The sequence below is a fragment of the Deinococcus sonorensis KR-87 genome (assembly GCF_040256395.1).
GTDB lineage: Bacteria > Deinococcota > Deinococci > Deinococcales > Deinococcaceae > Deinococcus > Deinococcus sonorensis.
This window is the reverse complement of the sequence record NZ_CP158299.1, coordinates 2845001-2955850: the sequence shown is the minus strand read 5'-3', so window position 1 is coordinate 2955850 and position 110850 is coordinate 2845001. Positions and strand designations below refer to the sequence as shown.

The window sequence follows — 110850 nt, the reverse complement described above, 5'->3', positions numbered from 1 at the left end:
TGGCCTCGGCCAGCAGAGTCAGCGCCAGGTCTGGGAAGTGGACCCAGGGGTTCACCACGATGACGCGTGCGGTGCGGCCCGGAAAGCGGCGGCCGTACTCCAGCGCCACCAGCGCCCCGAATCCGTGGCCCAGCGGAGTCAGGCGCTCCAGGCCCAGGTGGTCGCGCAGCGCCTCCAGGTCGTCCACCAGCGTGTCGATGTCCAGCGTCTCATCACCGCGCTCGGTCTCGGACAGTGGCCCGCTGCGCCCGCTGCCGCGCATGTCCAGGTAGATGACCCGGTAGTGCTCCAGCCGGTCCCCGATCAGCGTGCGGAACGACACGCTGTTGTAGCCGGGGCCGCCGTGCAGGTACACCAGCACCGGGGCATCCTCCGGGCCGGTCAGCTCGAAGTACAGGTCGGCGCCGTTCAGACGCTCCAGCTGGCTGTCGTCCGCCAGAAAGGGGGCCTCCGGGTCAAAGTCGGTGGGCAGGTCGGCGTCGGTCATGCTGGCATTGTAGGGCCCGCTCCGCCGGGGCTTCCCTGACGTGGGTTGAACCCGGTGGCCGTGCTGCTGAGGGGAAGCGCCCCGCTGAGGCCTCGGACGCTGGGACTGCCCGCTGACGGGCGGAGCCTGAAGGCCGGTCGGCATGGGCCAGTGGCAGGACCCGGCGCGCCGGCTTCACCTGAACGAACGTCGAGGCGCCCTCTGCACGGGGGCAGTTCACTGGTGCCACGCTGCGCCAGGACCGCGCGACGCTGTTCGGTCAGCGCTGAACCACCTCTGGCGCGTCTCTCATGCCGACCGGCTCTACTGGAACCATGCGGCGGGTGTGGTCTGTGCTGGTTATGGTGGCGGTGCTGGCCGTGATCGGCTGGGTGGTCTGGCCGTGGCTGCAGCAGGCGCTGCGGTACAGCCGCCTGCTCTCGGCCCCGCCGCCGGCCGTGTCCAGCCTGCCACTGCCGTTGCCGGGCGTGCGCTTCGCCGACACCTGGGGTGGCGCCCGCAGCGAGGGCCGCACCCATGAGGGCGTGGATATTTTTGCGCCGCGCGGCACGCCGATCCTGTCCACCACCGAGGGCGTGGTGAGCCGGGTGGGAGAGAACCGGTTGGGCGGGCGCACCGTCACCGTGACCGGGCCGGGCGGGTATCACCACTACTACGCGCATCTGGAGCGCTACCCGGCGCTGAAGGCGGGCGACTGGGTAGCGGCGGGCACGGTGGTGGGCTATGTGGGCGACAGCGGCAACGCGCGCGGCACGCCCACCCACCTGCACTACGGGGTCTATACGCCCGGCTGGACGGCGGTGAACCCCTACCCCCTGCTCAGGAAACCGTGGCGCGCCCCCGCCGGTTGAAGCCGTCGCGCGACCAGCGGCTTCACCTGTGCCCGAGTAATGTGATCCGGGCTCAGGCGGCGGCACCTGAAGGTGGCGGCCCGCCTGTGTGCGGCGGCCCTTGGCCCGTATCATGCCGGGCATGAACAGGCACCTGACCCCCCAGGACCCCACCCCCAGCGCGCTGGGGTTCGCGATGCCCGCCGAGTGGGCCGGACACGCCGCCACCTGGATGAGCTGGCCGGCCGACGACGAGCTGTGGTTCGGTCACCTGCCTGCGGTGCGGGCCGAATACGCCGAGCTGGTGCGGACCATCGTGCGGTTTGAGCCGGTGGAGCTGCTGGTGCGCGACGACGAGAGCGAACAGGACGCGCGGCGGCGGCTGGGCGATCTGGCGCAGCTGCGCTACCACCGCGTGGCGCTGGACGACGTGTGGATCCGCGACAACGGCCCGATCTTCGTGCGTCAGGATCAGCCGGACGCGCCCGGCCCGCTGGCGCTGACCAACTGGAAGTTCAACAGCTGGGGCGGCAAGTTTGAGTGGCGGCACGACGATCTGGTGCCGGAGTACGTGGCGGGTCAGCTGGGCATGGGCCACTGGGACCTGCCTGTTGTGCTGGAGGGCGGCGCGGTGGAGGTCAACGGCGAGGGCGTGGCGCTGGTCACGCGCAGCTGCCTGCTGACCCCCACCCGCAACCCGCAGCTGAGCGAGGCCGATTACGCCCGGCTGCTCGGCGACTACCTGGGCGCGGAGCGGGTGCTGTGGCTGGACGGGGGGCTGGAGAACGACCACACCGACGGTCACATCGACACCATCACCCGCTTCACCGACGCCCAGACCATCGTGACCAGCGTGGCCGAGGACCCCGCCGACGCCAATTTCGCTCCGATGCAGGCCAATCTGGCGCGGCTGCGCGAGATGCGGGACGGTCAGGACCGTCCGTTCCGGGTGGTGGAGCTGCCGCTGCCCGCCGTCCGGCTGGAGGGGGCCGAGGGCCGCCTGCCGCCCACCTATGCCAACTTCTACATCGGCAATGGCTTCGTGGTGGTGCCGCTCTACGGCGACCCCAATGATGAGCGGGCGCTGGAGGTGCTGCGTCCGCTGTTTCCTGGGCGCGAGGTGATCGGGCTGATGTCGCGGGCCATCATCGAGGGCGGCGGCAGCTTTCACTGCATGACCCAGCAGCAGCCGGAAGGCGACGTATGGCCGGGGCCGTAGACCTGGGCGGGGGCTATCAGGCCCGCGAGGTGCCGCTGCAGACGTACCTGGAGCTGTACGCCCGGCTGGAGGACCGGGTCTTCAGCAGCGTGTCGTACCAGTGGCCCGAGCCGGCCGCGCTGCCCACGGCCCTGGCCCAGCTGCCCACCCACACCTGGCTGATCTACGGCCCGGATCAGCCGGAGCCGGTCGGCTGGCACTACGCGCGGCAGTCGGACGGACGCAGCGTGACGATGGTCAACACCGGGCTGCTGCCGGAGCACCGGGGGCGCGGCCTGTACACCCGGTTGCTGCCGCACCTGCTGGCCGCCTTCCGCAAGGCCGGGTACACGCTGGTCCGCAGCCACCATCACCTGACCAACACCGCCGTGATCCTGCCGAAACTGCGCGCCGGGTTCTTCATTCAGGGCCTGATCCACAACGATCACGGCCTGATGCTGGAACTGGTCTACAGCGTAGACCCGGTGTACCGGGAGGCGATGCGCGTCCGCAGCGGCGAGATCCGGCCGTCGGGTGAGGCGGCCCGGCGGCTGGGGCTGGACGAGGCCGCTCCCGGCGCGCCAGCAACCGCTGCGGCCGTGGCGCTCCCGGACGCCGAGGGCGAGGAAGTGGACCTGGGTGACGGCTACACGCTGCGTCCGGTCCCGAGCCACGTGGCCTGGGCGGTGGCCGACGCGCTGGAGCCGCTGGCGTTCCAGACCGTGTCGTTCGACTGGGGCGAGGCGGCGCGCCGGGAGCCGCCGGCCGGGCAACGGTTTGCCTGGATCGTGGTGCACGGCGGCCGGGTGGCCGGCTGGCAGATCTCCCGGCAGTGGGACGCCCGGAGCGCCTACATGGTCAACACGGCCCTGCTGCCGGAGCACCGGGGCCGGGGCATCTACACCCGGCTGCTGCCCCTGGTGATGGAGACGCTGCGCGCCGAAGGGTACCGCGTGATCCGCAGCCATCACCACGCCACCAACAATGCGGTGCTGGTCCCGAAGCTGAGGGCCGGCTTTGTGATATCAGGGCTGGAGATGGACCATCACGGCATCGTGGTGGTGCTGAGTGCCGCCCTCGACCCGCTGTACCGAGCCTATCTGGACGTGCGCACCGGCCTGACCCGCCCCACCGGCGAGCTGGCCCGGCGCCTGCGCCTGACTCCACAGGAGGAGCCTGATGTCTGACCCCGTGAACCTCGCCGTGATCCAGATGCACATGACGGCGGAACTGGACGACAACCTGAAGCGCGCCGAGCAGCACGTGCGCGACGCCGCCGGGCGCGGCGCCCAGGTGATCCTGCTGCCGGAACTGTTCGAGAACCTGTACTTCTGTCAGGTGGAGCGCGAGGAGTACTTCTCGCTGGCCCACCCGGTGCAGGGGCATCCGTTCATCGGGCGCTTCCAGCGGCTGGCGCAGGAACTGGGCGTGGTGCTGCCGCTGAGCTTCTTCGAGCGGGCCGGGCAGGCGTACTACAACAGCCTCGCCACCATCGATGCCAGCGGAGAGGTGCTGGGCGTGTACCGCAAGACCCACATCCCCGACGGCCCCGGCTACGAGGAGAAGTACTACTTCAATCCTGGTGACACCGGGTTCCGGGTCTGGGACACCCGCTTCGGGCGGGTGGGGGTGGGCATCTGCTGGGACCAGTGGTACCCGGAGACCGCCCGCGCCATGATGCTGCTCGGCGCCGACTTCCTGCTGTACCCAACCGCCATCGGCTCGGAGCCGTCGGAGGTCGAGACGCCCAACACCTACCTGATGTGGCAGCGGGCCATGGTGGGGCACGCGGTCAGCAACAGCACCCACGTGGGGGCCGCCAATCGCATCGGCACCGAGCGGGTGGGTGACTATGAGCAGACCTATTACGGCCACGCCTTCATCTCGGACTACACCGGTGAACTGGTGGCCGAGTTCGGCGCGGACGAGGAGGGTGCGCTGGTGCACGGCCTGGACCTGGAGGCGGCCCGCCGGTTCCGCGCCGGCATGGGCTTTTTCCGTGACCGCCGCCCCGACCTCTACGGCTCGCTGCTGACGCTGGACGGGCACACCCGCCTCCAGCGCTGAGCCGCAGGCAGCTCAAGAAACCCTGACCGCCTCATCAAGATCATGCCGGGGTTCTCCCCATCTATGTTTCAGTGGCGCCCAGCACACTGAACGCATGGTGACCGGCGAACAGGGCGCAAACGCGCTCCAGACGCAGGTCAGTGGTTCCCAGAACGGTGCACTGCCGGTTCGGGTCCGCTGGTCCTGTGTCTGGCGGTTCAGGTCTGCCACGACCGGGTGCGCGATCTGAAGCGCAGCACGAACGCCTGAACAGGTCCGGGCGGCCTGAGGGCGGCCCCTCATGAGCACAGGAGGTTCGACATGATGGAGACAGTGAAACAGAGCGCGCAGGATCTGGCCGAGACGATGGGGGACCACATGCAGGAACGCAAGATTGACCAGCAGTTCAACGCCCGCCTCAAGGGCATCGAGCGCAACCTGAGCCAGATTGACGACCGCATTGACGCGCTGGGCAAGCGGTTTCCGCGCAAGCAGGGCGGCGGTTTCCCCTGGGGTCTGGTGCTGATGGCGGGCCTGGGGTACGCGCTGTACAACCCCTCCACCCGCACCCGCCTGATGGGGATGATCGGGAACGTCAGCCCCGCCGCCCGTGACGTGGCCGAGTCGGCCGTGAGCCGGGCCGGCAATGCGGTGCAGGAAGTGCGCGAAGGCCGCAGTCCGGTGGAGGCGGCCAAGTCCGCCGCGCAGGACATCGGGCAGCAGGCCAAGTCGGTGTCGAACGACGTGAAGCGCGACGTGGAAGCCACTGCGAGCCGCACGGCCGACAAGGCGAAGGATCAGGCGCAGGACGTGAAGGACCGCCTGAGCCACTGAGCATCACCGTTGAAGCGGGGGCCTGGATGTCCAGGCCCCCGCTCGTTGTGCGGCCGTTCAGTGACCGCCGATCGGCTGGCCCTTGGGTTCCGGCACCAAGTCCGGGCGGCTGCTGTCCTGCAGCACCTCATGGACCTCCAGCCGGTTGGGGCCGCTGAACGCTTCTTTCGGGAGCGTGCTGCTGCGGGCGTGCCCCTGAGTGAACGCGTCGGAACGGGTCCAGGCGTCGAAGGCCTCGCGGCTCTCCCACCACGTCAGCACGATGTAGGGGTCCCCCGGCGCGACCGGACGCAGCACCTGATTGCTTACGAAGCCCGGCATCTGGTCCACCATGCGGGCCCGGTCTGCGAAGCGCTGCTCGAACTGTTCGGCGTACTCGGGGCTGACAGAGATGCGGTTCATGACCGTGATCATCAGAGAAGTCCTCCTTGGGATGGATATATAGCTCAGTGTGCGGCCTCCGCATGGGTGAGGGCTGAGCGGCGCTGAGACAATCCTGCCAGGATGAAGCCGCTAGTGTAGGCGGCATGACGCTCACCCGCCCCGCCGCCCAGATGACCCAGGTGCTCACCCAGCTGGAGGAGGTGATCCTCGGCAAGGGGCGGCAGCTGCGGCTGGCCGTGTCGTGTCTGCTGGCCGGCGGTCACCTGCTGATCGAGGACGTGCCGGGCGTGGGCAAGACCACCCTGGCGCGGGCGCTGGCCGCTGCGCTGGGGCTGGAGTTCCGGCGGGTGCAGTGCACCAGCGACCTGCTGCCGGCCGATCTGCTGGGCATCAGCGTGTACCAGCAGGGCAGCGGTGACTTCCGCTTTCACCCGGGGCCGATCTTCACGCAGCTGCTGTTGGCCGACGAGCTGAACCGCACCTCGCCGCGCACCCAGTCGGCCCTGCTGGAGGCGATGGAGGAGCGGCAGGTCAGCGCCGACGGCCAGACCCGCCCGCTGCCGCGCCCCTTCTTCGTGATCGCCACCCAGAACCCCCAGAGCGCCCATGGCACCTTTCCGCTGCCGGAAGCGCAGCTGGACCGCTTTCTGCTGACCATCACGCTCGGCTACCCGGACCCGCGCGCCGAGCGTGAACTGCTGCTGTCCGGAGGCCGGTACAGCGCCGCTCAGCGGCTGCCCGCCGTGTTGGACGGGGAACAGCTGCAGGCCGCGCAGCAGGAGGTGGCCCAGGTGCATGTGTCGGGGGCGCTTGTGGACTACGTGCAGCTGCTGGTGCGCGCCACCCGCGAGTCGCCTCAGGTGCAGGAGGGGCTCAGCCCGCGCGCGGCGTTGGGTCTGCTCTCGGCGGCCCGGGCGTGGGCGTGGCTGGCCGGCCGGGACAGTGTGTGGCCCGATGACGTGAAGGCGGTGTTCGGAGCGGTGGCCACCCACCGGCTGCTGAGCCGCCAGAGTGGGCTGCCGCAGCCGGAGCTGGTGCAGGCGCTGCTGGCGGCCGTCCCGATCCCCTGAGCCGCCAGCCTTCAGTCGTCCGCGAGATCAAAGAGCAGGTGTTCCAGCGCCTCCACGTCCAGCAGCTCAATGCCGCTGTGGTCCGGCAGCGTGCGGATCAGCTGCTGCTTGCTGAGCTTGCGGACCAGCCGGTTGGCCGTCTCGCGGCTGCTGGAGACCCGCTGGGTCAGGTCATGCATGGTCATCGGCAGGCGCTCCGGCTGTGGCGTGCCGGCCGTCAGCCGTTGCCGGTAGAGCTGCAGAAACGCCTGGGCAATATTGGCCTCGGTGCTCACCCCCAGCGCGATCAGCTCGTCGTTCTGCTGGGTGACGCTGTTGGCCAGCAGCCGGGCCAGATTCCACAGCACCCGGGGATGCCGGGCCACCACACGTTCAAACTGGTCGCGGAACAGCACCAGCGCGCTGACCGGTTCAGTGGCCACCACCGTGGCGCTGCGTTCCTGACTGCCCAGCAGGGCCGTTTCGCCCAGCACCGCCGGACTGTACACGTAGCCCAGCACCCGCTCGCGTCCGCCCAGACTCTCGCGGCTGATGCGCGCCACGCCGGACAGCAGGATCAGCAGCGCCTCACCCGGCGCGTCCTGCTGAATCAGCACCTCGTCGGGCATGTACTGGCGCTGACTGGCTTCCAGCAGCGCGGTGTGGGCCGCTTCCGGCACGTCCCGGAACAGTGGGCTCTGGCGCAGTGCGGCGAGGAGGGCGTCAGAGGAGGGCACCATGGAGGCTGACTGTACCGCGTGCGGGCCTGTACTTCCATACGGAAACGCATGCGGCGCCTTCATGCGCTAAGCTCCCAGCCGTGACCTCCTCGCCGCCCGCCGCCCTGAGCGCCCGCACCCTCATTCACGGGTTTGGGGGCCTGGAGGTGCTGCACGGCGTGTCGCTGGAGGTGAGCCTCGGCGAGGTGGTGGCCGTGACCGGCCCGAGCGGCAGTGGCAAGAGTACCCTGCTGCACCTGCTGGGTGGCCTGGACCGGCCGCAGTCTGGTGAGATCTGGTGGGGCGGGGAGCGCGCCGACACCCTGGACACCCAGGCGCGGGCCCGGCGCCGGGCCGCCTCGGTGGGGCTGGTGTTCCAGCACCACTACCTGCTGCCGGATCTGGACGTGCTGAGCAACCTGCAGGTGCCGGGGCTGCTGCTCAGGCGCGACGTGACCGCGGCGGCCCGGACGCTGCTGGACCGGGTGGGGCTGGCCGGCCGAGAGCGGGCCATGCCCGAACAGCTGTCCGGTGGAGAACGGCAGCGGGTGGCGCTGGCCCGCGCGCTGGTAACTGGCCCGGCCATCGTGCTGGCCGATGAACCCACCGGCAGCCTGGACCGGGCAAATGCGGTGGCCGTGATGGACCTGTTGCTGTCGCTGGCCCACGACAGCGGCACCGGCGTGCTGCTGGTCACCCACGACGACGCGCTGGCAGCCCGCACCGACCGGCAGCTGCACCTGCTGGACGGCCGATTCGTGGACCGGGTGCCGGCCCTCGGCTGAAGCGCGAGTTCAGGATGGAAAAAGAACCGGCCCTTCTCAGGGCCGGTTCTTTCTGCGCGTATTCAGGTGGCTGGAGATGGAGTGCGCAGGCTGGAGTTTAGAAGAAGAACTTCAGGCCGGCCTTGGCGGTGCTGCCGAAGCCACCCTTGTTGAAGAAGCCGGTCGCGTTCGGGTCGGACGGCTGCAGGTTGGTGCCCGAGCCCTTGTTGGTGAGGTAGAAGCGGCCCTGGGCCTCGGCGTACACGCCGATGTTGTTGGTGAAGCGGTAGTCCACGCCCACCAGGCCATTGGCCGAGTAGTCCACCACGTTGGTGGTCGAGCCGGCGGTGCGGTCCTTGCTGCTGGTCAGACCGAAGCCGACACCAACGTAGGGCGAGAACTTGCCGCCCGCGTTCAGGCTGTAGGTGATGTCGGCGTCGGCGTTGATGGTGCCGCCGTTGGTGGCGTTGCTGCCCGCCACGTAGTCAGCGGCAATGCGCGCGCCGAAGGGGCCAACCACCTGGGTGCTGCCGACCACGACGCCGTAGGCAGCGCGAGCGCCCTGCACAGCAACGCCGGTGCTGTTTGTGGTGTCGGTGGCCAGGGCGTAGGTGTAGTTCGCACCCACGTACAGACGGCCGGGGTTGGTGGCCACAGTGGTGTCGGTGGTGCTGGTGTCACCGATCACGACCGTGCCGGGGGTGGTGCTGGTGTCGGCCGGGGTGGTGGCCGGAGTCGTGGTGGCGGGCGCCGCGTTGGCGGCCGCTTCCAGGGCACTCACACGTGCCTCGAGCGCGCTGGTGTCGGCGGCAGCGCCGGCCGGGCCCGCCGGGCCCTGGGCGCCGGCCGGGATGTTCTGGACAGCGGTCTCCAGCGCGTCGATGCGGGCCGTCAGGGCCGTCACGTCGGCGTTGGCGGTGCTGCCGGTGTTCAGGGTCGCGATCTGCTGCTCCAGCGCTGCGATGCGGGTCTGCTGGTCTGCAGTCAGCTTCTCCAGGTCCGAGACGCGGGTGGTCAGGGCGGCCAGTTCGGTCGAGACTTCCTGCATGCCGTTGGCGATGGTGGTCATGTCGGTGCTGCTGACCGAGCCGTTGCTGAGGTTGCCGCTCTGGAGCAGACGGTAGAAGATCAGCGCGGCCTGGTAGCGGGTCAGGTTGTCGTTGCCGCGGAAGGTGCCGTCCGGGAAGCCCTGGATCAGGCCGCGCTGGACGATCAGGTCCACCGCGTCCTTGGCCCAGTGGCCGGCCGGAACGTCGGTGAAGGTGGTCACCTGGGTGGAGGTCGCCGGAGCAGCGGTGGTGTCGGTCTGGGCGCTGGCAGCGCCGATGGCAAGGGCCAGGGTTGAAGCAATGGTCAGACGCTTGAAGTTTTGCATGTGGGTTTCCTCCGTGTAGACCGCAGTTTGCGGCCTGTCCTGCCCCTCACCGTAAGAAACCGCTGTGAGCGCCCCGTGAACCTCCATGTGATTCTCCCTGCCTACCCACGCCGCTAACCGGCCCCTGGGGTTAAAATATGAGCCACCTTCTGCATAGACTCATAGGAACTCTCATATGATGAGCCGCACGAACGCGTTCAGGACGCGTCTCCTCGCTTCCAGTGTGGAAACTGACCGTCTCTTAAGGAAAAATGCTCATGAGAGAATTCTCATGTCCAGCATCCGGATTGTAACTTGATCCCCAACTCATGCTGTCGTCAGGTGTGTGAAGGTCCTGAGGAACCGGCGGCCGCTACCGCTCTCTATACTCCCCCTATGACCGACGCTGCTCCCACTCAGATTCACGTTCGCGCTGCGCCTGGCGCAGTTGCGCCCTATGTTCTGCTTCCTGGCGACCCGAACCGCGCTCACCATATCGCCCAGACCTATCTGGAGGGCGCCAGCGAGTACACCCGGCACCGTCAGCTGCTCGGCTACACCGGCACCTACCGGGGGGTGCCGGTCAGCGTGCAGGCCACCGGCATGGGCTGCCCCAGTGCGGCGATCGTCACCGAGGAGTTGATCCGGCTGGGGGCGCGCACCCTGATCCGGGTGGGCACGCTGGGCGGCGCGACGCCCCGGCTGCAGGCCGCGGACCTGGTGATCGCGCAGGCGGCGGTGCCGAACGACGGCACCACCCGGCAGCTGCTGCAGGGCGCCCCGTACGCGCCCACTGCCAGCTTCGAGGTGGTGGAGGCGGCGGTTCAGGCGGCCCGCGAGGCCGGCGTGACCCACCACGTCGGGCTGGTCATGACCGAGGACGCCTTCTATGCCAGCACCCCGGAGCACGCCCGTCGCTGGGCCGGGTACGGCGTGCTGGGCTTCGAGATGGAGGCCAGCGCCATCTTTCTGGTGGCGGCAATGCATGGGGTGCGGGCTGGCTGCCTCGCCACCGTGAGCAACGACATCGGTGATCCGCAGCTGGTGCCGGAGGCGGTGCTGGCCGAAGGGGTGGACCGGATGGTGCGGGTGGCGCTGGAGGCGCTGGTGCGGCTGCATGCGGCAGAAGCCTGAGGGCGGCTGTGCGAAGATGGCCGCATGACCCTCTTCGACGAGTACGAGTTTCGTAACCTGCAGCTGGATCAGCACGGCCCGCTGGCCGTCCTGACCGTCAACCGCCAGGGCGCCCTGAACGCACTGAATGGCGACACGCTCTCGGAACTCAGCCAGGTGACCGACATCGTGGCCGAGCATGCCGACATCGGCGCCCTGATCATCACCGGGGCCGGCGACCGGGCCTTCGTGGCCGGCGCCGACATCTCGGAGCTGACCCAGCTGGAAGGTGTGTACGCGGGCCGCGAGCTGGCGCTGGCCGGCCAGGACGTGATGCACGGCATCGCCACCCTTCCGATTCCCACCATCGCGGCCATCAACGGGTACGCGCTGGGCGGGGGCCTGGAACTGGCGCTGGCCTGCGACGTACGGGTGGCGTCGCGCACGTCCCGGCTGGGGCTGCCGGAGGCCGGCCTGGGCCTGCTGCCGGGCTTCGGCGGCACCCAGCGGCTTTCGCGGCTGATCGGCACCGGCCGCGCCCTGGACCTGATGCTGACCGCCCGGCAGCTGCCGGCCGAGGAGGCGCTCGGCATGGGGCTGGTGAACTACGTGGCCGACAACGCGCTGGAGCAGGCGCGTGTGGTGGCCGAGGCGATGCTCAAGAACGCACCCATCTCGCTGTCGCTGATCAAGGAAGCGGTGCGGCGCGGGCTGGACACCACCCTGGAACTGGGCCTGGAGATCGAGGCCGACCTGTTTGGCATGACGGTGGCCACCACCGACTTCCGCGAGGGCACCCAGGCGTTCCTGAGTAAACGAAAGGCCAACTTCAAGGGCGAGTAAGCCGGCTGTCAGCCGCGTCGCCATAGCATGGAACATGAGCCAGAGGCCGATCATGCATCGCCAGTTTCCCCTGCTTCCTCTCCGCGACACGACCGACCTCCCTGACACGCCGAAGGGAGACCCCATGAGCGGCGACAAACTGACCCTGAACGTGGCGCGCGGCAGCCTGAAAGACGTGGATGCCCGCCACAGCGGCAAGGAACGCACCATCGAATTCGCCACCCCGCGCGCCCGGCTGATCGAGGCGCTGGGGGGAGCGATCCGCGCCGACCTGCAGGAGTACCCGCTGGCACTCGCCGCGTTCGAGGCCCTGATCCACGACCCGGAGGCGCTCGCGCACTGGGACATGGCCAACTACATCACCATGCGCAAGCTCGGCTACAACGATCACGGCCGGGTGCACGCCTTCGTGACCGGGGCGGCCAGCATGGCGATTCTGGAACTGCTGCTGGAGGGCGGCGTGAAGCCGGACCTGCTGGAGAGCGGCATCGGTGAGGTGGAGGACGTGTTCCTGGTCACCATCCTGTCCACCATGCTGCACGACATCGGCAACCAGGTGCACCGTGCTGCGCACGAGGAACACGGCGTGCATCTGGCCCGGCCGATCATTGACCGGATTCTGGAGCCGCTGTACCCGGACGTGTTCAAGCGCACCAAGATCCGCGCCTTCATCCTGCACGGCATCAACTGCCACGACCTGAACCCGGCGCCCCTGACCATCGAGGGGGGCATCGTGGCGGTGGCGGACGGCACCGACATCACCAAGGGCCGTGGGCGCAAGGCCTTCGCGCTGGGCAGCGTGGACATCCATAGCATCAGCGCCCTGGCCGTGGACCAGGTGGTCATCACCCGCGGCGACACCAAGCCGGTGCTGATCGACGTGACCATGAACAACTCCGGCGGCATCTTCCAGGTGGAGGAGGTGCTGGCTCCCAAGGTGATCCGCACGCCGCTGGGCCGCTACGTGGAGCTGCGGGCCCGCACCCGGCCGCAGGGCGACGAGCAGATTCTGGAGCGGGTGCGGCTGGAGGGCGACCACTTCGTGATGGACCTGGAGGGCGGCGAGACGGCAGTGGTGGAGGTGCAGGACACCCAGAAACGGGTGGCCGAGGCGGTGGAGGGGAGCCTGGACCTGAGCGTGGACGGGCGGTAACGGCAGCCACCGGTTCACGGCGTGTATTTCATAGCGCCGCGCGCCTCCGGCCTGTAGCGTTGTTCTCATGAAGCCGACCTTTATGCCGCCGCTGCTGCTGCTGAGTCTCGTGCTGGCGGCCTGTGGCGGCGCCGCTTCTGGCCCTGCGCCAGCCGGTCCGGGCACCAGCGTGGGTGTGGCCACCCCGTCCACACCGGCGGCCCCGCTGCCCACGCCCACCCTGCGCTGGAGCGACCCGGCCAGCTGGCCGAACCGTCACGTGCCGCTGGAGGGCGACAGCGTGACGGTCCCGGAAGGACAGGCGATGCTGCTGGACGTATCGCCGCCCGCTTTGCGCAGCCTGACCGTCCCGGCGGGCAGCGCGCTGATGTTCGCCGACCAGGACCTGACGCTCCGAACCGACTGGATTCTGCTGCACGGCACCCTCGCGGTGGGCAGCGAGGCGCGGCCGTATGTCCACCGGGCCGTCATCGAGCTGACCGACACGGTGCCGGACGAGAACGTGATGGGCATGGGCGACCGGCTGATCGGCGTGATGGGCGGGCGGCTGGACCTGCACGGCGAGGCCCGGACCAGCTGGACCCGGCTGGCCCAGACGGCCCGCACCGGGAGTACCACCCTGACTGTTCAGGACGCCCCGGACTGGCGGCCCGGCGACCTGCTCGCCCTGGCCACCACCGACTTCGACAGCGCCCAGACCGAGACGGTGGCCGTGCGCTCGGTGCAGGGCCGGGTGGTCACGCTGGCCCAGCCGCTGCGCTTCACCCACTGGGGGACACCGGAGCAGATCGGGGGCCAGACGGTCACGGAACAGGCGGAGGTGGGCCTGCTCAGCCGCAACATCACGGTGCAGGCCGCCGAGGACAGCGTGACGAGCGGCCTGGGCGGGCAGGTGATGGTGATGAGCGGCAGCACCGCCCATTTGGAAGGGGTGGAATTCACCCGGATGGGCCAGCGCAACACGCTGCGGCGGTATCCGGTTCACTTCCACATGCTGGGGTCGGCGGCCGGGTCCTACCTGCGCGGCAGTAGCCTGCATGACCTGTACAACCGCTGCGTGACGGTGCACGGCACCTCCGACCTGAGCATCCAGCAGAACGTCGCCTACAACACGGTGGGCCACTGTTACTTCATGGAGGACGGCGCCGAGACCGGCAACATCTTCAGCAGCAACCTCGCGCTGCTGGTACGCCGGCCCGACACTCGGCTCCACGAGACGCCGCTGCTCAGCAGTGACCGCAATCCGGCCGGCTTCTGGATCACCAACCCCGCCAACAGCTATGTGGGCAACGTGGCGGCGGGGGTGCAGGGCACCGGCTTCTGGTACGCCATGCCGGAACATCCCACCGGGCTGTCGCAGGCGGCTGGCGGCACCCTCTGGCCACGCCGCACCCCGCTCGGCCAGTTTCAGAACAACGTGGCGCACGGCACCGACACCGGCCTGAACGTGGACAACGGCAACGCCGCCGACGGCACCACCACCGAGACGATGCTCTACACCCCAGTGGTCACGCCCTCGGACCGCGCGTCCACCCCGGTGGAGGCCGCGTTCACCGGCTTCACCGGCTACAAGAACCGCCAGCGCGGGGTGTGGCTGCGCGGCAGCCACCTGCGGCTGAGCGGCGGCACCCTGGCCGACAACGCGGTGGGCGCCACCCTCGCCGCCAACCAGGCGGCGGTGGACGGCACGCTGCTGGTGGGGGAGACCGCGAACCTGGGCACCCCGCAGTCGTGGGAAGCGACCGGCGAGGGTGGACGCAGCCTGCCGCGCCCCTGGGACGCTGGCTTTCCTATCCGGGGTTTCGAGTTTTACGACGGCACCGTCAGCCTTGAGCGCGCCAGCCTCGCCCGCTTTGTGCCGAACAGCCTGCGTCCGGCCAGCGGGCTCGGCTACAACCGCCAGAACAGCTTCGCGCTCAGCCCGCTCAACAGCGCGTCCGGCCTGCACTGGCTGGACAGCTCCAACCGCGTCTGGCTGGATACGCCGCTGATGGACCGGGACGGCGACAAGGCCGCCACCTTTATCGACCGGGACGGCAGCGTGACCGGTACCGCTGGCCGCAGCGTGGTGGCCACCAGTCCGCTGCTCACGCCCGGCTGTGTGCGCCAGGACGCCTGGAATGCCTCAGTCTGCACCGGCGCGTTCGGGCAGCTGGGTGTGCAGGCGGTCAGCGGGGAGACGGTCGGCACGCTGGGGGTCAGTGGCGTGGGCGGCACCCTGAGTCTGGTGGGCCAGCCGAGCGACCGGCGCTACTACGCGACCACCCTGCCGGAAGGCGGGCGCTACACCCTGACGCTGCCGGTCACGCCGGCGCACCTGCGGTTGAACTTCGGCTACGTGCGCCCCGGTCAGACGCTCCGCCTGGACCTGCCGTACACCGGCACGCCAGCCGTGTACCGCGACTGGTGGGTGGATGCCCGCAACCAGCTGACGCAGGTGCCGCTCTCGCAGCTGGAGACGGCACAGGGCGACCGCTACGCGCTGGAAAACGGGGTGCTTTCGGTGCGGCTGGTGGTGCAGGCGGGCCGCGACTACGCGGAGCTGGAGGTGTGCCGCACGGCGCTCTGCCCCTAGTGGGCCTCGTCAATCGTCAGCCGAGTGCTGTGCGGCAGGGCCGCTCCCCCGCATGATGAAGGCATGATGCGTGTTCCCGCTCTGCTGCTCAGCCTCTCGGGGTCGGCCCTTGCCGCAGCCGCCGCTACCCACTCCTCCGGCCCGCCCGCCTTCCTGGGTCAACTGACGCTGCTGCTGCTGGTGGCGGCGGTGGTGGCGTACCTGTCGTTCCGGGCCGGGCTGGTCCCGATCATCGGCTTTCTGCTGGCCGGCGTCCTGGTGGGGCCGTCGCTGCTGGGCATCATCCGCGACCCGGCGCTGATCGGGGCGGCCAGCGAGATCGGCGTGATGCTGCTGCTCTTCACCATCGGCATCGAGTTCAGCCTGGACCGGCTGTCGCGCATCGCCCGGCTGATCTTCCTGGGCGGCGGCCTGCAGGTGGTGTTGACGGTGCTGGTCACGGCCGGAGTGCTGCTGCTGCTGGGCGTGGACTGGCGCAGTGGTGTCTTCACCGGCTTCCTGCTGGCGCTGTCCAGCACCGCCATCGTGCTGCGGCTGCTGCAGGAGCGCGGCGGCAGCGGCACCCGGCTGGGGCAGACGCTGCTGGGCATCCTGATCTTTCAGGACCTGGCGGTGGTGGTGATGGTGCTGCTGGTGCCGATGATGGCCGGCCAGGGGAGCGGCATCGGCGGCGTGGCGCTGGCGCTGGGCAAGGCCGTGCTGATCGTGGCGGCCGTGTTGCTGCTGGCCCGCCGGGTGGTGCCGAAGGTGCTGGAGGTGGTGGCGCGCACCTGCTCGCCGGAGATCTTCCTGCTGACCATCGTGGCCGGCTGCTTCGGGACCGCCTACCTGACCAGTCTGGCGGGAGTGTCGCTGGCGTTGGGGGCCTTTCTGGCCGGCCTGCTGGTCAGCGAGAGCCGCTTCGGGCGGCAGGCGCTGGGCGAGATCCTGCCGCTGCAGATTCTGTTCAGCGCCGCCTTCTTCCTGTCGGTGGGCCTGCAGCTGGACGTGCGCTTCCTGCTGACGCACCTGCCGCTGGTGGTGGGGGTGGTGCTGGCCATCATCGTGCTCAAGAGCGTGGTGGCCACCGCCGGCATCCGGCTGCTGCGGCTGCCGCTCTCGGTCGCGCTGCCGGGCGGCTTCCTGCTCGCCCAGATCGGGGAGTTCTCGTTCGTACTGGAGAGCAGCGGCCGGGCGCTGGGCCTGACCCCGGCCGGGCTGGGCACGGTGGGCACCCAGAGCTTCATCGCGGCCACCGTGCTGCTGATGGCCCTGACGCCCCTCACGGCCCGGCTGGGCGAGCGGCTGGGCACACGCCGCCAGGAACAGACGCAGCGGCAGCAGTTGGAAGCGGCGCAGGCGTCCACATCGGAGTCGGCGCTGGGCCAACTGAACAACCACGTGATCCTGGCGGGCTTCGGGGCGCGCGCCCAGCGGATTGCGCGGGGGCTGGCACGCGCCGGGCAGCCGTTCGGGGTACTGACGCTCAGTCCGGACGGCGCGGCGCGGGTGGCGGCCCACGACGTGCCGGTGGTGATCGGGGACTACTCGCGTCCGGCGCTGCTGAGCGAGGCGGGCATTCTGCAGGCGCGGGCGCTGGTGGTGCCGGACGACACGCCCGAGATGGCCGGACGGGTGGTCAGCGCCGCGCGCATCCTCAACCCCCGCCTGCAGATCATCGCCCACACCGACGAGCCGGATCAGGTGGCGGCGCTGCAGGACGCCGGGGCCAGCGTGGTGCTGACGGCGCAGGACGAGTCGGCTCTGGGGGCGCTGCATCACCTGGGCAGCGGCATGGACCGCGCTGAGCTGGAGCAGCAGCTGAGCGGCCCGCTGCCGGTGCGGCTGGACCCGGCGCAGCAGCAGATGTGTGAGCACGCCCACGGCCTCACGGTGGTCACGCCGGACGCGGGCGTGTGCGTGGAGTGCGTGGCGCTGGGGGACCGCTGGGTGCATCTGCGCGTGTGCATGACCTGCGGGCACGTGGGCTGCTGCGACAGCTCCAAGAACCGGCACGCGACCGCCCATGCCCAGGCCAGCGACCATCCGATCATCCACAGCCTGGAGCCGGGGGAACGCTGGGCTTACTGCTACCCCCACGACCTGACGGTGTGAGGGAGCGAGGGGCCATGTCCCGTGCCGCTGGGACAGGCGGCCACACTCGGTCGGGCGGGCCTGTGCTATCACCAGGGCCGTGAGCCGACCCGTCCCCCCGTCCCCCGCCGACCAGGGCCGCCTGCAGCTGCTGCTGGCCCTGGCGGTGATCTTCGCGCTGAGTGTGATTCCGGCCGTGAGCCGGCTGCTGCACGGCGACGCGCAGCGCCGCCTGCCGGACCTGATCTCGGCGGTCCTGACGGCGCTGCTGCTCGTCTGGCTGTACCGGGGCGCCCGGCCCGCGCTGTATCTGACGCTGGCCCTGAGCATCGGCGGCGGGGTGCTGACCGCGCTGCTCAGCGTGGTGGGCGGGTTCACGGCCTCGGGGCTGGCGGCGCTGCTCGCCGGACTGGCCTTCGCGGCGGCGGGCATCGCCATCGCCACGCTGCCGGGCATCCAGGCGTTTCTGGCGTGGCAGCGGGGGAGGGCGAGGTGACCCGCCGCTTCACGGTGCAGGGCACCAACACCAGCTTCGTGTGCCAGCACTGCGGCCTGGAGGTGCAGCCGCTGCGCAACGGGTCGGTGCGCAACCACTGCCCCGGCTGCCTGCACAGCCTGCACCTGGACATTCACCCTGGCGACCGCGCCGCCGACTGCGGCGGGCTGATGGTGCCGGTCTCGGTGGAGCAGCATCCCAAGAAGGGCTGGATGATCGTGCACCGCTGCCAGAAGTGTGGGTTCACCGGCCGCAACAAGGCCGCCCTGGACGACCCGGACCAGCCGGACAGCTACGACGAGCTGCTGCGCGTCTCGAGCCGCCCGCGCACCTGACCCGGCTGCCATCCGCTATCCTCGCCGCATGGCCCTGTGGGTATTTGCCGTCCTGATTCTGCTGTCCGCGTCGTTTGTGCTGTTCATGGCGCAAGGTCCTCTGAGAAGCACCCCCAACGTCGGCGTGCTGCGGGTGCTGGCGGCGCTGCAGTACCTCGCCGTGGTGATCCTGGTGGCGGCGCGGCTGCTGGGCCGGGCGTAGCGATGCCCGACACCCTCGATCTGCAGTTCCTGGGGCAGCCGGGCGTCATCGCCACGTACGTCTTCGACACCGGCGACGGGCTGGCGCTGGTGGACTCGGGTCCGGCCAGCACCCTGGGGGCGCTTCAGAGCGGACTGGCCACGCTGGGCGCCACCCTGGCCGACGTGCGCCATCTGCTGCTCACTCACATTCACCTGGACCACGCGGGTGCGGCCGGTAGCCTGATGGCGGCCAGTCCGGGCGCGCGGGTGTACGTGCACAGCCGGGGCGCGGGGCATCTGGCGCGGCCGGAGCGGCTGCTGGCCAGCGCCGCCCAGATCTACGGCGACCAGATGGAACGGCTGTGGGGCGAGATGCGGCCGGTGCCGGAGGAGCGCCTGACGGTGCTGGAAGGCGGCGAGACGCTGCGGCTCGGCACGCTGGAGGCCCGGCCCCTGTACACGCCGGGGCACGCGGTGCACCATCTGGCGTACCACGTGGGCGACGACCTGTACGTGGGCGACGTGGGCGGCATCCGGCTGGACGCCCGGCAGTCACCGCGCGCGCCTACCCCGCCGCCGGACATCGATCTGGAGGCCTGGGACCGGAGCATCGAGGTGCTGCGTGAGGTGCCGGCGCTCAACCTGCATCTGGCGCACTACGGCACCTACCCGCAGCAGGCCGCCCACTGGGACCAGCTGCACACCCACCTGCACGCCGACGCCCGGGTGGTGCGCGAGGGGCTGGAGGAGTCGCTGGAGGCCCAGGCCGTCACGGAACGCTACACCTCCCGGCTGATGGCCGCCCTGCAGGCCGAAGGCCCGGACCTACCGGAGCGCTACGCAGCCGCCTGCCCCCCCTGGATGAGCGTGCAGGGGCTGATCCGCTACTGGACGCGGCGGGCCGCCCGGAGCTGAGCCGCTTCCGGCAGAGGTCAGACAACACGCGGGCGGCCGTGCGCCGCTGCGGCACAGTGGGCCCGTGACCGCTTCCTTCCTCTCGGCCTGCCCTGGAGCTCCCGACCATGACTGAAGTTCCCCCAACATCTCATCAGCCCGCCGGCCTGCGCGTGCTGGTGATCGGCAGTGGCGGCCGCGAACACGCCATCGTGGACGCCCTGAGCCGCTCGCCCAGCGTGGCCGAGGTGCTGTGCAGCCCCGGAAATCCCGGCATTGCCCAGCAGGCGCGCTGCCTCGCAGGGGCCGCATCGCCGGAAGCGTACGCCCAACTGGCCGTGCAGCAGCGGGCCGACCTGGTGATCGTGGGGCCAGAAGGGCCGCTCTCGGAGGGCGTGGTGGACGCGCTGCAGCAGGTGGGCGTGCCGGCTTTCGGCCCCACCCGGGCGGCGGCCCGGCTGGAAGGCGACAAGAGCTGGAGCAAGGCGTTCATGCAGCGCCACCACATTCCCACGGCGGCCTACCAGAGCTTCGAGGCGCTGGACCCAGCCCTGGCCTACGCGGCGGCCCAGCCGCTGCCGCTGGTGGTCAAGGACGCCGGCCTGCGTGCCGGCAAGGGCGTCACCATCTGCCAGACCCACGCGGAGGCGCAGGCCGCGCTGCACGAGATCTTCCGGCAGCCGGACGCCAGCGTGGTGATCGAGGCGTTCATGCAGGGGCAGGAGGTCAGCGTGCTGGCCTTCGCGGACGGAGTGCGGGCAGTGCAGATGCTGCCCTCTCAGGACCACAAGACCATCTACGAGCAGGATCAGGGACCGATGACCGGCGGTATGGGTGTGATCTGCCCGTTCCCGCTGGAGCCCGCCGCGCAGCAGCGTATCCAGCGCGACATCCTGGACCCGGTGATGCGCGGCATGGCCGCCGAGGGCCAGCCCTTCTGCGGGGTGCTGTATGCCGGCCTGATGCTGACCGCGGACGGCCCGAAGGTGGTGGAGTTCAACGCCCGCTTCGGCGACCCGGAGGCCGAGGCGGTGCTGCCGCTGCTGCAGGGCGACCTGGCGCTCATCGCGTTGGCGTGCGCTCAGGGCCAGCTGGACCCGGCGCTGGTGCAGTTCGCGCCCGGCGCCAGCGCGGTGGTGATCCTGGCCGCGCCCGGCTATCCGGCCGAGCCGCAGCGCGATATTCCGCTGCAGCTGCCGGAACCGGGGCCACAGGAGCGGCTCTATCAGGCCGGCACCCGGCGCCTGGATGGCCAGCTGGTGTCGTCGGGCGGGCGGGTGCTGGCGGTGCAGGCGCAGGCCGCCACCCTGGCGCTCGCCCTGGGCCGCGCCTACGCTCTGGCCGACCGGGTTGGTTTCGAGGGCCGGCAGCTGCGCCGCGACATCGGCGCGCGCATCGGCGTGCATCCCGAGCCCTCCGCCCACGGCGCCGTTTGACCGCTCCGGGCGGCGCTGCTAGCATGTCCCAGCAGCAGTGAGCCGGAGTGGCGGAATTGGTAGACGCACTCGACTCAAAATCGAGCGGGAAACCGTGCGGGTTCGAGTCCCGCCTTCGGCACCACAAACAGCAGGGCCAGGACACATGTTCCTGGCCCTGCTGCCCTTCTGAAGCGCTCAGTCGGTCACGGTGGTGCCGAGCTGGATGCCCGCGTCGCGCAGCGCCTTCTGCCACTGGCTGAATTCCGCCTGTTCCTGTTCCGGACTGGCGAGGCCCAGGTTGGTGTTGTCACAGGTGTTGCCCTGCTTGTCGCAGTCGGGGATATACCACGGGCTCGGTGAGGTCTGGCTGCTCCGGACACGGCTGTTCCAGGCCACGGCGTTGGACTTCACGCTGTTGTTGCCGAACAGGCCCGCGCCCGCCTTGTACATGTTCCAGACCACCAGGCCGGTGTTCTGCGACGCGATGGGGCGGCCGTCCGGCAGCAGCCCGGAACCGATGGCCCGGTTGTCGTACAGCCGGTTTTCCAGGCCGCCCAGCACGCCCAGGGCGTAGTTGGCGGTGCCGACCACCCGGTTGTTGTAGGCCCACTGGTACCCGTTGTCGCCCAGGCGCTCGCTCTTGCCGTCGCCCAGCAGGATCCCGCCGCCCGCATAGCGCGCGTCATGCGCGGGGTCGGCGTTGTAGGCGCCCTGAATGTAGTTGTCGTGGATCTTGATCGGGCTGTCCTTGACGCCGCTGCTGAGGTACATGTTGATGTTGTCCTCCACCAGCGACTGGTACGGCGTGTTGATCACCTGATTCCAGGCGATCTCGGCCCCGCTGATGCCCTGCACCTGATTGAACTGCACGAAGTTGGTGATGGTGCGCTCGCCGCTGGTGATCGGGTTGCCGAAGCCGTCGTCCTGACGTCCGTCAATGTTGCTGGCCAGGTTGTAGCGGATGCGGACCGTGTCGCCGTCGCTGGCCTGGCCCTGCCACTGGGTCAGCCGGACGCCGCCCTGCTGGCGGACCACGTTGTGCTCGAAGGTCAGGCGGCGCGCCTGGAACAGGCTGACGGCCATGGGCGCGCTGCGGCCCCGGATGCGCGGCCGCTGCCCCTCAAACACCGTGTTGGTGACGGTCAGCCGGTTGCCGGTGCCCTCAATCAGCCCGTAGTGGCCCACCCCGCGGATTCGGCTACGGGTGATGGTGACCGGGTCGCTGGTGCGGACGATCACGGCCGGCGTGTTGGGGTCGGTGCTTTCCCAGGCGCCGGAGTAGGTGCCGCCCTGCGTGATCACGATCGGGCCGCCCCACGGTTCGCAGGTCAGGGTGGGCGTGAGCCAGTCGGCGCGCGCGTCGGCCTCGCCGGACACCACCAGCCGCATCGTCTGGGCGCCCATCACGTCCACCTGCACCGGACGCGCCGCCTGACCGCTGCGGACCGGGCCGCTGTCGAAGCGCTTCTGGTCGTCGGCAAAGACCTGGAAGGTCAGGGCATTCTGGCTGCGCGTCTGATCGTCGAGCCCGATCCTGACATTCAGGCGGTCGCAATTGCCGTTCAACCGGAACACCAGCTCCGAGGGGGCCCGGACCACGTAGCCGTGAGGAAAGGCGCTGCCTCCCACGGACAGCGGCGTGACGGTCTTGTCTTTGCTGCCCGGCGTGGGCGAGGTGCGTTCCAGACCGGTGGCCGAGACCGGTTTCAGGGTGACGAGATCCTGGCTCCCGGACAGCACGGCGGCGAGAGGTGTGCAGGCGTTCAGCAGCAGGCAGCTCAGCGGCACCAGCAGGGGCCGGAGCGCCCGGGTGGGCAGATTGGTGGACATGGGTGGGCCTCCCTCAGAGGTCAGTGTGGCGGCGATGCATGATTTCGGGATGATGACGCGTGGTGGAGCAGCGGCGACCACCCTCTCCGCTGCAGATGCTATACACTGCTCGGCGGCCCCGCACAACCCGGCGAGGCCGGCCGGAGGCGCTCACCACTCCGCGTGCCCTGCTTCAATCCTGATTTTTCCGCCTCCAGTGAGGCGTTTTGCGAGGTTCTCATGTCCATTCTGATTCTGTTCATCGTGCTGTTTGCCCTGGCGTGCGTGGGGCTGGTGTTCTTCGTGCTGCTGCAGGTGCCGAAGCAGGCGGGCCTCAGCGCCTCCCTGGGCGGCGGCGGCGACCTGTTCGGCGGGCGCGGCGTGGAAGGTGGCCTGATTCGCATTTCCAGCGTACTGGGCGGAATTTTCATGCTGCTGGCTCTGCTGATCGACATCGTTTCGCGTTAAGTCTTCCCTGGCAGTCACCTCCTCATTCGGGGAGGTGACTTTTCGTTTGTATACTTCACTCCTCATAATTATGCATACCGTGTGAATGGTCCTCATCTCGCCCAAGTCCGATGGGCAGGGCGTTCGCAATGCCTTGACCGTTTCTTGACCTGACTAGCCATATTGCCTATATTGACCTCGCTGGAACCCCACACAACGCCGGTCATGATCCCAACCTAGAAACTCACTGCAATTGAGTTTCGCCGCTGGGTGCGATGTTGTTTTATCCAGACCAGGAGGAATGCCCATGAAGAAGACCTTGTTTCTGCTTGCTGCACTCACGCTGGGAACCAGCTCGGCGGCTCCGTTCGTCTGGCCGGCCAAGTGGAGCGCCGACCCGGCCAGCTCCGCTAAGAAGGGTGGCGAGTTTCGCAGCTACCAGATCAGCGATTACAAGACCCTCAACCCCTTCACGTCCGCCGAGGCCGACAGCCTGCCGGACCTGATGACCCTGAACGGCGCGACCCTGTTCAAGCAGGACCCCGCCACCGACGGCTTCATCCCGTACATGGCCGAGAGCATGCCGGTGGTCAGCAACAGCAACAAGCGCTTCGTGGTCAAGATCCGTCAGGGCATGAAGTTCAGTGACGGACAGCCGATCACCGCCGACGACTGGATCACCACCTGGAAGATCCACACCGACGACAAGGTCGGCAGCAACAGCTACGACAGCTTCTTCATCAGCGAGAAGCCCATCACCATCAAGAAGATCAACGACTACACCCTGCAGTTCGACTTCCCGCAGGCGGACGCCACCGCCTACGTGAAGATGAGCTTCGTGCCGTGGCCCGACCACGTGTTCGGCAAGGCCTACCGTGCCGGTGGCGCGGACGCCATCAAGAAGCTGTGGGGCCTGAACACCGATCCCAAGAGCATCGTGTCGCCCGGCGCCTGGACGCTGAGCAGCTACAGCCCCGGCCAGCGCGCCGTGCTGAAGAAGAACACCTACTGGGGCGAGTGGAACAAGGACAGCGCCGGCGCCTCGCTGCCGTACCTGGACACCCAGTCCTACCGCATCGTGAAGGACCTGAACGCGGGTCTGGCCACCTACCTGGCCGGTGACATCGACAGCTTCGGGGCCAGCAAGGCCGACGACCTGGCGCAGATCAAGAAGGCCATCGACGCCGGCACCCTGAAGGCGACCCTGCTGCCCAACGTGAGCCCGGCGGCCACCAGCCAGTGGATCGTGTTCAACTGGAACAAGACCAGTGACCCCTTCCACCAGAAGCTGTTCCGCGACGTGCGCTTCCGCCACGCGATGAGCATGGTGGCCAACCGCCAGGCGATGGTTCAGCTGGCGCTGGGCGGTCTGGGCAACCCGACCTACTACAGCGTCTACCCGGTGTTCAAGAACTTCATCAGTGACGACGCGCCCAAGTACGAGTACAACCTGGCCGGCGCGACCAAGCTGCTGGCGCAGATGGGCTTCACCAAGAAGGGCAGCGACGGCATCCTGGTGAACGCTCAGGGTCAGAAGCTGGAGTTCAACCTCTCCACCAACGCCGGCAACAACGTGCGTGAGCAGCTGGGCCGCATCTTCGCCGACGAGGCCAAGAAGATCGGCGTCAAGGTGAACTTCACCCCGATCGACTTCAACAACCTGGTGGGCCAGCTGACCGACAAGGGCGACGACCGCAAGTTCGACGCGATCCTGCTGGGCCTCTCGGGCGGCGACAACATCTGGCCCTTCGGTACCAACGTCGTGCCGTGCGGCACCAACCTGCACAGCTACAACAACCCGGCCAACGGCAAGTGCCTGACCAGCCAGGAGCAGCTGATGACCAAGCTGTTCTACCAGGGCCAGAGCACGCTGGACCAGGCGGCCCGCCAGAAGATCGGCGACCAGCTGCTCAAGGTTGAGGGTGAGCTGCAGCCGGTGGTCTACCTGGTCGGCACCAGCTACCACGTCACCTACAACAACCGTCTGGGTGGTCAGTTCCCGAAGGAGCTGATGAACAGCTACTACGGCTCGCGCAACATCGAGACCACCTTCATCAAGTAAGTTCCGCCGCAAAACGGGGGTGGCCCAGCAAGTTGGGGCTGCCCCTTTCCCCTGAATGCCCCGCGAAAGGAGGCAAAACGTGGCGATCTTTCTCCTCAGGCGGTTGCTGAACCTGCTCCCGACCTTCCTGCTGGCCAGCGTGCTGGTCTTTTTCATCATCTACCTGGCTCCCGGTGACTTTCTGACGCCGGCCCGCCTGAACCCGGGCATCTCGGCCCAGCAGCTCCACAACCTGGCGGAGCGCTTCGGGCTGGACCGGCCGGTCTACCAGCAGTACCTGCAGTGGCTGTGGAACATGCTGCACGGCGACCTGGGCCTGAGCTTCCAGTACACCCAGCCGGTGCTGGACGTGGCGTGGCCCCGGGTGGTCAACAGCATGAAGCTGGTGGCCGTGTACCTGGTGCTGTTCTACGCCATCAGCATTCCGCTGGGCGTGTACGGCGCGGTCCGGCAGTACTCGCTGGGCGACCGGATCAGCGGCGTGGTGTTCTACTTCCTGCTGGGCTTCCCGAGCTTCTTCATTGCGCTGCTGGCCATCTTCGGGATTCTGAAGCTGCGTCAGGCCACCGGCTGGCAGATCCCCATCGGCGGCATGACCAGCAACAACTATGACCAGCTCAGCGCCGCCGGGAAGTTCTGGGACACCTTCAAGCACCTGATCATTCCGGGGCTGGTGCTGGCGGTGGGCGACGTGGCCGGCTTCACCCGCGTGCTGCGCGGCCAGATGCTGGAGCACCTGCGCAGCGACTTCATCCGCACCGCCCGCAGCAAGGGGGTGCCGGAGTTCAGCGTGGTGTACAAGCACACCCTGCGCAACGCCATCATTCCCTTCGTGGCCGGCATCGGCGGCCTGCTGCCCACATTGATCGGTGGAGCAGGATTTGTGGAGGTGGTGTTCGCGTATCCTGGGATCACGCCGATGCTGCTCGACGCCCTGAATGCCCAGGATTTCTATCTGATTGCCGGCTTCAGCGTGCTGACCATGGTGCTGCTGTTCTTCGGCAACGCCATCAGCGACATCCTGCTCACCATGGTTGACCCCCGGATCCGGTATTCCTGATGAGGCGCGCATGACCACCACGGCATCCTCCCCCAAAGTTGTCCACCGTTCCCAGACCCAGCTGAGCGTCGCCTGGACCCAGTTTCGCAAGAACAAACTGGCGGTCACCGGCGGCATCTTCATCATCCTGCTGTACCTGATGGCCATCTTCGCGCCGTTCCTGGCGCCGGACGGGCTAAGCAACTACAGCACCACCGACATCACGGCGTTCCGCAAGCCGACGCCGCTGCACATCCACAATCCCAAGACCGGGCAGTGGGGTCTGTATGTGGATCAGTTCGCGCAGCAGCTGAACATGACTACCTTCCAGCAGGAGTTCAGCCCCACCGGCAAGACCTGCCCGGTTCATTTTTTCGTGCAGGGCGACCCGTACCGGATTCTGGGCATTCCCGGCTCGCTCCACCTGTTCGGCACCGGCGATCCCAGCTGCAAGGTGTTCCTGTGGGGGGCCGAGGCGTTGGGCCGTGACCTGCTGACCCGCACGCTCTACGCCTCGCAGATCTCGCTGACCATCGGCGTGCTGTCGGTGCTGCTCAGCACCCTGATCGGCATCGTGATGGGCGCGCTGGCCGCCTTCTTCGGCGGCTGGGTGGACAACCTGATCAACCGCTCCATCGAGGTGATCTCGGCCATCCCGTACCTGTTCCTCCTGTTCCTGCTGCGCTCCATCTTCCCGCAGAGCATCAACCCGCTGCTGGCGCTGTTCGTGATTCTGGGCATGCTGGCCTTCATCAGCTGGGGCGGACTGGCCCGCACCATCCGCAGTCAGCTGCTGTCGGTGCGCGAGCAGGACTACGTGACGGCCGCCAACTCGCTGGGCGCGTCGCAGTCGCGCATCATGTTCCGGCACATGATTCCCAGCATGACCACCTACCTGATCGTGACGCTCAGCCTCTCGATTCCCGGCACCATCCTTCTGGAGAGCAGCCTGAGCTTCCTGGGCATCGGCGCGGTGGAGCCGAACGTCAGCTGGGGCACCCTGCTGAGTCAGGCGCAGGAGGCCGGCATCGCGAGCATCACCGACCGCCCCTGGATGCTGATTCCCGGCTTTTTCATCGTGTTCACGGTGATGTGCTATCAGCTGCTGGGCGACGGTCTGCGCGACGCCTTTGACCCACGCCGCCGGCAGTGACGCACAGAGCGCAGGCTTTGTATACAATCCTGCTATCATGCGCGCCAGACGGCAGGGCCACGGTGCCCTGCCAACGCAGACCGTCAGCATCGAGGCCGGCACGTCGCAAGACAGCGGAAGCGTTCTTGTAAGGAGGACGAATGACACAGAAATCAGCTGAAGCGGCGAGTCCGGTCATGGGTACCGCGCTGCATCCGGAGGCCGATGTCCTGCTGGACGTCAAGGGCCTCAAGACCTACTTCTACACCGACGAGGGCGTCGTCAAGAGCGTGGACGGCGTGACCTTTCACATCAAGCGGGGCGAGACGCTGGCCGTGGTGGGCGAGTCGGGGTCCGGCAAGAGCGTGACCAGCCTCAGCATCATGCGGCTGATCGCCTCCCCGCCCGGCAAGATCGCGGACGGTGAGGTGCTGTTCCGGGGCAAGGACGGCCAGATCAAGAACCTGGTGACACTGCCGGAAGCCGAAATGCGCAAGATCCGCGGCAACGACATCTCGATGATCTTCCAGGAGCCGATGACCAGCCTCAACCCGGTGTACAGCGTCGGTGACCAGATCGCCGAGGCGGTGATGCTGCACCAGGGCAAGAACCGCCGCGAGGCGATGGAAGTGGCCACCAGCATGCTGGAACTGGTGGGCATTCCGGCCGCCAAGAAGCGCGTCAACGAGTACCCGCACCAGATGTCCGGCGGCATGCGTCAGCGCGTGATGATCGCCATGGCGCTGTCGTGCAACCCGGCCCTGCTGGTGGCCGACGAGCCGACCACCGCGCTCGATGTGACGATCCAGGCGCAGATTCTGGACCTGATGCGCAAGCTGCAGAAGGACATCGGCATGAGCATCCTGTTCATCACGCACAACCTGGGCGTGGTGGCCGAGATGGCCGACCGCGTCGTGGTGATGTACGGCGGCCGCGTGGTGGAGGAGGGCGACGTGCTGGAGATCTTCAAGGCGCCCAAGCACCCCTACACCATGGGCCTGCTGAATAGCATGCCGCGCGTGGACCACGAAGCGGAGGCGCCCGGCGAGCGCAAGCAGCGTCTGGAGGCCATTCCTGGCAACGTGCCCAACCCGCTGCACCTGCCGCCCGGCTGTGTGTTCGAGCCGCGCTGCAAGTTCGCGATTCCCGACTGCAGCAAGGCGGTCCCGGCCCTGATCGACACGGGGGGCGGCCATACCAGCCGCTGCATCCGCTCGCATGAATTTGGAGAGGTGAAGGCATGACCGCTGTGGTGGACCGGAACACGATCCGCAAACTGCCCGCCATGGGGGAGCCGCTGGTGGAGGTCAAGGATCTCCAGAAGTTCTTCCCGATCCGGGGCGGCCTGCTGTCGCGCGTGGTGGGCAATGTGCAGGCGGTCAACGGCGTCAGCTTCTCCCTCAGGCGTGGCGAAGTGGTCGGCGTGGTGGGCGAGTCGGGCAGCGGCAAGACCGTGATGGGCCGCACCCTGCTGCGGCTGCTGGAGCCGACCGGCGGCCAGATCATCTTCAACGGCAAGGACATCACCCGCATCGGCAAGAGTGAACTGCGCGACTACCGCCGCGAGATGCAGGTGATCTTCCAGGACCCGTTCGCCAGCCTCAACCCGCGCATGACCATCTCCGAGATCATCGGGGAGGCGCTGCAGATCCACAACCTGCACCCGGGCAAAGCACGAGTGGAGCGCATCGCCGAGTTGCTGACCCGGGTGGGTCTGCGGCCCGAGACGATGGGGCGTTACCCGCACGAGTTCTCGGGCGGTCAGCGTCAGCGCATCGGGATTGCGCGCGCGCTGGCGGTAGACCCGGCCTTCATCGTGGCCGACGAGCCGACCTCCGCGCTGGACGTCTCGATTCAGGCGCAGGTGGTGAACCTGCTGCAGGACCTGCAGGAGGAACTGGGCCTGACGGTGCTGTTCATCGCCCACGACCTCGCGGTGGTGGAGTACATCTGCGACCGCATCATCGTGATGTATCTGGGCAAGATCATGGAGATCGCGCCCAGCCGCGAGCTGAACCGCAACCCCAAGCACCCGTACACCGAGGCGCTGCTGTCGGCCGCCCCGATCCCCGACCCGACCGTGAAGCGTCAGCGCATCATTCTGGAAGGCGACATTCCCAGCCCCATCAACCCGCCGAGTGGCTGCGTGTTCCGCACGCGCTGCCGGTACGCCATTCCCGAGTGCGCCATGGTGGTGCCGCCGCTGCTGGAAGTCAGCCCCGGCCACTTCAAGGCCTGCATCCGCGACGACATTCTCTAAAGTTGCTGCAAGGCCATGCCCCCACCCCCAGCCGGGTGGGGGTTTTTGATGGGCAGCTGACGCCGCGCCCGGAACAGCTCCTGGCATTCTCATATCGCGTCAGGTGCTGCAGCTCACACTTCAGACATGAAGACCGCACTTGCTGCCCTGACCGCCGCCGTCCTGCTCGGCACTGCCAGCGCCACCGACCTGCGCATCTACCAGAACTTCGGGGAGGTGCGCGACACGGCTGCCGTCCAGCAGGGTCGCGTGACGGTCAGCCTGCCCATCAACCTCTACGGCAGCATCCTGCCGGACTCGCTGGATCTGGACGGCGTGAACGTCACCTCGCGCTCGCTGGTGCAGCAGGCCAACTGGTTGGCCACCCTGGAGGGGCAGCCGGTGACGTTGCTGGAGGACGGAAAGCGAGAGCGGGTGACGCTGGTGCGCGCCCGCGACCTGCTGATCAAGGATGCTCAGGGTCAGTACCGCACCGTGCCGGCCGAGCGCCTGGCCTTCGATCAGGTGCCGCCGGAGAACCCACTCTCGCCGTCATGGCTGGCCAGCTTCACGGTGGCGGGCAGCGGCACGCCCACCCTGACCTACCTGACGCGGGCGCTCAGCTGGACGCCGCGTTACACGCTTAAGCTGTCCGGCAGCGCGGCGAGCCTCTCGGCGCTGGCCGACCTGCGCAACGGCTCGGATCAGCCGTTCAACGTCTCGGCCGCCGAACTGTACGCCGGCGACGTGCCGCTGGAGAACGGCCAGCCGATGCCGGCGCCGTACGCGCGGGCCGAGATGGCGGCCCCCGTCGCCGCTGACAGTATGGGCGTGCCCAAGGTCAGCAGCCAGGGCGAACTGCGCGGTCTGTACCGCTACGGTCTGCAGGGGGCCTTCACGCTGCCGGCCAACGGCAGCGTCAGCCTGCCGTTCCTGAACCCGAAGGTGAGCAGCTTCGAGCGCTACGGAGTGCTGGAGCGCGGCTTTTCGGCGGGTGGAGATCAGGGCAACCTGGACCGGGGCTACCGGCTCAAGACCGACACCGAACTGCCGGGCGGCCCGGTCACGGTGCGCGAGGACGGCCGTCTGGTGGGCCAGGTCAGCGTGGACACCACCCCCGCCGGTACCGCGCTGGAGCTGGACCTGGGCACCGACCCGGACCTGACCTACACCCGCAGCGCGGTGAGCAGCAAGGTGGCCGGCGGCACCGCCATCCGCGTGACCTACACCTTCCAGAACGCCAAAGACCGACCGGTGCGCTTTGAGGTCACCGAGCAGGGGCTCAGCAGCCGCGCGGCGCTAACCGGTCAGGCCACCCGCACCGCCACCAACGGTCTGCTGGTTCGGGTGGACGTGCCGGCGAAGCAGGGCACCACCCCTGGCAAGTTGGTGCAGACCTTCACCGTGACAGTACCGGCGAACTGAACAGGGAAAGCAGAGGGAGCCACGGCATTGCGCCGTGGCTCCCTCCTCCGTGTGGTCAGCGGCCGTACAGGCCGGTGGTGCTGGCCTTGGCCAGCGTGATGCCGTTCAGATTGAAGCCCACGATCGCCTGACTGGCGCCGGTGGGCAGGTCCAGCGTCTTGTTCAGGGCGTACACGGTGAAGATGTACCGGTGCGGCTCGCCGGGCGGGGGGCAGGGGCCCAGGTACGCCGTGGTGCCGGCATCATTCACGCCCTGGACGGCACCGGCCGGCAGGCTGCCGCCCGTGCTGCCGGCGCCGGCGGGTAGGCTGGTCGTTGTGGCCGGCAGGTTGTAGACCGTCCAGTGCCGGAAGCCACTCCCTGTGGGGGCGTCCGGGTCGTACGCCGTGACCACGAAGCTGACGGTTCCGGCCGGGGCGCCGGTCCAGCTGAGCGCGGGGGAGATGTTTCCGCCGCCGCAGTCGCTGCCCACCTGGGCCAGGCTGATCGGGCCGCCGTTGCGGAAGCTGTTGCTGAAGACGGTGAGGGTGCCGGCCGGAACGGTGGGAGCCGGCTGGGCCACGTTGAGGCGGCCGGGAGTGGCGGCGGTGGGGCCGGTCAGGGCGGGGGCGCAACTGGCCAGCAGGCCAGCGCTGAGGACGGCGGTCAGCAGGGTGCGGGTGTTCATGGGGCCTCCGGGGTGCAGGTAGTGTGCTCCACCATTGAACGGTGGCCCCAACAGCGCACAACGCTGCAAGGCCCACAATTGTCCATCAGGTGAGAGGAAACGTAAGGTGGCCCCAAGGCCGCGGGCGGCCGTTCCACCAGTGCCAAACGTTCGTTATCATGGCGCTGACCAAGGAGGCCGCATGACCACGCCCACCCCCGACCTCACGGCCTGGAAGGCGCTCGCCCGCAAGGACCTGCGCGGCGCCGAGCCGGAGAGTCTCAACCGCGTCACGCCGGAGGGCCTGACCCTCAAGGCGCTGTACACCCGCCAGGATCTGGACGGCCTGGACGTGGACACCCTGCCGGGCCTGCCGCCCTACCTGCGCGGCCCGCGCGCCACCATGTACGCCGCGCGGCCCTGGACCGTGCGCCAGTACGCCGGCTTCTCCACCGCCGAGGAGAGCAACCGCTTCTACCGCCGCAATCTGGCGGCCGGACAGAAGGGGCTGTCGGTGGCCTTTGATCTGGCGACCCACCGCGGCTACGACAGCGACCATCCGCGCGTGGTGGGCGACGTGGGCAAGGCCGGCGTGGCCATCGACACGGTGGAGGACATGCGGCTGCTCTTCGACGGCATTCCGCTGCAGGAAATGTCGGTCAGCATGACCATGAACGGGGCGGTGCTGCCGATCCTGGGGGCCTTCATCGTGGCGGGCGAGGAGCAGGGCGTGGCGCGCGCCCAGCTGTCCGGGACCATCCAGAACGACATCCTCAAGGAGTTCATGGTCCGCAACACCTACATCTATCCGCCGGAGCCGAGCATGCGGATCGTGGCGGACATCATCGCGTACACGGCCGCCGAGATGCCGCGCTTCAACAGCATCAGCATCAGCGGCTACCACCTGCAGGAGGCGGGCGCCAACGCTGCGCTGGAGCTGGCCTACACCCTGGCCGACGGTCTGGAGTACGTGCGGGCGGCGCTGGCCCGCGGCCTGGACATCGACAGCTTCGCGCCCCGGCTGAGCTTCTTCTTTGCCATCGGCATGGACTTCTACACCGAGGTGGCCAAGCTGCGCGCCGCCCGGCTGCTGTGGAGCGAGCTGATGCAGCAGTTCTCGCCGCAGAACCCGCTGAGCAGCGCCCTGCGGACCCACTGCCAGACCAGCGGCTGGAGCCTGACCGAGCAGGACCCCTATAACAACATCGTGCGCACCACCATCGAGGCGATGGCGGCGGTGTTCGGCGGCACCCAGAGCCTGCACACCAACAGCTTCGACGAGGCCACCTCGCTGCCCACCGAGTTCTCGGCGCGCATCGCCCGCAACACCCAGCTGATCGTGCAGGAGGAAACGGGCATTCCCGCCGTCGTCGACCCGTGGGGCGGCAGCTTCATGATGGAGCGCCTCACCCACGATCTGGCGCAGGAGGCGCGCCGGCTGATGGCTGAGGTGGAAGGGCTGGGCGGCATGGCCCGCGCGATCTCGTCGGGCGTGCCCAAACTGCGCATTGAGGAGTCGGCGGCCCGTAAGCAGGCGCGCATCGAGCGCGGCGAGGACGTGATCGTGGGGGTCAACAAGTACCGTGCCGCCGAGCCGACCCCGGTGGAGGTGCTGGACATCGACAACGCCGCTGTGCGGGACGCGCAGGTGGCGCGGCTGGCGCAGGTGCGCGCCCAGCGCGACCCGCAGGCGGTGCAGGCGGCCCTGCAGGCGCTGGAGCAGGCGGCCCGCGACGGCAGCGGCAACCTGCTGGCGCTCAGCGTGGAGGCGATGCGGGCGCGCGCCACGGTGGGCGAGGTCAGCGACGCGCTGGAGCGGGTCTGGGGCCGGCACAGCGCGGTGGTGCAGACGCTGAGCGGCGTGTACGCCCAGGGCATGCAGGACGACCAGGGCTTCGCGGCGCTGCGGGACGAGGTGGCCCACTTCGCCGCCGAGGAGGGCCGCCGGCCCCGCATGCTGGTGGTCAAGATGGGGCAGGACGGCCACGACCGGGGGGCCAAGATCATCGCCACCGCCTTTGCCGACCTGGGCTTCGACGTGGACGTGGGGCCGCTGTTCCAGACGCCGGAGGAAGCCGCCCGTCAGGCCATCGAGAACGACGTGCATGTGGTGGGCGTGTCGAGTCAGGCGGCCGGGCACAAGACGCTGATTCCGGCGCTGATTGCGGCGCTGCGCGCGCAGGAGGCGGGCGACATCCTGGTGATCGCGGGCGGGGTGATTCCGCAGCAGGACTACGCCGCCCTGCGGGAGGCGGGCGTGGCGGGCATCTTCGGGCCGGGCACGCCGATCCTGGACAGTGCGGGGGCCGTCCTGCGGCTGATCCGTGAGCGGCAGGCGGCCAGTTCTCCGTCAGCCTGATGTGCAAGGCTGGGGGCATGAAGAGTCCGCTGCTGTGCCTGGCTGTGCTGACCGCTCTCCCCACCGCTGGTGCGGCCACCCCGCTGCTGCGCCCGGTGCCGCTCACGCCCGCCTGTCAGAAGGCGGGCTACACCGTGCTGCAGGACAGCGCCGGGCACGCGCGAGTGCTGCGGTACGTGCGCCTGACCCCAGACAACACCCTGCGCCTGACCCAGTACTACGACGCGAGCGGCCGCCTGCTGAGCCTGAAAGCCAGCGCCAACGGCTTCGTGGGCCAGCTGTACACCCTGACGGCGCGGCTGGACGGCCGTGGCCGCATCGTTTCCGAGACCGGCTACCGTGCCAAGTTCGATCACACCGATCTGAAGACCCTGATCCGGGACGTGGCGGCGGTCAAAGCAGGGCAATGCCCCTGAATTATATGCCGGGTCTTGAAGCGATAAACCTTATTACGTATTGGACATAAAATCAAATGTAACCTATACTTCTGTTGAACGCGCAAACAACAGGAGGAATCCATGACATATGCTGCCGGACTGCCAAGCTGGACGGACCTGACGACCACTGCCCCGGAGCCGTGCCGGGCGTTTTACAGCGCCCTGTTCGGCTGGGTCTACGGAGAGAGCGCCAGCGAGTACGGCGGCTACGCGATGGCCTTTCAACAGGGCCGGGTGGCCGCGGGCCTGGCCCCCAGGCCCGCCGGGGCTGGCGTACCGAGCGTCTGGACCGTCTACTTTGCCAGCGATGACCTGGAAGCGGACGCCGCGCGTGTGCAGGCGTTGGGTGGCCAGACGGTGGTGGCCCCGATGCAGGTGGGCGAGCAGGGGCATATGGGGGTGTTCAGCGACCCGACTGGCGCGGTCTTCGGGCTGTGGCAGTCGGGCGCGCACCAGGGTGCCGAGAACCGGGACGATCAGGGAAGTGTGGTGTGGGTGGAGGTGCACACCCCGGACTCGGCACGGGCTGCCGCCTTCTACACCGCCCTTCTGCGGGCGGACAGCGTTCCGGTGCCGGGCATGGACTACCTTCAGCTGCACCGGAACGGCGAGGGGTATGCCGGCGTAATGGGCGAGGAGGGGGTCGCCCGGCCCGCTGGTTGACCTACTTCTACGTCACGGACGTGGATCAGGCGTTCCATGTGGCGACCGAGCAGGGCGGTCAGGTGCTGGAGCCGCCGATGGATACGCCGTATGGACGCATGGCGTTGCTGGCTGATCCGTCGGGCGCGTCGTTCTCGGTCATGACCCCCACGCCGCTCGCCTGAGCCGCAGGCCGCGGCCCCACCGTCACGTGCAGGTCCGGCGGTGGGGCCTTCTGATGTGTGGTGTCAGGCTCTACCATCTGGAACATGCATCCGCTGACCACGCCGCTGCTGGCTGGAAACCGCCGCGCGCTGGCCCGCGCCATCACGCTGGTGGAGAGCACCCGCCCGGACCACCAGCAGGAAGCCCAGCACCTGCTGGCCGAAGTGCTGCCGCACGCGGGCCAGAGCGTCCGCATCGGGCTGAGCGGGGTGCCGGGCGTGGGGAAGAGCAGCTTTATCGAGCGCTTCGGGCTGCTGCTCACCGAGGCCGAGCACCGGGTCGCGGTGCTGGCCGTGGACCCCAGCAGCGCCCGAACCGGCGGCAGCATTCTGGGCGACAAGACCCGCATGCCGCAGCTGACGGTGCATCCGTCCGCCTACATCCGGCCCAGTCCGTCGGGCGGCACGCTGGGCGGCGTGGCGCGGCGCACCCGCGAGGCCATCACGCTGTGCGAGGCGGCCGGCTTCGACGTGGTGCTGGTGGAGACGGTGGGGGTGGGCCAGAGCGAAACGCAGGTGGCGGCCATGACCGACCTGTTCGTGCTGCTGACGCTGCCGAACGCCGGCGACGAGTTGCAGGGCCTCAAGCGCGGCATCATGGAACTGGCCGATCTGTGTGTGGTGAACAAGGCCGACCTGGACCCGGCCGCCGCCACCCGTGCCCAGACCGAACTGCGGGCGGCGCTGCGGCTGATTACGCCGCATGGTGCCCGCTGGCGGCCTCAGGTGCTGCAGGCCAGTGCGCTGAGCGGGGCGGGCCTGCCTGAAGTGTGGGCGGCGGTGCAGCAGTACCGCGCTGAACTGGGGCCGGAACTGGCGCATAAACGGCATGCACAGCTGCTCGGCTGGTTTGACGAGCTGCTGCGTGAGGCGGTCTGGGCCAGCTTTCAGGCGGGCCTGGACCCGGCCCGCTGGCAGCAGGTCCATGCCGCGGTGCAGGCTGGGACGCTGTCGCCGGTGCAGGGCGTGCAGGCGCTGCTGGACCCCTGATCTTCACCGAATCCAGAGCCCGGCATCACCCGGGCCGGGAACAATACGCGCATGACCACGCTCATGAGAACGGCTGGGGTCCTCGGGCTGTGTGCGGCACTGGGCGCCGCTCCGGTCCGGGCGCAGCTGGATGACTCCACGTCCTGTGCGCCCCTCAGCTACGTGCTGAAGGTGACGCCGAGCAGCACCTCACAGATGCAGCTGACCGCGTCTCTCAACGGAGCAACCCCGCTGCGCACCGATTCTGCCAAGAGCACCAGTTCGGAGAGCGCGGACGTGACCAGCAAGGTCAAGCCCACCGGCAACACGCTGACGGTGAGCTGGAAGGTCACGGGCGACGCCAACAAGCGGGATGTCCGGACCGGCTGGGTGTCGCTGAAGGTGGGCAACGGTTCGCGCTTCACCACCATCGCCGCCTTCCGGACCGACTACTATCCGGGCCAGAAGACCCTGACCTTCCGCTTCGATGCGCCGCCCAAGAACAGCGTGCGCTGCGACAACAAGGCGGCGGCCTACGGCATGCAGCTCGGCACGGCGGTGGGGAACGGGCGCGTTTCGCAGTTCACGCTTTCAGTGAACGGCCATTACTACAGCATCACCACCAACGAACCGTCCAACCTGACCGAGAGTCAGTCCATCGACTTGCGGCCGTTCCTGACGCCCGGGAAGAATGACGTGCGGGTGCAGTGGAAGGTGCTGAGCGAACAGAGCACCACGGGCAGCTACGGGGCGCAGATCACCCGGACCACCAACGGCAAGGCGGAGGTGCTGGCCAAAACGGTGGTGAAGGCCCGGCAGGGCGAGACCGGTGAATTCAGGGCAAGCATCACCGTACCCTGACGGGCGCAAAACACCGACTCGGCCACTCCTGAGAGGGCCGAGTCGGTGTTGATCCGGGGCCGATGCATTCTTCAGCGGATCGGGTGGGGGTGATGCGACCTGCTGGCTGTTGTTTGCAGGGAGTGGACCTTCAAGCTACCCCCGTCTGGCACGTGGGGTAACGTCCAGCCACGTTCGTCTGGCACGTGGGGTAACGTCCAGCCACGTTCGTCAGGCTGCTCGCCCCGTCCTGTTCCGGCCTTACTTGATGGCGCCGTTCAGGCCGTTCGGGTAGAAGCCGCCCTTGCCCTTGCCGCCCAGGTACACGATGTTCAGCACCTCATTGGTGGTGCGGGCGTAGGCCACGCCGTTCTTGTCGGCCGCCGCGATCACGGCGCCCGTGTTGTCGCTCAGCCCCACGTCCTTGCCGCCGCCCACCTTGCCGCGCAGCGCGCTGATGGCCGCGATGACCTGCCCCACGTACAGCCCGGCCGCCGCCGTCACCTGACGCTGCTGGTACAGCAGGGTGCGGATCGCGCCGGAGTGAGCGGCCTCGGTGGCCAGAATGCCGGCCGCCGCCTGCAGGTAGGCGGGGTTGGTGATCAGGGTCGCCGCGCCGTTGTACGCGGTGACGCCCACGTCCTCAAAGATGAACGCGCCGTGCAGGAAGAACAGGTCGTTCGCGTAGGGGTTGAAGCCCTTGATCTTGCCACCCGAGGCCGCCTGACCGGCCGCGTCGAAGGCCATGCCCAGGTCCAGCACCGGACGCACCACCGCCGCCTTGCCCAGCGCCGCGTGCAGGAACTTCACGTGCGCCAGCTCGTCTTCGGCAATGTCCTTGACGATGGCCTCCACGTTGCCGTCCTTGAACTGCATGCCCATGCTGCCGTCCAGCCCGGCCGGCAGCCGGATCTCGGCGCCGCCGCCGATGGCCTGCAGTTCCTTGAGGCGGCCCACGGCGGCCAGGTAGAAGGCGGCCTCCAGGTACTCCAGGTTCAGCGCGAAGTTCAGCACCAGCGGGTCAATGTCCTTGGCGGGCGCGGCCAGGCTGCCCGGCTGCACCAGACCCAGGGCGGCGGCCCCCAGGCCCAGCTTGCCCAGGGTGGCGAGGGCGGCGCGGCGGCTGTGCTGTTCGGTCATGTCGGTGATTTTCATGGTGGTTCCTCCGTACCCGGAAGGCTCTGGCCTCGCCGGTCGAACGCGCTTGGTTCACCCGGTTGTATGCAGGGGGCTTCCGTCTAGATGTTGGACATGAAGGCCCCATGAAGGTGCTCCGACAATTGGCACGCTGCATTACAGTGGGCAGATGGCCACCCTGTTCGAGCGCATCATCGCCCGCGAGATCCCCAGCACGGTCGTCTATGAGGACGATGGCTACATCGCCATCAAAGACATTGCGCCAAAAGCCCCGGTGCACCTGCTGGTGATTCCCAAGCGGGTCAGCACTCGCCTGGACAAGATTGAGGACGCGCAGCAGTTAGGCGAGCTGATGCAGACGGCCATCCGGGTGGCAAAATCACAGCTGCAGGACTACCGGCTGGTGATCAACGTGGGCCAGGGCGGCGGCCAGGAAGTCTTTCACACCCACGTGCACATTCTGGGCGGCTGGGAGGGTGGCAACCCGGTCGGGTTCGGGGGCTGAGCCGGCTGATGCGGCTGCAGCTGTTCGGCGTCCCGCTGGTCTGGGCCGGGGAGCAGCCGCTTTCGCTGCCGGTGGGCAAGCCGCTGGCGCTGCTGTGCTACCTGGCGGCCACCGCGCCGCGCCCGGCCACCCGCTCCGCCCTGAGTGCCCTGCTGTGGGAGGACCAGGACCCGCAGCATCTGAGGCAGGCGCTCTACACCCTGCGCCGCGCCGGGGTGCAGCTGGAGGGGCAGGCCCAGCTCCGTTACACCGGCCGCAGCGATCTGGCCGAGCTGCGGGCGGCGCTGGACGCGGGCACCTGCACGCCGGAACAGCTGGAGCCGCCGTTTCTGGAGGGGCTGGAGCGGGTCGCCGCGCCCGGGTTCCTCGGCTGGCTGGAGGAGCAGCGTCAGCACTGGGCCGGGCGGCAACGGGCATTGCTGGCGCGGCAGTTTGGCCACGCGGAGCCAGAACCGCGTGAAACCGGCGCCGTGCCGGTTCTGCCGGACCGCTGGCTCGGCTGGGCGCTGAGCGTGTGGGGCGAGCCGGACCCGGAGGCGCTCTCGCACCTGCTGTATGGGGATGCGAGGTCGGCGCTGGAGGTGGCCAGCCGGCTGGCCCTGGTGCCTGCGGAGGCGCTGAAGGAACCGGTGCCGGAAGTGGCCGGCGTCCTGCTGCACGCCCGCGCCGCGCGGCTGCTCCAGGGCAAAGGAGCGGCGCCAGAGCGGATCGCGCAGCACTTCCTGCGGGCGCAGGACGGGGCCAGCGCAGTGCCTCACCTGCTGGCCTCGGCTCGGGCCATGCTGGGCACACAGCCGCAGCAGGCGCGGGCCCAGGCGCTGCGGGCGCTGTGGGCCAGCGATTCAGCCGCACACCGACTGGAGGCGCTGTTCGTGCTGGAGCAGCATGCCGAGCAGACGCGCCAGGACGTGTGGCAGCAGCTGTGGCTCTCGGAGCTGGAACAGCTGGCCTTCCAGACCCAGGACGACGACGTCCTGCTGCGGCTGGCCCTGGTGCAGGCGCAGCGCCGTCAGCGGGCCGGGCGACCGGAAGCGGCCGCAGAGGCGGCCCGCACGGCGCTCGACATCGCGCGGCGGCTGGGGCGGATGGAAAGCGCCCAGGAAGCACAACTGCTGCTGGGCGCCTATGCCCTCGGCGCTGGCCGGCTGGACGAGGCGGCCCACCGGCTGAGGCCACTGCTGCGGGCCAGTGCGCCGCTGGTCCAGCTGCGCGCGCGGCTGAACCTGGGGACCGTCTACGCGCTGCAGGGCCGGCGGGTGCAGAGCGTGGAGCATCACGAGCGCGCGCTCACGCTGGCGCGGCAGCTGGGGCACCGGCCGGCCACGGCGGCGGCCCTCAACAACCTCGCGGGCAGCTACGAACAGCTGGCCCGCTATGCCGACGCGGCCCGCATGGCCCGGGAGGCGTATCAGCTGGCCGCCCTGCAGCAGGACCGCGCCGTGCAGATCACCGCGCTGCTGAACCTGGCAGAGTTTCACCGCTACGCGGGCGCGTACGGCCCCTGCTGGAACACGGTACAGGAGGCGCTGGACCTGGTGGGCCCCGATACACCGGCGGAGCTGCACAGCGCGCTGCTGGCCCGGCTGGGCCTGCTGGAACTGCGCTTTGGCCGGCGCGCGGCGGCCCGGTCCCTGCTGGATGAGGCCCTGCAGCTGGCCCGGCAGGCGGGAACGCCCCGGCCTCAGCTGATCGCGCAGATGCAGCTGGCGCTGCTGCGGCTGCCCTCGGCGGCGGCCCGACAGGAGCTGGAGCAGGTGGGGGAGCGCTTCCGGACGCACGGCTACGGCCTGCTGGCCGACCTGACCGAGCTGCACGCGGTGCATCAGGACCCGGAGGCCACCCCGGAGCGGCTGCTGGCGGTGGCGCGGCAGCACCGGCAGCATGCCCACCCGCACCTCGCCTGGCTGGCGGCGGTGCAGCAGCTGCGGGCCACCGGGGAGGGACGGGCGGCCGTGCGGCGCGGCCTGCAGCGCTTCCAGTTCGCCGAGGCGCCGGAGGTGCTGGCGTGGCTGGGCGAGCGGCCACAGGCCCGCGCGCTGCGCCTGGAACAGGCCAGCGGGCTGCCGCCCCGGCAGCGGCGCGCCTTTCTGGAGACGCCGCTGGAGTCCGTCTCGTCTTCAGTGTCCGGCGCTGCCTTCGCCTCCGTTTGACGCCAGTTTGACGCCCGGCCTCCGTACAGTGGGGCCGGAGGTACACCCATGTCCATTCCTGCCCTGATGCGCCGCTGCTCGCTGGCGGTGGCCCTGATTCCGCTGCTGTCCCTGTCGGTCACCCACGCGGCCACCGCGCCCGCCTGCCGCGTGGTCATCAAAGACGATGTCGAGAAGGACACCCGCTGGACCCACCTGGCCGGCAGCCGCTGTGACGTGCTGATCAGCGGCTTCGTAAAGGTGACGGCCGCCCTTAGCATTCAGCCGGGCACCGTGCTGCACTTCACCGAGGACGCGGCCCTGGTGGTGGACGACAACGGCAGCCTGAACGCGGTGGGCACCGCCAAGGCGCCGGTGATCTTCGCCGGCGCCAGCAGCGGCCCCGGCTTCTGGGAGGGGCTGCTGTTCGGCTCGCGCAGCGCCCGCAACGTGCTGCAGTTCGTGCAGGTCCGGGACGCCGGCAGCGACGTCAACACCGACGCGGCCATTCAGGTGACGGTGGGGGGCCAGCTGAGCCTGCAGGACAGCGTGATCAGCGGCAACAAGGGGCGCGGCCTGAGCGTGGACGACTACGGCACCCTGAGAAAATTCGCGCGCAACAGCTTTCAGGGCAACGGCAAGGCGCCGGTCAGCCTGCCGGCCAGTCAGGTGGGTCAGCTGGACGCGGCCAGTGACTACCAGGGCCGCACCCGCCCCAACGGCCTGGGTCTGGTGGTGGTGGACGACGGCGACCTGAAGGACGCCGCCACCTGGCCCGGCATCGGGTACCGCATTGACGAGCCGCTGAAGGTGGAGGCCCCGCTGACCCTGCAGCCGGGCGCGCGACTGGTGTTCCGCGAGGGTGGATGGCTGAACGTGGACGACAACGGCAGCCTGAAGGCGGTGGGTACGGCGCAGGCACACATCCGCTTCGAGGGCGAGGAGGCCGGCACCCCCGGCTTCTGGGATGGCCTGCAGATCGGCAGCAACCACGACAACGTCCTGGACTACGTGGACATCGTGGGGGGCGGCGCGCGCAGCAACACCGGCCTGTTCGGCAACGGCATCTACAGCCAGAACGGGCGGCTGCGGCTGAGCCATAGCACGGTGTCGGGCAGTGAGAACTACGGCATCTACCTCTCATCCACGGCAGCCCTGACCATGGACGATACGGTAGTGCTGGACGGGAACACCCGAGGCCGGCTGTACCGCGAGGAGTGAGGTGCCTGCCGAAGCGGATGCTCTAGACTGACGCATGACCCAGAGCGTTTCCGAGTCCGCCCCTGACATCATCGTCGCGCAGGACGTGCACAAGCGCTACGGCAGTTTTCAGGCGCTCAAAGGCGTGAATCTGCGGGTGAAGGCTGGTGAGGTGGTGGTGATCATTGGGCCGTCGGGCAGCGGCAAGAGCACCTTCATCCGGACCATCAACCGGCTGGAACCGCACGAGCAGGGCACCATCACCGTGGACGGCATGGAGCTGCGGGACGGCCAGAACCTCGACCGCATCCGGCGCGAGGTGGGCATGGTGTTCCAGAGCTTCAACCTGTTCCCGCACCTGACGGTGCTGCAGAACCTGATGCTGGCCCCGATGCGGGTGCGCCGCCTGCCAAAGGGCCAGGCCGAGCAGCGCGCCCGCGACCTGCTGCGCCGGGTGGGCATCGAGGAGCAGGCCGAGAAGTACCCGGCCCAGCTGTCCGGCGGGCAGCAACAGCGGGTGGCGATCGCCCGGGCGCTCGCCATGGACCCCAAGATCATGCTGTTTGACGAGCCGACCAGCGCCCTGGACCCGGAGATGATCAAGGAAGTGCTGGACGTGATGAAGGAGCTGGCCCGCACCGGCATGACCATGCTGGTGGTCACGCACGAGATGGGCTTTGCCCGCGAGGTGGCCGACCGGGTGGTGTTCTTCGATCAGGGCAACATCGTGGTGGACACCACCCCGGAGGCCTTCTACCAGAACCCGGAGAACGAGCGGGCCCAGCAGTTCCTGAGCAAGATCCTGGGTCACTGAGCGGGGCAGCACCAGCCGGACCGCCCCAGCGGTCCGGCTGACGTCTGCTGGCTCCGCCTACACCGGTCTGCCGGCCATCATGAAGCTGGGGGTACGCATATCTCAGGGGGACCCAGGCCGGTCCCTCTGATCTTGCCGGAGCCGTTCAGGAGCGGTTTTACCGACCGCCAACTTCCGGTCTCGTCTCGTCTCGTCGCCCCTGATCCTAGCCCGTTTAAGGGATGCTCCAGGGATGGCCTGGACGGTATTCTGCTGGGCGTGACCGAGCCCGAGGTGATGACCGTGCCCGAGGTGGCCCAGCTGCTCCGCATTGGCCGCGCTGCGGTATACGAGGCCATTGAAGCAGGGCAACTGCGTGCCGCCCGCTTCGGGCGGGTGCTGCGGGTCCGCCGAGCTGATGCGTGGAGGTGGTACGACGATCAGGTGCCGCGTTCGGTCAGCTCTGGGGTAGATGGTCGGTTTGGGGAGACGATGGAGGAGATGGAGGCCCGGTTCTGGGCGCGTCACGTCGCTGACCAACCGGCTTACCTCCGAGAGGAGCGGTTCATGATCCGCGCCAACCGGATTGCCCGGCTGATGTGGGGCTTGCCATAGGCGGGCAGGGGCAGCGGAAGGGGGAGTGCCACATCTGTGGTGCGCAGGGGCCGCTGACCTTTGAGCACATCCCGCCCCGGCAGGCGCTGAATTCGAGTCCTGTCGTCGTGACCAGCTTTCAGAAGCTGCTTGACGCCCAGGCGTTCCCAGGCGACCCGCTGCGGGGCAAAACCATGCAGCGCGGTATGGGCAGGTATAGCCTCTGCGACCGCTGCAACACCACCACAGGCAACCTCTACGGGCCGCACTTCATTGCGTGGACCGCTCAGGGTCTGGAGCACGTTCTGCAGCTCCAGCATGGCGGCCTGCTTGCCCTGCCGTACCGCACCTTCCCGCTCCACGTCATTAAGCAGGTCATCTCAATGTTCCTGTCCATCAACCCGGTCGTGTTCGGACAGCGAAACCCAGCGCTGCGGGAATTCGTTCTGAACCGGACGCTGACTGGCCTGCCGCCGCAGTACAGGGTGTACTGCTTCTACACCTTGTCCAGCAGGATGAGGTACAGCCCCTTCGTGTACCGAGGGGGTGATAGCCCAGGCAGCCTGTTTTCTGAAATCGCGTACCCGCCGATTGGGTACGTGCTCACCGTGAATTCTGGCCCCCCGGATGGTCGAATGCTGGAGATCACGCCGTTCGCTGATGCTCGGTTCAACGAGTACGTGGAGCTTTTCTGCCAGATGCCGCTGCTGCCTACGGTGAACTACCTGCCGGGCACCTATGACACTCTGGAGGAGCTGTCAGCCTTACGCCCCGATGGTGCGGAGGAGTGAGCCTGGGGTGGCCAGACAGCCACCACTATCAGGACGAGCGCACTGTTTGGAGTGGCTGGCCCGGTTCAGGGAGTGCTCCACCCGGCCTGGGTATCCGGCGTCATCCCGTTGATACGAAAATTTATCATCGGAATCGCCCGCGCCGACCACATGTGAAAGCAGGCAGTGACAGCAGGCGTGCCAGATTGTGCTGGTGCCTGCCAAATCAGTCGCCGTCTCATCCACTCCGAAGCGCAGCCGTCAGCTCTACCTGGGCGACAACCTCAAGGTTCTGCGGGAGAGCATCGCCAGCGAGTCGGTGGACCTCGTGTATCTGGACCCCCCCTTCAACAGCGCTGCCGACTACAACGTGCTCTTTCGGGACCAGGGCGACCATCAGGACAGCGCCCAAGTGCTGGCGTTCACCGACACATGGCACTGGGGACCAGGAGACGAGCAGCTGCTGCTGGAGCTGACCCAGATCAATGGCGAGCTGGCCCGCTTCCTGAGCGACACCGTGGCCCGGCTGGGTCGCAATGACCTCAGCGCCTATCTCGTGATGATGGCAGCGCGGCTAGTCGAGCTGCATCGTGTGCTGAAGCCCACCGGCAGCCTGTACCTGCATTGCGACCCAACTGCCAGTCACTACCTCAAGACCATTCTTGATGTCATCTTTGGCCCTGGGCGAATTCTGAGTGAGATCATCTGGAAGAGGACCAGCGCCCACAACAGCGCGAAGCGCTTCGGTCCAGTTCATGACACCATTCTCCACTACGGAAAGTCCGAGGACTATACGTGGAACCCTCAGTACACGCCATATGACCCCGACTACTTGGATGAGTTCTATGTTCACCGTGATGCTGACGGTAGAAGGTGGCGCAGGTCAGACCTGACTGGGGCAGGGACCCGAAACGGAGCGACAGGCGAAGTGTGGAGGGGCATCAATGTCACAGCGAAGGGCCGCCACTGGGCAGTTCCACCTGATGAGCTGGATAGACTCGATAGCATCGGGCGTATCCATTGGCCCGCTAAGGCTGGAGGCGTCCCACAGCTTAAGCGGTACGCCGACGAGCAAAAAGGTGTGCCCCTGAGCGACGTGTGGACAGATATCAAGCCACTGCACAACCTGGCCCAAGAGCGCCTCGGTTATCCCACTCAGAAGCCGCTGGCCCTGCTGGAGCGCATCGTCAGGGCCAGCAGTAACCCTGGTGACGTGGTGCTGGACCCTTTTTGTGGATGTGGCACTACAGTCTGTGCCGCTGAAAAGTTGGAGCGCGACTGGATAGGCATTGACATTACCCACCTGTCCGTCGCGCTGATCAAAGCCCGACTGCGGCGCGACTTCGGGCTGGAAGCCAAAGATTTGCGAGAGGAGGGAACGCCGACCACGGTCGAGGGCGCTCAGTACCTCTTCGATCAGAAAGACGGCGCCTACCAGTTCCAGTTCTGGGTACTGGGTGAGATCGGCGCCCAGCCCTACGGCGCCATCGGTGACAGCAAGAAGGGGAAAAAGGGCGGTGACGGCGGCATCGATGGCCAGATGTTCTTCCTGCGGCCTGATGGCGGCAAAGTGGAGAAGGTGGTCATCAGCGTGAAGGGCGGCAAGAACCTGACTGCAGGCATGGTGCGCGATCTGGCGGGCGTACTGACGAAAGAGCAGGCCGCCATCGGGGTGTTCATTTGCTTGGCGCCCCCGACTGCTGGGGTACTCAAGGAGGCGGCTCAGCAGGGTAGCTACAGCTATGGCGGGAAGGCGTTCCAGCGAGTACAGGTGCTGACCGTGCAGGACATCCTGGCGGGCAAGCAGCCGGATATGCCGAAGGGCGCGGTTAACGTTTCCTACGAGCAGAAGGCCACCAAGACGCTGGCTACCAAGAGCAAGGACAAGGGCATGGACAGCCTCTTCTGAGGGTGGCCTGCTCTTGAGCATCATCGCAGGGCTTTGTCTTCAGGGCTTCAGCCTTGCTGCAGTCGCTGCGCTCCTGCTTCACGAAAGAAAGGGAGCAGGACATGCCCGTGGTCGGCCCTCCTGCCAATTGAGGTCAGCAGTAAAATGTAAGGGATGACCGAAGCCGATCGCCGCTATGCCGCCCACGCCCGTCAGGAAGCCCGCACCGTGGCCGACATTCTCGGTGAGGTGACCACCGCCCTGGACGGGCTGAGTGACGAGCAGATCGTGGCCGAGTGGTACGAGCGGCAGCGCCGGATGGAGGCTGCCCTCAAGCAGCAGCGGTAACCTCCCTGCCCGATTCGGCGGAGCTGGGGAAAGGTAAGCGCACCGGGTAGCAACCCCGCTCCGGTCTGCTGGCCCTGCCGTGCTCGGCCACGCTGCGCTGAGGTCGCTGCCCTCAGGCCTTCAGAACGCCATTGCTGGCGCGGCACAGCACGCTGTGCAGGTCGAGGTGGCTGTCTGGTCGATGCTCTGCTCAGTCAGATCGCTGTGGCTTTGGCCTTACTCTGTCGCTGCGCTCCGGGCCACTGAATACTGGCAGGCTTCACAGGTGGTCCTGCGGACCTGCAGGTAGTGCTTTGGCGATGGCCGAGAGTTACGGTTGATCGGCGCTACCTTCCCCTGCGATGGAGCAGCTTTCATACTGCGCTGTCGCAGTGCATTGGCTTCAGCCTTGCTGCAGTCGCTGCGCTTCTGCTCACGAAAGAAGAAGAGAAGCAGGGCCTGCCCGTGGGTTGATGGGGCGGGCGCGGGGCGGCGGTTCAGATCGCTCCGGCACTAGCCGGTGAGGCTGGGAATCGAGGGTATACGACACCCCGGCAGCGGCTGATGGGCAGCTGGCCGGGGGATGGATTCCGCCTAAGACATACAGTAAGGCGGTGGTGATGCTGTTGGCGTAATGGCGGCGCGGGGGTGGATCGGCCCCCAGTCCTGGGAAACGGTGCGCTCGGGGTGGTGGTACAGTAGTAAGTACAGCTGGCTGCTGTGTGGTGAGGGAACAGGGCGGGGCGCTTCGTGCGCCCTGCTCCCTTTTCGCAGGGCCAGCACGTGCGTTCCGAGGGCGCTGGAGGCCCCGCTGAGCGCGGGGATGGTGCAGGGTGCGGCCAGGGCGGCGCAGGGGGTAAGGCGGCGCTGCGGTGCAGCTCAGGGCCAGGAGCAGGGCCGTCAGAGTCTGCACCAACACGTCCAGAGTCTGGAGGAGCATTGCGGCCTGGGTCTGCACCAGAATATTCAGAGTCTGGAGGTGCAGCGCGGCCAGCGACCACGCCTGCAGCACCCGCAGGGTCAGCAGGGCGAGCGAAGGGGTCTCAGCGGTGCCCTGCTGGGTGATCTTCAGCCGAACGCTCTTGCGGCCTGTAGCGCGGTAGCGCTGGTCCCGCATCAGCCACCACAAGCCGTTCGCCAACGCCAGCTTCTCGGGCTGGTGAGCCAGCGCCATCGGCGGACCGGCCTGATAGGCGGCCCAGCGCTCAGCGTCCCGGCGCTCGGGGTTCCAGCTGTTCGGTTTCCGAATCACCCGCCATGTCAGCTCACAGCCGCTGCACCGCCACCCCCGCCCGGTCTTGCCGTCGTGCTGCCGCCAGCTGTGACGATGCCACGTCCCGTCGCAGACTGGGCAGGTCGCCCCGATGGCCCGCAAGGGCACCGTGGCGTGGGCGTGCGGCTGGCCTTCGCAGTCGTACTGCAGGACGCTGAATGCCCTCCAAGCGCCACGAACCGTAGTGAGGTAGTTGGCGTGGGCCTGCTCGATCTCCAGCTGTGAGCTGGAGGCGGGTAGGTGGAAGGTCACCGCCACCACCGGGCCGCAGGCGAGCTGCATCTCTTGGGTCTGCTTGAGCAGGGAGGGTCTGCGGCTGGTGTCGTAGCGGTCCAAGCGGCGGCAGATCGGGTTGCCGGGGTGGCCTGAGAGGTACTGGAGCTGCCGCTCCTCAGCCTCAGCGCTCGTGTATCCGAAAACCGTAAGTTTTTCTTGTTGATCCGCAACTTTTTTACTTGCGGATTCAACAGGTGCCGGGCGAGGGGTAGTCGGCTGCTGGGCCTGTCGCCACGCCCGCCCAGCAGTCTGGTCCTCGCTGATGGCCCCCCAGCCGTGCCCATCCTTCACGGTTGCCCGCGAAGTATCGAACAGGGTGGGGGGCAGATCAGCGGGCACCGGGCTACTCCTGGGTGATCAGGACCATGCCAGCAACCGCCTTGAGCAGGTCGTGGCCGGTATAGGTGGGCCGCCGCAGCACGTTCTCCAGCTCCGGGCGCCGGGCCAGCTGCAACAGGCGGGCGGTTACGCGGTCCGGGCTCAGCCTCAGCGCATCCCCGATGGCCGAGATGGTCTCGGTGTAGGTGATGCCGACCGGCGCGATCCAGCCCAGGTAAGCCAGCGCGGTGGGAGCACTGATGCCCTGCGGCTCGGCCTCCTCATACGGGCGAGTGGGGTCGATGCCGGGCCGCAGCACAGCGTCCAATGCGGCCATCTGCTGCTGGAACAGGGCGATCTCTTCAGGAGTGAGCTTACTCATGGCGGGTCTCCTCGTGGGCCATGAGGAACATGGCGAGGTCAGCAGGGCGCACGCGGTGCGCTCTGCGGGTGTTGGTGGTCGAAACATTGACGGACGGGAGAGCGCCGCTGCGGATAAGCCGCTCAACGGTCCCCCTGCTGAGCTGGAGAGCAGAGCAAACCTGCGCGACGGTGAGGAGTTGGGTGGGGTGCTCAAGCATGCCCAATGGTCGCGCTGGACGCTGTTTGATGGGTACCAGAACACGTGAGCCCTGGGATGCCGCTGGCGCCGCACTGGTGCTGCTCAAGTGGGCGCGGGGTAGGGAGGGGGAGAGCGATGGCGGCCCCGCGTGTCAGCAGTCTGCCAGCTCGGAGGCGGAGCCGAGGTGTGTAATGCACCTTGCAATTTAAATTGCACAATAGATGGCTGAATTCGCGCCAGGAGCGAGAATTTCGGCGTGTGCCGTAGTCAGCCTGACTGACTCAGCGGTAAAATGGAGGCCATGACCCAGACGAAGCGCGGGCACGGAGAGGGCAGCATGCGATCTCTGGCTGTACTGGATGAGCGGCGCCGTACCCACCGCTGGGAGGTACGCTTCACGGCCACCGACCCGATGGGGAAGCGGCGGCAGGTCAGCCGCACCATCCGGGGCACTGAGGCCGAGGCCAGGGCTTTCCTGCGCTCACAGCAGTCCGATGCTGGGCGGGCTGGTGTGGCGGTCAGCAAGGCCACCGTGGGAGATGTCGGGCCACGGTGGCTGGCCAGCCGGGCGGACCTTGCTGAGGGCGCACAGCGGCGATACCGGGCCGCATTGGAGCGGGAGGTGCTGCCGCGCTGGGGATCAGTCAAGGTCACTGAGGTGCGGCGCCCACAGCTGGTGGCATGGCTGGCTGCTCTGAAGACCCGGAAGCCTGATGCCGAGGGAAAGCACGGCCCGCTCGGGCACAGTGCGGTGCGGTTGGTCCATACCGTGATGCGGGGGCTGCTGGCCTATGCCGTGGACGTGGAGCAGCTGATCAGCGTGAACCCTGCCGACCACCTGGCTCTGCGGCGCTCCAGGGCTGAGCTGGACGCGCCGGGACGGGTGGTTAAGGCGTTCGATGCCGAGCAGGCGCGGGCCTTTTACCGGGCGGCGGTGGCGGACCGCAGCGCGGGGCCGCTGGTGTTCAGCCTGCTGACTGGCGTGCGGATGGGCGAGGCGCTGGCCCTGCGCTGGGATGCCGTGAACCTGCAGGCCGGAACGGTCGAGATCAGGGCCACCCGAAGCGGAGGGGAGGGGCCAGTGTACGAGGCAGCCCCCAAGAGCCGCGCTGGGCGGCGGGTGCTGCATGTAGCGGGCGATGCGCTGGCGTGCCTTCAGCGGCAGGTGGCCCAGGTCGAAGCCGAGCGGGAGGCCCGCCTGCCGGGCTGGCGGGAGCCCGAGTATGTCTTTCACACCCTGGTGGGCACGCCCTACCACCCGGACGCGATGAAGCGGATCATGCGCCGGGTGTGCGAGGCCGCCGAGGTGCCAGTGCTGAACCCGCACGGCTTGCGCCACACGGCGGCCACGCTGATGCTTTCGGGCGGTGCGGACGTGGCGGCGGTCAGCGCCCACCTGGGCCACAGTCGCATCAGCATCACGATGGACACCTATCGCCATGCCCTGCCCGAAGAAAAGCGGCACCTGACCCTGAACCTGGGTGCGGCTGCAGGATATCAGGGATAAATCATGGGATTTCAAATCAGGTGGAGCTGGAGGATGCCCGCTGAGACGACTTTTTTATACAGGTCTCCCGGCCATCATGAAGCTGGCGGTCATGCCGCCGTCCACCGTCAGGATCGCTCCGGTGATGAAGCTGGCCTCCGGCGAGCCCAGGAAGTACACCGCCTGCGCCACCTCGCGCGGCTCCCCGATGCGCCGCAGCGCGTGCAGGTCCTGGTAGTCGCGGCGGGTCTGCTCGGGGTCGTCGGTGGCCTGCACGCCCTGCAACAGCGATTCGGTCGCGATGGCGCCCGGCGCGACCGCGTTCACCCGGATGCCCATCGGGGCGAGGTCCAGGCACATGGCCCGGGTCAGGTTCACCAGCCCGCCCTTGCTGCTGTTGTAGGCCACGTTGCCCGGCTCCGCGAACAGGCCCTGTACGCTCGCCACGTTCACGATGGCGCTGTCCTGCGGCATCAGGCCGATCAGCTCGCGGGTCAGAAGCAGCGGCGCGGTCAGGTTCACCTCCAGCGTCCGCAGCCAGCCGCGCTCAGACACCTCCAGCGTGCCGCCGTGCGCCTCCTGGTAGGCCGCGTTGTGCACCAGCACGTCCACCCGGCCCAGCTTCTCTCGCGCCGCCCGCCCGATGCGGGCGCGGCCGGCGGTCGTGGCAATATCGGCCTTGATGCGCTCCTGACCGCGCAGAACGGGCGGCTGGTGCAGGTCCACCGACAGCACCCGCCCGCCGCGCTCTGCGTACAGCTCGGCGATTGCCCGCCCGATGCCCCTGGCCGCTCCGGTGACCACCACATTCGTACTCATGAAGGCAGTGTCCGGGCCGGCCCAGCGCTGAATGGTTGGTTGTCTTACCGAGTGCGGTCAGATCAAGGAAGCGTAAGTGCGGCCCGGCGGACCGCTCAGTTCAGGACCCGGCTGGGCCGGTCAGGGGCCTGCCACTCGGCGCTGTACAGCAGCGGCACGTCCGGCTGATCCTGGCGCACGTACCAGACCCGCAGTCCCTGCTCGTGGGCGGGCCAGGGGGCCAGGGTCGCCACGCTGCCGGCGGGGAGCAGCTGCAGCGGATGGCCGGTGTCGTCTCTGGGGATCAGCCAGCTGTTGACGCTGCCGGGAGACCAGCCGGCCAGATACAGGTTGGCCGGTCCGATGTTGTGCAGCCGCGCGGTGCCCTGATCCAGATGCAGCTCCAGGTCTGGCAGCGCCGGCACGCGCGAGCTGCCGAAGCGCACGTTCAGGCCGGCCGGCAGGGAAGGAGCCCGCCGCAGCGGCAACAGCAGCCGGGTCAGCAGCAGGCCCATCAGCAGCAGCAGGGCGCTCACGCCGGTCACGGCCAGCCCGGGAGAGGGGGCCGCCAGCTGAGGTGAAAGCAGCAGCAGGCCGGCGGTCGTGAGCGCCAGCGCGGGCCGCGCCGTGACCGAGGCCTGCTGCGGGAGCGGCGCGGCCCGGTAGGCGTAGGGCCAGTAGAAGCCGATCAGCAGCAGCGCGGCGCCCATTCCGAACAGCGCGTACACCTCGGTAAGGGGGGCGGCGGCCAGCAGCGCCAGCGCCACCGGCGTCAGGAGCGTGAAGTGAGGCCGCTCGCCCTGCCGGGCCTGGCGGGCCACCTGTACCAGCCAGCACACCGCCAGGGCCGCCAGCGCCGCCAGATAGAAGGGCGTCAGCTCGGTGATCGGTTCGAGGGTCGGCATCAGTAGTCCTGCGCTCAGAGTTCAGGCGGGCGCACCCGCAGCTCGTCCCGGGCCATCTCGGGCAGGTCCTCGGTGACCGGCACCACCGGGTGAAGCGGCTGCAGGTGGCGGGTCATCTCGAACACCAGATGATTCAGCTCGTCGCGCAGCAGTCCCTCCCAGGCGGTCTGCACCGCGTTGAGGCTGCCGGGCAGCGCGAACAGCAGCGTGTGGTTGGCCAGCCCGCCCACCGCCCTGGACAGCATGGCTGCGCCCTTCACCTGCGGGTACGACAGCATGCGGAACAGCTCCCCGAAGCCGGGCATCGGCTTGGTCAGCAGGCTCTCCACCACCGGAATGGTCACGTCGCGCCCGGCGATGCCGGTGCCGCCGCTGCTGATCACCACCTGGGCATGCGCCATCAGGGTGTTGAGCGTGCTGCGGATCTCCAGCGCGTCGTCCTTCACGATGCGGTAGCCGGACAGTTCGTGTCCGTGCTCGGCCAGCTGCTGCATCAGGTACTGGCCGCTGGTGTCGGTGGCCTCGGTGCGGGTGTCGCTGATGGTCAGGATGGCCGCCCGGATGCGGTCCGGCGCGGCTTCCCGGTGTTCTTCACGGCCCATGTGTGGAGTGTAGCGGCTGGACCGGCCCTGACCTGAGGGTCAGGCTCCAATTGGGCGCGGGTCCGGGTTACGGCTGTTCGGCTTCCAGCACCTGCCGCACCCGCTCCGGCAGCAGCCGCCGGTGCTCGCGGGTCAACACGGCGTGGCTGCGGCGCTGCAGCAGGGCCACGTACAGCCGCGCCTGCTCGGCCAGAAACTCCTGGTAGTGCGGCTCGCCGCCGCTGCGCACACACTCCAGCGCCAGCAGTTCCATCTGGGCGGCCAGCTGCTGCAGCGCCAGGTGGCGCGCGGCATGGGTGCCGCTGTCGCCCAGGGTGTCGGGCAGGCGCAGCAGCAGGCTGGGGTCGCGCGCCAGCCGTGGCGCCGCGCGGCACACCAGCGGGTCCTGCAGCGTCAGGGTGCAGGCGCGGCACGGCTGCTCGCGGGTGGCCTCCCCGCACACCGGACAGGTGCGGTAGCCCTGCTGCTCCCGCCAGCGCCGGGCACGGGTGATGGCCTCGGCGGCCCGCTGGGCGGCGTCCAGCAGCGGCTCCGGCACCTCCTGCACCATCTCGCGGGCGCGCACCAGATCGGGGGCCGGCAGCGGGTCGGGCGGCAGCGGCTTGGGCTCGGTGGGCAGCGTGCCCACCACGAAGCGCAACTCGGTGACGCTCTGGTCGCCCAGCAGCGCCTGCAGCCGTGCCAGGAAGTGGTGCCGCTGCAGCGTGAAGTGGTGGGCGTGGGCGCTGTCGCGGGTTTCCACGTACAGGGTCGTGCCGTGCTGGTTGCGCGCGCGGGTCAGGCGGGCCATCTCCGGCCCCACCGCCTGCGGCCACATCAACACGCTGCGGGCACGGCTGACGCCCAGCCGCAGGCCCCGCTTGGCCAGCGTCTCGCCCAGCAGCCCGGCCATCTGGTGGGTGCGGCCGGTGCGCGACCTCACGCCTCCACCTCCTGCGCCAGCACGCCGCCGGCCGCCACGTGCAGGGTGCGGGCCGCCCCCGGGAACGCCTCGGTGCCGGTCACGATCGCCTGCGGCACACTGGCGGCCAGCTGCAGCAGAAAGGCGCGGCGGTGCGGGTCCAGCTCAGCTGAGAAGTCGTCAATCAACAGCACTGGCTGCTCGCCGAACTTCTCGGTCAGCAGATCCAGCTCGGCTTTGCGCAGCGCCAGCGCGATGGTGCGCGCTTCGCCCCGGCTGGCGTAATCGCCGGCCGGAAAGTCGCCCAGCGTCAGGTTCAGGTCGTCGCGGTGTGGTCCCACCACCGTTGCGCCGCGGCTCAGCTCCTCGGCGCGGCGGCGGCCCAGGTCGTGGCGGAAACGCTCGGGGTCGGTGGATTCCTGCAGCTGCAGCTGCAGCGGCTTCTGGCTGCCCAGCTGCGCGTGGGCGGCGGCGGCCAGCTCGGCCAGCCGGCCCGCCGCCCGGCGCCGCAGCTGCATGATCTCGCTGCCCAGCGTGACCAGCGACTCGTCCCAGACGGCCATGGCCCAGTCCTCGCCGGCCCGCAGCGCCGCGTTGCGCTGGGCCAGCGTGCGGTCGTAGCGCTGCAGCATCTGGGCGTGGCGCGGACTCAGGCGCGACAGCAGCGCGTCCAGGTACGCGCGGCGCAGGGTGGGCGGGCCGTACACTAGCTCCGAGTCTTCCGGGCGGATCCATACGGCGCTGCCGCGCGGCAGCTCCTGACCGCGCACCCGCACCCCGTCCACCCGGGTGGTGCGCCGGCCCCGGCCCACACCGGTCTCCAGCACGCTGAGGCTGCCGCCGGCCATCAGGTCGGCGCGCACGTACGCCTCACGCTCACCGCTGCGCACCAGTTGCTCCAGCCGGGGCGCGTCGGTGAGGCCGGTCAGCGCCAGGTAGGCGGCTTCCAGCAGGTTGGTCTTGCCGGCGCCGTTCTCGCCCCACAGGCCGCTGACCCCCGCCGGGAACGGCAGGGTGGCGTCCTGGAGGTTGCGGTAGTTCAGGGTCGAGAGCGAGAGCAGCTGCACCGGCCCATTGTAGGCCGTGGGCCCGCGCCCCGAATGGGGGAATGCGGACCAGCGGCCTGACCGGCCGCTGGTCCGGTGGGTCGTGCCGGGCCACGGGGCGCCTGATGAGTGTCTACCTGATGCTTGCCCTGGCCATCCTCGCGGAGGTGGTCGGAACCAGCGCGCTGCGGGCCAGCGCCGGCTGCACCCGCCTGCTGCCGTCGGTGCTGGGGGATGCGGCGGCGTTCTTTCTGATCTGCCGGGGGCTGACCGTGCTGCCGCTGGGCCTCACCTCCGCTATCTGGTCCGGGGTGGGCGCTGGCCTGACCGCCGTGATCGGCTGGCTGTCCTTCCGCGACGCCTTTTACTGGCTGGCGCTGGGCGGCATCGGGTTCATCGTGGTCGGGATGGCGCTGCTGCACCGGAGCGGAGGGGCGCGGCACTGAGCGGGTGGTGCCGCCCGTGGGGCCGCTTGCCGCTACACTCAATCCATGTCTTTTATCGTGGTTTCCGGCCTCTCGGGCAGCGGCAAGAGCACCGTGCTGCGGACCCTGGAAGACGCCGCCTATTTTGCCGTGGACAACCTGCCGCCGGAGCTGTGGGGCGCGCTGGGCGACCTGGCGCGCGCCCGTGGCCTGGAGCGGGTGGCGGTCAGCACCGACGCCCGCACCCGCGAGTTTCTGGCAGCGGTGGAGCCGAGCCTGGAGCGGCTCAAGCGGCGCGAGGACGTGCGCATCATCTTTCTGGAGGCCGACGACGAGGAACTGCTGCGCCGCTACAACCTGACCCGCCGCACCCACCCGATGGGCGAGGACAGCCTGATGCTGGACTTCCAGCGCGAACGCGAGCTGCTGGCGGTGCTGCGCAGCCTCGCCGAGATCGTGATCGACACCACCCGGCTGACCGGCGCGCAGCTGGCGACCCACATCACCCAGCTGCTGAATGTGAAGCAGGACTTCGACCTGCGCCTCACCACCTTTGGCTTCAAGCATGCGCCCCCCCGCGACGCCGATCTGGTGCTGGACGTACGGACGCTGCCCAACCCCTACTACGACCCCCGGCTGCGGCCGCGCACCGGGCAGGACCCGGAGGTGGCGGCCTACGTCTTTGACGGCCCCGACAGCGAGGCGTTCTATCTGCAGCTGCGCGAGTACGTGCGCCAGAGTGCTGAGCGGGCAAAGGGGGCCGGGCGGCACAGTTACAGCGTGGCGGTCGGCTGCACCGTTGGCCAGCACCGCAGCGTGGCGGTGGCCGAGCGGCTGCGCGCCGAGCTGGGCGACCTGGGGGCCAGGATCATCGATCACCGGGACATGGCGCTGGGCGAACACGTATGACGCAGGTGCGTCCGCCGGGCCAACGGCGGCGCTGGCGTCTGCGGCTGCGTGGGCGCCGGGCCGCCCGTGGCCGGGTGCGCTGGCTGATTCCCGGCCTGGGAGTCAAGCGCTGGTTCGTGCTGTTCGCCGTGTGTTCGCTGGTGGGGGCCTTCAGTTTCCTGCACCTGACCTGGACCGGTCCGCTGCACTTTGCCGCCACCCGCTGGATTCTGTACCTCAATGCCCTGACCGAGCCGACCGTGATGCCGCTGTGGATGGTGGGCCTGATCGTGACGCTGCTGGCGCTGGTGGGCGCCGTGACCAGCATGGTGATGCTCAACCGCAGCATTCTGAAGGCCATCGGCAACGACCCGAACACGGCGCTGGACCAGATTCACCAGACCCGCACCCTCTCCAGGGGCGCGCGGGTGGTGGCGGTGGGCGGCGGCACCGGCCTGTCGCAGCTGCTGTCCGGGCTCAAGGCGCACAGCGGGCACATCACGGCGCTGGTGACGGTGGCGGACGACGGTGGCTCGTCGGGGCGGCTGCGCGAGGCGCTCGACATGATCGCGCCCGGCGACCTGACCGACTGCTACGCGGCCCTCTCGGACAGTCCGGTGCTGGCCCGGCTGCTGCTGCACCGCTTTCACCGCGGCGAGGGCATTGAAGGGCACACCTTCGGCAACCTGATGCTGGCCACCCTCTCCGAGGAGCAGGGCGGGCTGGCCGGCGCGATGCAGGATGTCCACGAGGTGCTGAAGGTGCGCGGCAAGGTCTACCCGGCCACCACGGCCCCCGCCACGCTGGTGGCGCAGCTGTCAGACGGGCGCGAGGTGCGCGGCGAGAGTCAGCTGGCCAGCGCGCTGGGGGCGGCCCACATCGAGCGGGTGCGGCTGGAACCGCCCAACCTGCCCACCCTGCCGGCGGTGGTGGAGGCGATCCGGGAGGCGGAGCTGATCGTGCTGGGGCCCGGCAGCCTGTACACCTCGATCATCCCGGCGCTGCTGGTGCCGCAGGTCGCGGCGGCCATCCGCGCCTCGGACGCCCCGCTGGTGTATGTGGCGGCCATCATGACCGAGCCGGGCGAGACGGACGGGCTGGCCTTGGAACGCCACGACGAGGCGATCATGCAGCATCTGGGCCGGAAGCCGGACCTGCTGCTGGTCAACCAGCAGTCGGTGCCGTCGGATGTGCTGGCCCGCTATGCCCAGGAGGGCGCGGTGCCGCTCACCTCGCTGGGCATCTCCACCCGCATCCGGCCGCGCGTGCGGCTGGCCGCCCTATTGGAACACGGCCCCACCGCCCACCACGACCCGCAGGCGCTGGCCCGGGTGCTGCTGCGGCTTGTGGAGCGGCGCACCCGCTGGTAGGACAGGGTGCCCGCTTGCCATGGCTTACGCGGCGGCTCTGATATACTCGCCGCAGCGATGACCGGGAAGAGTACCCGGCCGGCACCCACAGGAAGGCCCGCCCCAGACTGAGAGGCAGACCGGGAACGCCACCGGAGAACGTCGCCCGCGAGTATCGAGGGAAGAACGGCCCATGGCCCACTAGACCCCTCCGGGTGCGCCCGTCACAGCGCACACGAGTGCCCTGATTTCAGGGAAACGCGGTGGTACCACGGGAACGCTGACCAGTTGGCGCCTCGTCCGCAGAGCAGCAGGCGGGCGGGGCGTTGTTGTGTGTGCGGACGGGGGACTATGGGCATTCAGAAATTTCCATCCATGCAGCTGGCGCGGGCCTGTGCGGCGCGTGACCGGCGGCGCGAGAAGGCCTTGTGTTTTGTGGTGCAGGGCGAGCGGCTGCTGGTCTTTGACCACGTCGGCGTGCCGGACGCCGGGGTGCAGCTCCCGGCCGGCGGCGTGGAGCCGGGCGAGTCGCCCGCAGAAGCCGCCGTGCGCGAGCTGTGGGAGGAATCCGGGCTGCGGCTGAGCGCTCCGGTGCACCTGCTGTCGTACGAATGGCGGCGGCAGCTGCCGGAGCGCCTGACGCATCAGGTCTGCCACGCGTTTGCCTTCCGGGCCCCGGACGGGCTGCCGGAAACCTGGACCCACCCGGCGGACGGCGAGGTGTTCCAGTACCGCTGGGCTCCGCTGGACCGCCCGGCCCTGGACTGGGACATGGACACGGCGCTGCCCGCCCTCTGGCATCATCTTCAGGAGTCTGTATGAACGAACTGCCCAAATCCTTTGAACCGTCTGCCGCCGAGCCCCGCTGGGCCGAGCGCTGGTTCCGCGAGCCGTTCCGCGCCGACGCGACCAGCAGCAAGCCGCCCTTCACCATCGTGATTCCGCCGCCCAACGTGACCGGCAACCTGCACCTGGGCCACGCCCTGGACAACACCCTGATCGATACCCTGATCCGCTACAAGCGCATGCAGGGCTTCGAGACGCTGTATCTGCCCGGCATGGATCACGCCGGCATCAGCACCCAGGTGGTGGTGGAGCGGCAGCTGAAGGGGGAGGGGCAGAGCCGCTTCGACCTGGGCCGGGAAGCGTTCCTGGAACGCATCTGGAGCTGGAAAACCCAGTCGGGCGGGCAGATTCTGGAGCAGCTGCGGCGGCTGGGGGTCAGCGCCGACTGGACCCGCGAGCGCTTCACCATGGACGAACTGCTCAGCCGGGCGGTGCGCCATCAGTTCGTGAAGCTGTACCACGAGGGGCTGGCGTACCGGGGCGAGCGCATCGTCAACTGGGACCCGGCCAGCCAGACCACCCTCTCGGAGCTGGAAATCGACCGCGAGGAGCGCAAAGGGCAGATGTCCACGCTGCGCTATCAGCTGGCCGACCCCGGCACGCCGGCCAGCAACGGTGAGCCGGGCGAGATCCGGATTGCCACGGTGCGTCCGGAGACCATCTTCGCGGATCAGGCGATCGCGGTGCACCCGGACGACGAGCGCTTCCGGCACCTGATCGGGCTGAAGGCGCGCATTCCGCTGACCCGCCGCCTGATTCCGATCATCGCGGACGAGGCGGTCGAGATGGGCTTCGGGGTGGGCGCCCTCAAGATCACCCCGGCCCACGACCCCACCGACTTCGAGATCGGGGAGCGGCACAATCTCTCGCGGCCCAGCGTCATTGACCTGGACGGCAACCTGGCGGGCGAGCTGGTGCCGGAGGAGTTCCGGGGCCTGGAGCGCTTTGCGGCCAGAAAAGCCGTGCTGAAGGCCCTGGAGCAGGCCGGCGATCTGGTGGAGCAGAAGGACCATGTCACGGCCATCGGCATCTCGGAGCGCACCAAGGTGCCGGTGGAGCCGATCGTCAGCACCCAGTGGTTCGTGAAGACCCGGCCGCTGGCCGACGCGGTGCTGGCCGGGCTGGACGCCGGCGACATCACGCTGATTCCGGAGCGCTACAGCAAGGTCAACCGCGACTGGCTGCAGAACATCCGCGACTGGAACATCAGCCGTCAGCTGTGGTGGGGCCACCAGATTCCAGCGTGGTACGACGAGCAGGGCAACGTGTACGTGCCGGACCCGGAACAGCCGGACCTGGACTGCGACCAGGACCCGCGCTACGCGCACCTGAACCTGCGCCGCGACCCGGACGTCTTTGATACCTGGTTCTCCAGCAACCTGTGGCCGTTCTCCACGCTCGGCTGGCCGGACCTGGACAGCGAGGACTTCGCCAAGTTCTACCCGACCCAGGTGCTGGTGACCGGCTACGACATCCTGTTCTTCTGGGTGGCCCGCATGCAGATGGCCGGCTACGCCCTGACCGGTCAGGCGCCGTTCTCGCAGGTGATGCTGCACGGCCTGTACCTGGACAGCAAAGGCCAGAAGATGTCCAAGAGCAAGGGCAACGGCATCGACCCGCTTTCGCTCTTCGACGAGTACGGCGTGGATGCCTCGCGCTTCGCCTTCGCGTTCCTCTCGACGGGTGGCCAGGACATCCGCCACGACCCCCGGCGCTTCGAGCAGGGCCGCAACTTTGCCAACAAGCTGTGGAACGCCACCCGCTTCGCGCTGCTGAATCTGGGCCGCGCTGCCGACGCCGGGTTGCTGGGCGAAACGGGGGGCGACGACCTGACCCGCTACGTGCGTCACGCGGTGCGGGAACGGACCGGCGACCCGATCCGCAGTCGGGACGCGCTGGCGCAGGTGCGGGCCCAGCCGGAGCTGCTGACGCTGGCCGACCGCTGGATCATCAGCCGGCTGGATCAGGTGACGGGCGAGGTGAGTGCCCAGCTGGACGCGCTGGACCTGGGCGCGGCCATCCGCACGCTGTACAGCTTCACCTGGGACGAGTTCTGTGACTGGTACATCGAGGCGGCCAAGCCGGCGCTGCAGGCGGGGCAGCTGGGGTCGCTGGTGACGGTCAAGGCGGTGCTGGAGCACATCCTGAAGATGCTGCACCCGTTCATGCCGTTCATCACCAGCGAGCTGTACGAGGCGCTGGGCCACCGCCGTCAGCTGGCGGTGCACAGCTGGCCGCGCCCGGATGAGGCGCTGCACGATCAGGAGGCCAGCCGCGCCTTCGAGGTGCTGCGCGGCGCCGTGAACGCGGCCCGCAGCCTCAAGGCCGAGCTGGGGCTCTCGCCGCAGGACCGTCTGGGCGTGCAGGTGGAGGGCGAGGGTGCCGCGACGGTGCTGGACAACCGCGCCGTGGTGGAGAGCATCGCCCGTGTGACGCTGGTGGACGGGCTGGAGGGCCGCACCCTCAGCGCGGTGGAGCAGGGCGTGACGGTGCTGGCGCCGCTGGAAGGCACTGTGGATGTGCAGGACTGGCTGGGCAAGCAGCGCAAGCGACTGACCGAGCTGGAGAAGCAGATCCGGCAGGCCGAGGGCAAGCTGGGCAACGAGGGCTTCGTGGCCCGCGCACCCGCCGAGGTGATCGAGGAGGAGCGCCGCCGGGTGGCTGACTTCGGCGCCCAGAAGACGCGTCTGGAAGCGGTGCTGGCCCAGTTCCAGGCGTAAAACTCAGGGTGTCCGGGGGCGGCTTCGGCCGCCCTCAACCTGTGGGCCTGCGGGGACGTGCCTGCCCAGAACGCCCCTCCAGACCTCCGGGCCACCCTGGTACACTGGCCGGCGACAGATGCCGAACGACACTGACCATACCGAAGGCCCCACGCCCAGCGCCTACCAGCTCTCCGGCGTCGACATCGAGGCTGGACACCGCGCTGTGGCGCTGATGAAGGGCGCGGTGGCCCGCACCCACCAGGCCGCCGGACTGCGCGGGCAGGTGCTCAGCGGCCTGGGCGGATTTGGCGGCCTGTTCCGCCCGGGCTTCAGCGGGCTCACCGATCCGGTGCTGGTGGCCAGCACCGACGGGGTGGGCACCAAGACCAAGATCGCGGCCCGGGCGGGCCGCTACGACCACCTGGGCGCCGACATCGTCAACCACTGCACCAACGACATCCTGGTGCAGGGCGCCCGGCCGCTGTTCTTTCTGGACTACATCGCCATGGGGCGGCTGATCCCGGAGGCGGTGGCCGAGTTCGTGACCGGGGCGGCCGGCGCCTGCGAAGCGGTGGGCGCGGCCCTGCTGGGCGGCGAGACCGCCGAGATGCCCGGCGTCTACGTCGAAGGTGAGCTGGACATCGTGGGCACCATTGTGGGCGTGGTGGATCGCCCGGCCCTGGTTACCGGCGAGCGGTTGCAGCCGGGCGACGCCGTGATTGCCCTGCCCAGCACCGGCCTGCACACCAACGGCTACAGTCTGGCCCGCCGCGTGCTGGACGGCCTGGACTGGGACGCGCCCCACCCGGCGCTGGGCGAGAGCCTCCAGCAGGCGCTGCTGCGCCCCCACCGCAGCTATCTGGCGGCCTTCGAGGCGCTGCAGCGCGCTGAGGTGGAGGTGCGCGGTATGGCCCACATCACCGGCGGCGGCCTGATCGACAACCCGCCGCGCATCTTCCCGCAGGGCGTTGGCATGCAGCTGCAGCTGGGCAGCTGGACCGTGCCGCCGCTCTTCCAGCTGATCGTGGAGCGGGGTCAGGTCAGCCGCCAGGACGCCTTCCATGCCCTCAACATGGGCGTGGGCTTCCTGTTCATGGTGCCGGCCGAGCAGCTCACCCCGGCGCTGGCGGTACTGAATGCGGCGGGCGAGCAGCCCTGGCAGATCGGACAGCTGGTGCCGGGGCAGGGCGTCACGCTGCTGGATTCGCCGTGAGCGAGGCCGCACACTACCGCCCGCCCACCGGCATGCCCGGCCTGGAGCGCACCCGCAGCACCGAGTTCTGGGTGATCCGGCACGGCGAGAGCACCTGGAACCTGGAGGGCCGCTACCAGGGCCAGTCTGACGTGCCGCTCAGTGCGGTCGGGCGGCTGCAGGCGGCCAGCCTGGCGGAGCGGCTGACCGGCCAGAGTTTCGGGGGCGTGTACAGCAGCGACCTGAGACGTGCGCTCGATACGGCGCTGAGCGTGTCGGAGCGGCTGACGGGCGCCCCGCCGGTCCAGACCGACGTGGGCCTGCGCGAGATTGACGTGGGCGAGCTGAGCGGCAAGGCGCTCTCGCAGATCCGGCTGGACCACCCCGAGTACCTGCAGGCGCTGCGGGCCGACCCCTGGCTCACCCGGCGGCCCGGCGGCGAGAGCATGCAGGACCTGTATGCCCGCGCCGGCGTCACCTTCGCGCAGCTGGCGGAGCGGCATGCCGGGCAGCGGGTGCTGGTGTTCACGCACGGCGGCGTGGTGCGGGTGGCGGTGGGGCTGGCACTGGGCGGCGTGTCGGAGCGGGCCTGGGCGCGGCTGTCGGTCACCAACACCAGCATCACGCGGGTGCTGCTGTCGCCGGAGGGCGGCACGCTGCTGGCCTTCAACGACGCGGCCCATCTGGAGGCGCTGGACGAGGCCACCGAGTCGGACGACGTGCTGGGCCAGACGCCTTAAGGCTGTGTCAGGGGGCGCCGTGCGCTTTGTCCCTCGCCCCAAAGCGGGCCGGCATGATACAACCAGAGCAATGGAAAGCGTCGTTGCCCTCTTTCGTGAACCGGCCCAGGCCCGCACCGCCCTGGTGGCTCTCCAGGACCGTGGCTACAGTCCTGACAACCTGGGCTTTACCCTGCTGGACGTCGTTGAGGAAGACCAGATCGCTTCGGAAACCGGCGTGAGTCCTGAGGAGGGGGCGCCGTCCGGTTCCGGCAGCGTGCTGCGCGGGATGTGGCTGGGCCTGCTGGGCGGCCTGGCGCTGACGGTGCCGGTCTGGATCCTGCTGCTGATCATTCCCGATACCCGCATTTACCAGACGGGCGGGCTGTACGGCATGCTGTTCGGCGCGCTGGGCGGCATCGGCATGGGGGGGCTGTTCGGGGCGCTGGCCGGCTCGGACCACGGCGACTACGTCAAGCTGATGCGCCAGTTCGGCATGCCGGCCCAGGTGGCCGAGGACTACTACCAGAGCCTCAAGGACGGCCACGTGCTGGTGTTCGCGCGCGCCCAGCAGGATGTGCAGGCCGACGAGGCGATCCGGGTCTTCAAGAAGAACGGGGCCATTGATCTGGATGCGGCGCGCGGCGGCGGCCGGCTCGGCAGCCAGCGCTCGACCAACCACCACTGAAGACCGCTGGTCTGCTGGGCCCCACACCTGACGTGTGGGGCCCAGCTTGTTGTGACCTGGAGGTGCCGGTCGGCCATACTGGGGCATGCAGATCCAGGCGGTTCAGCTGCCGGGCCGTGATCTCGGCGCGCTTCAGGCGTTTTACCGCGACGTGCTGGGCCTGACGACCGAGCGCTCCGGCACCCGGCTCAGCGTGCAGGTGGGCCGGTCGCGGCTGGAGTTCCGTGAGGGCGAGGTGGCCGGAGGCGCCCACCTGGCCTTCGACATTCCGACCAACCAGGTGGCGGAGGCGCAGCACTGGCTGGAAGAACGCACGGCGCTGCTGGCAGAGGAGGGCCAGACCTGCTTCTTTTCCGAGGGGTGGAACGCCAGCATGGTCTACCTCCTGGACCCGGAGGGCAATGTGCTGGAGCTGATTGCTCGGCACACCCGCGACAACGCCAGCGCCGCCGCCTTCGGCCCGGAATGCCTGCTCAGCATCAGCGAGGTGGGCCTCCCGGTGCAGGACGTCCCGGCGGCGACCACCACGTTGGGCCGGGCGCTGGGACTCACCCCGTACCTGGGCGGCTCCGAAACCTTTCAGCCGGTGGGCGATCATCACGGGCTGCTGATTCTGGTGCGGGAGGGGCGGCCTTGGTTTCCCACCGACACCGCCGCCCGTCTGCTGCCCACCGACATCCAGCTTCAGGCGCCGGTGCCGGGCACCCTGGAGCTGCCCGGCACGCCCTACCGGCTGACCTCGTCGCCTGCCGGTTGACCCGCCCTGAGGCTCAGTTGTTGGTTTCCGGGTCGGCCTTGGCGAACACCATCCGGCCCACGCTGGTCTGCACGTTGTTGAGCACCACCACCCGCACCGAGCGGTTGCGGTACTTCGCTCCGTCCTCCACCACCATCATGGTGCCGTCTTCCAGGTAGCCCACGCCCTGTCCGGCCTGCTGCCCGCCCTTGGTGATGGTGACCTGCAGGGTGTCGCCCACCTGCAGCTGCGGGCGCAGCGCCACCGCTGCCTCGTTCAGGTTGATGATGCTCACGCCGTGCAGTTTGGCCACCTTGCTCAGCCCGGCATCGTTGCTGATGATCTTGGCCCCGGTTTCGCGGGCCATCCGCACCAGCTTGTCGTCGGTGAGGTTCAGCTCCTTGACGTCCCAGTCGTCCACCCGCAGCTGCGCCACCTCGTACAGCTCCTCCAGCACGCCCAGGCCGCGCTTGCCCCGGGCCCGGCGCTGCGGATCGCCGTGGTCCGAGAGCAGCTGCAACTCGCGCAGCACGAAGCCCGGCACCACCAGATCGCCCTCCAGCAGGCCGCTGCGCACCAGATCGACAAGCCGGCCGTCAATGATCACGTTGCTGTCCAGCAGTTTGCCGCCGCTGCGCCGCCGCACCCGGTTCCCGGCCAGCGACCCGAAGATCTCCGAGTTGCGCAGCGCGAACGGCACGAAGAAGCCGGCCAGCGCCAGCGTGATCAGGACGTTCCACCACCAGCGGTAGTACGGCACGCCGCCCAGCAGATTGCTGATCAGCACGCTCAGCAGCAGCGCGATGGCCAGCGCGAAGGTGGCCGCCGTGACGCTGCTGGGGGACAGCCGGCTGTACCACCGGCCGAAGTTGGTGCGGAAACTCAGCGCCAGCCGCTCGGCGCGGTCAGCCAGCAGCAGCGCCAGCAGCGCGCCGCCCATCATCAGCGACAGGGTATTCACCTGGGCAGTGTGCGCCTCGCTGCCCTGCACGGCGGCCAGCCATCGGCCCGCCAGCCAGCCAATCAATAGTCCCAACAATAATGTAGAAATTCGTACAAGCGGCATTCCCCGACAGTCTAGCGGGTTCAGGTGCGGCGGGTGTCCCCGGATGACGCGCCACCGGTCCACACCACGCCCAGCGCTTCCTCCACGCTGCGAATGCCCGCCACCCCGTCCAGTCCCGGCGGCACCACCAGCCGGGTGTACCCGGCCCGGCCCGCCTCCTCGGCCCGGCGGAGCGCGCCCTGCACGGTGCGGACCTCGCCCGCCAGACCCACCTCACCGAACACCGCCACCGCACCCGGCACCGGCTTGCCCACCACCGCCGAGTACACCGCCAGCGCCACCGCCAGGTCCAGGCCCGGGTCCGGGACCTTCAGGCCGCCCGCCAGGTTGACATAGATGTCCAGGTTGCCCAGCGCCAGGTCCAGCCGGCGCTCCAGCACCGCCAGCACCACATCCACCCGGCGCGGGTCCAGGCCCACTACCACCCGGCGCGGGTTGGGGTACGGCGTGCGGGCGGCCAGCGCCTGCACCTCCAGCAGCATCGGGCGGTGGCCGTCCTGGGTGGCCGCCACCACGCTGCCCGGCACCCCCACCGGCCGCTCGGCTAGGAACGCCGCCGACGGGTTCTCCACCGCCACCAGCCCCGACTCGCGCATCTCGAACACGCCAAGTTCGCCCGCCTGCCCGAAGCGGTTCTTGACGCTCCGCAGCAGCCGGAAGCTCCCCACCGACTCCAGGAACACGGTGGTGTCCACGATGTGCTCCATCACCTTCGGGCCGGCCACCGTGCCTTCCTTGGTCACGTGGCCCACCAGCACGGTGGCGGTGCCGGTCTCCTTGGCGGCGCGGGTGATCAGGGCGGTGGCGTCACGCACCTGGGCCACCCCGCCGGCCACCCCGGACGCCTCGTCCAGCGTCATGGTCTGAATGCTGTCCACGATGCAGAGGGTGGGGCGGTGCTGCTCCATCAGCGCAAAGATCGCCTCGGCGCGGGTGTCGCGGGTCAGGTGGATGTCGCCCTGCACGCCCAGCCGGTCGGCGCGCAGCCGGATCTGCTCCAGGCTTTCCTCACCCGCCACGTACAGCACGGTGTTGCCGCCGCGCGCGATCAGGTCCGCGACCTGCAGCAGCAGGGTGCTCTTGCCGATGCCCGGCTCGCCGCCGATCAGCGTGACCCCGCCCGCCACCAGCCCGCCGCCCAGCACCCGGTCCAGCTCCAGAATCCCGCTGGGCGTGCGCGGCTCCTCCCGCCGCCCCACCGCACTCAGCGGGGTGAGCCGTCCGCCCGCCACGCCGCCGTACCCCCCCTTGGTGGACGCCGCAGCCACGCTGGGCAGTTCCTCCTCGAAGCTGTTCCAGGCCTGACAGTTGGGGCAGCGGCCCAGCGGCTTGGCCGACTGGTAGCCGCAGGAGGTGCAGACGTATTTGGTGACGACTTTGGGCATTGAGGGTAGTCTAGCTCAGCTTCGTTCTGTTCAGAGCGAAATGGATTGCAGTGTGGGGCGAGGGGCCGGACAGTACAGTGCAGGCAATGATCTCGCTGCCGGCGTCGTTTCTGGAGGTGGTGCGCCAGCTGAACGGAGAGGCGGGCCTGCGCTGGGCCGCATCACTCCCACAGCAGGTCGCCCACCTGTGTGAACAGTGGGGGCTGCAGGTCACGGACCCCGCCATTCACGGGGCAATGTCGCTGGTGGTCCCGGTGCAGCGTGAGCAGCAGCCGTGCGTGCTCAAGCTGTCGTGGCTCCGTCAGTGGCACGAGCAGGAGGTGGCGGCCCTCCGCGCCTGGAATGGGCGGGGCGCCGTCCTGCTGCTGGACGATAACCCCGAATGTAGCGCCACATTATTGGAACGGCTGGATGCGGGCCGCACGCTGATGACGCTTTCGGTGGCACACGCGCTGGAGGTGGCCGCTCAGCTGATCGCCCGCCTTACGGTCCCGGCGCCGGCGGCGGTGGGCAGCCTGGACCAGTGGGCAGAGCAGTTCGCCTCGGACGCCACACGGGCCCGCTGGCAGGCCACTGGACAACCCTGCTCGGTGGACGTGTTGAGCAAAGTGCAGCACCTCGCGGCTGATCTTGGCCCCAGCAGCGGCCGGCAGCTGGTCCACCGGGACCTGTGGTACGGCAATGTGCTGGCCGGGCACCGCGAGCCCTGGCTGGCGATTGATCCGATGGTGGTGGCCGGTGCCCCGGAGTTCGGGCTGGCCCAGCTGCTCTGGACGCGCCTGGACGACATTGAAGCGGCCGGTGGGGTGGCGTGGGCCCTGCAGCGGCTCTGCGCGGTGGCGGAACTGGACCCGGCGCTGGCTCGCGCCTGGACCCTGGTGCGCTGCGTGGACTACTGGCTCTGGGGCCTGGAGGTGGGCCTCACGCTCGATCCGGCCCGCTGCCGACGGATCGTGGAGGTGCTGCAGGACTGAGTCGGCCTCAGCGGCCGTTGCTGTGCCAGATCGTTTCACCGTCCGGAGAGGCACTCAGGTAGCCGCCGTCCAGCAGTTCCTGCAGGAGCATGTCCGGGTCCGGCAGGGTGGTGTGCTCCTGCAGCGTCCGCGTGACTTCGGCGCGCGGATACCGCACGCCTCCCTCGAACAGCCGGGCAAGGTGGTCCAGCACCGCCAGCTGGTGTTCACGGCGGCGGTCGCTGGGCCAGCTGGTGATGCGGCCGAACTCGTCCTGAAAGGCGGCAATACTTTTCGTCATTCGGCCAGTGTATAGGGAAGAGGCAGGTCAGGACAGGTGCTGGGGAAGGCGGACGGCTCCGCCTGCGGTCCCGGAACAGGCTGCCGTCTGCTCGTGCACGCGCCAGAGCAACAGAGCGCCCCGGCCGAAGCCGGGGCGCTCAATGGTACCTGCTTGGTGCTTACGCCAGGATCTGCGGAGGCGCGTTCACGCCGCGCTCGAAGCTCAGGCCATCCGGCCCCAGCCGCACGCGCACCTGCTCACCCTCGTTGCCGATCAGCTCCAGGGCCAGCGGGTCCTCGATCTCCTCGCGCACCAGCGTCCGCAGCTGCCGGCTGCTGCCGGTGGCGTGCTTGGGGCTGCGGGCCTTCAGCTTGCCCACCAGCCAGGCGGCCACGCCGTCGTCGAAGGTCACGTTCAGCTCGCGGCTGGTCAGCTCCTCCACCATCTCGGCGAGCAACTGGTCGGCCACTCGCACCAGCTCGTCCTCGCCCAGCGGACGGAAGCGGATCACGTCGTCCAGGCGGTCCAGGAACTCGGGGGTGAAGATGTGCCGCAGCGGGGTGTTGCTGTCGGCCGTCACCGGCGAGAAGCCCACCGTCGGGTTGACGTTGAAGCCGGTGTTGCTGGTCATGATGATGATGGTGCGCCGGAAGTCCACGGTGCGGCCCAGACCGTCCGTGAGGCGGCCGTCGTCCAGCACCTGCAGGAAGGTGTTGTACACGTCCGGGTGCGCCTTCTCGATCTCGTCCAGCAGAATGACGCTGAACGGCTGGCGTCGCACCGCCTCGGTCAGGCGCCCGCCCTGCTCGTAGCCCACGTAGCCGGGAGGCGAGCCGATCAGCTTGCTGACGCTGTGCGCTTCCTGGAACTCGGACATGTCCACCCGGATCAGGGCCCGCTCACTGCCGAACAGGCTGGTGGCCAGCGCCTTGGCGAGGTGCGTCTTGCCCACGCCGCTCGGCCCCACGAACAGGAAGCTGGCGGCCACGCGGGTGCGGCCACCAAGGCCCACCCGGGCGCGCCGCAGGGCGCTGCTGAGCGCCTTGATGGCGTCCGGCTGGCCGTACACCTGGGCGTCCAGCGCGTGCTCCAGGTCGCTGAGCTGGGTGGCGCTCTCCTCGCTGTAGATGCCGCCCATGCTGTTGATGACGCTCTCGATGTCGTCGCGGGACACGAACGGCTCGCCGTCGGCGTTCTCGGCCACCGGCTGGCCCAGGCTCATGTTCAGGCGCACTCGCGAGGCGGCCTCGTCGATCAGGTCGATGGCCTTGTCCGGGAAGTTGCGGCCCGGCAGGCTGCGCTCCCCAATGCGGACCGCCAGTTCCAGAGCGGCGTCTGGGATCTGCACGCCGTGGTGCTCCTCATAGCGGCTGCGCAGGCCCTTCAGAATTTCCAGGGTATCGGCGGGGCTCGGCTCCAGCACGATCACCGGCTGGAAGCGGCGCTCTAGGGCGGCGTCCTTCTCGATGTAGCGGTGGTACTCACCGGTGGTGGTGGCGCCGATCACCTGAATCTCGCCGCGCGACAGGGCGGGCTTCAGGATGTTGGCGGCGTCCAGGGTGCCCTCGGCACCGCCCGCGCCCACCAGGGTGTGCAGCTCGTCAATGAAGGCCACCACCTTGGCGTTGCGCAGCTCTTCGATGATCTGGCGCAGCCGCTCCTCGAACTCGCCGCGGTACTTGGTGCCGGCCACCACGCCCGACAGGTCCAGGCTGATGAGGCGCACGCCCGCCAGATTCGGTGGCACGCGCTTCTCGTGGATGGCCAGCGCGAGGCCCTCGACAATGGCGGTCTTGCCCACGCCGGGGTCCCCGATCAACACGGGGTTGTTCTTGGTGCGGCGCGTCAGGATCTGGGTGACGTCGGCGGATTTCCTCGCTGCGGCCCACCACCGGGTCCAGCTTGCCCTCGCGGGCCTGCTTGGTCAGGTCGCGGCCGTACTCGTCCAGGAACGGGGTGGCCACCGGCTTGGGGGCTTTCTGGCCGTCCGACTGGGCCAGCACCCGCCAGCGGATGGTGTCCACGTCCTTGGTGAGCTCCTGCAGGATGCGGAACGCTACGCCGTCACCCTCGCGGATGATGCCCAGCAGGATGTGCTCGGTGCTGGTCACCTGGGCGCCCAGGGTGCGGGCCTCGTGGCTGGCCAGCTCCATCACGCGGCGGGCGCGTGGGGTGATGCTGGGCGCGTCGTTCAGGCGGTTGCCCTCACCACGCCCGATGATTTCCTCGACCCGGCGGCGCAGGCCGTCCAGGGTCGCCCCGAATTCGCCCAGCAGGCCGGCGGCGGTGCCGCCCTCACGCATCAGGCCCAGCAGCAGGTGTTCGGGTCCCACCATGGCGTGGCCGAGCCGGTTGCCCTCTTCACGGGCATAGTGAAAAACGAGTCTGGCGCGGTCATCGTATCTGTTCATGGACTCCCCCCTGGGTCGGGCGCTGCACGTCGCAACTGGGTGCTCGGCGGTGGGGCGCGGAATAATGGCAGGTAGAGCAGCACAAACGGCAGGTCGGTGTGATCTTTTTGCTCCAGCGTGATTCTAGAGTATGTCGGCCCGGCATCAGCGCGGGATGTCTCACCTTTGACGGGCGCCAGAGCCTGTGAATTGGCGACCAACTGCTTGGCGTCATGTTCAAGGCGCTCCAGGCCTCGGGCCCTCCTCCGGGAGACGCCCCAGCCTGGGGCACCCTGTCCCGCGCGGCGGCCAAACGGGATAAGATGCCCACTCATGCCGATCACACGGATTGAACTCTGCATCGATGGTCTGGACGTCAGCGTCAGGGAGGCGCTGCTGGAGGTGTTCTGGGAGGAGCTCAAGATCAGTCCCGGCATGGTGACCGCCGACGGCAACATCGAGCTGGCGCTGGCGCAGTGTGGCGAGCCGCCCGCCGACGCCCCGGTGATCCGCATCGGCAGCATGCCGTACATCCAGGTCACGCCGGAGCGCCTGCGGACCCTGCTGCGCCGGCGCGGCACCCGCTGAGCCGCTGCACCGCTCAGGCCACGCCGCTTTCCAGCACTTCGCGCAGCACCCGCGCAGTCATGCCCCAGATGTCATGCCCGTGCCACAGATAGTGGTACACCGTGACCGGCTGATTCAGGGGTGAAATGCGCTCCTCGCTGCGCGGCACGATCCGGCGCAGTTCCGAGAGCCGGGGCAGCAGGATCTCGGCCACCTCGGCCGTGGGGGAGAGCCTCAGGTCGGCCGGCAGCCGGGCCAGCACCGGCGTCACGTGGAAGCGGTACGGGGTGAACACGTCATCCAGTTCGCCCAGCACCCGCACCAGCTGCGGTTCCAGGCCCACCTCCTCCCAGGCCTCGCGCAGGGCGGCCTGCTGAGGCGTCTCGCCCGCTTCCAGGCTGCCGCCGGGAAAGCTGATCTGGCCCTGGTGGGTGGGCAGGTCGCTGGAGCGCACGGTGAGCAGCACCCGTGGGTCGGGTTCGCGGGTCAGGCCCACCAGCACCGCCGCCCGCCGGAATTCCGGCAGATCCAGCGGCGTACGGGTGCGGGCCAGAAGCCAGCGCTGCAGCGGGTCGTCGGGCAGGTCGCTCACCGGGCCGGCTCTGCCGCCTGAAGTCGGCGGTCGGTGTGGGCGCGCAGGGCCACTTCCGGGTCCACGCCGTGCTCGCGGGCGTAGGCAACCACGGCCGAGAGCAGGCGGCCTACGCCGGCCTCGTCGGGGGTGAGCCCTTTGAAGGCCTCGTGAATCAGGACCTTATCGCCGCCCCGCTCCTCCTTCAGCAGCTTCTGCGCCTGGGCCTCGCGGGCCAGTGCCCCCAGGCTCGCCGGAATCTGCTCGGCCACCGTGCGTTCCCGGCCGCCACGTTCCTGCCGCTTGATGGCCTGCCAGTTGGTCACCACCTCGTCCGCATCCGCGACCTGCACCTCGCCAAACACGTGCGGATGCCGGCGCACCAACTTGTCCACGATGTGGCCTTCCACATCCCGGTAGCTGAAGGTTCCGGCCTCCTCCGCAATCACGCTGTGAAAGGCCACCTGCAGCAGCACGTCGCCCAGTTCGCCCGGCAGCTCATCCAGCTGACCGGCACTGATGGCGTCCACCGCCTCAGCGGCCTCCTCCAGCAGGTAGGGGCGCAGGGACTCGTGGGTCTGTTCGCGGTCCCAGGGGCAGCCGTCCGGCGCCCGGAGCCGCCGCATCGTTTCCAGCAGCTGTTCCATGCCGTCCATGCTACAGGCGAGGGCCGCCGGGCACTGTGCAGGTTCGCATCCGGTGCCGCTCTCCGCCGCGTGTTAGCGTACCGCCATGACCACCAACACGAACGGGACCCCGGCCAGGAGCGCCTTTATCACCGGCGGTAGCAAGGGCATCGGGTACGCGACCGCCGAGCGGCTGTTGCAGGACGGCTACACGGTCACCATCACCAGCCGCAGCGCCCAGGAGATCGAGGCGGCGGCTGGCCGGTTGGGCGAAGGCGCACGCGGCGCGGTCTGTGACGTCCGGGACTTCGCGGCGGTGCAGGCAGCCGTGGACGCCCACGTGGAGGCGTTCGGTGGGCTGGACGTGCTGTTCGTAAATGCCGGGGTGGGCCACTTCGCCCCGATCCAGGACCTGACCCCGGAGCAGTGGAGCGAGGTGATCGACACCAACCTGACCGGCGCCTTCTACACCGTCAAGGCGGCGGTGCCGGCGCTGAGCCGCAGCCGCGGCTACGTCATCACGCTCAGCAGCCTGGCCGGCAAGAACCCGTTTGCGGCCGGCAGCGCCTACAACGCCAGCAAGTTCGGGCTGAACGGCTTCTCGGAAGCGATCATGCTGGACCTGCGCCCGCTGGGCATCAAGGTCTCGCAGATCATGCCCGGCAGCGTGGCCACCTTCTTCGGGGGGCATCAGCCGAACCAGGACGCCGACGCCTGGAAAATTCAGCCGGACGACATCGCGCAGATCGTGGTGGACCTGCTGCACATGAATCCGCGGACCCTGCCCAGCCGGGTCGAGGTGCGCCCGGCTCAGCCGAAGAAGGGCTGAGCGGCAGCGCCCCGGCTGCGGGCGCTACAGTGTCGGCTGATATGACGGCCCCCCGCCCGCCCGAACCGTTCAACTTCGACCTGACCTCGCCGGAACCGGAGGCGCCCGTCACCCCGGCCGGGGGCGAACCGCCCCGCAAGTCGGCGGGGCGCAACATCGTGGTCGTGATGCTCGGGACGCTCGGCTCCAGGCTGTCGGGCATCGTGCGGCAGCAGGTGATCAACGCGCTGCCGCCGGGCCTCACCGACGCCTTCAACGCGGCCATCAGCATCCCCAACCTGCTGCGGGAACTGCTGGCCGAGGGCGCGCTGGTCAACTCATTCATTCCGGTCTACAAGTCGCTGGACGCCGCCGAGCGCCGGGTGCTGGCGCGGGCCATCAGCGGCGCGCTGATCGCGGTGAACCTACTGCTGCTGGCGCTGGGCGTGCTGGCGGCGCCGTGGCTGGCCCGGCTGCTGATCCCGGCAGGCAGCAACATCGACTTCCAGCTGGTGGTGTACATGACCCGCCTGCTGGTGCCGTTCCTGATGCTGATCAGCCTGTCGGCCATCGCGATGGGCCTGCTGAATGCCGACGAGCACTTCCGCGAGAGCAGCTTCGCGCCGGTGGCCTTCAACCTCGCCAGCATCGCGGCGCTGCTCGTCACCCCCAACACCGCCACCTGGCTGGCGCTCGGCTGGCTGGTGGGCGGCTTTGCCCAGCTGGTGGTGCAGCTGCCGGCCCTGAGCCGCTTCGGGGTACTGCCGACCCCGGCGCTGATCCGGCATCCGGCGCTGCGGCGGGTGCTGCTGAACATGCTGCCGTTCATGCTGACCGCCGGGGCGCGGCAGATCCTGAACGTGTACGTGGTGCGGCTGCTCGCCAGCGCCCAGTACTCGCGCGGGACCGTGACCGGCTACCGCAACGCCGAGACGCTGTTCACCCTGGCCAACGGCCTGTTCGTGGTGAGCCCGGCGCTGGCCTACTTTCCCCGGCTCTCGCAGCACGCCGCCGACCGGGACTGGCCCGCGTTCCGGGGCCTGACCCTGCAGGCCCTGCGGCTGGTGACCTTCCTGGCCGCGCCGGTCAGTGCCCTGCTGGTGGCGCTCTCCGGGTATGCGGTCAGCGTGTTCAACCTGACCTCGCAGCTGAATGCGGGCCAGCTGGAAAAGTTCCAGGCCGGCAGCGGCATCCTGTCCGGCTGGGCCCTGGCGCTGGTGCCGTGGGCCATCAACACCATCCTGCTGCGGACCTTCTACGCGCGTGAGCGGGTGGCAGAGGCGGTCACGGTCAGCGCGGTGGGCTTCGTGCTGGAGGTGCTGCTGTACCGCCTGCTGACGCCGGTGTTCGGCTTCTTCGGCTTCGGGCTGGCCACCACCATCTCCGGGGTGCTGGTGGGCCTGAGCCTGGGCCTGATGTACCGCCGCCGGCTGGGCTTTCCGGTGCGGGCGCTGCTGGCCCACCTGCTGCGGGTGCTGCCCATCGCGGCGCTGGCCGGGCTGGCCGCCTACGCGGTTTCGCGGGTTCTGCCCGCCCCCGGCCCGATCATCCCGGGCCTGCTGGGGCTGGCATTGGCGGGCGGCGTAGGGGGGGCGGTGTACCTGGCGCTGGCCCTGGCGTTGCGGCTCCCGGAACTGCGGGGGCTGCTGCGCCGGGGCCGCGGCGGCTGAGCGTGGAGGCACGCTATGATGCCGGCAGCCAGGAGACCTGGTGGAAGGGAGCCGGCAGAATCCGCTGGCTTCCGGAGCGGGGTCTGACCCCAGACCTCACGCGGCCCGCCGCCCAGGTCTGCGAACTGCAGGAGGCGCCATGACGTACAATGCCCTGAATCCCATCAGAATCCTGATGGCGGAAGACAATGATATGGACGTGTACCTGGCGCGCGAGGCGTTCGAGCAGGGCCGGCTGGCGGTGCATCTGGACGTGGTGGAGAACGGGGTGGACGCGCTGGCCTACCTGCGCGGTCAGGGCCGCTTCGCCGGGCAGGCGCGCCCGGACCTGATCCTGCTGGACATCAACATGCCGCGCCTGGACGGCGTCAGCACCCTCAAGGCCATCAAGGAGGACCCGGAACTGCGCATCATTCCGGTGATCATGCTGACCACCTCCGACGCCGAGTCGGACGTGATGCGCAGCTACCAGAACTTCGCCAGCGCCTACATCGTCAAGCCGGTCAACATCGACAACTTTTTCGGCGTGGTGCGCACCTTCGAGGACTTCTGGTTCTCGGTGGTGCGCCTGCCGAACCTGGACCGCTGAGCCGTTACAGTCGCGCCGCGCCCAGCACGCTGTAGGCGGTCAGGGCCAGCCGTTCGCGCAGCCGGTAGCGCAGGTGACCCGCGCCCAGCGGCACGCTGCTCACATTGGCCTGCAGCCCTGTGGCGTGGGCGAGCGCCAGCGCCCGGGCCGCGTGGGCCTCGTCGGTGACGAGCGTGACCGGGCCGTGCAGCAGCGGCCGGCTGAGGCGCAGGTTCTCCAGCGTGGTGCGGCTGTGCGTCTCGGCCTGCAGCGCTGACCCGGGCACGCCCCGCTGGCGGAGGTACTGCAGCCCCACCTGCCCCTCGCTGTAGCGGTCGCCGTGCCCCACCCCGCCCGACACCACCACCCGCTGCACCTGACCGCTGCGGTACAGCGCCAGCGCATGGTCCAGCCGCTGCCGGAAGGCGGGACTGGGGTGGCCGTTGTACTGAGCTGCGCCCAGCACCAGCAGGGTGGCGTGCGGGTGCAGCGCCGAGGGCACGCGGGGCCCCGGCAGCAGCAGCAACACTCCGGCCAGCGCCGCCAGCATCAGGGCCAGAAACGCACTGCCGGTACCGCCTGGACTTCGCATTGAGCGGTACTGTAGCACGCACCTTGAGCGCCCGTTGAGCGAGGCTTGAGCCACCCTGGAGCGTCATAAATCCTGACCGATGCACCACTGTGTCCGGGCGGGCTGTGCTACGCTCACGCCGATAACAGCTGGCGTCTCTGCCGGCGTTCTCCCTTCCTTATGCCCAAGACCCTCGTGATCGTTGAATCTCCGGCCAAAGCCCGCACCATCGAAAAGTATCTCGGCAAGGGGTACACGGTGGAGTCGAGCATCGGTCATATTCGTGACCTGCCGCGCAGCGCGGCGGAGATCCCGGAGCGCTACAAGAACGAGAGCTGGGCGCGGCTGGGGCTGAACGTCGAGGAGGACTTCCGGCCGCTGTACGTGGTGTCGGCGGAGAAGCGGCAGCATGTGGCCCGGCTGCGCAAGCTGACCAGCGAGGCCGACGAACTGATTCTGGCGACCGACGACGACCGCGAGGGCGAGAGCATCGCGTGGCACCTGCTGCAGGAGCTCAAGCCCAAGGTGCCGGTGCGCCGGATGGTGTTCCACGAGATCACCAAGGAAGCGATCCAGAGCGCCATCCAGCACCCGCGCGACATCGACACCAATCTGGTGGAGGCGCAGGAGGCCCGGCGTGCTCTGGACCGGCTGTACGGCTACGAGGTGAGCCCGGTGCTGTGGCGCAAGGTGGCGCCCAAGCTGTCGGCCGGCCGGGTGCAGAGCGTGGCCACCCGCCTGCTGGTGGAGCGAGAACGTGAGCGGATGCGTTTCGTGTCGGCCGGCTGGTGGGACATCGAGGCGCAGTGTGACGCTGCGGGCGCGCAGTTCCCGGCCCGGCTGACCGAGCTGGAAGGCCGGCGTCTGGCCCTGGGCCGCGACTTTGACCCGTTGACCGGCCGGCTGAAGCCCGGCAGCGAGGTGGCCCTGCTGGATGAGCCGCAGGCCCGGGCGCTGGCCGAGGCGCTGACCGGGTCGGCCCTGACCGTGACCAGCGCTGAGGAGAAGCCGTATACCCAGCGGCCCTACCCGCCGTTCATCACCAGCACGCTGCAACAGGAAGGCTCGCGCAAGCTGGGTTTCGGGGCGCAGCGCACCATGCGGGCGGCCCAGAAGCTGTACGAGGGCGGCTACATCACCTACATGCGCACCGACAGCCCCAGCCTCTCGGCCGAGGCGATGACCGCCGCGCGCAGTCAGGTGAAGGCCATGTACGGTGACGCCTACCTGTCGCCGCAGCCGCGCGTCTACAGCAGCAAGAGCAAGAATGCCCAGGAGGCGCACGAGGCGATCCGGCCGGCCGGCAACAGCTTCCGCACCCCCGACAGCCTGCGCGCTGAGCTGGGCACAGACGAGTGGCGGCTTTACGATCTGGTGTGGAAGCGCACGGTGGCCTCGCAGATGGCCGACGCGCGCGGTCGCCGGATGCAGGTGCGTCTGGGCGGCCAGACCCGGGACGGGCGGCCGGTGCAGTTCAGCGCCTCGGGCCGCGCCATCGACTTCCCCGGCTTCCTGCGCGCCTACGTGGAGGGCAGCGACGATCCGGCCGCCGCGCTGGAGGACCGCGAGGTGATCCTGCCGCCGCTGACTCAGGGCCAGGCGGTCACCGGCCAGCGCATGGACGCCAGCGGCCACGAGACCCAGCCACCGGCCCGCTACACCGAGGCCTCGCTGGTGCAGGCGCTGGAAGCCGCAGGCATCGGCCGGCCGTCCACCTACGCGAGCATCATCGGCACCATTCAGGACCGGGGCTACGCCGCCAAGAAGGGCTCGGCGCTGGTGCCCACCTGGACCGCCTTCGCCACCAGCGCGCTGCTGGAACACCACTTCTCCTCGCTGGTGGACTACGACTTCACCGCCCGCATGGAGGAGGAACTGGACGACATCGCGGGGGGCCGCAAGCAGCGCACGCCCTACCTGCGCGGCTTCTACCTGGGCGACCAGGGCGGCATGGGCCTCAAGCCGCTGATCGCCAGCAACATGGAGGCCATCGATGCCCGCGCGGTGGCCACCATCGAGGTGCCACGTCTCGCTGGAAGCGGCATCGAAGTGCGGGTCGGCAAGTACGGCCCGTACATGAGCCAGGGCGAGGCCCGCGCCAACATTCCCGAGGACCTCGCCCCGGATGAGCTGACGCTGGAGCGCGCCCAGGAGCTGATGAGCCGGCCCAGCGGCGATCAGGTGCTGGGGCAGGACCCGGAGACGGGGCTGCCGGTCATTGCCAAGGCCGGGCGTTTCGGGCCGTATGTGCAGCTGGGCGACACCACGCCGCCCAGCCGGACCGCCAGCCTGTTTCCCACCGATGATCTGAATACCCTGACGCTGGAGCGCGCCCTGCAACTGCTGACGCTGCCCCGACTGGTCGGGACGCTGGAGGGAGAGGAGGTCTGGGCGCTGAATGGCAAGTTCGGTCCGTACCTGAAGCGCGGCACCGACAGCCGCAGCCTGACCAGCCACGAGCAGCTGTTCACCGTCACGCTGCCGGAGGCCGAGGCGCTGTTCCAGCAGCCGCGCTTCCGGGGCCGGGGCGCGACGGCCGGGCCGCTCAAGAGCTTCGAGTACCCGGACCGCACGGCCATCAGCCTGCGCAGCGGGCGTTTCGGTCCGTACCTGACCGACGGGGAGCGCAACGCCACCCTCCGCAAGGGGGAGGACGGCCCCGACCTGAGCGCTGACGACGCCCGCAGCATCCTGGAGGAGCGCGGCAAGGAGCCCAAGAAGAAGCCGGGCAAGCCGGCGCGGAAGGCGGCGGCCAAGGCCCCGGCCAAAGCGGCGAAGAAGCCGGCCGGGAAGGCCAGCGCCGGCCGGACAGGGCGCAGCGCTCCCGCCGAGGGCGGCATGGCCATCCATACCCCGCTCAAGTCGGCGGCCCGCAAGGCGCCCGCCAAGGCGGCAGGCAAGTCCAAGAGCGCGGCCAAGAAGCCGGCCACGGCGCCCAAGGCAGCGCTGGCCTGGGCTGACCTGAAACCGCACCTGGGCGTGCTGAGCGAGCAGGAACGCGCCCTGGTGACCGCCACCCGCGAGCAGGGGCGCAAGGTGGAGGAGGTCGCGCCGGGCCTGGGTCTGGACATCAAGAAGGCCAAGGGCATGGCGCTGCAGGCCAGCAAAAAACTCAATCAGGCGGCGCGGGGCGGCTGAGTGGCCGAGGCGCTGCACCTGCTGCGGCTGGCACAGGCGAGCCCGGACGTCTGGGTGGAGCTGCCGGGCAGCGCCGGGCGGCTGGGCGTGGTGCAGGTCACGCGCCCGCAGCCGGGCGGTGACGGAGCGTGCTGGTACGTCTGCCTGGGCGGCACCCTGATTCTGGACCTGCCGCACGGCGACTTTGTTCAGCTGCGGGTGGGGGAGAGCGCCGCGGTGCCGGACGGGCAGGCGCACACCCTGACCCCGGTGCGGCAGGCCACGGTGCTGCGGACCCGCACCGGACCGTAAGCGTGAAGGCGCTTGTCCCGGGGGGCCAGCGCTAGACTGACGGCATGACCCTTTCCGCTTCCAGCCTGCTCGACAAGGCCGCCCGGGGCGAGCGGCTCGATCATTCGGAGGTGACGGCCCTCTACAGCCTGCCGCTGCCGGACGTGGCGGCGGTGGCGCACGAGTTGCGTCTGGCGCGCACGGACCCGGAGGTCGTGACCTTCCTGATCGACCGCAACATCAACTACACCAACATCTGCAACGTAGGGTGCAACTTCTGCGCCTTCTACCGCACGGCCCGTCAGAAGGACAGCTACGTGCTGGACTACGAGCAGATCAGCCACAAGATCCGGGAGCTGGAGGCGGTGGGCGGCTCGCGCATCCTGATGCAGGGCGGCGTGAATCCGCAGCTGGGGCTGGAGTATTACACCGGTCTGCTGCAGCACATCAAGCGGCACCACCCCACCATCCGCATCGAGGCGTTCAGCCCCGAGGAGGTGCTGTTCATGGAGAAGGCCTTCGGGCTGGACCTGGACACCCTGCTCGACACCCTGATTCAGGCGGGGCTGGACGGCCTGCCCGGCGCGGGCGGCGAGATTCTGGAAGATGAGGTGCGTGCCAACGCGGCCCCCGCCCGCATCCGCTCCCATGACTGGTTCCGGATTTTGGACGACGGCTCAGCGTAAGGGGCTGTACACCATCAGCACCATGGTGATCGGCTTTGGCGAGAGCCATGCCCAGCGCGCCAGCCACCTGCTCAAGATCCGTGATCAGCAGGACCGGTCGCTGCAGCTGTACGGCCACGGGTTCGCCGGCTTCGCCATGTGGACGCTGCAGACCGAGCACACCCGCCTGCACGGCAAGGCGCCGGGGGCCAGCGCCCACGAGTACCTGCAGCAGCTGGCCATCGCCCGGATCGCCCTGGACAACCAGCCGAACATCCAGGCGTCCTGGCCGGCTCAGGGGTTCAAGGTGGCGCAGGCCGCCCTGTACTACGGGGCGTCGGACCTGGGCAGCACCATGCTCGAGGAGAACGTGGTCAGCGCGGCGGCGGGCCACGACCGGCACAACGCCACGGTACGCGAGCTGGTCCGGATTGCTGCGGACGCGGGGTTCCGGCCCATGATTCGCAACAGCTTCTTCCAGCCGATTGCCCGGCCGGACGTGGAGGCGCTGCTGAGGCCGGTTCATCAGGAACAGCCGGTCGGCGCTGACTGAGGTGCAGCCCAGAGGCAGGCGGGGCCACGTTCAGCAACGTGGCCCCGCCTGCCTCCTGTGCCTTATTTCAGGTCCGGCAGCAGCCGTTTGATGGCGAAGCGCACGCGGCCCAGGCTGGCCACGTCGTCGAAGGTGGTCATCAGGGTGCGGTCGCCGTGGGGAGTGAGCAGCACCGGGCCGCCGTCCAGGTCGATCAGCAGGTCCTGCAGTTCGCCGCCCAGCATGCTGATCAGGCTGCCGGCCACGGCCCGGCCCGCCTGGGCCACGCTGGCGTCCGGGTCGTCGCCCACCGCCTCCAGCACCGCGCCAGCCGCGTTGAGCAGCGCCGCCTGACGCACGCCACGCACCTGCAGCAGCGGTTCCAGCATCACCGTTCTCCGCCCACCGGACGAACATCCGGCAGCCCCTGGCCCGGCGTGGCCAGCGAGCCCGCGATGCGGGCCAGCTGCTGCTGCGCCAGGCGGCTGTCGCTGCCCCGGATCAGCGAGACGCCAACGGTGAACTGGCCGCTGGCCAGCGCGATCACCTCGGCCAGATCGCTGGCGAAGGTCAGGCGGCTCAAGCGTCCCAGGCCCATGCGGCGGCCGCCCCGGTCCATCAGCTGCCGCATCGAGGCGAGTTCGGCGGCCAGCAGGTCGCCGCCCTCGCCGAGCATCTCGACCGGCAGGCCGTCCTCACCCACCAGCGCGCTGGACCGCACGCCGGGAATGCTCATCAGGGGATCAAGCCTCACAGTTCTGCCTCCAGCCGGTGGGCGGCGTCACGGCCGTACAGCCGCGCCTGCCCCAGGTTGCTGCGACCGTCGATGGCCAGCATCAGGAAGTACTCCTGACCCACCGGATGCAGATAGATGCTCAGCCGCTCGGCGCGGATGTACAGTTCGCGGGTCTGACCGCCCGACAGCGTCTGGCTGTAAGCCTGCGAGGTCGCCCGCATCAGGCCGGCGTGCTCGGCCACCAGCAGGCTCAGGTCCACGTCGGTGGCGGAGTGGCTTTCGACCAGCAGGCCGTCCAGACCGCTGATGGCCGCAGCCCAGGCGCCATCAACGTCCGTGATCAGTTGCTTGAGTGTTGACAGCATCGTGCTCCATTATGCCCGCTGACCCGGGCGATGTTCGGCAAAACCTCACACCGTTCTCAGACACCTGATCGGGGAGGGGTTACTTGGCCGGACCCCGATTGGCGATGGTCTGCCGTCCCGAGAGGGCGCGGCCCAGCGTGACCTCGTCGGCGTATTCCAGCGCGCCGCCCACCGGCAGACCATAGGCGATGCGCGAGACAGTCACGCCCAGCGGCTCGATCAGCCGCTGCAGATACAGCGCGGTGGCCTCGCCCTCCACGGTGGTGCCGGTGGCCAGGATGACCTCGCGGGCCTCACTCAGGCGCGGCAGCAGCGGCTTGATGTACAGCCGCTCCGGCCCCACACCGTTCATGGGTGAGATTACGCCGTGCAGCACGTGATACAGCCCCTGGTACTCGCCGCTGCGCTCGATGGCGATCACGTCGCCCGGCTCCTCAACCACGCAGATCAGCGTCCGGTCGCGGCTGGGATCGCTGCACACGTCGCACACGTCGGCGTCGGTGATGTTGAAGCAGATCGGGCAGGTGTGCAGGTCCCGCTTGGCTTCCAGCAGGGCGCTGGACAGGCGCTCGATGTCCTCGCGCGGCTGCTCAAACAGGTGAAAGGCCAGCCGCTGGGCACTCTTGGGGCCGATGCCCGGCAGCCGGGACAGTTCGCGGATCAGGGCCACGAGGCTCGGTGGGTACTTCATCTCAGAACATGCCGCCGGGCAGCCCCAGCGACTGGGTGGCCTGCCGCTGCAGCGCGTCGGCCTTGCTCTCAGCGTCCTGAATGGCGACCAGGATCAGGTCTTCAAGCGCTTCCGGGTCGCTGGGGTCAATGGCCTCCGGCTTGATGTGAATCGCCTGGACCTTGCCGTGGCCGTTGGCGGTCACGGTCACCAGACCGCTGGCCGCGCCCTCCACCATCTGGGCGGCCAGCTGTTCCTGGATCTTGCCGGCAGCGGCCTGGGCCTGTTGCATCTGCTTCATCAGTTTCTTCATGTCCATGTCGCTTCCCATTGTACCGGGCATGGTCGGGGGCAAAGGTGCACGCTTCAGCTGCAAGGTCAGGGCAGGCGCCGTGCCTGTTGTGGGCATCAGGGCGACAGGCCGGGAAGGGGAGCCACAAGCCGTCAACACAACTGCTCCGACCGCTACCGGTCCACCTGGACGCCTGTCCTGCGCACTGGCAGCACTGTATGCGCACTTCCTCTCCTAACCTCTCTGAAGGCCCTGCACATGTGTCGTCCGGCTGCACCCGGCACGATGCGGGCATGACCACCTCATCTGGCAATTCCCAGACCGAACAGCCTCTCGCACGCGGCGAGCGTGTCGGCCTGCGCATGTGGCAGGGCGAGCAGCCCGGCACCGACAAGGACACGCACGCCAGCCCCTACGAGACGGTGGGCTACGTGCTGCAGGGCCGCGCCGAACTGACCGTCAACGGCCAGACGCAGACCCTTGCGGAGGGCGACAGCTACCTGGTGCCGGCCGGCGCCCCGCACACCTACCGTATCCTGGAAACCTTCAGCGCGCTGGAAGCCACCAGCCCCCCCGCCGAGCAGTAACCCCCACCTCCGCTCTCCTGTTGGCCCCGGCACTTGCCGGGGCTTCGTACCATTGTCCCGGCCCGGCTCTCCTAGACTGCCGGCATGGCCTTTCCCGACTTGCAGTCGTTCATGCAGCAGCTGGAGGCGCGCGGGGAACTGCTGCGCGTCAGTACCCCGGTCAGCCGCGAGCTGGAAATCACCGAGATCGCCGACCGGCTGGTGAAACACGGCGGCCCGGCCGTGCTGTTCGAACAGGTGAAAGACAGTCCTTTTCCGCTGGTGATCGGGCTGATGGGCACCCGTGAACGCACGGCCCAGGCACTGGGGCTGGAGACGCTGGATCAGCTGGCCCAGCAGGTCCGCGACCTGATTGACCTGAAAGCCGGAAACGGGCTGGGCGGGCTGCTCAGCAACATTCCCAAGCTGCGCGACGCGATGAACCTGCCGCCGCGCCGGGTGCGCCGGGGTGCGGTGCAGGAGGTCGTCTGGCGCGGCGACGAGGTGGACTTGCATCAGCTGCCGGTGCTGAAATGCTGGCCGCAGGACGGCGGGCCCTTCGTGACGCTGCCGCTGGTCATCACCCGCGACCCGGAGACCGGCGAGCGCAACATGGGCATGTACCGCATGCAGGTGATGGGGCGCAATGTGACGGGTATGCACTGGCAGCGTCACAAGACCGGGACCCGGCACCTGGAGAAGGCGAAGCGGCTGGGCGTACGCCTGCCCGTGGCGGTCGCCCTGGGCGGCGACCCGGCTTTGATTTATGCAGCCACCGCGCCGCTGCCTCCCATTCCCGGCCTGGATGAATTCGCGCTGGCCGGCTACCTGCGCGGTCAGCGCTATCCGGTGGTGAAAGGCGTCACGGTGGACCTGGACGTGCCGGCCAACGCCGAGTTCATTCTGGAGGGCTACGTGGACCCGCAGGAGGAGTGGGCGATGGAGGGACCGTTCGGAGACCACACCGGCTTCTACACCCTGCCGGACCTGTACCCGCGCTTTCACGTCACGGCCATCACCATGCGCCGCACCCCGGTGTACCCGGCCACCATCGTGGGCCGCCCGCCGATGGAGGACGCCTACCTGATCGAGGCGTCCGAGCGGCTGTTCCTGCCGGCCGCGCAGATGATCCTGCCGGAGATCACCGACTACCACATGCCGCCCGCCGGGGTGGCACACAACCTGGTGTTCGTGAGCATCAAGAAGCGCTTTCCTGGCGAGGCCTACAAGGTGGCCAGCGGCCTGCTGGGGCTCGGGCAGATGATGTTCGCCAAGGTGATCGTGGTGGTGGACGACGGGGTGCCGGTGCAGGACTTTGCCGCCGTGTGGCAGACGGTGGCCCGGCAGGCGGTGCCGGGTCGCGACACGCTGACCGGCCGCGGCCCGATTGACGCCCTCGACCACAGCAGCCGCACCTGGAGTTACGGTGGAAAGCTGATCATCGACGCGACCCGGAAGCTGCCCGAGGAGCTGGGGCAGGCGGTGGGGTCCCGGGAGGGGCAGCACGAGGAGCAGGAAGCGGGTGCAGAGCTGTCACCCGCTGAACCGGCCTACACCGATCAGCTGGACGGCGTGACGGCCCAGCACCGGCCTGCCGAGACGCCCGGGTACTGGGCCGTGCAGGTGACCAAGACCCGGCCCTTTCAGAGCCGGGAGATCGGGGAGCAGCTGGCACAACATCCGGCGGCCGACGGCGTGCGTCACCTGCTGCTGGTGGACGAACTCACCGACGTTCAAGACCTGCAGGACGTGTGGTGGACCATCCTGAACAACATCGATCCGGAGCGTGACGTGTGGGTGAGCCACGGGCGCCTCGTCTGGGACGGCACCCGCAAGCTGCCGGAGGAGGGGTTCGTGCGCGCGTGGCCACCCAAGATCAGCATGGATCAGGCCACCCGCGACCGGGTGGACGCCCGCTGGCACCTGTACGGCCTGCCGGAACGCTGGCGCTAACCAGAACACCAGGAGCGGGACCCGGCAGCGTAGAGGCCGGGTCCCGCTCCTGTCGCGGTTACTGCTTCGCCAGATACTCCTCGGAAGCCAGCCGGATGCAGGCGGCCACCACCTGCATCGCCTCCCGCACCTCTGCCACCGGCGGGCGGGTGGGGGCCAGCCGGATGTTGCTGCCGTTCGGGTCCTGCTTGCCGGGGTAGGTCGCGCCCGCGGGCGTCAGGCTCACGCCCGCCTGGGCCGCCAGTTCCACCACCCGCTGCGCCACCGGGTAGGTGGTGTCCAGGCTGATGAAATACCCGCCCCTGGGGCTGGTCCAGCGTGCCAGGCCGCTGTCGCCCAGCGCCTCCTTCAGCGCCTCATTGACCGCCTCAAACTTGGGCCGGATGATCTCGGCGTGCGCGGCCATCAGCGCGTCCACACCGCCCGGGTAGCGCTTCAGGAACTGCACGTGCCGCTGCTGCTCCACCTTGTTGGGGCCGATGCTCTGGGCGTTGAGCCACACGCTCAGCGCCGTCACGTTGGCCTCGCTGGTGGCCACGAAGCCCAGCCCCGCGCCCGCGAAGGTGATCTTGCTGGTGGAAGCGAACACGTAGGCGCGGTCCGGGTGGCCAGCGTCGGCGCACAGCTGCACGAAGTTCACGGCCACGTCGCGGTCGTCCGGGTACAGGTGATGGACGCGGTAGGCGTCGTCGGCGAAGATGGTGAAGTCGGGCGCAGCGGCCTGCAGCGCCGAGAGCCGCCGCGCCTTCTCCTCGCTGATGCTCTGCCCGCCCGGATTGCTGTAGGTGGGCACGAACAGGATGCCCTTGACGCGGTCGCTCCCCGCCGCCAGCCGCTCCACGGCGTCCAGATCCGGGCCGTCCGACTGCATCTGCACCGTCAGCAGCTCGAAGCCCAGCGTCTGCAGCAGCAGGAAGTGCCGGTCGTACCCGGGCACCGTCACAATCATCTGTGGCCGCTGCTGCACCCACGGGCCGCTGCTGGCCGGCAGGCCTTTCAGCAGCGCCCAGGTCAGCACGTGGGCCTGCAGTTCCAGGCTGGCGTTGTTCCAGACGATCGTGTTGGCGGCCTTCACTCCCAGCATGGAGCCGAACAGGGCGCGCGCCTCCGGCAGCCCGGCCACGCCGCCCGGGTAGTTGCGCAGATCCAGCCCGGTCTCGGTGTGGGTGTCCTGGTCGTTCAGGGCCGATAGCAGGCCGCGCGACAGGTCAAAGTCCTGGTCGCTCGGCTGGCCGCGCTCGATGTTCAGCTTCAGGCCACGCGCCTGGAAGGCCTCGTACTGCTCGCGTGCGCTCGTCATAGCGGCAGGGTAGCAAGTGCGGACGGTGGAGGGGGCAGGTTGGATAGCGTGGAGAGCGCAGGTAAAAAAAAGCCCGCCCTTCCAGGCGGTGATAGAAATAAGATAGCGCGGTATGCACCGCCCGTCAAGCGTACTCAGCCGATCAGGCGGGCCGCCCACAGGGCCAGTGGAGCCAGCACCAGCCCCGGCAGCAGGCTGCCCACCCGCACCCGGCGGTCGTCCAGGCCCAGCCCGCCCAGCATCAGGTTCCAGCTGATGCCCAGAATCATCAGGCCGCCCGCCCCGGTCACCACCAGCACGTAGGGGTTGGTTTTGAGGATGTCCGGGCTGGCCCCGTGCAGCAGTACCCCCGCCAGCCCACCAGACGCGAGGCTGATGCCGCCCTGGATCAGCAGCACGCTCAGGGCGCTGAAGCCCACTCCGATGCCGTACACCCCGGCGAGCGCCAGCGAGGCGATGCCGTCCAGCACGCTCTTGAGCACATAGCTGCTGCTGTCGCCGGTCAGGCCGTTCTGGATACCGCCCACGATGGTCAGCGGGCCGATGCAGAACAGCAGGCTGGCGGCCACGAACCCTTCGGTGAAGCGGCCCCCGCCGCGGAAGCGCCGCCGCAGCAGCTCACCGAGCCGCCCCAGCCCCTCCTCGATGCCCAGCGCTTCTCCGATCACCGCGCCCAGCGCCAGCGCCACAAGGCTCAGGATCACGCCCGGCACCCGCCCGCCCGACACGTGGTTCAGCGCGCCGGCCATGTCGAGGCCGATGTACAGCGTGACGAGGCTGAGCGTCTGAAGCAGGGTGCGCTGGGTGCGTTCCGGCAGTCGCCCGCCCAGCAGCAGGCCCAGGCTGGTGCCGGCCAGCACAGTCACGACATTGACGAGGGTCCCGGACAGCTGCGAGAGAACAGTCACGCCCCGGAGTGTACGGTCTGCGGCCCCGGCTGTAACGACCCTGACCTTCTCATCCCCACTTGATCCCCCCCCAACATCTGACATGCGCCTGAAAAGCCGTCCTGTATACTGGGCCTCAAGTTGAAGACGCTGACCGCCGACTTCACCACTCCGCTCCAGCTGGGGGCGGGGCCCGGTGGCGGGCACGGCTGCGGCGGCAAAATCATCAGCAACCTGAGCGGGGTCGTCCATGTGGCGGCCCCGTCTGCTTTGGTGGCCCGGACCCTGGTGGCCCCGACTCCCTGGAGGTGCATGTGACCCTGCGCGAACAGTTCGACACCCTGCCCAAACTGCTGAAGGTCTGTGAAGTTGCGGAGTTTACCGGCACCCATGAACGCACGGTGCGCCGCTGGATCCGGGAGGGCCGGCTGGTGGCGGTCGAAAGTCCCATCGGCATCCGGGTCTCGCGCCGCGCGCTGTGGCGCTTCCTGGGGCTGGATCTGGCGCTGACCGCCTGAACAGTTGCCGGGCGCTACACTGCCGCGTGTGAGTGTGGCGCGGGTACAGGCGGCGGTGGACGCGGGAGATGAGGCGGGTGCGCTGACGCTGCTCGCTGCATTGACGCCGCTGCCGGACGAGCATGACGAGGCTGCGGCGCTGGCGCTGTGGCTGGGCCGCCCGGCTTTGGCCGCCGCGTGGGCCAGAGAGCCGCTGACCCGTGCGGCGGCGCTGCTGCGGCTGGGGCGCACTGCTGAGGTGCTGACGCTGTTGGAGGGCCAGCCGGACAGTGCGCGCGTTCAGGTGCTGCGGGCCAGGGCTGAAGGGGATGAGGTGGCGGCGCTGTCTGCCCGGCAACAGGCGAGGGCCGAGGGCGACGGCCCGGCGCTGGTGGCGGCCGTCACGCTGCTGGGGGAACGGCTGTGGCGCTCCGATCCCCGGCGGGCCCTGCGGACGCTGGCCGAGGGCCTTAAGGTGGCCGAACTGCTGGGCACGGCCGCTGACCCGCACCTGCTGGCCGTCCTGGCGCTGGTGCAGCGAGAGGTAGGAAGTCCGGAGAAGGCGCAGCGGACGGCCCAGAAAGCATTCGAGCGCAGCCGTCCCCGCAGCCCCGCCCGGGTCTGGGCATGGCTGGCCCTGCAGCAGGAAGCCGACGCCCGTGCCGAGGCGCAGTCGGGGGAGCTGGACTGGGCTCAGCTGCTGGCGTCCAGCACCTCGGCCACCCATGCCTGAGGGCGGCCCTCGTCGCGGGTGCCCGGGTCGCTGACGTCCGAGCGGGCAAAGTGGCTGAGCGCCCAGCGCCGCTCCCCGCAACTGAGCAGGTACTGACCGTGCTGGCCCGGCTTCTGCACCCGTTCCGGAGCGGACTGAAAGACAACCTGCACGGCATGCCCTTCGGCAGTACCTGGCAGCCCGCCCGTGCGGAGCGTGCCCACGAAGGTCCGGCCCGGATCGGTCACGTCACCCTTCCATGCCCCATCAAGCAGTACTTTCATGGCTCCATCTCACGGGCCGTGTGTCGGCTGGGCATCCGATTTTTCTGAAGGCGGCTTCAGACTCGGAAGCGCTTCCACCAGATGCCCCCGGTCCTCAGGTCAGGACATGCAGGCGGCTTAGCCCCCGGATCACGAAGCCGCCGCTGTACGCGAAGTTCTGCACGGTCAGATCCGGAAAGGCCAGCGCCAGCGCCCGCAGGCTGGCGGCGAGTTCCAGCCGGGCCAGCGGCGCGCCCAGGCAGTAATGGATGCCCAAACCGAAGGTCAGGTGTGGGTTCGGGTCGCGGTCGAGCTGCAGCCGGTCCGGCGCGGCGAATTTGCGGGGATCGCGGTTGCCGCTGGCGTACAGCAGCGCCAGCTTCTGTCCGGCACGCACCGGGGTGCCCGCCACCTCGGTGTCGCGCAGCACCCAGCGCTCGAACAGCGGCAACGGCGTGTCGTAGCGCAGCAGTTCCTCGATGATGGTGCGGAACGTGCGCTCCGGGGCGCCAGCCTGGGCGGCGGCCACCACCTGCGCCCACTGGCCGGTACGCAGCAGGTTCAGCACCCCGGCGCTCAGCCCGTTGACGCTGGCCTCATGGCCTGCGTTGAGCAGCAGGATGCAGGTGTCGATCAGCTCCTGCTCGCTCAGGCGCTCGCCGCCGTCCTCCACCTGGGCCAGGGCCGTGATCAGGTCCGGCTGCGGCACCCGCCGGCGCTTCTCCAGCAGCTCCCTCAGCAGCGCCGAGAATTCGATCACCGCCCGCTCCGCCGCCTCGATCACGTGATCCGGCGGATTCACCTCGTAGAGCCGCACGATGGCCGCCGACCACGGCCGCAGCTGATGGCGGTGCGGTTCCGGCACGCCCAGCAGCTCCGCGATCACCGTCACCGGCAGCGGTTCGGCATAGTCCTGCGCCAGATCGAAGGTCGGACGCCCGCGCAGGTCTGCGATCACGCCGGCCACGATCTGCTGGATGCGGCCCTGCAGCTCCTCGACCCGCCGGGGCGTGAAGGCCAGCTGCACCAGCCCCCGCAGCCGGGTGTGCTTGGGCGGCTCGGCTTCCAGCAGGTGATTGGTGTTGAAGCGGTCGAAGTGGAGGCGGCGCGGGTCCGGCAGCGGCTGTTCGTCTCTGCCCAGCACATGGCCAGTCGAGCGCCCGAAGTGGCGGCTGTCCTTCAGCACCCGGGCAATGTCGTCGTAGCGGGTCAGGAACAGCCGGTCCTGCGCCCAGAACGCCGGCGTCTGCTCTCGCAGCTCACTCAGCCGGGGGTAGGGGTCCTGCACGAAGGCGGGGTCGGTCAGGTCAAGGTCGAGGGTCGGGACCATGCCGCAGCATAGTGTGCGGGCCGGTGCGCCGGAGGCGGCAACTTCGCTCCCGCCGGGCGCGTACAGCATGGTGGAGGACATTCACCTCCACACGGACGGTCGGGGAGCCGCTGGCTATGCTGACGCTGTATACGCTGTGCGCGGTGGTGGGCGGCGCGCTGCTGCTGATCTCGCTGCTGGGCGGACACGATCATGATCTGGGGCTGAACACCGATCATCTGGAGGCCGGGGACATTGCCAGCTGGTTGAGCCTGCGGGCGCTGGTCAGCTTCGCGGCCTTCTTCGGGCTGGGCGGCCTGCTGGCCATCTGGCTGCGGCTTTCCGGGCCGGGCCAGCTGCTGTTTGCGCTGGTCGCGGGCCTGAGCGTGGGTGGCTTCACCGCCTGGGCCTTCCGGCTGGCGCGGCTGCGCGGCGAAACCGCCACCCGGGTCGGCAGCCTGACGGGCCGCACCGGCCGGGTGCTGGTGTCGCCGCGCGGCGCGGCCCCCGGGAAGGCGCTGCTGACCGTGGCCGGACAGCGCGAGGAGTGGCTGGTGCAGAGCGCCGACCCGCTGAGCCCGGGCGACCGGGTGCTGGTGATCGCCCAGGAGCGCGGCGTGCTGGACGTACGGCTCTGGGACGGGCAGTAGGGCAGGAAGGAAGAAAGGACATGGATATGGAACTGCTGGTGCTGGCGGGGCTGATCGTGCTGGGCATCATCGTGGTGGTGGTGCTGATTCAGAATTTCCTGATCGTGGTGCCGCCCAACAAGGTGCTGGTGATTTCGGGGCGCTCGCGCGTCACCACGGAGGGCGACACGGTCGGCTACCGGGTCATCCGGGGCGGGCGGGCCTTCCGGGTGCCAGTGCTGGAGAAGGTGGCCTGGATGGACCTGAACACCATTCCTCTGGACCTCAAGATTGAGAACGCCTACAGCAAGGGCGGCATTCCGCTGACCATCCACGCGGTGGCGAACGTCAAGATCAACGCCAACGAGCCGCAGCTGAGCAATGCCATTGAGCGCTTCCTGGATACCCCCAGGGAGGCGCTGACCAACATCACCCGCGACACGCTGGAAGGCAACCTGCGCGGCGTGGTGGCGACCCTGACGCCGGAGGAGATCAACGAGGACCGGCTGCGCTTTGCCGAGGCGCTGATCGAGGAAGCCGAGCACGACATGGGCAACCTGGGCATCCGGCTCGACACGTTGAAGATCCAGAACGTCTCGGACGGCAGCGGCTACCTGGGCAGCATCGGGCGGCGCAAGACGGCGGAGGTGCTCAAGGAGGCGCGCATTGCGGAGGCCGAGCGCGACGCCGAGGCGACCCAGGCCGAGGCGCAGGCGCGTCAGCGCAGTCAGGTGGCGCAGGCGATCAGCAGCCAGGCGGTGTTGGAGGAGCAGAACAAGCTGGAAGTGCGCAAGACCGAATTGGGCGCGGTGCAGCTGTCGCGCCAGAACGAGGCGGCGGTGGAGTCGGAGCTGGCCAAGGTGCGGGCTACGCAGGGTTTCGAGCAGGAGCGGGCCGCGCTGGAAGCGACCCTGCGGCAGCGCACGGCCGAGGCGAGCCGGCAGGCGCGCATCATCGAGGCGCAGCAGAACGCCGAAGCGGCCGAAGCTGAGGCGCTGGCGCGTCAGCGCGCCCAGATCGCGCAGACCAGTGCGGAGCAGGCGATTCTGGAGCGGCAGAACGAGTTCCGGGTGCGCACCGCCGAGCTGAACGCGGTGGCAGCGTCCCGGGAGAACGAGGCGCGGGTGGCCGCCGAGCGCGCCCAGGTGGTGGCGCAGCAGCAGCTGGAGCAGGAGCGGATCGTGCTGAACCAGAAGCGCTATGAGGCCGATGTGGTGGCCCCGGCGCGGGCCAAGCGCGAGGCCAGCCTGCTGGAAGCGCAGGCGGCGGCGGCCCCGATCATCGAGGAGGGGCGGGCCAAGGCGCAGGCGGTGCAGCTGCTGGTGGACGCCTTCCGCAACGCCGGGCCAGAGGGCGAGCGCGCCTACGTGTTGAACATGCTGCCGGGGATCGTGGAGCAGTTTGCCGCTTCGGTGCGCGGCATGAGCATTGACAAGCTCACGGTGATCGACTCGGGCAACGGGCAGGCGGCCCGCTCGGCGATGCAGCTGCTGCCGGCCAACATCGTGGGCATGGTGGAGCAGGTCGAGACGGCCACCGGCGTCAACCTGCTGTCGCTGCTGCAGGGCCACGGCGGGACCTCGGCGACGTCCGGGCTGAACGGCGCGGCCCGCTCCGCCACCACTTCGCCCTCAGCAGAATCGTAGATCAACACTTCAAGCGCTTTGTTTTTCCAAGCGTGTCAAGCCTCACCGTACCGCAGCGGTGCCCCTGAGATGATGCGGCCCGGAGGAACTACCATGACCCAGACGACCAGCCCGAGTGCCAACCTATACACCGCCCAGGCCACCGCCCACGGGGGGCGCGGCGGCCACGTCGTGAGCAGCGACGACCGGCTGGACCTGCAGCTGAGCGTGCCGAGCGAGATCGGCGGCGACGGTGGCCGCGGCACCAACCCTGAGCAGCTGTTCGCCGCCGGATACGCGGCCTGCTTTCAGGGGGCGCTGGGTGTGGTGGCGCGGCGGCAGAAGGTGGACGCCGACGGCAGCGAGGTGACGGCCCAGGTGGGGCTGCAGAAGGCCGGGCTGGCCTTCAAGCTGGACGTGGAGCTGCAGGTGCGCATTCCCGGCGTGGACCGCGACACCGCCGAGCGGCTGGTGCACGCGGCCCACGAGGTCTGCCCCTACAGCGTGGCGACCCAGGGCAATGTGGACGTGCGCCTGACCGTCCTCGACTGAAGCCAGCAACCGAATGCGCCCCAACCGGGGCGCTTTGTTCTGGAGCGAGCCGGGTGATCTGGCAGCAGGTACGGCGGACCTGGGGCAAGGTCCGCGCTCCATGTCCGCTATCTGCGCGACTTGAACCCAAAACAGCACCACAGGCGGGAACGAAGATAACCTTCGTTCCCGCCTGTGTTCCTGCTTCACTCGCTCTCGCTGCTGGCTTCCTCTTCGGCCACCTCGTCGGGCATCAGGCTGCTCGGCGGATCAGAGGTGATCATGCTGCCCTGACTGGCCACGTCCACGGCGTCCTCGCCGCGTGCCTGGGCAGTTGCCGGGGCTTCCTGGGTGCCGGGGGTGACGCCGGGCTGCTTGTCCTGGTCGCTCATGCTGGGTCCTCCTGCCCTGACCGTAGCGTGCCGCTCCATCCGGGGCATGAATTCAGCTGTACCGAACGTTCACCGACCCCTCTGCACTCAGCCGCCCAGCCGCAGCACGCTCATGTTCCCGCGCAGCACGAACACCAGGACGCCGGCATCCATCAGCACCCCGGCCCGGCGTTCCAGCTCGCGCAGCCGGGGCGGCAGGCCCGCCCACTGGCGGCGCGGCGACTCGCCCGGCTCCAGGTAGAAGCCCTCCGGAATCGCCACGATCACCACCCGGCTGGCGCGGCCCCGGGCGAGCAGCGCCGCCTGCACCAGCGCTTCCGGCGCGTCGCGGGTCAGCACGATCAGGTTGCTGCCGGGGCGCGGGGAGGGCAGGTGCACCGGCAGCCCCGGTGGGCTGGCCTGCAGCGCTGCCAGCCGGGTGAGGGCCAGCTGCAGCGCCTCCGGGCTGCGCCCCGGTGGGGTGGCGCCCAGGTCGTCACTGACACAGACGGGCAGGTCCAGTTCCAGCGCCTCCTGGATCAGGCTGGCCGCCAGCCGCACCGCGCTCTCCAGGTACACCTCGCCGCCGCTGCGGTCCAGATGCAGCTGCACGCTGCTCATCGCGGTGCGTTCCAGTTCGCGCACCATCATGCTGCCGGTGCGGGCGCTCAGCCGCCAGTGGATGCGGGCCGGCGGGTCGCCCGGCAGGTAGGGCCGCGCCCCGCGCAGGCTGATCGGGTCGTCCAGGCCGATGCTGCGGCTCAGCTCCCCTTCCGAGAGCAGCGGGCGGAGCAGGGCCGGCAGCCGCAGGCCGTGGGTGCCGGGATACACGGTCAGCGCGGTGGGCTGCTCCAGCGTCACCCGGCGCCACCACAGCCCGAACGGGTCGGCCCAGCGCAGCGTGACCGGCGCCCAGCGGTACTCGCCCCGGCGGTTGAGCGTCAGGGTGGCATGGTGCTCCAGTGTCTGCTCGCCCCACATCAGGCCGCCCACCTGCAGCGTGGCGTCGGCCACCACCGCCAGGGGAGTGGGGTCGTCCAGGCGCAGGCGGGTCGGCAGTCGGGCGCGGACCCACAGCCGCACCGTCAAGGGCACCTCACGGCCCTCGAATCCCTGACGCGGCACTTCCCGGTCCAGCTGCACCTGGGGCGGTGTCCGCCAGCCGGCCCAGATCAGCCCGGCCAGCACCAGCAGCAGCAGCGCATACGCCACGAAGGCCGGCACGGCTCAGCGCAGCTCCGGGGCGCTGGCCTCGACCGGCACCGGCAGGTCCTGCAGCACGGCGGCCACCACCGCCTCGGGCCGCACCCCGGTCAGGCGTGCCTCGGTGGTCAGGCTCAGGCGGTGGGTCAGCACGGCGGGCGCCGCGCGCTTCAGGTCGCCGGGCGTCACGAAGCTGCGGCCCTGCAGAAACGCCAGCGCCTGCGCCACCGACTGCAGCGCCAGGCTGGCGCGTGGCCCGCCCCCCAGCGCCACCTGCGGGTGCTGCCGGCTGCTGGCCGACAGCTGCGCGACGTAGGCCTGCAGGTCCGGGTCTACCCGGATGCTGCGCACCTGGGCCTGGGCACTCAGCAGCTCCTGTGGGGTCGCCACCGGCTGCAGCGTCTCGATCGGGTGGCGCTGCTGCAGGCGGGCCAGCATCTCGGCCTCCTGCTGCACGGTCGGGTAGCCCACCGACAGTTTCACCACGAAGCGGTCCAGCTGCGCTTCCGGCAGCCGGTAGGTGCCCTCGTGTTCGATGGGGTTCTGGGTCGCCACCACCACGAACGGCTGGGTCAGCCGGTGCGTCACGCCGCTCTCGGTCACCTGCCCCTCGCCCATCGCCTCCAGCAGCGCCGACTGGGTCTTGGGGGTGGCGCGGTTGATCTCGTCGGCCAGCAGCAGGCCGGTGAAGATCGGCCCCGGCACGAACTCGAACCGGCCGTCGCGGTACACGCTCACGCCGGTCACGTCGCTGGGCAGCAGGTCCGGCGTGAACTGCACCCGGCGGTAGCTCAGGCCCAGGCTCACGGCCAGGGCGCGCGCCAGCATGGTCTTGCCGGTGCCGGGCGCGTCCTCCAGCAGCACGTGGCCGCCGGCCAGAATCGCCGCCAGGGCCAGGCGGGTCACGTCGTCCTTGCCCACCAGCACGGTGGCCACGTTGTTCAGGATGCGGGTGGTGAAGTCAGTCATCGTCGTCTCGTTTCGGGAGGGAAGGGATCAGGGCCATGATCTGCCGCGCCGCCTGCTCGGCCTGCTCGGCGTCCTGCTCGCTCAGGTCGCCGCCGTAGCGCACCGGCAGGTACAGATCGGTCAGGGTGGACAGCGGAGCGTGGAGTGCCGGAACCAGCGGGGCCAGCCGGTCCCGGTACGCCTCCGGAGCCTCGCTGGGGTGTCGGCCCAGCCCGGCGCTGCCCAGGGCGGCCTCGGCCTGCTGCCAGGCGCGCCGGACCCGGTGCAGCGGCAGGTCAGGGGAGGGGTGGACCCCCGCCGGAGAGGCGCTCGCCGGAGCGGCCTTCAGACTGCCGGCCCGCTCCCGTGAGGCGGCCCACAGCAGCGCCGCCAGCGCCCCGAACACCAGCACCGCCACCCCGGCCCCCACGTCCAGCACCAGCGTGGTCACGCGGTCTGGGGGCACTGTGGTCACGATGTCAGCTCGGGTCCGTTGCGGCGCGTCGGACAACGCCTGCTGTCCCTGACCGCCCGAGCGGGTGCCCAGGCCCACCACAAACAGCATCAGCAGCAGCGCCAGCAGGCCCACGGCCGCCACATACTCCGCCCAGCCGGAACGCTGGGCGCGCCGCGCCGCCTGCGCCTGTCTCAGCAACAGCAGCATGCAGATCACCATCAGCAGGCCTGCCAGCAGCCACATCGACTCGGAGAACGGCGACCACGGGAGGTCCAGCATCAGTCGAGTGCGAGGCGGCGGGGCGGCTGATGGGCCACTGTTCACCGTGCTGCCGGGCGTGAGCGTGGGGGAGGGGGCTGCCGGTGTCCCCGGCTGGGTGGTGGCAGTGGAAGGATGGATACCTGGGGGTGCTGGCGCTGCCGGCAGCAGCAGGCAGAGCACCCCCAGCAGCAGCACCGCGCCCAGCAGGGCCGGAAGGGTGCCGGGGCGGTCCAGCCGGCGGGCCGGCACCCCGTCCGGTCCGCCGGTCGAGAGGGCCGCCAGCAGCAGTGCGATCAGGCCCACCGGCGTGGGGGCGAGCAGCAGCGCGGCCGTGCCGGGCAGCAGGCCGATCGGCCGGCCGTGTTCCAGCAGGTTCAGACTCAACAGCCCGGCGGCGCCCAGCAGTGCACCTCCCACGAACAGGGTGCCGGTGGAGATCAGATCCGGCAGGCGGGTGAGGGCGGCAGCGGTGGCCCCCAGCACCACCAGCAGGAAACCGATGCTGCGTGCATTGTCGTTCAGGCGCCCCACGGTCAGCGCCGCGCACTGGGCCAGACACACCCACCACGGCAGCAGCCCCAGCGCCGTGAACGGCAGCAGCACGGCCAGCCACGGGTGCCAACGCACGGAAGCGGCGGGAGAACGGGCCAGTCCGGTCATCTGTGGTCAGCCTAGCAGGCGGGTGAGGGCGGGGCAGAGGCAACAGGAAGGGCGGGTCACCTCGACTGGGGGGGCCCGCCCTACTCTGGAGTTTCCGCTCAGTCCAGGAAGTCGCGCAGCTTGCGGGTGCGGCTCTCGTGGTACTTGAGCTTGCGCAGCGCCTTGTTCTCGATCTGGCGGATGCGCTCGCGCGTCACGTTGAAGCGCTGGCCCACCTCTTCCAGGGTGTGCTCCCGGCCGTCCACCAGTCCCTTGCGGAACTTCAGGACCATCGCCTCGCGCTCGGTCAGCTTGGAGAGCGCCTTCTCCAGCTCTTCGCTGAGCAGCGTCTTGGCGGCGTTCTCCACCGGGCTGTCCAGGTTCTCGTCCGGAATGAAGTCGCCGTAGAAGCTGTCCTTCTCGTCACCGATTGGGGTTTCCAGGCTGACCGGCTCCTGCGAGACCTTCTGGACTTCCTCTACCTTGGCGGCGTCCCAGCCGGGGCCCATCGCCTCGGCGATCTCCTCGTAGCTGGCCTCGCGGCTCAGCTCCTGCTGCAGCTGCCGGGCAGTGCGGGTCAGCTTGTTGATGGTCTCGACCATGTGCACCGGAATCCGGATGGTGCGCGCCTGGTCGGCGATGGCCCGGTTGATGGCCTGCCGGATCCACCACGTGGCGTACGTGGAGAACTTGTAGCGGCGGCGGTACTCGAACTTCTCCACCGCCCGGATCAGGCCCTGGTTGCCCTCCTGGATCAGGTCCAGGAAGCCCAGGCCACGCCCGGTGTACTTCTTGGCGATGCTGACCACCAGTCGCAGGTTGGCCTCGATCAGGCCCTGGCGGGCCGCCGCGCCGTCCTCGGTCTGACGCAGCAGGCGGCGGCGGGCCCGATCTTCCAGGTCCAGCTCCTCCTCCAGCGTCTTCTTGGCCTCCTCACCCTCCTCGATGCGCCGCGCCAGGGAGATCTCCTCTTCCAGCGTCAGCAGCGGCACCCGCCCGATCTCGTGCAGGTACTGCCGCACCGGGTCGTTGCTAACGGCGCGCGGCATGTCGTCGAAGTAGCGCTCGTCTTCCTCTCCGTCGGGCGTGGCCTCCTCGCCCTCCGCGCTCTCTTCCTCGTCCAGATCGTCGTCATCGTCATCCAGGTCCTGGAGTTCGATGTTCTGGGCCGCCAGATACAGCTGCAGGTCCTCGAAGGCGTCGGCGCTGTCGGCGTCCAGTCCGGCCGCCTCCAGGGCGCTGCCCAGCGCGGTGGCGGCGTCCTCCGCCGAGACCACGCCGGCGGCCTTGCCGGCCTTGAGCAGTTCCTGAATGCTGGGGTGGGCGTAGTACGGGCGCTCGGTGGCTGCACCCTTGCCGCTGGGGACCTTGGCGGCCTTGCCGGTGGCGGGGGCAGCGTCGCCCGACGCGGCCTTGGCGCCGGCGGCCTTGCCGGCCTTGGGTTCTTTCTTGTCGGCCTTGGCCGGTTCCTTCTTCTCGGCCTTCGGCTTGGCGGGGGCCTTCTCGGCCTTCGGCTTGGCGGTCCGGGGAGCCGGCGCCGGGCTGGGCGCCACGGGGGTGCTCACAGCTGGGCTGACCTGGGCCACGGGCGCCGCAGCGCTTAGTGTGGCGCTGGCCGGGGCATCACTGCCCTCGGTGGCGGGCCGGACAGGCTTGCGGGTACGGGGTTTGGGCTTTGCTTCTGCCATGTGGACTCCATGCTCGCTGCACAGCGAAGTGAAACGTGGGAAACGCGATCAACGGGTCAGTCTAGCAGACCTCCGCGGCCTGTCCCGGCATCAGGCAACACTTGGACCGGCATCAGTCTTGCGTCCTCAGGGCCGCTCGGCCTGCAACACCTTGAAGCCGCCGCCCTGCGCCAGCGTGACCGGACGGGTCCAGCCGCGCAGCAGCCCCTCGTACGGCAGAAAGTCGTTGGCCACCAGCACCAGTGCGCCGCCGGGCCGCAGGCGCCGCCGCGCCGCCGCCACGAACTCGGCGGCCACGTCCAGCACCACCCCCCGCCCCACGTGAAACGGCGGATTGCTCAATGCCAGGTCGTAGCCGTCGTCGTCCAGGGCGGCGTCCACATCGCTGTGCAGCACCCGCCCCTCCAGACCGCTGGCCTGCAGGGTGGCTTCGGCACTCTGCACGCTCATCAGGTCGGCGTCCAGCAGGGTGGCCGTTGCCCCCTGCCGCGCGGCCCACGCGCCGATGACGCCGGCCCCGCAGCCCAGGTCCAGCACCCGCTGTCCGGCCAGTGGTCGGCCCTCCAGGGTGGAGAGCAGCAGCTCGGTGGCCCGGTCCAGCCGCGCGGCGCTGAACACGCCGGGGTAGCCCACCACCGTCAGGCCGTGGGTCTCGTAGCGCTCCGGTTCCGGTTGCGGCGGCGTGGCGCCCGGACGCCGCACCAGCGCGGCCACCCGCATGCCTCCGTCACGCGCGATCACCTCTCCGGAGCCGTAGAGTGCCCCGGCCCGCCGGACGTAACGGTCAAAGCCCTTGTCCTTGTCGCCGGCCAGATACAGTGTGCCGCCCGGCTGAGTGCACTGGTGCGCCCAGGCCAGTTGCGCCTCGATATAGGTATTGCCCCGGTCGCCGGACAAGGTCAGAGCCACCTGCCGGTGCCGCCCCAGGTCGTCGCCCGGCAGCGCGGCACGGTGCGGAATGCCGGCCTCGGCCAGCACCCGCAGGGCCGGCGCCGAACCCTCCACCGCCAGCAGCTCGATGCCCGGCAGCGCGTCCAGCAGGCCGCCCATGGCGCTCAGGTCCAGCAGTTCGCCCTGCACCCGCTTCTTGATCAGCGTCTGGGCCAGCAGCGCCTGGGCGTCGTCCACGCCGGGCGCGCCGCGCACGCCTGCCTTGGTGAGCACGTGCAGTCCCTCCAGGCGCGGCGGCAGACCGGCCGGCACCACGTCGAAGTAGCCCATCAGTCGCCTCCGGCCTGCAGCCGGGCGCGGGCCTGATCCGCATCCAGCGCCAGCTGCCGCTTCAGCGCGTCCAGCCCATCGAACTTCTGCTCGCCGCGCAGGAAATGCCAGAACTTCACCTGCACCTCCTGGCCGTACAGGTCGCCGCTGAAGTCCAGCAGGTGCGCCTCGAAGCGCAGTTCGCGTCCCTGCACGGTGGGCCGGTAGCCCACGTTCACCATGCTGGCGTGCCGCTGCCCGTCGTCGGTGTACACAAAGGCGGCGAACACCCCGAGCGGCAGCGCCTTGCCCTCCGGCACCCGGATGTTGGCAGTGGGGACCCCGATGGTGCGGCCCAGCTGATCGCCCTGCACCACCACGCCCTGCGCGTCGTAGTGGCGGCCCAGGAAGCGGGCGGCGGCTTCCACGTCCCCCGCCTTGAGCAGCTCCCGGATGCGGGTGCTCTTGATGTCCTGCCCGCCCAGACTGTGCATCGGCAGCGCCACCACGTCCTCGGTCACGGCCGACAGGTTGGCCAGACCCCCGGCCCGGCCGCGGCCAAAGTGAAAGTCCTCGCCCACCACCACGGCGTGCGGGTGCAGCGCCCGCAGGTCGTCCAGGAACGCTTCCTTGGGTCGGGCCGCGAACTCGCTGGTGAACGGTACCGCGATCACCTCGTCAATGCCGTAGCGGGCCAGCAACTCGATCTTTTCCGGCAGCGTGCTCAGGAACTCCACGCCCTGCGTCAGCACCCGGGTGGGCGGGTCGAAGGTATACACCACGCTCGGCACCCGGTAGTGCCGGGCACGTTCCTTGAGGCGGGCCAGCAGCGCCTGGTGCCCCAGGTGGACCCCGTCGAAGCTGCCCACCGCCACCGCCGTCCCGGTGTCCGGGCGCTGGCTGGGCGCGACGTAGGTCTTCACGGCTGCTTCGCCTGCTGCAGCTGCACCGCGTACAGGGCCGCCGTCACGGTGCTGGCGCTGCCGGTCAGGGTGCCGGCCTTCAGCTCGTCCAGCACCTGCTGTGGGGGCAGCCACAGCACCTCGATGTCCTCGTCGTCGTCCATCGGGAGCCGCGATTCCTGCAGGTTGCTTGCCTGGAACAGAAAAATCTCCTCGTCGCAGTAGCCGGGGCTGGTGTAGAAGCGGGTCAGCAGGGTCATGTCGGCCTTGAGCCCCGCCTCCTCCTGCAGCTCGCGCACGGCGGCCTGCTCCGGCGTCTCGCCGTCGTCGATCAGGCCGGCGGGGGCCTCGACGGTGGCCTGACCGATGGCCCGGCGCTCCTGCCGCACACACAGCATCCGGCCCTGCTCGTCCAGGGCCAGCACGGCCACGGCGTTGGCGTGCCGCACGATCTCCCACTTGCCCGCTTCCACTTCCAGCTGCAGGAGGTGGCCCCGATAGATCACCTGGGTGTCCGTGTTTTCGCTCATCCGGGCCACTCTAGCAGGGGAGAGCCGGCGAAACGGGAGCGCCGCCGGGTCCCTCAGGGTCGGCGGCGCTCCCGTCACAGCTTCAGGCCCGCAGGGTCAGTCGCGGTCGCCCTTGCGCAGGAAGGTGGGAATCTCGTAGTCCTTGGGGTCGTAGCTGCCGCCGCCACCGCTGCGCACCCGCACGATGTTGTCGAGGGTGCCGCCCGCGCGGGCCGCGTTGCCGGCCAGCGACATCGGCCCGTCGCCGAAGCCGGTGGCGATCACGGTGACGCGCACCTCGTCGCCGGCGTTCTCGTCCGGGGTGATGCCGAACAGGATGTCCGGGTCCTCGTATCCGGTGGCTTCCTTGATCTTCTCCACGATCTCGTTGGCCTCATGCATCGAGAGGTCGTAGCCGCCGGTCACGTTCACCAGGATGCGGCGCGCGCCCTCAATGCCGCGCTCCAGCAGCGGGCTGTTGATGGCGCTGCTGCTGGCCTCGTCGGCCAGCTTCTCGCCGCGGCCGCTGCCGATGCCCATCAGCACCGCGCCCGCGCCGGACAGCAGGTTGCGCACGTCCGCGAAGTCCACGTTGATCATGCCTTCCACGTTGATCACGTCGCTGATGCCCTTGACGCCGTAATACAGCACCCGGTCGGCGATCAGGAACGCTTCGCGGATCGGCACCTTCTTGTCCACGGCGGTCAGCAGCTTCTCGTTGTTGACCACGATCATGCCGTCCACCCGCTCCGAGAGCTTGGCGATGCCCTCCTCGGCGATGCGCATGCGCTTGGGCCCCTCGAACTTGAAGGGCCGGGTGACGATGCCCACCGTCAGGATGCCCATCTCGCGGGCAATCTCGGCCACCACCGGGGCGCTGCCGGTGCCGGTGCCGCCGCCCATGCCGGCGGTGATGAACAGCATGTCGGTGTCGCCCAAGTACTCCTTGATGCGCTCGCGGTCCTCCAGCGCGGCCTTCTCGCCCACCTCCGGGTCCGCGCCGGCCCCCAGCCCGCGCGTCAGCCGGTCGCCCAGCTGAATCCGGACCTCGGCGTGGCTCTTGGCCAGCACCTGGGCATCGGTGTTGCCGGCGATGAACTCCACGCCTTCAAGCCCCGATTCGATCATGCGGTTGACGGCGTTGTTGCCGGCCCCGCCCAAGCCGATCACTCTGATTTTGGCCGCTTGCATATCCACTCCTTCACGGGCAGCCGCGGCTGCACCTGCTGGCATCACCCGGGCTGACTCAACTTTGCACAGTGTAGCGCACCGATGGACGGAGGCAGGTGCAGCTCTGTTGGGGGTCTAGCCCGCCTGCCTCTCCTCAGGTCAGCGGCCGCCCCAGATCTGGGGCGGCCGCTGACCACGCTTACATCCAGTCTTTGAAGAACTCCCGCATCCGGTCCATCAGGCTCTTGCTGCCCTCAGGCCGGGCCGGACGCTCCTTCTTGGGCGGAGCGGGTGGGTTGACCACGACCGTCTCGGTCACCACCGGCGGCTCAAAGTCCATCGAGACCGGGCGGCCCGTGGACATGCCGGCCCCGGCGGCCACAGGCGAGCTCGGTTCGGCCGGCTGCGGAACCGGTACGCTGGCGGGCACGGCGCTGACCGCGCTCCCCACGCCCAGCCGCTGCTGGCCGCCGTACAGCACCAGTCCCACGGCTGCCGCATGCACCGGTCCGGCCACGATGTCGGTCAGGCCGCCCACCCCCCGCGGGCGACCGACCCGCACCGGAAGCCGGAAGCGCTCGCGCGCCAGTTCGGCCACGCCGCGCAGCAGGCTGCCACCGCCGGTCAGCACCACGCCGCCCGCGATCAGCTCCACCGGCCCCAGCACCCGGTCAATCTCGTCGCGCACCAGCCCGTAGATCTCGGCGATGCGCGGTTTGATGATGCGGCTCAGCTCGAAGGCGCTGATTGCGTGGGTGGACCCGGCCGCGTTGGTGATCTCCAGCGTCAGGTCCGGGTCGGCCAGTTCCGGCAGGGCCGCGCCGTACTTGCGCTTGACGTTCTCGGCCTCTTCCATCGGAATCTTGAGAATCTGCGCCAGGTCAGTGGTCACGTGGTCGCCGCCGATCGGGATGCAGGCCGAGTGGCTCAGGTTGCCGCGCTTGAACACTCCGATGTCGGTGGTGCCGCCGCCCATGTCGATCACGACCACCGTCTGGTCCTGCTCGGCGTGGTCCAGGGTGGCCAGGCCGCTGGCCAGCGACTCCAGCACCAGGCCGCGCACCTGCAATCCCGCCTCCTGCACGCAGCGGCGCAGGTTGGCCAGCGGTCCGGCGGCGCCGGCCACGATGTGCACGTCCACCTCCAGCCGCACGCCGTGCATGCCCACCGGGCTCTTGATGCCTTCCTGGCCGTCCACCACGTACTCCTGGGGCAGCGCGTGGATCACTTCAAGGTTCGGGTCCAGCGGCACCGCGCGGGCGTTCTCGATGGCGCGCTCCACATCGGCGGTCCCGATCTCCTGGCTGCGCCGGATGGCCGCGAGGCCGTGGCTGGTGAGCGCCCGGGCATGGTTGCCGGCCACCGACACGTAGGCGTTGTCCACCCGCACGCCCGAGACCCGCTCCGCCGCCGCCACCGAGCTCTTGATGGCCTGAATGGTACGTTCCAGGTTCACCACCGCGCCGCGTTTGATGCCCTCGCTGGGCACGGTGCCTTCACCGATGATGTCGACGCTGCCGTCCGGGGCGATTTCGCCGATGACGGTGGTGATCTTGGTGGTGCCGATGTCCAGACCTACGGTGATCATGTTGTCTTTCATTGCTGGACGCTCACCCCCCAAGGATAAATGTTGATTCTTTTCCCTGGAAACATAGAGATACTTCCAGCATACTTCAACAGCGCGGCCATATCGCCACTCCAGAGCGTTCCTGCGGCAGTCTTGACGGTGATTCCGGTCGGGGTATAGGCCACGGTCTGCACACCATAGCGCGTGAGGGCGCGGGCCGCCTGCCGGGCCGCTTCCAGACGCTCCGGACCCCAGCCGACCAGCAGTGGACCGGTGGGCGTTGCCCCCGGCAGCACCGTCCCGTCGTCTGCCAGGCTGACAACGTGGCCGTCCGGCTGCTGCCAGCGGACCACCGGGTGGCGCTCGGTGATCTGCACGCCCACGCGGCCCGGACGTGCCCGGGTGATTGAGACGTGGCTGACCCAGGGGTCGTTGCGCAGCGCGGCGGCCCTCCACGCTCCGTAGTACAGCCAGCCGCCCCGCGTCCCGAACGGGGCCGTCAGCCCGGCCAGCTGCATCACGCGCGCTGTGCTGAGCTGCCGGTTGCCCCAGACGGTCACGTGCTGCAGCGGAAAGCCGAACCACAGCCCGGCCAGCGCGCCCACCACCAGCACGGTGGCCAGCAGCACCCACCACACCGGGCGGACCCGGCGCCGCCGGCCGGTCAGGGTCACGGCCACAGCTCGTACTCCAGTTCCAGCGGCACCGGCACCCGCTCACGGATCAGCTGCAGCAGGGCGTGGACGTCGGTGGCGGTGGCGCCGCCCAGGTTCACGATGAAGTTGCCGTGCTCCGGCGCGATCCGTGCCTGCCCGGCCTGCATTCCCTTCAGCCCGGCGCGGTCGATCAGCAGGCCGGCGCTGACCTTCTGACCGTCCTCCAGGGTGGGGTTCTTGAAGGCGCAGCCGGGGGTGCGGTTCTTGGGTTGTCCCTTGCGTGCCACATCGGCCGCCTGCATCCGGTCCAGCACCGTTTCCGGCGTGCTGGGGCGCAGGTTCAGCCGCGCCCGCGTGACGATGTGGTTGCGCGGAATGCCGCTGCTGCGGTAGGTCCAGGGCAGCTCGTCCGGTGTCACCTGGCGCGCTCCTTCCGGCGTCACGATCTCCAGGGTATGCAGGCCGTCAAAGGTCTCGCCGTAGCGGGTGCCGGCGTTCATCCAGATGGCGCCGCCCAGCTGGGCCGGAATGCCCACCGTGCCCTCCAGGTTGCCCAGGCCCAGGCGCTGCAGCTTGCGCAGCAGCCCCGGCAGCGGGACCCCGCCGCCCACCCAGCCGGTCACGATCTGGTCGGAGGTGCTGAGGTGTGGGTCCGGGGTCAGGTCGGTGGCGGCAAACTGGCCGGCGAGCCGGATCACCCGTTCCGGCACGCCTTGGTCGGCGATCACCAGATTGGAGCCGCCGCCCAGGATGCGGTAGGGCGCTTCCATCGCCTCCAGCAGCTGGGCGTGGTCCTGTACGGTCCAGACCTCCGCCTCTCCGCCCACGCCCAGGGTGGTGTAGCGCGCCAGCGGCAGCCGTTCCACCCGCGCGCCGGTGCGGCTGAGCAGCGCCGTCACAGCGGGTGCCCGGCCAGCGCCCGGCCCAGCTTCCACACGTCGCCCGCGCCCACCGTCACGATCACCTCGCCCGGCGAGGCGGTGCGCTGCAGGTAGGCCAGCAGTTCGGTACGGTCCGGGATGTAGCGCACCGCCGCGTGCCCCTGCTCGGCCATCCGGTGCACGATCAGGGTGCTGTGAATGCCCTCGATCGGCGGCTCGGACGCGGCCGCGATGTCTAGCAGCATCACCTCGTCTGCCGGCATCAGGCTCTCGGCCAGCCGAGGCCAGCTCTGCTGGGTGCGGATGTAGCGGTGCGGCTGAAACACGATCCGCACCCGGCGCCCGGTCTGGCGGGCCGCCTGCACCACCGCCGCCACCTTCGCCGCGTTGTGGGCGTAATCGTCGATGATGATGGCCCCATTGAGGCTGCCGACCCGCTCCCAGCGGCGGCGCGGCCCGCCGAACACGCCCAGCGCCGCTGCCGCGTCCTCGAAGCGCCCGCCGTACAGGTCGGTGACGGCCAGCGCCGCCAGCGCGTTCTGGACGTTGTGCCGGCCCGGCATGCCCACCCGCGCTGGCCCCAGCCGCTCGCCGCGCCGCAGCACCGTGAAATCGCTGCCTTCCGGGTCCGGCACCACGTCCACCGCCCGGTAGTCGGCGCCCTCGGTCAGGCCGTAGCTGTAGCGCTCGGCCCCCTCCGGCACGAAGTCGCTCAGGCCCGGCCAGTCGTGGCAGTACAGCACCCGCTTGGCCTGCGACACAAAGCGCCGGAACGCCTCATGCTGCTCCTCCACGCTCTCCCAGTACACCGCACGCACCGTTCCGGGACCGCCCACATGGTCGTCGTCGGCGTTCAGGAACACGGCCGTGTGACAGTGCAGCCGCTGAAAGCCCCGGTCCGACTCGTCCACCTCGGCCACGAAGGGCCCCTGGCCCACGCGGGCGTTGCTGCCGAAGCTCGGCACGATGCCGCCCACGAAGGCGGCCGGGTCCAGGTCGGCGCCGTGCATCGCCACCGCGATCATGCTGGTGGTGGTGGTCTTGCCGTGGGTGCCGATGACGCCCACAGAAGGGCCGGCGCGCAGCAGCTCGTCCATCAGCGCCATGCGCGGCCGCACCTCGATGCCGAGCCGGCGGGCAGCTTCCAGCTCCGGGTGGTCCTTTTCGACCGCCTCGGAGGCGATCAAGAGGTCCACGCCGTCCAGATGCGAGGCCGCGTGCCCCACCATCACGGCGATGCCTTCCTGCTCCAGCTGATGGGTCAGCTCGCTGGCGGCCGAGTCGCAGCCGGAGACGGTGTAGCCGCGCGCCTTGAGCAGCCGGGCAAAGGCGCTCAGGCCGATGCCGCCGATGCCCATCAGGTGCACGTGGGTGGTGGTGGAGGGGATGGAGAACGGCTCGGCGGTGGGCTGCGGGTCAAGCGGGGTGGGGGGAAGTCTGGTCATGGTCGGTAATGGGCTTCGGCCAGGTCGGCCAGCCGGCCGGCGGCTCCCTGAGGGGAGCGTTCCAGCGCGGCCTGACGCATGCGCGCGCGCACCTCTGCCTGCAGACACTCTAACACCACTGCTCCCAGCTGCCGGCTGACCTGCTCCTGTTCCACCAGCCGGCCCGCACCGGCCTGCTCCACCGCGCGGGCATTGTGCCGCTGGTGGTCCTCGGCGCTGCTGGGCAACGGCACCATGATGGTCGGTACCCCATAGAAGGCGGCTTCGGCCAGGGTCCCGGTCCCCGCCCGGGTGATGGCTAGGTCGGCGGCGCACCAGGCGGCCACCGCGTCCACGTACCCCACCGCCTTGTACCAGTGCAGGTCGCGCACCTGCGGCTGCACGTCCCCGATCCAGCGCGGTCCGGTGGCATGCAGCACCTGCACGCCGTCGTCGGGCAGCAGGCCCGTTTCGCCCAGCACGCCGCGCAGCACACCCGGCAGCGCCGTGTTGAGTGCCACGCTGCCCTGCGAACCGCCCATGATGAAAATGGTCAGCGGGCCGTCCTGCAGCCCCAGCCGGGCGTTGGCCTCCTGGCGCAGCAGCCACTCCTCGCGCACCGGCATGCCCACCAGCGTGGCCTTTTCTGGAGGCAGGCCCACCACCTGCGGGTAACAGGTGCCCACCGCTCGGGCCTTCCGCTGGGCCAGGCGCTGGGTCAGCCCCAGCCGGGCGTTCTGTTCGTGCAGCACCGTGGGGATGCCCAGCCGCTGGGCGGCCAGCACCCCCGGCAGACTGGCGAACCCGCCGTAGCCGACCACCAGCCCCGGCCGGTGCCGCTGCAGGAACTGACGCGCCTCCTGCAGCCCGCGCAGGGCCTTCATCGCCTGCCGGGGGTCCAGGCCGCGCACGCTGCGGGCGAACTTGCCGGCGCTGACGCCCACGAAGTCCAGCCGCTGCTCCCCGGCCACCCGCTCCTCCATGCCGCCGCGCTGTCCCAGCAGCGTGACCGCGTAGCCACGCTGCTGCAACACCTGCGCGGTCGCCACCGCCGGATAGATATGTCCGCCTGTTCCGCCCGTCGCCAGCACCACCCGCTTCATCACAGTCCCCACATCATCGCAGGCAGTGTAGCGGACCCCGCTGCCGCGCAGAACACGCTGCCAGTCAGGCGCTGCTCGCCACCAGCGGCTCGGCCTCCTCCTCCGGCAGGTGACGGCGCACCTCGCGCAGCGCAGAGTGGATCAGCGCGAAGGCCACGCTCATGCTGAGCATGCTGGAAAAACCGTAGCTGACCAGCGGGAGCGGCACGCCCGTGACCGGGAAGATGCCGGCGGCCACCGCCAGGTTCACCACCGCCTGCCCCACCACCATAAACATGCCGCCGGTGGCCAGGATGCTGGCCCCGTGCACCTGCTTGTTCATGGGCCGCACCCGGCTGGCCAATTCCGCCACCTGCAGCGAGGCGCTCACCACCAGCCAGTACGCGAAGATCACCATCGTCACGCCCAACAGGCCGGTGGAGAAGCCGACCGAGGCGATGATCATGTCGGTGTGGGCGGCGAAGTACTCGTAGCGCGGGCCATCCGGCCCCTGGCCCCAGAAGCCTCCGAAGCCCAGGTCACGGTGGGCGAGGCCGATCTGGTCCAGGCCCACCGCCGGGGTGTCGCCGCGCACCTGATGGTTCTGGAAGCGCGCCAGGATGTACGGGTGGCGCTCCAGGTACACGCTCACGAACGGCAGCGCCATCAGGCCCAGCCCGAACAGCAGCGCCGTAATGTTGGTGAAGCGCACGCCGGCCGCGTACATCAGCACGATGCCCAGCGCAAACATCAGCACGGTGGAGCCCAGGTCCGGCTCGATCAGAACCAGGACCGTGCTCAGCAGGATCATGACGGTGGCGCTGAGCAGTTTGTGCTGCACGCCGCGCCGGGCGAAAAAGCTGGCCAGCTGCAGAATCAGCCCCAGTTTGGCGAGCTCCGACGGCTGAAAGCGCAGCGGCCCTCCGAAATCGAGCCAGCGTTGCGTGCCCGGCGAGGTCTCGGTGCCCACCCCGATCACCTTGACCAGCACCAATAGGATCAGGGTGATGATCCAGACCGGCGTGGCCAGACTCAGGTAGGCTTTGGGCCGCAGCCGCGACAGGGCAAACGTGACGACCAGCGCGATCAGCACCTTGGACGCGTGGTCCGGCACCTTTTCCGGCGCGCTGGTGGCCACGCCGATCAAGCCCAGCATCAGCAGCATCACCTGCGCGATCACCAGATTCAGGCTCACCGGCGCACCGCCGCTTCCAGCGCTTCCACCACGTCCAGCGCGGCGCGGGTAAACGCTTCGCCACGCTCGGTGTAATCGCGGTACAGATCAAAGCTGGTGCCGATGGGGGAGAGCAGCACGGTGCCGCGCGGATCACGTTGCTGGCTCAGGGTCTCCACCGCCAGCCGCACCGCCTCGCGCATCACCTGCTCACCGCCCACCCCGCCGGCCAGCACGTACGGCAGCTCCAGCTGCCGGGCAAAGCGCTCGCCGTCCTCTCCGAAGCCGACCACCTGCACCACACGGCCCCGCGCCGCCTCACGCAGCGGGTCCAGCTCGGCGCCCTTGTCGCGCCCACCCACCAGCCACACGATCGGCGGGGCGGCCTGCTCCAGGGCCGCCTGCACGGCCAGCGTCCGGGTGGCGATGCTGTCGTTGATGAAGCGCAGCCCGCCGCACTGGGCCACCGTCTCGAATCTGCCCTTGACTGGCCGGGCCCGCAGCAGTGCCGAACGCAGCAGCGGCAGGTCTACCGGCTGGCCCAGCTGCCGGAGCAGCCCCTCGGCGGCCAGCAGCGCCGCCGCCGCGTTGGCCGGGTGGATGCCCTGCGGCAGCGTGCCAGCGTCCAGCACCCGTTGCCCCCCGGACAGGCGCAGCTGGGCTGGGTCGGCGTGCTGCACCTGAGCGCGGGTGGGCACATCCAGGCCCACCGGCAGAATCAGCAGGTCGTCGGAGGTCTGCCGGGCGGTGATGGCCAGCTTGGCCTGATGGTAGGCCGCCAGCGTCCGGTGACGGTCCAGGTGATCTGTGCCCAGGTTGGTGATGACCGCCACGGCCGGCCGGAACTGCACGACCCGTTCCAGCTGGAAGCTCGACAGCTCCACCACCACCACATCGGCGTCGTCCACCACGTCCAGCAGCGGCGGATCGATGTTGCCCCCCTCGCGCGCGCGCAGCCCACAGGCCCGCAGCAGGTCCGCCACCAGCACCGTGGTGCTGCCCTTGCCCGCCGTGCCGGTGATGCCCACCATCGGGAGGCCCGGGCGGGCACGGAACGCCAGTTCCGCCTCACCGATCACCTCGGCACCCTGAGCGCGCAGCTGTTCCAAGTCCGGATGATCGATGGGGACGCCCGGCGCCGCGATGACCTGACGGTACGGGCGGTCCAGCTGGCCCTGAGAAAAGCCCAGCTCGGTCATCAGGGCCAGGTCCTGCGGCTGGGGCCGGGCATCCAGCCATTCGGCGGTCTCTCCGGAGCGGGCCAGAAAGCGGGCGACTCCACGCCCGCTGCGGCCCAGGCCGTAGATCAGCGTGGAGACGGTATATACGGTCATACGGTACAGCCTAGCGAAAAACCGGCCGCGCCCGGATGTGGACTCAGCGGGCCGTGACCAGCGGCACCCCGATCACGGCCAGGGCCACGCCCAGCCACTGCACCCGGTTGAGGCGCTCGCGCAGCACCATGGCCGCCAGCAGCGCCGTGATCACCGGATACAGGTTGGTCAGCAGGCCCGCCACGCTCAGCCGTCCAGCTTGGGCGGCCAGCAGGTAGCACAGGTTGCCCAGCGCGTCTCCGGGCGCCGAGGCGAAGATCAGGCGCGGACCCAGCGGCCGGAGACCATAGCGCCGCAGGGTGTATGGCACGACCACCGCCGAGCTGGTCAGGCGGGCCATCGCCAGCGTCCAGAACACCGCCTCGCTCTGGGCCAGCAGCACGAAGAACAGCCCGAAACCCAGCCCGGCCAGCAGTGCCAGCGGCAGCCCGCCGCGCCCGCCCTGTCCCGGCAACACCGAGAACAGCGCGATACCGGCCAGCACCAGCAGCACGCCCAGGCCGTTGCCCAGACTCAGCTGCTCTCCGAGCAGCAGCCCGGCGGCCACCGGAATCAGCGCGCCCAGCGCCCCGGACGTCACCGAGACGGTGCCCATCGGACCGAGCGCCAGCGCCCGGTAGAAGGTCAGCACCCCTAGCAGGCCCAGCACGCCGGCAGCGGCCCCCCAGCCCAGGTCGCTGGAGCTGGGCAGCGGCTCGTGGCGCAGCACGGCCAGCAGCGCGAACGCCACGCAAGCCAGCGGGTGCGTCAGCGCCACCACCCGTTCCGGCGGGTCGCGTCGGCTGGCCAGGCCCGACAGGAAGTCGCCCGCGCCGTAGCTGATGGCCGACAGCAGGGCGATCAGCGCCGCTGCATTCACCCGATCGTGCGGACCGGCCGACCGATCGAGCCGCGTCCATTCATATACGGCTGC

General features: G+C 69.3%; 111 protein-coding genes, 1 tRNA gene and 2 pseudogenes (2 of these 114 only partly in view). 65 read left to right on the top strand and 49 right to left on the bottom strand.

The features are described 5' to 3' along the window. Positions 1-487, bottom strand: partial view of an alpha/beta fold hydrolase gene (locus ABOD76_RS19815; protein ID WP_350243672.1) — the 5' portion only. 461 nt of this gene lie to the left of the window's left edge; only the first 487 of its 948 coding nucleotides appear in the window; it begins with the start codon at positions 485-487; the stop codon falls past the left edge of the window. A 314-nt stretch (positions 488-801) separates the two neighbouring features. On the opposite strand from ABOD76_RS19815, the gene ABOD76_RS19810 reads away from it, so the two are divergent. The 5 genes from ABOD76_RS19810 to ABOD76_RS19790 all read left to right on the top strand — a co-directional run bounded on the left by ABOD76_RS19810 (position 802) and on the right by ABOD76_RS19790 (position 5395). Continuing rightward, on the top strand, positions 802-1338 hold the full coding sequence (locus ABOD76_RS19810; protein WP_350243671.1) for a M23 family metallopeptidase: 537 nt from the start codon (positions 802-804) through the stop codon (positions 1336-1338). Positions 1339-1459: 121 nt separating this feature from the next. Next, positions 1460-2536, top strand: a complete 1077-nt coding sequence (locus ABOD76_RS19805; RefSeq protein WP_350243670.1) for an agmatine deiminase family protein — start codon at positions 1460-1462, stop codon at positions 2534-2536. Next, positions 2521-3702 carry a GNAT family N-acetyltransferase gene (locus ABOD76_RS19800; protein WP_350243669.1) on the top strand — a complete coding sequence of 394 codons (1182 nt, stop codon included), beginning with the start codon at positions 2521-2523 and terminating at the stop codon, positions 3700-3702. The genes ABOD76_RS19805 and ABOD76_RS19800 overlap by 16 nt, the downstream gene beginning before the upstream one ends. Next, positions 3695-4582: an N-carbamoylputrescine amidase gene (aguB, locus tag ABOD76_RS19795; RefSeq protein ID WP_350243668.1), complete on the top strand. Its 888-nt coding sequence runs from the start codon at positions 3695-3697 to the stop codon at positions 4580-4582. The genes ABOD76_RS19800 and aguB overlap by 8 nt, the downstream gene beginning before the upstream one ends. Positions 4583-4882: 300 nt before the next feature. Then, positions 4883-5395 carry a hypothetical protein gene (locus ABOD76_RS19790; protein WP_350243667.1) on the top strand — a complete coding sequence of 171 codons (513 nt, stop codon included), beginning with the start codon at positions 4883-4885 and terminating at the stop codon, positions 5393-5395. 57 nt (positions 5396-5452) lie between these two features. Here ABOD76_RS19790 and ABOD76_RS19785 read toward each other — a convergent pair whose 3' ends face one another. Beyond that, positions 5453-5809: an antibiotic biosynthesis monooxygenase family protein gene (locus ABOD76_RS19785; RefSeq protein ID WP_350243666.1), complete on the bottom strand. Its 357-nt coding sequence runs from the start codon at positions 5807-5809 to the stop codon at positions 5453-5455. A gap of 113 nt (positions 5810-5922) precedes the next feature. Between ABOD76_RS19785 and ABOD76_RS19780 the strand changes: the two genes are divergently transcribed. Further along, the gene (locus tag ABOD76_RS19780; RefSeq protein WP_350243665.1) at positions 5923-6849 is read left to right on the top strand and encodes an AAA family ATPase; all 927 of its coding nucleotides are present in this window, start codon (positions 5923-5925) and stop codon (positions 6847-6849) included. A gap of 11 nt (positions 6850-6860) precedes the next feature. Here ABOD76_RS19780 and ABOD76_RS19775 read toward each other — a convergent pair whose 3' ends face one another. Then, positions 6861-7568, bottom strand: a complete 708-nt coding sequence (locus tag ABOD76_RS19775; protein WP_350243664.1) for a Crp/Fnr family transcriptional regulator — start codon at positions 7566-7568, stop codon at positions 6861-6863. 80 nt (positions 7569-7648) lie between these two features. Between ABOD76_RS19775 and ABOD76_RS19770 the strand changes: the two genes are divergently transcribed. Beyond that, positions 7649-8332: an ABC transporter ATP-binding protein gene (locus ABOD76_RS19770; RefSeq protein WP_350243663.1), complete on the top strand. Its 684-nt coding sequence runs from the start codon at positions 7649-7651 to the stop codon at positions 8330-8332. A gap of 97 nt (positions 8333-8429) precedes the next feature. On the opposite strand, the gene ABOD76_RS19765 is transcribed toward ABOD76_RS19770, so the two are convergent. Beyond that, positions 8430-9686: an S-layer homology domain-containing protein gene (locus ABOD76_RS19765; protein WP_350243662.1), complete on the bottom strand. Its 1257-nt coding sequence runs from the start codon at positions 9684-9686 to the stop codon at positions 8430-8432. Between the two features lie 375 nt (positions 9687-10061). On the opposite strand from ABOD76_RS19765, the gene ABOD76_RS19760 reads away from it, so the two are divergent. The 11 genes from ABOD76_RS19760 (at position 10062) to ABOD76_RS19710 (ending at position 20890) form a co-directional block, all read left to right on the top strand. Then, positions 10062-10799 carry a purine-nucleoside phosphorylase gene (locus ABOD76_RS19760; RefSeq protein ID WP_350243661.1) on the top strand — a complete coding sequence of 246 codons (738 nt, stop codon included), beginning with the start codon at positions 10062-10064 and terminating at the stop codon, positions 10797-10799. A 24-nt stretch (positions 10800-10823) separates the two neighbouring features. Then, positions 10824-11621, top strand: a complete 798-nt coding sequence (locus ABOD76_RS19755) for an enoyl-CoA hydratase-related protein (protein WP_350243660.1) — start codon at positions 10824-10826, stop codon at positions 11619-11621. Positions 11622-11745: 124 nt separating this feature from the next. Then, on the top strand, positions 11746-12774 hold the full coding sequence (locus ABOD76_RS19750; RefSeq protein ID WP_350243659.1) for a phosphohydrolase: 1029 nt from the start codon (positions 11746-11748) through the stop codon (positions 12772-12774). 67 nt (positions 12775-12841) lie between these two features. After that, complete coding sequence (locus tag ABOD76_RS19745) at positions 12842-15349, top strand: G8 domain-containing protein (protein WP_350243658.1); 2508 nt, start codon at positions 12842-12844, stop codon at positions 15347-15349. Positions 15350-15412: 63 nt separating this feature from the next. Beyond that, entirely contained in the window at positions 15413-17443 is a 2031-nt protein-coding gene (locus ABOD76_RS19740) for a cation:proton antiporter domain-containing protein (protein ID WP_350243657.1), read from the top strand. Between the two features lie 79 nt (positions 17444-17522). Beyond that, positions 17523-17918 (top strand): hypothetical protein, encoded by a 396-nt coding sequence (locus ABOD76_RS19735; protein WP_350243656.1) that lies wholly within the window; start codon positions 17523-17525, stop codon positions 17916-17918. Continuing rightward, positions 17915-18253 (top strand): RNHCP domain-containing protein, encoded by a 339-nt coding sequence (locus ABOD76_RS19730; protein ID WP_350243655.1) that lies wholly within the window; start codon positions 17915-17917, stop codon positions 18251-18253. The genes ABOD76_RS19735 and ABOD76_RS19730 overlap by 4 nt, the downstream gene beginning before the upstream one ends. A gap of 28 nt (positions 18254-18281) precedes the next feature. Continuing rightward, the gene (locus ABOD76_RS19725) at positions 18282-18455 is read left to right on the top strand and encodes a hypothetical protein (protein ID WP_350243654.1); all 174 of its coding nucleotides are present in this window, start codon (positions 18282-18284) and stop codon (positions 18453-18455) included. Between the two features lie 2 nt (positions 18456-18457). Further along, the gene (locus ABOD76_RS19720) at positions 18458-19351 is read left to right on the top strand and encodes an MBL fold metallo-hydrolase (protein ID WP_350243653.1); all 894 of its coding nucleotides are present in this window, start codon (positions 18458-18460) and stop codon (positions 19349-19351) included. 146 nt (positions 19352-19497) lie between these two features. Next, positions 19498-20766, top strand: a complete 1269-nt coding sequence (gene purD / locus ABOD76_RS19715; protein ID WP_350245316.1) for a phosphoribosylamine--glycine ligase — start codon at positions 19498-19500, stop codon at positions 20764-20766. 41 nt (positions 20767-20807) lie between these two features. After that, positions 20808-20890 (top strand) — tRNA-Leu (locus ABOD76_RS19710). Positions 20891-20943: 53 nt separating this feature from the next. On the opposite strand, the gene ABOD76_RS19705 is transcribed toward ABOD76_RS19710, so the two are convergent. Continuing rightward, entirely contained in the window at positions 20944-22578 is a 1635-nt protein-coding gene (locus tag ABOD76_RS19705) for an NPCBM/NEW2 domain-containing protein (protein ID WP_350243652.1), read from the bottom strand. Between the two features lie 219 nt (positions 22579-22797). On the opposite strand from ABOD76_RS19705, the gene secG reads away from it, so the two are divergent. From secG to ABOD76_RS19670, 7 genes are all read left to right on the top strand, one after another. After that, positions 22798-23025: a preprotein translocase subunit SecG gene (secG, locus tag ABOD76_RS19700; RefSeq protein WP_350243651.1), complete on the top strand. Its 228-nt coding sequence runs from the start codon at positions 22798-22800 to the stop codon at positions 23023-23025. A 286-nt stretch (positions 23026-23311) separates the two neighbouring features. Beyond that, positions 23312-25066 carry an ABC transporter substrate-binding protein gene (locus ABOD76_RS19695; RefSeq protein WP_350243650.1) on the top strand — a complete coding sequence of 585 codons (1755 nt, stop codon included), beginning with the start codon at positions 23312-23314 and terminating at the stop codon, positions 25064-25066. Between the two features lie 79 nt (positions 25067-25145). Further along, positions 25146-26126, top strand: a complete 981-nt coding sequence (locus tag ABOD76_RS19690) for an ABC transporter permease (protein WP_350243649.1) — start codon at positions 25146-25148, stop codon at positions 26124-26126. 10 nt (positions 26127-26136) lie between these two features. Then, entirely contained in the window at positions 26137-27258 is a 1122-nt protein-coding gene (locus tag ABOD76_RS19685; protein WP_350243648.1) for an ABC transporter permease, read from the top strand. A 176-nt stretch (positions 27259-27434) separates the two neighbouring features. Beyond that, on the top strand, positions 27435-28481 hold the full coding sequence (locus ABOD76_RS19680) for an ABC transporter ATP-binding protein (protein WP_380130057.1): 1047 nt from the start codon (positions 27435-27437) through the stop codon (positions 28479-28481). Next, positions 28478-29497 (top strand): ABC transporter ATP-binding protein, encoded by a 1020-nt coding sequence (locus ABOD76_RS19675; protein WP_380130049.1) that lies wholly within the window; start codon positions 28478-28480, stop codon positions 29495-29497. The genes ABOD76_RS19680 and ABOD76_RS19675 overlap by 4 nt, the downstream gene beginning before the upstream one ends. Before the next feature lie 126 nt (positions 29498-29623). Next, positions 29624-30901 (top strand): DUF4139 domain-containing protein, encoded by a 1278-nt coding sequence (locus ABOD76_RS19670; protein WP_350243647.1) that lies wholly within the window; start codon positions 29624-29626, stop codon positions 30899-30901. Positions 30902-30956: 55 nt separating this feature from the next. Here the strand turns inward: ABOD76_RS19670 and ABOD76_RS19665 are convergent, their stop codons facing one another. Next, a complete protein-coding gene (locus ABOD76_RS19665; RefSeq protein ID WP_350243646.1) occupies positions 30957-31568 on the bottom strand; it encodes a YbhB/YbcL family Raf kinase inhibitor-like protein in 612 nt (203 codons plus the stop codon). Positions 31569-31749: 181 nt separating this feature from the next. Here ABOD76_RS19665 and scpA point away from each other — a divergent pair, with 181 nt between their 5' ends. The 6 genes from scpA (at position 31750) to ABOD76_RS19635 (ending at position 37039) form a co-directional block, all read left to right on the top strand. Continuing rightward, entirely contained in the window at positions 31750-33906 is a 2157-nt protein-coding gene (scpA, locus tag ABOD76_RS19660; protein WP_350243645.1) for a methylmalonyl-CoA mutase, read from the top strand. A gap of 17 nt (positions 33907-33923) precedes the next feature. Continuing rightward, on the top strand, positions 33924-34322 hold the full coding sequence (locus ABOD76_RS19655; protein WP_350243644.1) for a hypothetical protein: 399 nt from the start codon (positions 33924-33926) through the stop codon (positions 34320-34322). A gap of 102 nt (positions 34323-34424) precedes the next feature. Then, positions 34425-35006, top strand: coding sequence for a VOC family protein (locus ABOD76_RS19650; protein ID WP_350243643.1), 582 nt, complete (start codon positions 34425-34427; stop codon positions 35004-35006). Continuing rightward, on the top strand, positions 35003-35170 hold the full coding sequence (locus ABOD76_RS19645) for a VOC family protein (RefSeq protein WP_350243642.1): 168 nt from the start codon (positions 35003-35005) through the stop codon (positions 35168-35170). Before ABOD76_RS19650 ends, ABOD76_RS19645 begins: the two co-directional genes overlap by 4 nt. Before the next feature lie 84 nt (positions 35171-35254). Beyond that, positions 35255-36199 carry a methylmalonyl Co-A mutase-associated GTPase MeaB gene (gene meaB, locus ABOD76_RS19640; protein ID WP_350243641.1) on the top strand — a complete coding sequence of 315 codons (945 nt, stop codon included), beginning with the start codon at positions 35255-35257 and terminating at the stop codon, positions 36197-36199. A gap of 51 nt (positions 36200-36250) precedes the next feature. Next, the gene (locus tag ABOD76_RS19635; RefSeq protein WP_350243640.1) at positions 36251-37039 is read left to right on the top strand and encodes a hypothetical protein; all 789 of its coding nucleotides are present in this window, start codon (positions 36251-36253) and stop codon (positions 37037-37039) included. Positions 37040-37279: 240 nt separating this feature from the next. Here the strand turns inward: ABOD76_RS19635 and ABOD76_RS19630 are convergent, their stop codons facing one another. Then, positions 37280-38173 carry a ferritin-like domain-containing protein gene (locus ABOD76_RS19630; protein ID WP_350243639.1) on the bottom strand — a complete coding sequence of 298 codons (894 nt, stop codon included), beginning with the start codon at positions 38171-38173 and terminating at the stop codon, positions 37280-37282. A 151-nt stretch (positions 38174-38324) separates the two neighbouring features. Here ABOD76_RS19630 and ABOD76_RS19625 point away from each other — a divergent pair, with 151 nt between their 5' ends. From ABOD76_RS19625 to ABOD76_RS19590, 8 genes are all read left to right on the top strand, one after another. Beyond that, positions 38325-38660, top strand: a complete 336-nt coding sequence (locus ABOD76_RS19625; RefSeq protein ID WP_350243638.1) for a histidine triad nucleotide-binding protein — start codon at positions 38325-38327, stop codon at positions 38658-38660. Positions 38661-38668: 8 nt separating this feature from the next. Next, positions 38669-40810, top strand: coding sequence for a tetratricopeptide repeat protein (locus ABOD76_RS19620; protein WP_350243637.1), 2142 nt, complete (start codon positions 38669-38671; stop codon positions 40808-40810). Positions 40811-40858: 48 nt separating this feature from the next. Further along, positions 40859-42010 carry a hypothetical protein gene (locus ABOD76_RS19615; protein ID WP_350243636.1) on the top strand — a complete coding sequence of 384 codons (1152 nt, stop codon included), beginning with the start codon at positions 40859-40861 and terminating at the stop codon, positions 42008-42010. Positions 42011-42044: 34 nt separating this feature from the next. Beyond that, positions 42045-42803 (top strand): amino acid ABC transporter ATP-binding protein, encoded by a 759-nt coding sequence (locus tag ABOD76_RS19610; RefSeq protein WP_350243635.1) that lies wholly within the window; start codon positions 42045-42047, stop codon positions 42801-42803. 258 nt (positions 42804-43061) lie between these two features. Then, on the top strand, positions 43062-43397 hold the full coding sequence (locus tag ABOD76_RS19605; RefSeq protein ID WP_350243634.1) for a helix-turn-helix domain-containing protein: 336 nt from the start codon (positions 43062-43064) through the stop codon (positions 43395-43397). A gap of 107 nt (positions 43398-43504) precedes the next feature. Next, complete coding sequence (locus ABOD76_RS19600; RefSeq protein WP_350243633.1) at positions 43505-44167, top strand: hypothetical protein; 663 nt, start codon at positions 43505-43507, stop codon at positions 44165-44167. A gap of 187 nt (positions 44168-44354) precedes the next feature. After that, positions 44355-46055 (top strand): site-specific DNA-methyltransferase, encoded by a 1701-nt coding sequence (locus ABOD76_RS19595; protein WP_350243632.1) that lies wholly within the window; start codon positions 44355-44357, stop codon positions 46053-46055. A gap of 153 nt (positions 46056-46208) precedes the next feature. Next, positions 46209-46382 (top strand): hypothetical protein, encoded by a 174-nt coding sequence (locus ABOD76_RS19590; protein ID WP_350243631.1) that lies wholly within the window; start codon positions 46209-46211, stop codon positions 46380-46382. 412 nt (positions 46383-46794) lie between these two features. Here ABOD76_RS19590 and ABOD76_RS19585 read toward each other — a convergent pair whose 3' ends face one another. Genes ABOD76_RS19585 through ABOD76_RS19575 form a run of 3 tightly spaced genes read right to left on the bottom strand, consistent with a single transcriptional unit; the run spans position 46795 to position 48809 of the window. After that, positions 46795-48249 carry a hypothetical protein gene (locus ABOD76_RS19585; RefSeq protein WP_350243630.1) on the bottom strand — a complete coding sequence of 485 codons (1455 nt, stop codon included), beginning with the start codon at positions 48247-48249 and terminating at the stop codon, positions 46795-46797. 4 nt (positions 48250-48253) lie between these two features. After that, on the bottom strand, positions 48254-48610 hold the full coding sequence (locus ABOD76_RS19580) for a hypothetical protein (RefSeq protein ID WP_350243629.1): 357 nt from the start codon (positions 48608-48610) through the stop codon (positions 48254-48256). Continuing rightward, complete coding sequence (locus ABOD76_RS19575) at positions 48603-48809, bottom strand: helix-turn-helix domain-containing protein (RefSeq protein WP_350243628.1); 207 nt, start codon at positions 48807-48809, stop codon at positions 48603-48605. The genes ABOD76_RS19580 and ABOD76_RS19575 overlap by 8 nt, the downstream gene beginning before the upstream one ends. 282 nt (positions 48810-49091) lie before the next feature. Here ABOD76_RS19575 and ABOD76_RS19570 point away from each other — a divergent pair, with 282 nt between their 5' ends. Beyond that, complete coding sequence (locus ABOD76_RS19570) at positions 49092-50297, top strand: tyrosine-type recombinase/integrase (protein WP_350243627.1); 1206 nt, start codon at positions 49092-49094, stop codon at positions 50295-50297. 54 nt (positions 50298-50351) lie between these two features. Here ABOD76_RS19570 and ABOD76_RS19565 read toward each other — a convergent pair whose 3' ends face one another. The 5 genes from ABOD76_RS19565 to recF form a co-directional block, all read right to left on the bottom strand. Then, positions 50352-51095: an SDR family NAD(P)-dependent oxidoreductase gene (locus ABOD76_RS19565; RefSeq protein ID WP_350243626.1), complete on the bottom strand. Its 744-nt coding sequence runs from the start codon at positions 51093-51095 to the stop codon at positions 50352-50354. 95 nt (positions 51096-51190) lie between these two features. Next, positions 51191-51979 carry a hypothetical protein gene (locus ABOD76_RS19560; protein ID WP_350243625.1) on the bottom strand — a complete coding sequence of 263 codons (789 nt, stop codon included), beginning with the start codon at positions 51977-51979 and terminating at the stop codon, positions 51191-51193. Positions 51980-51993: 14 nt separating this feature from the next. Continuing rightward, complete coding sequence (locus ABOD76_RS19555) at positions 51994-52581, bottom strand: MogA/MoaB family molybdenum cofactor biosynthesis protein (RefSeq protein ID WP_350243624.1); 588 nt, start codon at positions 52579-52581, stop codon at positions 51994-51996. A gap of 67 nt (positions 52582-52648) precedes the next feature. Beyond that, positions 52649-53503 (bottom strand): DUF721 domain-containing protein, encoded by an 855-nt coding sequence (locus tag ABOD76_RS19550; protein ID WP_350243623.1) that lies wholly within the window; start codon positions 53501-53503, stop codon positions 52649-52651. Next, entirely contained in the window at positions 53500-54549 is a 1050-nt protein-coding gene (recF, locus tag ABOD76_RS19545) for a DNA replication/repair protein RecF (protein ID WP_350243622.1), read from the bottom strand. The genes ABOD76_RS19550 and recF overlap by 4 nt, the downstream gene beginning before the upstream one ends. Before the next feature lie 104 nt (positions 54550-54653). Here recF and ABOD76_RS19540 point away from each other — a divergent pair, with 104 nt between their 5' ends. The 9 genes from ABOD76_RS19540 (at position 54654) to ABOD76_RS19500 (ending at position 64094) form a co-directional block, all read left to right on the top strand. Then, entirely contained in the window at positions 54654-54974 is a 321-nt protein-coding gene (locus tag ABOD76_RS19540) for a DMT family transporter (protein ID WP_350243621.1), read from the top strand. Between the two features lie 45 nt (positions 54975-55019). Beyond that, entirely contained in the window at positions 55020-55862 is an 843-nt protein-coding gene (rapZ, locus tag ABOD76_RS19535; protein ID WP_350243620.1) for an RNase adapter RapZ, read from the top strand. Further along, the gene (locus tag ABOD76_RS19530; RefSeq protein ID WP_350243619.1) at positions 55859-57211 is read left to right on the top strand and encodes a gluconeogenesis factor YvcK family protein; all 1353 of its coding nucleotides are present in this window, start codon (positions 55859-55861) and stop codon (positions 57209-57211) included. Before rapZ ends, ABOD76_RS19530 begins: the two co-directional genes overlap by 4 nt. 330 nt (positions 57212-57541) lie before the next feature. Then, positions 57542-58012, top strand: coding sequence for an NUDIX hydrolase (locus ABOD76_RS19525; protein ID WP_350243618.1), 471 nt, complete (start codon positions 57542-57544; stop codon positions 58010-58012). Beyond that, complete coding sequence (locus ABOD76_RS19520; protein WP_350243617.1) at positions 58009-60756, top strand: valine--tRNA ligase; 2748 nt, start codon at positions 58009-58011, stop codon at positions 60754-60756. The genes ABOD76_RS19525 and ABOD76_RS19520 overlap by 4 nt, the downstream gene beginning before the upstream one ends. Positions 60757-60874: 118 nt before the next feature. Further along, entirely contained in the window at positions 60875-61951 is a 1077-nt protein-coding gene (purM, locus tag ABOD76_RS19515; RefSeq protein ID WP_350243616.1) for a phosphoribosylformylglycinamidine cyclo-ligase, read from the top strand. 32 nt (positions 61952-61983) lie between these two features. Beyond that, a complete protein-coding gene (locus ABOD76_RS19510) occupies positions 61984-62670 on the top strand; it encodes a histidine phosphatase family protein (protein WP_350245313.1) in 687 nt (228 codons plus the stop codon). Between the two features lie 70 nt (positions 62671-62740). Further along, the gene (locus ABOD76_RS19505; protein ID WP_350243615.1) at positions 62741-63337 is read left to right on the top strand and encodes a hypothetical protein; all 597 of its coding nucleotides are present in this window, start codon (positions 62741-62743) and stop codon (positions 63335-63337) included. Positions 63338-63422: 85 nt separating this feature from the next. Then, complete coding sequence (locus ABOD76_RS19500) at positions 63423-64094, top strand: VOC family protein (protein WP_350243614.1); 672 nt, start codon at positions 63423-63425, stop codon at positions 64092-64094. 13 nt (positions 64095-64107) lie between these two features. Here the strand turns inward: ABOD76_RS19500 and ABOD76_RS19495 are convergent, their stop codons facing one another. Beyond that, positions 64108-65139: a PIN/TRAM domain-containing protein gene (locus ABOD76_RS19495; protein ID WP_350243613.1), complete on the bottom strand. Its 1032-nt coding sequence runs from the start codon at positions 65137-65139 to the stop codon at positions 64108-64110. Between the two features lie 20 nt (positions 65140-65159). Further along, positions 65160-66524, bottom strand: coding sequence for a DNA repair protein RadA (gene radA / locus ABOD76_RS19490; RefSeq protein WP_350243612.1), 1365 nt, complete (start codon positions 66522-66524; stop codon positions 65160-65162). A gap of 86 nt (positions 66525-66610) precedes the next feature. On the opposite strand from radA, the gene ABOD76_RS19485 reads away from it, so the two are divergent. Beyond that, positions 66611-67498, top strand: coding sequence for an aminoglycoside phosphotransferase family protein (locus tag ABOD76_RS19485; protein ID WP_350243611.1), 888 nt, complete (start codon positions 66611-66613; stop codon positions 67496-67498). A gap of 7 nt (positions 67499-67505) precedes the next feature. On the opposite strand, the gene ABOD76_RS19480 is transcribed toward ABOD76_RS19485, so the two are convergent. Then, positions 67506-67778 (bottom strand): DUF2087 domain-containing protein, encoded by a 273-nt coding sequence (locus ABOD76_RS19480; RefSeq protein WP_350243610.1) that lies wholly within the window; start codon positions 67776-67778, stop codon positions 67506-67508. Between the two features lie 160 nt (positions 67779-67938). Beyond that, positions 67939-70171: pseudogene (locus tag ABOD76_RS19475) on the bottom strand (ATP-dependent Clp protease ATP-binding subunit). Between the two features lie 312 nt (positions 70172-70483). On the opposite strand from ABOD76_RS19475, the gene ABOD76_RS19470 reads away from it, so the two are divergent. Further along, the gene (locus ABOD76_RS19470) at positions 70484-70738 is read left to right on the top strand and encodes an NAD(P)H-dependent oxidoreductase subunit E (protein ID WP_350243609.1); all 255 of its coding nucleotides are present in this window, start codon (positions 70484-70486) and stop codon (positions 70736-70738) included. Positions 70739-70751: 13 nt separating this feature from the next. On the opposite strand, the gene ABOD76_RS19465 is transcribed toward ABOD76_RS19470, so the two are convergent. Continuing rightward, entirely contained in the window at positions 70752-71309 is a 558-nt protein-coding gene (locus ABOD76_RS19465) for an NUDIX hydrolase (protein WP_350243608.1), read from the bottom strand. Next, positions 71306-71935, bottom strand: a complete 630-nt coding sequence (locus ABOD76_RS19460; protein ID WP_350243607.1) for a MazG family protein — start codon at positions 71933-71935, stop codon at positions 71306-71308. Before ABOD76_RS19460 ends, ABOD76_RS19465 begins: the two co-directional genes overlap by 4 nt. 85 nt (positions 71936-72020) lie before the next feature. Here ABOD76_RS19460 and ABOD76_RS19455 point away from each other — a divergent pair, with 85 nt between their 5' ends. The 3 genes from ABOD76_RS19455 (at position 72021) to ABOD76_RS19445 (ending at position 74981) form a co-directional block, all read left to right on the top strand. After that, positions 72021-72743 carry an SDR family oxidoreductase gene (locus ABOD76_RS19455; protein ID WP_350243606.1) on the top strand — a complete coding sequence of 241 codons (723 nt, stop codon included), beginning with the start codon at positions 72021-72023 and terminating at the stop codon, positions 72741-72743. A gap of 41 nt (positions 72744-72784) precedes the next feature. Next, on the top strand, positions 72785-74392 hold the full coding sequence (murJ, locus tag ABOD76_RS19450; RefSeq protein WP_380130052.1) for a murein biosynthesis integral membrane protein MurJ: 1608 nt from the start codon (positions 72785-72787) through the stop codon (positions 74390-74392). A gap of 139 nt (positions 74393-74531) precedes the next feature. Next, a complete protein-coding gene (locus ABOD76_RS19445) occupies positions 74532-74981 on the top strand; it encodes a response regulator (protein ID WP_350243605.1) in 450 nt (149 codons plus the stop codon). Positions 74982-74985: 4 nt separating this feature from the next. On the opposite strand, the gene ABOD76_RS19440 is transcribed toward ABOD76_RS19445, so the two are convergent. Beyond that, the gene (locus ABOD76_RS19440) at positions 74986-75552 is read right to left on the bottom strand and encodes a YdcF family protein (RefSeq protein ID WP_350243604.1); all 567 of its coding nucleotides are present in this window, start codon (positions 75550-75552) and stop codon (positions 74986-74988) included. Positions 75553-75711: 159 nt separating this feature from the next. Here ABOD76_RS19440 and topA point away from each other — a divergent pair, with 159 nt between their 5' ends. The 3 genes and pseudogenes from topA (at position 75712) to mqnC (ending at position 80157) form a co-directional block, all read left to right on the top strand. After that, complete coding sequence (gene topA, locus ABOD76_RS19435) at positions 75712-78669, top strand: type I DNA topoisomerase (RefSeq protein ID WP_350243603.1); 2958 nt, start codon at positions 75712-75714, stop codon at positions 78667-78669. Beyond that, positions 78670-78960: a hypothetical protein gene (locus ABOD76_RS19430; RefSeq protein ID WP_350243602.1), complete on the top strand. Its 291-nt coding sequence runs from the start codon at positions 78670-78672 to the stop codon at positions 78958-78960. Between the two features lie 44 nt (positions 78961-79004). Beyond that, positions 79005-80157 (top strand): annotated as a pseudogene (gene mqnC, locus ABOD76_RS19425) (cyclic dehypoxanthinyl futalosine synthase). Between the two features lie 62 nt (positions 80158-80219). Here the strand turns inward: mqnC and ABOD76_RS19420 are convergent. The 5 genes from ABOD76_RS19420 to ABOD76_RS19400 all read right to left on the bottom strand — a co-directional run bounded on the left by ABOD76_RS19420 (position 80220) and on the right by ABOD76_RS19400 (position 82226). Then, complete coding sequence (locus tag ABOD76_RS19420) at positions 80220-80525, bottom strand: roadblock/LC7 domain-containing protein (protein ID WP_350243601.1); 306 nt, start codon at positions 80523-80525, stop codon at positions 80220-80222. Beyond that, entirely contained in the window at positions 80525-80890 is a 366-nt protein-coding gene (locus ABOD76_RS19415; RefSeq protein ID WP_350243600.1) for a roadblock/LC7 domain-containing protein, read from the bottom strand. The genes ABOD76_RS19420 and ABOD76_RS19415 overlap by 1 nt, the downstream gene beginning before the upstream one ends. Next, a complete protein-coding gene (locus ABOD76_RS19410) occupies positions 80887-81237 on the bottom strand; it encodes a roadblock/LC7 domain-containing protein (protein WP_350243599.1) in 351 nt (116 codons plus the stop codon). The genes ABOD76_RS19415 and ABOD76_RS19410 overlap by 4 nt, the downstream gene beginning before the upstream one ends. Before the next feature lie 79 nt (positions 81238-81316). Then, complete coding sequence (gene recR / locus ABOD76_RS19405) at positions 81317-81928, bottom strand: recombination mediator RecR (RefSeq protein WP_350243598.1); 612 nt, start codon at positions 81926-81928, stop codon at positions 81317-81319. Position 81929: 1 nt separating this feature from the next. After that, on the bottom strand, positions 81930-82226 hold the full coding sequence (locus ABOD76_RS19400) for a YbaB/EbfC family nucleoid-associated protein (RefSeq protein WP_350243597.1): 297 nt from the start codon (positions 82224-82226) through the stop codon (positions 81930-81932). Between the two features lie 266 nt (positions 82227-82492). Between ABOD76_RS19400 and ABOD76_RS19395 the strand changes: the two genes are divergently transcribed. Together ABOD76_RS19395 and ABOD76_RS19390 are read left to right on the top strand one after the other, a co-directional pair. Continuing rightward, positions 82493-82786 (top strand): cupin domain-containing protein, encoded by a 294-nt coding sequence (locus tag ABOD76_RS19395; protein WP_350243596.1) that lies wholly within the window; start codon positions 82493-82495, stop codon positions 82784-82786. Positions 82787-82870: 84 nt separating this feature from the next. Continuing rightward, positions 82871-84718 carry a menaquinone biosynthesis decarboxylase gene (locus ABOD76_RS19390; protein ID WP_350243595.1) on the top strand — a complete coding sequence of 616 codons (1848 nt, stop codon included), beginning with the start codon at positions 82871-82873 and terminating at the stop codon, positions 84716-84718. Between the two features lie 58 nt (positions 84719-84776). On the opposite strand, the gene ABOD76_RS19385 is transcribed toward ABOD76_RS19390, so the two are convergent. Both ABOD76_RS19385 and ABOD76_RS19380 read right to left on the bottom strand, forming a co-directional pair. Then, complete coding sequence (locus ABOD76_RS19385) at positions 84777-86018, bottom strand: aminopeptidase (RefSeq protein ID WP_350243594.1); 1242 nt, start codon at positions 86016-86018, stop codon at positions 84777-84779. 134 nt (positions 86019-86152) lie between these two features. Continuing rightward, positions 86153-86926: a DUF554 domain-containing protein gene (locus ABOD76_RS19380; protein ID WP_350243593.1), complete on the bottom strand. Its 774-nt coding sequence runs from the start codon at positions 86924-86926 to the stop codon at positions 86153-86155. 120 nt (positions 86927-87046) lie between these two features. On the opposite strand from ABOD76_RS19380, the gene ABOD76_RS19375 reads away from it, so the two are divergent. Genes ABOD76_RS19375 through ABOD76_RS19365 form a run of 3 tightly spaced genes read left to right on the top strand, consistent with a single transcriptional unit; the run spans position 87047 to position 88135 of the window. Then, positions 87047-87223, top strand: a complete 177-nt coding sequence (locus ABOD76_RS19375; protein WP_350243592.1) for a hypothetical protein — start codon at positions 87047-87049, stop codon at positions 87221-87223. Continuing rightward, entirely contained in the window at positions 87220-87423 is a 204-nt protein-coding gene (locus ABOD76_RS19370) for a helix-turn-helix domain-containing protein (protein WP_350243591.1), read from the top strand. Before ABOD76_RS19375 ends, ABOD76_RS19370 begins: the two co-directional genes overlap by 4 nt. 28 nt (positions 87424-87451) lie before the next feature. Next, entirely contained in the window at positions 87452-88135 is a 684-nt protein-coding gene (locus ABOD76_RS19365; protein WP_350243590.1) for a hypothetical protein, read from the top strand. On the opposite strand, the gene ABOD76_RS19360 is transcribed toward ABOD76_RS19365, so the two are convergent. Further along, a complete protein-coding gene (locus tag ABOD76_RS19360) occupies positions 88096-88398 on the bottom strand; it encodes a hypothetical protein (protein ID WP_350243589.1) in 303 nt (100 codons plus the stop codon). The two genes, ABOD76_RS19365 and ABOD76_RS19360, sit on opposite strands and share 40 nt — an antisense overlap. Positions 88399-88492: 94 nt before the next feature. Further along, positions 88493-89788 carry a cytochrome P450 gene (locus tag ABOD76_RS19355; protein ID WP_350243588.1) on the bottom strand — a complete coding sequence of 432 codons (1296 nt, stop codon included), beginning with the start codon at positions 89786-89788 and terminating at the stop codon, positions 88493-88495. A gap of 35 nt (positions 89789-89823) precedes the next feature. On the opposite strand from ABOD76_RS19355, the gene ABOD76_RS19350 reads away from it, so the two are divergent. The 3 genes from ABOD76_RS19350 (at position 89824) to ABOD76_RS19340 (ending at position 92492) form a co-directional block, all read left to right on the top strand. Continuing rightward, complete coding sequence (locus tag ABOD76_RS19350) at positions 89824-90336, top strand: NfeD family protein (protein WP_350243587.1); 513 nt, start codon at positions 89824-89826, stop codon at positions 90334-90336. 20 nt (positions 90337-90356) lie between these two features. Next, the gene (locus ABOD76_RS19345) at positions 90357-91961 is read left to right on the top strand and encodes a flotillin family protein (RefSeq protein WP_350243586.1); all 1605 of its coding nucleotides are present in this window, start codon (positions 90357-90359) and stop codon (positions 91959-91961) included. Positions 91962-92054: 93 nt separating this feature from the next. Further along, positions 92055-92492, top strand: coding sequence for an organic hydroperoxide resistance protein (locus tag ABOD76_RS19340; RefSeq protein WP_350243585.1), 438 nt, complete (start codon positions 92055-92057; stop codon positions 92490-92492). A gap of 185 nt (positions 92493-92677) precedes the next feature. Here the strand turns inward: ABOD76_RS19340 and ABOD76_RS19335 are convergent, their stop codons facing one another. From ABOD76_RS19335 to serS, 18 genes are all read right to left on the bottom strand, one after another. Continuing rightward, complete coding sequence (locus ABOD76_RS19335; protein ID WP_350243584.1) at positions 92678-92863, bottom strand: hypothetical protein; 186 nt, start codon at positions 92861-92863, stop codon at positions 92678-92680. 87 nt (positions 92864-92950) lie between these two features. Next, complete coding sequence (locus tag ABOD76_RS19330; RefSeq protein WP_350243583.1) at positions 92951-94066, bottom strand: DUF58 domain-containing protein; 1116 nt, start codon at positions 94064-94066, stop codon at positions 92951-92953. A 3-nt stretch (positions 94067-94069) separates the two neighbouring features. Continuing rightward, positions 94070-95014: an AAA family ATPase gene (locus tag ABOD76_RS19325; RefSeq protein ID WP_350243582.1), complete on the bottom strand. Its 945-nt coding sequence runs from the start codon at positions 95012-95014 to the stop codon at positions 94070-94072. Beyond that, a complete protein-coding gene (locus ABOD76_RS19320) occupies positions 95007-96371 on the bottom strand; it encodes a DUF4129 domain-containing protein (RefSeq protein ID WP_350243581.1) in 1365 nt (454 codons plus the stop codon). The genes ABOD76_RS19325 and ABOD76_RS19320 overlap by 8 nt, the downstream gene beginning before the upstream one ends. Before the next feature lie 98 nt (positions 96372-96469). Further along, positions 96470-98038, bottom strand: a complete 1569-nt coding sequence (gene rpoD / locus ABOD76_RS19315) for an RNA polymerase sigma factor RpoD (protein WP_350243580.1) — start codon at positions 98036-98038, stop codon at positions 96470-96472. A 126-nt stretch (positions 98039-98164) separates the two neighbouring features. Then, positions 98165-99259, bottom strand: a complete 1095-nt coding sequence (locus ABOD76_RS19310) for a class I SAM-dependent methyltransferase (RefSeq protein ID WP_350243579.1) — start codon at positions 99257-99259, stop codon at positions 98165-98167. Further along, positions 99259-100161: a bifunctional riboflavin kinase/FAD synthetase gene (locus ABOD76_RS19305; RefSeq protein WP_350243578.1), complete on the bottom strand. Its 903-nt coding sequence runs from the start codon at positions 100159-100161 to the stop codon at positions 99259-99261. Before ABOD76_RS19305 ends, ABOD76_RS19310 begins: the two co-directional genes overlap by 1 nt. Next, positions 100158-100670, bottom strand: coding sequence for an NUDIX hydrolase (locus ABOD76_RS19300; RefSeq protein ID WP_350243577.1), 513 nt, complete (start codon positions 100668-100670; stop codon positions 100158-100160). Before ABOD76_RS19300 ends, ABOD76_RS19305 begins: the two co-directional genes overlap by 4 nt. Positions 100671-100766: 96 nt before the next feature. Continuing rightward, entirely contained in the window at positions 100767-101840 is a 1074-nt protein-coding gene (gene ftsZ / locus ABOD76_RS19295) for a cell division protein FtsZ (protein ID WP_350243576.1), read from the bottom strand. A 178-nt stretch (positions 101841-102018) separates the two neighbouring features. Further along, entirely contained in the window at positions 102019-103419 is a 1401-nt protein-coding gene (ftsA, locus tag ABOD76_RS19290) for a cell division protein FtsA (protein ID WP_350243575.1), read from the bottom strand. Next, entirely contained in the window at positions 103416-104060 is a 645-nt protein-coding gene (locus tag ABOD76_RS19285) for a cell division protein FtsQ/DivIB (RefSeq protein ID WP_350243574.1), read from the bottom strand. Before ABOD76_RS19285 ends, ftsA begins: the two co-directional genes overlap by 4 nt. After that, positions 104057-104941 (bottom strand): UDP-N-acetylmuramate dehydrogenase, encoded by an 885-nt coding sequence (locus ABOD76_RS19280; RefSeq protein WP_350243573.1) that lies wholly within the window; start codon positions 104939-104941, stop codon positions 104057-104059. The genes ABOD76_RS19285 and ABOD76_RS19280 overlap by 4 nt, the downstream gene beginning before the upstream one ends. Then, complete coding sequence (gene murC, locus ABOD76_RS19275) at positions 104938-106368, bottom strand: UDP-N-acetylmuramate--L-alanine ligase (protein ID WP_350243572.1); 1431 nt, start codon at positions 106366-106368, stop codon at positions 104938-104940. The genes ABOD76_RS19280 and murC overlap by 4 nt, the downstream gene beginning before the upstream one ends. Further along, complete coding sequence (gene murG, locus ABOD76_RS19270; protein ID WP_350243571.1) at positions 106365-107462, bottom strand: undecaprenyldiphospho-muramoylpentapeptide beta-N-acetylglucosaminyltransferase; 1098 nt, start codon at positions 107460-107462, stop codon at positions 106365-106367. Before murG ends, murC begins: the two co-directional genes overlap by 4 nt. A gap of 52 nt (positions 107463-107514) precedes the next feature. After that, positions 107515-108624, bottom strand: a complete 1110-nt coding sequence (locus tag ABOD76_RS19265; RefSeq protein ID WP_350243570.1) for an FtsW/RodA/SpoVE family cell cycle protein — start codon at positions 108622-108624, stop codon at positions 107515-107517. Further along, positions 108621-109937 (bottom strand): UDP-N-acetylmuramoyl-L-alanine--D-glutamate ligase, encoded by a 1317-nt coding sequence (gene murD / locus ABOD76_RS19260; RefSeq protein WP_350243569.1) that lies wholly within the window; start codon positions 109935-109937, stop codon positions 108621-108623. Before murD ends, ABOD76_RS19265 begins: the two co-directional genes overlap by 4 nt. 43 nt (positions 109938-109980) lie before the next feature. Next, positions 109981-110796: an EamA family transporter gene (locus ABOD76_RS19255; protein WP_350243568.1), complete on the bottom strand. Its 816-nt coding sequence runs from the start codon at positions 110794-110796 to the stop codon at positions 109981-109983. Then, on the bottom strand, positions 110793-110850 hold the 3' portion of the coding sequence (gene serS, locus ABOD76_RS19250; RefSeq protein ID WP_350243567.1) for a serine--tRNA ligase. Its footprint extends 1232 nt past the window's final position; 58 of the gene's 1290 nt are visible here — the last part of the coding sequence; the start codon falls outside the window, past its right edge — the gene reads right to left on this strand; its stop codon occupies positions 110793-110795. Before serS ends, ABOD76_RS19255 begins: the two co-directional genes overlap by 4 nt.

What these genes read in the sequence shown, in the direction of transcription:
- ABOD76_RS19810 (WP_350243671.1), top strand. Translation starts at nt 802, where the DNA reads ATGCGGCGGGTGTGGTCTGTGCTGGTTATGGTGGCGGTGCTGGCCGTG.
- ABOD76_RS19805 (WP_350243670.1), top strand. Translation starts at nt 1,460, where the DNA reads ATGAACAGGCACCTGACCCCCCAGGACCCCACCCCCAGCGCGCTGGGG.
- ABOD76_RS19800 (WP_350243669.1), top strand. Translation starts at nt 2,521, where the DNA reads ATGGCCGGGGCCGTAGACCTGGGCGGGGGCTATCAGGCCCGCGAGGTG.
- aguB (WP_350243668.1), top strand. Translation starts at nt 3,695, where the DNA reads ATGTCTGACCCCGTGAACCTCGCCGTGATCCAGATGCACATGACGGCG.
- ABOD76_RS19790 (WP_350243667.1), top strand. Translation starts at nt 4,883, where the DNA reads ATGATGGAGACAGTGAAACAGAGCGCGCAGGATCTGGCCGAGACGATG.
- ABOD76_RS19785 (WP_350243666.1), bottom strand. Translation starts at nt 5,809, where the DNA reads ATGATCACGGTCATGAACCGCATCTCTGTCAGCCCCGAGTACGCCGAA.
- ABOD76_RS19780 (WP_350243665.1), top strand. Translation starts at nt 5,923, where the DNA reads ATGACGCTCACCCGCCCCGCCGCCCAGATGACCCAGGTGCTCACCCAG.
- ABOD76_RS19775 (WP_350243664.1), bottom strand. Translation starts at nt 7,568, where the DNA reads ATGGTGCCCTCCTCTGACGCCCTCCTCGCCGCACTGCGCCAGAGCCCA.
- ABOD76_RS19765 (WP_350243662.1), bottom strand. Translation starts at nt 9,686, where the DNA reads ATGCAAAACTTCAAGCGTCTGACCATTGCTTCAACCCTGGCCCTTGCC.
- ABOD76_RS19760 (WP_350243661.1), top strand. Translation starts at nt 10,062, where the DNA reads ATGACCGACGCTGCTCCCACTCAGATTCACGTTCGCGCTGCGCCTGGC.
- ABOD76_RS19755 (WP_350243660.1), top strand. Translation starts at nt 10,824, where the DNA reads ATGACCCTCTTCGACGAGTACGAGTTTCGTAACCTGCAGCTGGATCAG.
- ABOD76_RS19750 (WP_350243659.1), top strand. Translation starts at nt 11,746, where the DNA reads ATGAGCGGCGACAAACTGACCCTGAACGTGGCGCGCGGCAGCCTGAAA.
- ABOD76_RS19745 (WP_350243658.1), top strand. Translation starts at nt 12,842, where the DNA reads ATGAAGCCGACCTTTATGCCGCCGCTGCTGCTGCTGAGTCTCGTGCTG.
- ABOD76_RS19740 (WP_350243657.1), top strand. Translation starts at nt 15,413, where the DNA reads ATGATGCGTGTTCCCGCTCTGCTGCTCAGCCTCTCGGGGTCGGCCCTT.
- ABOD76_RS19725 (WP_350243654.1), top strand. Translation starts at nt 18,282, where the DNA reads ATGGCCCTGTGGGTATTTGCCGTCCTGATTCTGCTGTCCGCGTCGTTT.
- ABOD76_RS19720 (WP_350243653.1), top strand. Translation starts at nt 18,458, where the DNA reads ATGCCCGACACCCTCGATCTGCAGTTCCTGGGGCAGCCGGGCGTCATC.
- ABOD76_RS19705 (WP_350243652.1), bottom strand. Translation starts at nt 22,578, where the DNA reads ATGTCCACCAATCTGCCCACCCGGGCGCTCCGGCCCCTGCTGGTGCCG.
- secG (WP_350243651.1), top strand. Translation starts at nt 22,798, where the DNA reads ATGTCCATTCTGATTCTGTTCATCGTGCTGTTTGCCCTGGCGTGCGTG.
- ABOD76_RS19695 (WP_350243650.1), top strand. Translation starts at nt 23,312, where the DNA reads ATGAAGAAGACCTTGTTTCTGCTTGCTGCACTCACGCTGGGAACCAGC.
- ABOD76_RS19685 (WP_350243648.1), top strand. Translation starts at nt 26,137, where the DNA reads ATGACCACCACGGCATCCTCCCCCAAAGTTGTCCACCGTTCCCAGACC.
- ABOD76_RS19680 (WP_380130057.1), top strand. Translation starts at nt 27,435, where the DNA reads ATGGGTACCGCGCTGCATCCGGAGGCCGATGTCCTGCTGGACGTCAAG.
- ABOD76_RS19675 (WP_380130049.1), top strand. Translation starts at nt 28,478, where the DNA reads ATGACCGCTGTGGTGGACCGGAACACGATCCGCAAACTGCCCGCCATG.
- ABOD76_RS19670 (WP_350243647.1), top strand. Translation starts at nt 29,624, where the DNA reads ATGAAGACCGCACTTGCTGCCCTGACCGCCGCCGTCCTGCTCGGCACT.
- ABOD76_RS19665 (WP_350243646.1), bottom strand. Translation starts at nt 31,568, where the DNA reads ATGAACACCCGCACCCTGCTGACCGCCGTCCTCAGCGCTGGCCTGCTG.
- scpA (WP_350243645.1), top strand. Translation starts at nt 31,750, where the DNA reads ATGACCACGCCCACCCCCGACCTCACGGCCTGGAAGGCGCTCGCCCGC.
- ABOD76_RS19655 (WP_350243644.1), top strand. Translation starts at nt 33,924, where the DNA reads ATGAAGAGTCCGCTGCTGTGCCTGGCTGTGCTGACCGCTCTCCCCACC.
- ABOD76_RS19650 (WP_350243643.1), top strand. Translation starts at nt 34,425, where the DNA reads ATGACATATGCTGCCGGACTGCCAAGCTGGACGGACCTGACGACCACT.
- meaB (WP_350243641.1), top strand. Translation starts at nt 35,255, where the DNA reads ATGCATCCGCTGACCACGCCGCTGCTGGCTGGAAACCGCCGCGCGCTG.
- ABOD76_RS19635 (WP_350243640.1), top strand. Translation starts at nt 36,251, where the DNA reads ATGACCACGCTCATGAGAACGGCTGGGGTCCTCGGGCTGTGTGCGGCA.
- ABOD76_RS19630 (WP_350243639.1), bottom strand. Translation starts at nt 38,173, where the DNA reads ATGAAAATCACCGACATGACCGAACAGCACAGCCGCCGCGCCGCCCTC.
- ABOD76_RS19625 (WP_350243638.1), top strand. Translation starts at nt 38,325, where the DNA reads ATGGCCACCCTGTTCGAGCGCATCATCGCCCGCGAGATCCCCAGCACG.
- ABOD76_RS19620 (WP_350243637.1), top strand. Translation starts at nt 38,669, where the DNA reads ATGCGGCTGCAGCTGTTCGGCGTCCCGCTGGTCTGGGCCGGGGAGCAG.
- ABOD76_RS19615 (WP_350243636.1), top strand. Translation starts at nt 40,859, where the DNA reads ATGTCCATTCCTGCCCTGATGCGCCGCTGCTCGCTGGCGGTGGCCCTG.
- ABOD76_RS19610 (WP_350243635.1), top strand. Translation starts at nt 42,045, where the DNA reads ATGACCCAGAGCGTTTCCGAGTCCGCCCCTGACATCATCGTCGCGCAG.
- ABOD76_RS19590 (WP_350243631.1), top strand. Translation starts at nt 46,209, where the DNA reads ATGACCGAAGCCGATCGCCGCTATGCCGCCCACGCCCGTCAGGAAGCC.
- ABOD76_RS19580 (WP_350243629.1), bottom strand. Translation starts at nt 48,610, where the DNA reads ATGAGTAAGCTCACTCCTGAAGAGATCGCCCTGTTCCAGCAGCAGATG.
- ABOD76_RS19575 (WP_350243628.1), bottom strand. Translation starts at nt 48,809, where the DNA reads ATGCTTGAGCACCCCACCCAACTCCTCACCGTCGCGCAGGTTTGCTCT.
- ABOD76_RS19570 (WP_350243627.1), top strand. Translation starts at nt 49,092, where the DNA reads ATGACCCAGACGAAGCGCGGGCACGGAGAGGGCAGCATGCGATCTCTG.
- ABOD76_RS19565 (WP_350243626.1), bottom strand. Translation starts at nt 51,095, where the DNA reads ATGAGTACGAATGTGGTGGTCACCGGAGCGGCCAGGGGCATCGGGCGG.
- ABOD76_RS19560 (WP_350243625.1), bottom strand. Translation starts at nt 51,979, where the DNA reads ATGCCGACCCTCGAACCGATCACCGAGCTGACGCCCTTCTATCTGGCG.
- ABOD76_RS19555 (WP_350243624.1), bottom strand. Translation starts at nt 52,581, where the DNA reads ATGGGCCGTGAAGAACACCGGGAAGCCGCGCCGGACCGCATCCGGGCG.
- ABOD76_RS19540 (WP_350243621.1), top strand. Translation starts at nt 54,654, where the DNA reads ATGAGTGTCTACCTGATGCTTGCCCTGGCCATCCTCGCGGAGGTGGTC.
- rapZ (WP_350243620.1), top strand. Translation starts at nt 55,020, where the DNA reads ATGTCTTTTATCGTGGTTTCCGGCCTCTCGGGCAGCGGCAAGAGCACC.
- ABOD76_RS19530 (WP_350243619.1), top strand. Translation starts at nt 55,859, where the DNA reads ATGACGCAGGTGCGTCCGCCGGGCCAACGGCGGCGCTGGCGTCTGCGG.
- ABOD76_RS19525 (WP_350243618.1), top strand. Translation starts at nt 57,542, where the DNA reads ATGGGCATTCAGAAATTTCCATCCATGCAGCTGGCGCGGGCCTGTGCG.
- ABOD76_RS19520 (WP_350243617.1), top strand. Translation starts at nt 58,009, where the DNA reads ATGAACGAACTGCCCAAATCCTTTGAACCGTCTGCCGCCGAGCCCCGC.
- purM (WP_350243616.1), top strand. Translation starts at nt 60,875, where the DNA reads ATGCCGAACGACACTGACCATACCGAAGGCCCCACGCCCAGCGCCTAC.
- ABOD76_RS19510 (WP_350245313.1), top strand. Translation starts at nt 61,984, where the DNA reads ATGCCCGGCCTGGAGCGCACCCGCAGCACCGAGTTCTGGGTGATCCGG.
- ABOD76_RS19505 (WP_350243615.1), top strand. Translation starts at nt 62,741, where the DNA reads ATGGAAAGCGTCGTTGCCCTCTTTCGTGAACCGGCCCAGGCCCGCACC.
- ABOD76_RS19500 (WP_350243614.1), top strand. Translation starts at nt 63,423, where the DNA reads ATGCAGATCCAGGCGGTTCAGCTGCCGGGCCGTGATCTCGGCGCGCTT.
- ABOD76_RS19495 (WP_350243613.1), bottom strand. Translation starts at nt 65,139, where the DNA reads ATGCCGCTTGTACGAATTTCTACATTATTGTTGGGACTATTGATTGGC.
- radA (WP_350243612.1), bottom strand. Translation starts at nt 66,524, where the DNA reads ATGCCCAAAGTCGTCACCAAATACGTCTGCACCTCCTGCGGCTACCAG.
- ABOD76_RS19485 (WP_350243611.1), top strand. Translation starts at nt 66,611, where the DNA reads ATGATCTCGCTGCCGGCGTCGTTTCTGGAGGTGGTGCGCCAGCTGAAC.
- ABOD76_RS19480 (WP_350243610.1), bottom strand. Translation starts at nt 67,778, where the DNA reads ATGACGAAAAGTATTGCCGCCTTTCAGGACGAGTTCGGCCGCATCACC.
- ABOD76_RS19470 (WP_350243609.1), top strand. Translation starts at nt 70,484, where the DNA reads ATGCCGATCACACGGATTGAACTCTGCATCGATGGTCTGGACGTCAGC.
- ABOD76_RS19460 (WP_350243607.1), bottom strand. Translation starts at nt 71,935, where the DNA reads ATGGAACAGCTGCTGGAAACGATGCGGCGGCTCCGGGCGCCGGACGGC.
- ABOD76_RS19455 (WP_350243606.1), top strand. Translation starts at nt 72,021, where the DNA reads ATGACCACCAACACGAACGGGACCCCGGCCAGGAGCGCCTTTATCACC.
- murJ (WP_380130052.1), top strand. Translation starts at nt 72,785, where the DNA reads ATGACGGCCCCCCGCCCGCCCGAACCGTTCAACTTCGACCTGACCTCG.
- ABOD76_RS19445 (WP_350243605.1), top strand. Translation starts at nt 74,532, where the DNA reads ATGACGTACAATGCCCTGAATCCCATCAGAATCCTGATGGCGGAAGAC.
- ABOD76_RS19440 (WP_350243604.1), bottom strand. Translation starts at nt 75,552, where the DNA reads ATGCGAAGTCCAGGCGGTACCGGCAGTGCGTTTCTGGCCCTGATGCTG.
- topA (WP_350243603.1), top strand. Translation starts at nt 75,712, where the DNA reads ATGCCCAAGACCCTCGTGATCGTTGAATCTCCGGCCAAAGCCCGCACC.
- ABOD76_RS19420 (WP_350243601.1), bottom strand. Translation starts at nt 80,525, where the DNA reads ATGCTGGAACCGCTGCTGCAGGTGCGTGGCGTGCGTCAGGCGGCGCTG.
- ABOD76_RS19410 (WP_350243599.1), bottom strand. Translation starts at nt 81,237, where the DNA reads ATGCTGTCAACACTCAAGCAACTGATCACGGACGTTGATGGCGCCTGG.
- recR (WP_350243598.1), bottom strand. Translation starts at nt 81,928, where the DNA reads ATGAAGTACCCACCGAGCCTCGTGGCCCTGATCCGCGAACTGTCCCGG.
- ABOD76_RS19400 (WP_350243597.1), bottom strand. Translation starts at nt 82,226, where the DNA reads ATGGACATGAAGAAACTGATGAAGCAGATGCAACAGGCCCAGGCCGCT.
- ABOD76_RS19395 (WP_350243596.1), top strand. Translation starts at nt 82,493, where the DNA reads ATGACCACCTCATCTGGCAATTCCCAGACCGAACAGCCTCTCGCACGC.
- ABOD76_RS19390 (WP_350243595.1), top strand. Translation starts at nt 82,871, where the DNA reads ATGGCCTTTCCCGACTTGCAGTCGTTCATGCAGCAGCTGGAGGCGCGC.
- ABOD76_RS19385 (WP_350243594.1), bottom strand. Translation starts at nt 86,018, where the DNA reads ATGACGAGCGCACGCGAGCAGTACGAGGCCTTCCAGGCGCGTGGCCTG.
- ABOD76_RS19360 (WP_350243589.1), bottom strand. Translation starts at nt 88,398, where the DNA reads ATGAAAGTACTGCTTGATGGGGCATGGAAGGGTGACGTGACCGATCCG.
- ABOD76_RS19355 (WP_350243588.1), bottom strand. Translation starts at nt 89,788, where the DNA reads ATGTCCTCCACCATGCTGTACGCGCCCGGCGGGAGCGAAGTTGCCGCC.
- ABOD76_RS19350 (WP_350243587.1), top strand. Translation starts at nt 89,824, where the DNA reads ATGCTGACGCTGTATACGCTGTGCGCGGTGGTGGGCGGCGCGCTGCTG.
- ABOD76_RS19345 (WP_350243586.1), top strand. Translation starts at nt 90,357, where the DNA reads ATGGATATGGAACTGCTGGTGCTGGCGGGGCTGATCGTGCTGGGCATC.
- ABOD76_RS19340 (WP_350243585.1), top strand. Translation starts at nt 92,055, where the DNA reads ATGACCCAGACGACCAGCCCGAGTGCCAACCTATACACCGCCCAGGCC.
- ABOD76_RS19335 (WP_350243584.1), bottom strand. Translation starts at nt 92,863, where the DNA reads ATGAGCGACCAGGACAAGCAGCCCGGCGTCACCCCCGGCACCCAGGAA.
- ABOD76_RS19325 (WP_350243582.1), bottom strand. Translation starts at nt 95,014, where the DNA reads ATGACTGACTTCACCACCCGCATCCTGAACAACGTGGCCACCGTGCTG.
- ABOD76_RS19320 (WP_350243581.1), bottom strand. Translation starts at nt 96,371, where the DNA reads ATGACCGGACTGGCCCGTTCTCCCGCCGCTTCCGTGCGTTGGCACCCG.
- rpoD (WP_350243580.1), bottom strand. Translation starts at nt 98,038, where the DNA reads ATGGCAGAAGCAAAGCCCAAACCCCGTACCCGCAAGCCTGTCCGGCCC.
- ABOD76_RS19310 (WP_350243579.1), bottom strand. Translation starts at nt 99,259, where the DNA reads ATGGGCTACTTCGACGTGGTGCCGGCCGGTCTGCCGCCGCGCCTGGAG.
- ABOD76_RS19300 (WP_350243577.1), bottom strand. Translation starts at nt 100,670, where the DNA reads ATGAGCGAAAACACGGACACCCAGGTGATCTATCGGGGCCACCTCCTG.
- ftsZ (WP_350243576.1), bottom strand. Translation starts at nt 101,840, where the DNA reads ATGCAAGCGGCCAAAATCAGAGTGATCGGCTTGGGCGGGGCCGGCAAC.
- ftsA (WP_350243575.1), bottom strand. Translation starts at nt 103,419, where the DNA reads ATGAAAGACAACATGATCACCGTAGGTCTGGACATCGGCACCACCAAG.
- murC (WP_350243572.1), bottom strand. Translation starts at nt 106,368, where the DNA reads ATGACCAGACTTCCCCCCACCCCGCTTGACCCGCAGCCCACCGCCGAG.
- murD (WP_350243569.1), bottom strand. Translation starts at nt 109,937, where the DNA reads ATGACCGTATATACCGTCTCCACGCTGATCTACGGCCTGGGCCGCAGC.